110 protein-coding genes and 1 riboswitch are annotated in these 114,139 nt (G+C 70.7%); of the genes, 80 read left to right on the top strand and 30 right to left on the bottom strand.

Going from position 1 to position 114,139, the window contains the following annotated elements:
• The first annotated feature begins 456 nt into the window (after nt 1-456).
• From rpoB to truA, 41 genes are all read left to right on the top strand, one after another.
• Nucleotides 457-3,888: a DNA-directed RNA polymerase subunit beta gene (gene rpoB, locus QSK15_RS26205; RefSeq protein ID WP_088987568.1), complete on the top strand. Its 3,432-nt coding sequence runs from the start codon at nt 457-459 to the stop codon at nt 3,886-3,888.
• A gap of 80 nt (nt 3,889-3,968) precedes the next feature.
• A complete protein-coding gene (locus tag QSK15_RS26200) occupies nt 3,969-7,856 on the top strand; it encodes a DNA-directed RNA polymerase subunit beta' (RefSeq protein ID WP_030329878.1) in 3,888 nt (1,295 codons plus the stop codon).
• A 94-nt stretch (nt 7,857-7,950) separates the two neighbouring features.
• A complete protein-coding gene (locus QSK15_RS26195; protein WP_210859764.1) occupies nt 7,951-8,319 on the top strand; it encodes a hypothetical protein in 369 nt (122 codons plus the stop codon).
• A gap of 710 nt (nt 8,320-9,029) precedes the next feature.
• Nucleotides 9,030-9,410, top strand: coding sequence for a hypothetical protein (locus QSK15_RS26190; RefSeq protein WP_285797141.1), 381 nt, complete (start codon nt 9,030-9,032; stop codon nt 9,408-9,410).
• 508 nt (nt 9,411-9,918) lie between these two features.
• Complete coding sequence (rpsL, locus tag QSK15_RS26185; protein WP_007465318.1) at nt 9,919-10,293, top strand: 30S ribosomal protein S12; 375 nt, start codon at nt 9,919-9,921, stop codon at nt 10,291-10,293.
• 1 nt (nt 10,294) lies between these two features.
• Nucleotides 10,295-10,765: a 30S ribosomal protein S7 gene (gene rpsG / locus QSK15_RS26180; protein ID WP_007465317.1), complete on the top strand. Its 471-nt coding sequence runs from the start codon at nt 10,295-10,297 to the stop codon at nt 10,763-10,765.
• A gap of 74 nt (nt 10,766-10,839) precedes the next feature.
• The gene (gene fusA, locus QSK15_RS26175) at nt 10,840-12,936 is read left to right on the top strand and encodes an elongation factor G (RefSeq protein WP_030329884.1); all 2,097 of its coding nucleotides are present in this window, start codon (nt 10,840-10,842) and stop codon (nt 12,934-12,936) included.
• A gap of 212 nt (nt 12,937-13,148) precedes the next feature.
• Nucleotides 13,149-14,342, top strand: coding sequence for an elongation factor Tu (gene tuf / locus QSK15_RS26170; protein WP_285796780.1), 1,194 nt, complete (start codon nt 13,149-13,151; stop codon nt 14,340-14,342).
• A gap of 350 nt (nt 14,343-14,692) precedes the next feature.
• On the top strand, nt 14,693-15,001 hold the full coding sequence (gene rpsJ / locus QSK15_RS26165) for a 30S ribosomal protein S10 (protein WP_007073037.1): 309 nt from the start codon (nt 14,693-14,695) through the stop codon (nt 14,999-15,001).
• 11 nt (nt 15,002-15,012) lie between these two features.
• Nucleotides 15,013-15,678 carry a 50S ribosomal protein L3 gene (rplC, locus tag QSK15_RS26160; RefSeq protein ID WP_030329888.1) on the top strand — a complete coding sequence of 222 codons (666 nt, stop codon included), beginning with the start codon at nt 15,013-15,015 and terminating at the stop codon, nt 15,676-15,678.
• Nucleotides 15,675-16,325 (top strand): 50S ribosomal protein L4, encoded by a 651-nt coding sequence (gene rplD, locus QSK15_RS26155; protein WP_030329890.1) that lies wholly within the window; start codon nt 15,675-15,677, stop codon nt 16,323-16,325. Before rplC ends, rplD begins: the two co-directional genes overlap by 4 nt.
• Entirely contained in the window at nt 16,322-16,624 is a 303-nt protein-coding gene (gene rplW / locus QSK15_RS26150; protein WP_007465304.1) for a 50S ribosomal protein L23, read from the top strand. Before rplD ends, rplW begins: the two co-directional genes overlap by 4 nt.
• Before the next feature lie 12 nt (nt 16,625-16,636).
• Nucleotides 16,637-17,476, top strand: coding sequence for a 50S ribosomal protein L2 (rplB, locus tag QSK15_RS26145; protein WP_030329891.1), 840 nt, complete (start codon nt 16,637-16,639; stop codon nt 17,474-17,476).
• Nucleotides 17,477-17,488: 12 nt separating this feature from the next.
• Entirely contained in the window at nt 17,489-17,770 is a 282-nt protein-coding gene (gene rpsS, locus QSK15_RS26140; protein ID WP_007465299.1) for a 30S ribosomal protein S19, read from the top strand.
• Between the two features lie 41 nt (nt 17,771-17,811).
• Entirely contained in the window at nt 17,812-18,270 is a 459-nt protein-coding gene (gene rplV / locus QSK15_RS26135) for a 50S ribosomal protein L22 (protein ID WP_007465297.1), read from the top strand.
• Nucleotides 18,270-19,139 (top strand): 30S ribosomal protein S3, encoded by an 870-nt coding sequence (gene rpsC, locus QSK15_RS26130; protein WP_285796779.1) that lies wholly within the window; start codon nt 18,270-18,272, stop codon nt 19,137-19,139. The genes rplV and rpsC overlap by 1 nt, the downstream gene beginning before the upstream one ends.
• Nucleotides 19,140-19,142: 3 nt before the next feature.
• Nucleotides 19,143-19,568, top strand: coding sequence for a 50S ribosomal protein L16 (rplP, locus tag QSK15_RS26125; protein ID WP_007465292.1), 426 nt, complete (start codon nt 19,143-19,145; stop codon nt 19,566-19,568).
• On the top strand, nt 19,568-19,804 hold the full coding sequence (rpmC, locus tag QSK15_RS26120; protein WP_007465283.1) for a 50S ribosomal protein L29: 237 nt from the start codon (nt 19,568-19,570) through the stop codon (nt 19,802-19,804). The genes rplP and rpmC overlap by 1 nt, the downstream gene beginning before the upstream one ends.
• Complete coding sequence (gene rpsQ / locus QSK15_RS26115) at nt 19,801-20,079, top strand: 30S ribosomal protein S17 (RefSeq protein ID WP_030329894.1); 279 nt, start codon at nt 19,801-19,803, stop codon at nt 20,077-20,079. The genes rpmC and rpsQ overlap by 4 nt, the downstream gene beginning before the upstream one ends.
• Nucleotides 20,080-20,176: 97 nt before the next feature.
• Nucleotides 20,177-20,545: a 50S ribosomal protein L14 gene (gene rplN / locus QSK15_RS26110; RefSeq protein WP_007073026.1), complete on the top strand. Its 369-nt coding sequence runs from the start codon at nt 20,177-20,179 to the stop codon at nt 20,543-20,545.
• The gene (gene rplX, locus QSK15_RS26105) at nt 20,542-20,862 is read left to right on the top strand and encodes a 50S ribosomal protein L24 (protein WP_007465276.1); all 321 of its coding nucleotides are present in this window, start codon (nt 20,542-20,544) and stop codon (nt 20,860-20,862) included. Before rplN ends, rplX begins: the two co-directional genes overlap by 4 nt.
• Nucleotides 20,862-21,428, top strand: a complete 567-nt coding sequence (rplE, locus tag QSK15_RS26100; RefSeq protein ID WP_030329896.1) for a 50S ribosomal protein L5 — start codon at nt 20,862-20,864, stop codon at nt 21,426-21,428. Before rplX ends, rplE begins: the two co-directional genes overlap by 1 nt.
• Nucleotide 21,429: 1 nt before the next feature.
• A complete protein-coding gene (locus tag QSK15_RS26095) occupies nt 21,430-21,615 on the top strand; it encodes a type Z 30S ribosomal protein S14 (RefSeq protein ID WP_007465272.1) in 186 nt (61 codons plus the stop codon).
• A 116-nt stretch (nt 21,616-21,731) separates the two neighbouring features.
• On the top strand, nt 21,732-22,139 hold the full coding sequence (gene rpsH, locus QSK15_RS26090; protein WP_007465270.1) for a 30S ribosomal protein S8: 408 nt from the start codon (nt 21,732-21,734) through the stop codon (nt 22,137-22,139).
• 16 nt (nt 22,140-22,155) lie between these two features.
• A complete protein-coding gene (rplF, locus tag QSK15_RS26085; RefSeq protein WP_030329899.1) occupies nt 22,156-22,698 on the top strand; it encodes a 50S ribosomal protein L6 in 543 nt (180 codons plus the stop codon).
• On the top strand, nt 22,695-23,084 hold the full coding sequence (gene rplR, locus QSK15_RS26080) for a 50S ribosomal protein L18 (RefSeq protein WP_030329901.1): 390 nt from the start codon (nt 22,695-22,697) through the stop codon (nt 23,082-23,084). The genes rplF and rplR overlap by 4 nt, the downstream gene beginning before the upstream one ends.
• A gap of 33 nt (nt 23,085-23,117) precedes the next feature.
• Complete coding sequence (gene rpsE / locus QSK15_RS26075) at nt 23,118-23,732, top strand: 30S ribosomal protein S5 (protein ID WP_088987583.1); 615 nt, start codon at nt 23,118-23,120, stop codon at nt 23,730-23,732.
• Complete coding sequence (rpmD, locus tag QSK15_RS26070) at nt 23,732-23,914, top strand: 50S ribosomal protein L30 (RefSeq protein ID WP_030329904.1); 183 nt, start codon at nt 23,732-23,734, stop codon at nt 23,912-23,914. The genes rpsE and rpmD overlap by 1 nt, the downstream gene beginning before the upstream one ends.
• Nucleotides 23,914-24,357, top strand: coding sequence for a 50S ribosomal protein L15 (gene rplO, locus QSK15_RS26065; RefSeq protein WP_030329906.1), 444 nt, complete (start codon nt 23,914-23,916; stop codon nt 24,355-24,357). Before rpmD ends, rplO begins: the two co-directional genes overlap by 1 nt.
• A 232-nt stretch (nt 24,358-24,589) precedes the next feature.
• Nucleotides 24,590-25,918: a preprotein translocase subunit SecY gene (gene secY, locus QSK15_RS26060; RefSeq protein WP_285796778.1), complete on the top strand. Its 1,329-nt coding sequence runs from the start codon at nt 24,590-24,592 to the stop codon at nt 25,916-25,918.
• Nucleotides 25,919-26,572 carry an adenylate kinase gene (locus tag QSK15_RS26055; RefSeq protein WP_088950228.1) on the top strand — a complete coding sequence of 218 codons (654 nt, stop codon included), beginning with the start codon at nt 25,919-25,921 and terminating at the stop codon, nt 26,570-26,572.
• A gap of 88 nt (nt 26,573-26,660) precedes the next feature.
• Nucleotides 26,661-27,512 carry a type I methionyl aminopeptidase gene (gene map / locus QSK15_RS26050; RefSeq protein WP_285796777.1) on the top strand — a complete coding sequence of 284 codons (852 nt, stop codon included), beginning with the start codon at nt 26,661-26,663 and terminating at the stop codon, nt 27,510-27,512.
• 137 nt (nt 27,513-27,649) lie between these two features.
• The gene (locus QSK15_RS26045) at nt 27,650-28,192 is read left to right on the top strand and encodes a DUF1707 SHOCT-like domain-containing protein (RefSeq protein WP_285796776.1); all 543 of its coding nucleotides are present in this window, start codon (nt 27,650-27,652) and stop codon (nt 28,190-28,192) included.
• Between the two features lie 332 nt (nt 28,193-28,524).
• The gene (gene infA / locus QSK15_RS26040) at nt 28,525-28,746 is read left to right on the top strand and encodes a translation initiation factor IF-1 (protein ID WP_007073013.1); all 222 of its coding nucleotides are present in this window, start codon (nt 28,525-28,527) and stop codon (nt 28,744-28,746) included.
• A 91-nt stretch (nt 28,747-28,837) separates the two neighbouring features.
• Nucleotides 28,838-28,951: a 50S ribosomal protein L36 gene (rpmJ, locus tag QSK15_RS26035; protein WP_043965539.1), complete on the top strand. Its 114-nt coding sequence runs from the start codon at nt 28,838-28,840 to the stop codon at nt 28,949-28,951.
• A 266-nt stretch (nt 28,952-29,217) separates the two neighbouring features.
• Complete coding sequence (gene rpsM / locus QSK15_RS26030; RefSeq protein WP_030329917.1) at nt 29,218-29,598, top strand: 30S ribosomal protein S13; 381 nt, start codon at nt 29,218-29,220, stop codon at nt 29,596-29,598.
• An 87-nt stretch (nt 29,599-29,685) separates the two neighbouring features.
• Nucleotides 29,686-30,093, top strand: coding sequence for a 30S ribosomal protein S11 (gene rpsK / locus QSK15_RS26025; RefSeq protein WP_007073011.1), 408 nt, complete (start codon nt 29,686-29,688; stop codon nt 30,091-30,093).
• Between the two features lie 13 nt (nt 30,094-30,106).
• On the top strand, nt 30,107-30,733 hold the full coding sequence (gene rpsD / locus QSK15_RS26020; protein WP_030329921.1) for a 30S ribosomal protein S4: 627 nt from the start codon (nt 30,107-30,109) through the stop codon (nt 30,731-30,733).
• Between the two features lie 98 nt (nt 30,734-30,831).
• Complete coding sequence (locus QSK15_RS26015) at nt 30,832-31,854, top strand: DNA-directed RNA polymerase subunit alpha (RefSeq protein WP_007465227.1); 1,023 nt, start codon at nt 30,832-30,834, stop codon at nt 31,852-31,854.
• 34 nt (nt 31,855-31,888) lie between these two features.
• On the top strand, nt 31,889-32,446 hold the full coding sequence (rplQ, locus tag QSK15_RS26010) for a 50S ribosomal protein L17 (protein ID WP_030329923.1): 558 nt from the start codon (nt 31,889-31,891) through the stop codon (nt 32,444-32,446).
• A 67-nt stretch (nt 32,447-32,513) separates the two neighbouring features.
• Nucleotides 32,514-33,344 carry a tRNA pseudouridine(38-40) synthase TruA gene (gene truA, locus QSK15_RS26005; protein WP_285796775.1) on the top strand — a complete coding sequence of 277 codons (831 nt, stop codon included), beginning with the start codon at nt 32,514-32,516 and terminating at the stop codon, nt 33,342-33,344.
• Between the two features lie 67 nt (nt 33,345-33,411).
• Here the strand turns inward: truA and QSK15_RS26000 are convergent, their stop codons facing one another.
• Nucleotides 33,412-34,530 (bottom strand): hypothetical protein, encoded by a 1,119-nt coding sequence (locus tag QSK15_RS26000; protein WP_285796774.1) that lies wholly within the window; start codon nt 34,528-34,530, stop codon nt 33,412-33,414.
• A 130-nt stretch (nt 34,531-34,660) separates the two neighbouring features.
• On the opposite strand from QSK15_RS26000, the gene QSK15_RS25995 reads away from it, so the two are divergent.
• Both QSK15_RS25995 and QSK15_RS25990 read left to right on the top strand, forming a co-directional pair.
• Nucleotides 34,661-35,266: a class I SAM-dependent methyltransferase gene (locus QSK15_RS25995; RefSeq protein ID WP_285796773.1), complete on the top strand. Its 606-nt coding sequence runs from the start codon at nt 34,661-34,663 to the stop codon at nt 35,264-35,266.
• Between the two features lie 41 nt (nt 35,267-35,307).
• Complete coding sequence (locus tag QSK15_RS25990) at nt 35,308-36,987, top strand: ABC-F family ATP-binding cassette domain-containing protein (RefSeq protein ID WP_285796772.1); 1,680 nt, start codon at nt 35,308-35,310, stop codon at nt 36,985-36,987.
• 63 nt (nt 36,988-37,050) lie between these two features.
• On the opposite strand, the gene QSK15_RS25985 is transcribed toward QSK15_RS25990, so the two are convergent.
• Nucleotides 37,051-39,846: an AfsR/SARP family transcriptional regulator gene (locus tag QSK15_RS25985; RefSeq protein WP_285796771.1), complete on the bottom strand. Its 2,796-nt coding sequence runs from the start codon at nt 39,844-39,846 to the stop codon at nt 37,051-37,053.
• Nucleotides 39,847-40,021: 175 nt separating this feature from the next.
• Here QSK15_RS25985 and QSK15_RS25980 point away from each other — a divergent pair, with 175 nt between their 5' ends.
• Together QSK15_RS25980 and QSK15_RS25975 are read left to right on the top strand one after the other, a co-directional pair.
• Nucleotides 40,022-40,594 carry a peptidoglycan-binding domain-containing protein gene (locus tag QSK15_RS25980; RefSeq protein ID WP_285796770.1) on the top strand — a complete coding sequence of 191 codons (573 nt, stop codon included), beginning with the start codon at nt 40,022-40,024 and terminating at the stop codon, nt 40,592-40,594.
• Nucleotides 40,595-40,762: 168 nt separating this feature from the next.
• Complete coding sequence (locus QSK15_RS25975; RefSeq protein ID WP_285796769.1) at nt 40,763-41,725, top strand: aldo/keto reductase; 963 nt, start codon at nt 40,763-40,765, stop codon at nt 41,723-41,725.
• Between the two features lie 309 nt (nt 41,726-42,034).
• Here the strand turns inward: QSK15_RS25975 and QSK15_RS25970 are convergent, their stop codons facing one another.
• Together QSK15_RS25970 and QSK15_RS25965 are read right to left on the bottom strand one after the other, a co-directional pair.
• Nucleotides 42,035-42,640 (bottom strand): hypothetical protein, encoded by a 606-nt coding sequence (locus QSK15_RS25970; RefSeq protein ID WP_285796768.1) that lies wholly within the window; start codon nt 42,638-42,640, stop codon nt 42,035-42,037.
• Nucleotides 42,641-42,711: 71 nt separating this feature from the next.
• On the bottom strand, nt 42,712-48,543 hold the full coding sequence (locus QSK15_RS25965; protein WP_285796767.1) for a ThuA domain-containing protein: 5,832 nt from the start codon (nt 48,541-48,543) through the stop codon (nt 42,712-42,714).
• A gap of 312 nt (nt 48,544-48,855) precedes the next feature.
• Nucleotides 48,856-48,965, top strand: a riboswitch (TPP riboswitch).
• Between QSK15_RS25965 and thiE the strand changes: the two genes are divergently transcribed.
• The 7 genes from thiE to thiC all read left to right on the top strand — a co-directional run bounded on the left by thiE (nt 48,960) and on the right by thiC (nt 54,901).
• Nucleotides 48,960-49,586, top strand: a complete 627-nt coding sequence (gene thiE / locus QSK15_RS25960) for a thiamine phosphate synthase (RefSeq protein WP_285796766.1) — start codon at nt 48,960-48,962, stop codon at nt 49,584-49,586. It overlaps the preceding riboswitch by 6 nt.
• On the top strand, nt 49,580-50,743 hold the full coding sequence (thiO, locus tag QSK15_RS25955; protein ID WP_377617384.1) for a glycine oxidase ThiO: 1,164 nt from the start codon (nt 49,580-49,582) through the stop codon (nt 50,741-50,743). The genes thiE and thiO overlap by 7 nt, the downstream gene beginning before the upstream one ends.
• A complete protein-coding gene (gene thiS / locus QSK15_RS25950; protein ID WP_285796765.1) occupies nt 50,734-50,934 on the top strand; it encodes a sulfur carrier protein ThiS in 201 nt (66 codons plus the stop codon). Before thiO ends, thiS begins: the two co-directional genes overlap by 10 nt.
• A complete protein-coding gene (locus QSK15_RS25945; RefSeq protein ID WP_285796764.1) occupies nt 50,931-51,710 on the top strand; it encodes a thiazole synthase in 780 nt (259 codons plus the stop codon). Before thiS ends, QSK15_RS25945 begins: the two co-directional genes overlap by 4 nt.
• Nucleotides 51,707-52,510, top strand: a complete 804-nt coding sequence (locus QSK15_RS25940; protein ID WP_285796763.1) for a thiamine phosphate synthase — start codon at nt 51,707-51,709, stop codon at nt 52,508-52,510. The genes QSK15_RS25945 and QSK15_RS25940 overlap by 4 nt, the downstream gene beginning before the upstream one ends.
• Nucleotides 52,507-53,292 carry a bifunctional hydroxymethylpyrimidine kinase/phosphomethylpyrimidine kinase gene (gene thiD, locus QSK15_RS25935; protein WP_285796762.1) on the top strand — a complete coding sequence of 262 codons (786 nt, stop codon included), beginning with the start codon at nt 52,507-52,509 and terminating at the stop codon, nt 53,290-53,292. The genes QSK15_RS25940 and thiD overlap by 4 nt, the downstream gene beginning before the upstream one ends.
• Before the next feature lie 16 nt (nt 53,293-53,308).
• On the top strand, nt 53,309-54,901 hold the full coding sequence (thiC, locus tag QSK15_RS25930) for a phosphomethylpyrimidine synthase ThiC (RefSeq protein ID WP_285796761.1): 1,593 nt from the start codon (nt 53,309-53,311) through the stop codon (nt 54,899-54,901).
• 130 nt (nt 54,902-55,031) lie between these two features.
• Here thiC and QSK15_RS25925 read toward each other — a convergent pair whose 3' ends face one another.
• From QSK15_RS25925 to QSK15_RS25910, 4 genes are all read right to left on the bottom strand, one after another.
• Nucleotides 55,032-57,719, bottom strand: a complete 2,688-nt coding sequence (locus QSK15_RS25925) for a hypothetical protein (protein WP_285796760.1) — start codon at nt 57,717-57,719, stop codon at nt 55,032-55,034.
• A gap of 76 nt (nt 57,720-57,795) precedes the next feature.
• The gene (locus QSK15_RS25920) at nt 57,796-58,104 is read right to left on the bottom strand and encodes a cupin domain-containing protein (RefSeq protein WP_030329959.1); all 309 of its coding nucleotides are present in this window, start codon (nt 58,102-58,104) and stop codon (nt 57,796-57,798) included.
• Nucleotides 58,101-59,051: an LLM class F420-dependent oxidoreductase gene (locus QSK15_RS25915; RefSeq protein WP_030329961.1), complete on the bottom strand. Its 951-nt coding sequence runs from the start codon at nt 59,049-59,051 to the stop codon at nt 58,101-58,103. Before QSK15_RS25915 ends, QSK15_RS25920 begins: the two co-directional genes overlap by 4 nt.
• Nucleotides 59,052-59,053: 2 nt before the next feature.
• Nucleotides 59,054-59,839 (bottom strand): ABC transporter ATP-binding protein, encoded by a 786-nt coding sequence (locus QSK15_RS25910; RefSeq protein ID WP_030329963.1) that lies wholly within the window; start codon nt 59,837-59,839, stop codon nt 59,054-59,056.
• A gap of 270 nt (nt 59,840-60,109) precedes the next feature.
• Here QSK15_RS25910 and QSK15_RS25905 point away from each other — a divergent pair, with 270 nt between their 5' ends.
• Together QSK15_RS25905 and QSK15_RS25900 are read left to right on the top strand one after the other, a co-directional pair.
• Nucleotides 60,110-61,141: an ABC transporter substrate-binding protein gene (locus tag QSK15_RS25905; RefSeq protein WP_285796759.1), complete on the top strand. Its 1,032-nt coding sequence runs from the start codon at nt 60,110-60,112 to the stop codon at nt 61,139-61,141.
• 103 nt (nt 61,142-61,244) lie between these two features.
• Nucleotides 61,245-62,102 carry an ABC transporter permease gene (locus QSK15_RS25900; protein WP_285796758.1) on the top strand — a complete coding sequence of 286 codons (858 nt, stop codon included), beginning with the start codon at nt 61,245-61,247 and terminating at the stop codon, nt 62,100-62,102.
• Nucleotides 62,103-62,328: 226 nt separating this feature from the next.
• Here QSK15_RS25900 and QSK15_RS25895 read toward each other — a convergent pair whose 3' ends face one another.
• Nucleotides 62,329-63,507 carry an ABC transporter substrate-binding protein gene (locus tag QSK15_RS25895; RefSeq protein ID WP_285796757.1) on the bottom strand — a complete coding sequence of 393 codons (1,179 nt, stop codon included), beginning with the start codon at nt 63,505-63,507 and terminating at the stop codon, nt 62,329-62,331.
• 444 nt (nt 63,508-63,951) lie between these two features.
• On the opposite strand from QSK15_RS25895, the gene QSK15_RS25890 reads away from it, so the two are divergent.
• The 4 genes from QSK15_RS25890 (at nt 63,952) to QSK15_RS25875 (ending at nt 68,564) form a co-directional block, all read left to right on the top strand.
• Nucleotides 63,952-67,101, top strand: coding sequence for a sensor histidine kinase (locus tag QSK15_RS25890; RefSeq protein WP_285796756.1), 3,150 nt, complete (start codon nt 63,952-63,954; stop codon nt 67,099-67,101).
• Nucleotides 67,098-67,505 (top strand): roadblock/LC7 domain-containing protein, encoded by a 408-nt coding sequence (locus tag QSK15_RS25885; protein ID WP_030329975.1) that lies wholly within the window; start codon nt 67,098-67,100, stop codon nt 67,503-67,505. Before QSK15_RS25890 ends, QSK15_RS25885 begins: the two co-directional genes overlap by 4 nt.
• Nucleotides 67,506-67,594: 89 nt before the next feature.
• On the top strand, nt 67,595-67,960 hold the full coding sequence (locus QSK15_RS25880) for a DUF742 domain-containing protein (RefSeq protein ID WP_007465174.1): 366 nt from the start codon (nt 67,595-67,597) through the stop codon (nt 67,958-67,960).
• Entirely contained in the window at nt 67,941-68,564 is a 624-nt protein-coding gene (locus QSK15_RS25875) for a GTP-binding protein (protein ID WP_030329978.1), read from the top strand. Before QSK15_RS25880 ends, QSK15_RS25875 begins: the two co-directional genes overlap by 20 nt.
• Nucleotides 68,565-68,608: 44 nt before the next feature.
• Here QSK15_RS25875 and QSK15_RS25870 read toward each other — a convergent pair whose 3' ends face one another.
• The 6 genes from QSK15_RS25870 to QSK15_RS25845 form a co-directional block, all read right to left on the bottom strand.
• Nucleotides 68,609-69,697, bottom strand: a complete 1,089-nt coding sequence (locus QSK15_RS25870) for a uroporphyrinogen-III synthase (RefSeq protein ID WP_285796755.1) — start codon at nt 69,695-69,697, stop codon at nt 68,609-68,611.
• A complete protein-coding gene (gene nirD, locus QSK15_RS25865; RefSeq protein ID WP_285796754.1) occupies nt 69,697-70,044 on the bottom strand; it encodes a nitrite reductase small subunit NirD in 348 nt (115 codons plus the stop codon). The genes QSK15_RS25870 and nirD overlap by 1 nt, the downstream gene beginning before the upstream one ends.
• Nucleotides 70,041-72,563, bottom strand: coding sequence for a nitrite reductase large subunit NirB (gene nirB, locus QSK15_RS25860; RefSeq protein WP_285796753.1), 2,523 nt, complete (start codon nt 72,561-72,563; stop codon nt 70,041-70,043). The genes nirD and nirB overlap by 4 nt, the downstream gene beginning before the upstream one ends.
• Complete coding sequence (locus QSK15_RS25855) at nt 72,560-73,999, bottom strand: FAD-dependent oxidoreductase (RefSeq protein WP_285796752.1); 1,440 nt, start codon at nt 73,997-73,999, stop codon at nt 72,560-72,562. The genes nirB and QSK15_RS25855 overlap by 4 nt, the downstream gene beginning before the upstream one ends.
• Nucleotides 73,996-76,197: a molybdopterin oxidoreductase family protein gene (locus QSK15_RS25850; RefSeq protein ID WP_285796751.1), complete on the bottom strand. Its 2,202-nt coding sequence runs from the start codon at nt 76,195-76,197 to the stop codon at nt 73,996-73,998. Before QSK15_RS25850 ends, QSK15_RS25855 begins: the two co-directional genes overlap by 4 nt.
• A 265-nt stretch (nt 76,198-76,462) precedes the next feature.
• The gene (locus tag QSK15_RS25845) at nt 76,463-76,708 is read right to left on the bottom strand and encodes a hypothetical protein (protein ID WP_352232219.1); all 246 of its coding nucleotides are present in this window, start codon (nt 76,706-76,708) and stop codon (nt 76,463-76,465) included.
• 315 nt (nt 76,709-77,023) lie between these two features.
• Here QSK15_RS25845 and QSK15_RS25840 point away from each other — a divergent pair, with 315 nt between their 5' ends.
• From QSK15_RS25840 to glmM, 7 genes are all read left to right on the top strand, one after another.
• Nucleotides 77,024-77,719: a class I SAM-dependent methyltransferase gene (locus QSK15_RS25840; RefSeq protein ID WP_285796750.1), complete on the top strand. Its 696-nt coding sequence runs from the start codon at nt 77,024-77,026 to the stop codon at nt 77,717-77,719.
• Nucleotides 77,720-77,809: 90 nt separating this feature from the next.
• The gene (locus tag QSK15_RS25835) at nt 77,810-78,067 is read left to right on the top strand and encodes a DUF6364 family protein (protein ID WP_030329990.1); all 258 of its coding nucleotides are present in this window, start codon (nt 77,810-77,812) and stop codon (nt 78,065-78,067) included.
• Nucleotides 78,057-78,350 carry a hypothetical protein gene (locus QSK15_RS25830; RefSeq protein WP_030329992.1) on the top strand — a complete coding sequence of 98 codons (294 nt, stop codon included), beginning with the start codon at nt 78,057-78,059 and terminating at the stop codon, nt 78,348-78,350. Before QSK15_RS25835 ends, QSK15_RS25830 begins: the two co-directional genes overlap by 11 nt.
• Before the next feature lie 142 nt (nt 78,351-78,492).
• Nucleotides 78,493-79,875, top strand: a complete 1,383-nt coding sequence (locus tag QSK15_RS25825; protein WP_285796749.1) for a nitrate/nitrite transporter — start codon at nt 78,493-78,495, stop codon at nt 79,873-79,875.
• A 209-nt stretch (nt 79,876-80,084) separates the two neighbouring features.
• A complete protein-coding gene (gene rplM / locus QSK15_RS25820) occupies nt 80,085-80,528 on the top strand; it encodes a 50S ribosomal protein L13 (protein WP_007465158.1) in 444 nt (147 codons plus the stop codon).
• A gap of 20 nt (nt 80,529-80,548) precedes the next feature.
• Nucleotides 80,549-81,022: a 30S ribosomal protein S9 gene (gene rpsI, locus QSK15_RS25815; protein WP_030329997.1), complete on the top strand. Its 474-nt coding sequence runs from the start codon at nt 80,549-80,551 to the stop codon at nt 81,020-81,022.
• Nucleotides 81,023-81,141: 119 nt separating this feature from the next.
• Nucleotides 81,142-82,497: a phosphoglucosamine mutase gene (gene glmM / locus QSK15_RS25810; RefSeq protein WP_285796748.1), complete on the top strand. Its 1,356-nt coding sequence runs from the start codon at nt 81,142-81,144 to the stop codon at nt 82,495-82,497.
• An 18-nt stretch (nt 82,498-82,515) separates the two neighbouring features.
• Here glmM and QSK15_RS25805 read toward each other — a convergent pair whose 3' ends face one another.
• Both QSK15_RS25805 and QSK15_RS25800 read right to left on the bottom strand, forming a co-directional pair.
• A complete protein-coding gene (locus QSK15_RS25805; protein WP_285796747.1) occupies nt 82,516-83,262 on the bottom strand; it encodes an ABC transporter ATP-binding protein in 747 nt (248 codons plus the stop codon).
• A 2-nt stretch (nt 83,263-83,264) separates the two neighbouring features.
• Complete coding sequence (locus tag QSK15_RS25800) at nt 83,265-86,090, bottom strand: FtsX-like permease family protein (RefSeq protein ID WP_285796746.1); 2,826 nt, start codon at nt 86,088-86,090, stop codon at nt 83,265-83,267.
• Between the two features lie 92 nt (nt 86,091-86,182).
• Between QSK15_RS25800 and QSK15_RS25795 the strand changes: the two genes are divergently transcribed.
• On the top strand, nt 86,183-86,800 hold the full coding sequence (locus tag QSK15_RS25795; RefSeq protein ID WP_285796745.1) for a PadR family transcriptional regulator: 618 nt from the start codon (nt 86,183-86,185) through the stop codon (nt 86,798-86,800).
• Between the two features lie 7 nt (nt 86,801-86,807).
• Here QSK15_RS25795 and QSK15_RS25790 read toward each other — a convergent pair whose 3' ends face one another.
• Both QSK15_RS25790 and QSK15_RS25785 read right to left on the bottom strand, forming a co-directional pair.
• Nucleotides 86,808-88,004 (bottom strand): pyridoxal phosphate-dependent aminotransferase, encoded by a 1,197-nt coding sequence (locus QSK15_RS25790; RefSeq protein ID WP_285796744.1) that lies wholly within the window; start codon nt 88,002-88,004, stop codon nt 86,808-86,810.
• Between the two features lie 44 nt (nt 88,005-88,048).
• Entirely contained in the window at nt 88,049-88,639 is a 591-nt protein-coding gene (locus QSK15_RS25785) for an MmpS family transport accessory protein (protein WP_285796743.1), read from the bottom strand.
• A gap of 354 nt (nt 88,640-88,993) precedes the next feature.
• On the opposite strand from QSK15_RS25785, the gene glmS reads away from it, so the two are divergent.
• The gene (gene glmS, locus QSK15_RS25780) at nt 88,994-90,907 is read left to right on the top strand and encodes a glutamine--fructose-6-phosphate transaminase (isomerizing) (RefSeq protein WP_285796742.1); all 1,914 of its coding nucleotides are present in this window, start codon (nt 88,994-88,996) and stop codon (nt 90,905-90,907) included.
• A gap of 3 nt (nt 90,908-90,910) precedes the next feature.
• Here glmS and QSK15_RS25775 read toward each other — a convergent pair whose 3' ends face one another.
• Both QSK15_RS25775 and QSK15_RS25770 read right to left on the bottom strand, forming a co-directional pair.
• On the bottom strand, nt 90,911-92,503 hold the full coding sequence (locus QSK15_RS25775; protein ID WP_285796741.1) for an alpha/beta hydrolase: 1,593 nt from the start codon (nt 92,501-92,503) through the stop codon (nt 90,911-90,913).
• Nucleotides 92,500-92,796: a hypothetical protein gene (locus tag QSK15_RS25770; protein ID WP_285796740.1), complete on the bottom strand. Its 297-nt coding sequence runs from the start codon at nt 92,794-92,796 to the stop codon at nt 92,500-92,502. The genes QSK15_RS25775 and QSK15_RS25770 overlap by 4 nt, the downstream gene beginning before the upstream one ends.
• 174 nt (nt 92,797-92,970) lie before the next feature.
• Here QSK15_RS25770 and QSK15_RS25765 point away from each other — a divergent pair, with 174 nt between their 5' ends.
• From QSK15_RS25765 to ung, 6 genes are all read left to right on the top strand, one after another.
• The gene (locus tag QSK15_RS25765; RefSeq protein WP_285796739.1) at nt 92,971-93,339 is read left to right on the top strand and encodes a holo-ACP synthase; all 369 of its coding nucleotides are present in this window, start codon (nt 92,971-92,973) and stop codon (nt 93,337-93,339) included.
• Nucleotides 93,340-93,394: 55 nt separating this feature from the next.
• Nucleotides 93,395-94,864: an NAD(P)H-hydrate dehydratase gene (locus tag QSK15_RS25760; protein ID WP_285796738.1), complete on the top strand. Its 1,470-nt coding sequence runs from the start codon at nt 93,395-93,397 to the stop codon at nt 94,862-94,864.
• A gap of 89 nt (nt 94,865-94,953) precedes the next feature.
• Nucleotides 94,954-96,072: an alanine racemase gene (gene alr / locus QSK15_RS25755; protein ID WP_285796737.1), complete on the top strand. Its 1,119-nt coding sequence runs from the start codon at nt 94,954-94,956 to the stop codon at nt 96,070-96,072.
• Nucleotides 96,073-96,127: 55 nt separating this feature from the next.
• Nucleotides 96,128-97,231, top strand: a complete 1,104-nt coding sequence (locus QSK15_RS25750; RefSeq protein ID WP_030330019.1) for an alpha/beta fold hydrolase — start codon at nt 96,128-96,130, stop codon at nt 97,229-97,231.
• Nucleotides 97,228-97,710 carry a tRNA (adenosine(37)-N6)-threonylcarbamoyltransferase complex ATPase subunit type 1 TsaE gene (gene tsaE, locus QSK15_RS25745; RefSeq protein WP_285796736.1) on the top strand — a complete coding sequence of 161 codons (483 nt, stop codon included), beginning with the start codon at nt 97,228-97,230 and terminating at the stop codon, nt 97,708-97,710. The genes QSK15_RS25750 and tsaE overlap by 4 nt, the downstream gene beginning before the upstream one ends.
• A gap of 66 nt (nt 97,711-97,776) precedes the next feature.
• The gene (gene ung / locus QSK15_RS25740) at nt 97,777-98,478 is read left to right on the top strand and encodes a uracil-DNA glycosylase (RefSeq protein WP_285796735.1); all 702 of its coding nucleotides are present in this window, start codon (nt 97,777-97,779) and stop codon (nt 98,476-98,478) included.
• A 40-nt stretch (nt 98,479-98,518) separates the two neighbouring features.
• Here ung and QSK15_RS25735 read toward each other — a convergent pair whose 3' ends face one another.
• Nucleotides 98,519-99,223 (bottom strand): helix-turn-helix domain-containing protein, encoded by a 705-nt coding sequence (locus tag QSK15_RS25735; protein WP_285796734.1) that lies wholly within the window; start codon nt 99,221-99,223, stop codon nt 98,519-98,521.
• Nucleotides 99,224-99,611: 388 nt separating this feature from the next.
• Here QSK15_RS25735 and tsaB point away from each other — a divergent pair, with 388 nt between their 5' ends.
• Genes tsaB through QSK15_RS25715 form a run of 4 tightly spaced genes read left to right on the top strand, consistent with a single transcriptional unit; the run spans nt 99,612 to nt 102,076 of the window.
• The gene (gene tsaB, locus QSK15_RS25730) at nt 99,612-100,289 is read left to right on the top strand and encodes a tRNA (adenosine(37)-N6)-threonylcarbamoyltransferase complex dimerization subunit type 1 TsaB (protein WP_285796733.1); all 678 of its coding nucleotides are present in this window, start codon (nt 99,612-99,614) and stop codon (nt 100,287-100,289) included.
• Nucleotides 100,286-100,768 carry a ribosomal protein S18-alanine N-acetyltransferase gene (gene rimI, locus QSK15_RS25725; protein ID WP_285796732.1) on the top strand — a complete coding sequence of 161 codons (483 nt, stop codon included), beginning with the start codon at nt 100,286-100,288 and terminating at the stop codon, nt 100,766-100,768. The genes tsaB and rimI overlap by 4 nt, the downstream gene beginning before the upstream one ends.
• Nucleotides 100,761-101,807: a tRNA (adenosine(37)-N6)-threonylcarbamoyltransferase complex transferase subunit TsaD gene (gene tsaD, locus QSK15_RS25720; protein WP_285796731.1), complete on the top strand. Its 1,047-nt coding sequence runs from the start codon at nt 100,761-100,763 to the stop codon at nt 101,805-101,807. Before rimI ends, tsaD begins: the two co-directional genes overlap by 8 nt.
• Nucleotides 101,808-101,821: 14 nt before the next feature.
• Nucleotides 101,822-102,076 (top strand): hypothetical protein, encoded by a 255-nt coding sequence (locus tag QSK15_RS25715; protein ID WP_030330028.1) that lies wholly within the window; start codon nt 101,822-101,824, stop codon nt 102,074-102,076.
• A 32-nt stretch (nt 102,077-102,108) separates the two neighbouring features.
• Here the strand turns inward: QSK15_RS25715 and QSK15_RS25710 are convergent, their stop codons facing one another.
• The 8 genes from QSK15_RS25710 to QSK15_RS25675 all read right to left on the bottom strand — a co-directional run bounded on the left by QSK15_RS25710 (nt 102,109) and on the right by QSK15_RS25675 (nt 109,643).
• Nucleotides 102,109-102,849, bottom strand: coding sequence for a DUF4142 domain-containing protein (locus QSK15_RS25710; protein WP_285796730.1), 741 nt, complete (start codon nt 102,847-102,849; stop codon nt 102,109-102,111).
• Nucleotides 102,850-102,973: 124 nt separating this feature from the next.
• Nucleotides 102,974-103,270, bottom strand: a complete 297-nt coding sequence (locus tag QSK15_RS25705; RefSeq protein WP_285796729.1) for a DUF1707 SHOCT-like domain-containing protein — start codon at nt 103,268-103,270, stop codon at nt 102,974-102,976.
• Between the two features lie 19 nt (nt 103,271-103,289).
• The gene (locus tag QSK15_RS25700; RefSeq protein WP_285796728.1) at nt 103,290-104,471 is read right to left on the bottom strand and encodes an ROK family protein; all 1,182 of its coding nucleotides are present in this window, start codon (nt 104,469-104,471) and stop codon (nt 103,290-103,292) included.
• 22 nt (nt 104,472-104,493) lie between these two features.
• A complete protein-coding gene (locus QSK15_RS25695; protein WP_285796727.1) occupies nt 104,494-105,756 on the bottom strand; it encodes a sugar ABC transporter permease in 1,263 nt (420 codons plus the stop codon).
• On the bottom strand, nt 105,753-106,571 hold the full coding sequence (locus tag QSK15_RS25690; protein WP_030330038.1) for an ATP-binding cassette domain-containing protein: 819 nt from the start codon (nt 106,569-106,571) through the stop codon (nt 105,753-105,755). Before QSK15_RS25690 ends, QSK15_RS25695 begins: the two co-directional genes overlap by 4 nt.
• 114 nt (nt 106,572-106,685) lie before the next feature.
• Nucleotides 106,686-107,777 (bottom strand): sugar ABC transporter substrate-binding protein, encoded by a 1,092-nt coding sequence (locus QSK15_RS25685; RefSeq protein ID WP_285796726.1) that lies wholly within the window; start codon nt 107,775-107,777, stop codon nt 106,686-106,688.
• Nucleotides 107,778-107,956: 179 nt separating this feature from the next.
• Nucleotides 107,957-108,436, bottom strand: coding sequence for a Cys-tRNA(Pro) deacylase (gene ybaK / locus QSK15_RS25680; RefSeq protein ID WP_285796725.1), 480 nt, complete (start codon nt 108,434-108,436; stop codon nt 107,957-107,959).
• 10 nt (nt 108,437-108,446) lie between these two features.
• On the bottom strand, nt 108,447-109,643 hold the full coding sequence (locus QSK15_RS25675; RefSeq protein ID WP_285796724.1) for a THUMP-like domain-containing protein: 1,197 nt from the start codon (nt 109,641-109,643) through the stop codon (nt 108,447-108,449).
• 265 nt (nt 109,644-109,908) lie between these two features.
• On the opposite strand from QSK15_RS25675, the gene groES reads away from it, so the two are divergent.
• The 3 genes from groES (at nt 109,909) to QSK15_RS25660 (ending at nt 113,783) form a co-directional block, all read left to right on the top strand.
• Complete coding sequence (groES, locus tag QSK15_RS25670; RefSeq protein WP_007465101.1) at nt 109,909-110,217, top strand: co-chaperone GroES; 309 nt, start codon at nt 109,909-109,911, stop codon at nt 110,215-110,217.
• 70 nt (nt 110,218-110,287) lie between these two features.
• The gene (gene groL, locus QSK15_RS25665; protein ID WP_279518977.1) at nt 110,288-111,928 is read left to right on the top strand and encodes a chaperonin GroEL; all 1,641 of its coding nucleotides are present in this window, start codon (nt 110,288-110,290) and stop codon (nt 111,926-111,928) included.
• Nucleotides 111,929-112,061: 133 nt separating this feature from the next.
• The gene (locus tag QSK15_RS25660; RefSeq protein WP_285796723.1) at nt 112,062-113,783 is read left to right on the top strand and encodes a molybdopterin-dependent oxidoreductase; all 1,722 of its coding nucleotides are present in this window, start codon (nt 112,062-112,064) and stop codon (nt 113,781-113,783) included.
• Nucleotides 113,784-114,139: the final 356 nt, after the last annotated feature.

Here is a 114,139-nt window from a genome sequence, read left to right as displayed (position 1 = left end):
TCGGCCCTGAGCTGCGCTCCGACCTGCGGGCCCGCCGACCGGAACGAGAGTGGCCGGTCGCTCTCCAGGGGGAAACACGGGGCGAGGGCAATACCGGCCCTTGACGCGGCCCGGGGCTGCCAGGCACGCTGACACCAGCAAGACACCGCGCTTGCGACGGCCACGACGTGGGTATGACAGCGGCGGCACCATCGGCCGCGGTCACCCGAGCGGCCCAGTGGGGAGTTGCGTTCTGAGCGGCCCGGCTGACCCCGGTAACGGGGGCCGAGGAGCGCTCCGCAAACAACCTGCGGGGTGGGCTGGACAGCGGTTAGCCTCTCGGCTACACTGCTAGTTTGCGCTGCCTTCCGACTTGACCCCTGCTCGGAAATGTCCGTTTACGGATATTTCTGGTGGGGTCATTGGAGTGCACGCGTACCAGCCGTTCTGCAGCACCGGTCCTCGGAAGGACGCATCTTGGCAGCTTCCCGCCCTGCGAAGACCAGTCGTACGTCGAGCGCATTCGCTCCCCGCCGAGTTTCATTCGGCAGGATCACCGAACACCTCGAGGTCCCCAACCTCCTTGCCATTCAGAACGAGTCCTTCGACTGGCTCGTCGGCAACGAGGCTTGGCAGGGCCGGTCGGCGGACGACCCGCACGCACGCTCGGGTCTCGCGGAGATCCTTGAAGAGATCAGTCCCATTGAGGACTTTTCCGGCACCATGTCGCTCTCCTTCTCAGCGCCGCGCTTCGACGAGGTCAAGGCCTCGATCGAGGAGTGCAAGGAGAAGGACCTGACCTACTGCGCTCCGCTCTTCGTGACCGCGGAGTTCACCAACAACACCACTGGCGAGATCAAGAGCCAGACGGTGTTCATGGGTGACTTCCCGATGATGACGCCCAAGGGCACCTTCGTCATCAACGGCACCGAGCGCGTCGTGGTCAGCCAGCTCGTCCGGTCTCCGGGCGTCTACTTCGACAAGCAGCCGGACAAGACCTCCGACCGCGACCTCTCCAGCGTCAAGGTCATCCCGAGTCGGGGTGCCTGGCTGGAGTTCGACATCGATAAGCGCGACACGGTCGGCGTACGTATCGACCGTAAGCGTCGCCAGGCCGTCACCGTCCTGCTCAAGGCCATCGGATGGTCGGCTGAGCGGATCCGTGAGCGGTTCGGGTGGTCCGAGCTGATGATGACCACGCTCGAGAAGGACCACATCGCCGGCGCCGACGAGGCGCTTCTCGACATCTACCGCAAGCTGCGCCCTGGCGAGCCGCCGACGCGCGAGAACGCCCAGACCCTGCTCGACAACCTCTTCTTCAACCCGAAGAGGTACGACGTCGCCAAGGTCGGGCGCTACAAGTTCAACAAGAAGCTCGAAGTCGACGTGCCGATCACCACCGGCACGCTGACCGAGGACGACATCGTCGCCACCGTGGAGTACCTGTGCCGGCTGCACGCCGGTGAGGAGGGCTACGAGGCCGACGACATCGACCACTTCGGCAACCGGCGGCTCCGTACCGTGGGCGAGCTGATCCAGAACCAGGTTCGGGTCGGCCTGTCCCGGATGGAGCGGGTCGTCCGTGAGCGGATGACCACGCAGGACGTCGAGGCGATCACCCCGCAGACCCTGATCAACATCCGCCCGGTGGTGGCGGCGATCAAGGAGTTCTTCGGGACGTCCCAGCTGTCCCAGTTCATGGACCAGACCAACCCGCTGGCGGGCCTGACCCACCGGCGCCGGCTGAGCGCGCTCGGCCCGGGTGGTCTGTCCCGGGAGCGGGCCGGCTTCGAGGTCCGCGACGTGCACCCGTCCCACTACGGCCGGATGTGCCCGATCGAGACGCCGGAAGGCCCGAACATCGGTCTGATCGGCGCGCTGTCCACCTTCGCCCGGGTCAACCCGTTCGGCTTCATCGAGACGCCGTACCGGAAGGTCGTCGACGGTCGGGTCACCGATCAGATCGACTACCTGACCGCGGACGAGGAGGACCGGTTCGTCAAGGCCCAGGCCAACGCGCGCCTGAAGGCTGACGGCACGTTCGCCGAGGACCGGGTGCTCTGCCGTCGTAAGGGCGGCGAGACCGAGGACGTGGTCCCCGCCGCCGTCGACTACATGGACGTCTCGCCCCGGCAGATGACCTCGGTCGCAACCGCCATGATCCCGTTCCTCGAGCACGACGACGCCAACCGGGCACTGATGGGCGCGAACATGCAGCGCCAGGCGGTGCCGCTGGTCAAGGCCGAGGCGCCGCTCGTGGGTACGGGCATGGAGTACCGGGCCGCTGTCGACGCTGGCGACGTGGTGGTCGCCGAGGTCGGCGGTGTGATCGAGGATCTCTGCGCCGACTACGTCACCATCCACCAGGATGACGGCCACCGCCGGACGTACCTGCTGCACAAGTTCCGCCGCTCCAACGCCGGCTCCTGCGTCAACCAGAAGCCGGTGGTCTTCGAGGGCGACCGCGTCGAGGCCGGTCAGGTCATCGCCGACGGTCCCTGCACCGACGAGGGCGAGATGGCACTCGGACGCAACCTGCTGGTGGCGTTCATGTGCTGGGAGGGCCACAACTACGAGGACGCGATCATCCTGTCGCAGCGCCTCGTGCAGCAGGACGTGCTCACCTCGATCCACATCGAGGAGCACGAGGTCGACGCCCGGGACACCAAGCTCGGTCCGGAGGAGATCACCCGCGACATCCCGAACGTCAGCGAGGAAATGCTCGCTGACCTCGACGAGCGCGGGATCATCCGGATCGGTGCCGAGGTCGTCCCCGGTGACATCCTGGTCGGCAAGGTCACGCCCAAGGGTGAGACCGAGCTGACCCCGGAGGAGCGGCTGCTCCGCGCGATCTTCGGTGAGAAGGCGCGTGAGGTTCGGGACACCTCGCTGAAGGTGCCGCACGGCGAGACCGGCACGGTCATCGGTGTGCGTACGTTCTCCCGCGAGGACGGCGACGAGTTGCCGCCGGGTGTCAACGAGCTGGTCCGGGTCTACGTCGCCCAGAAGCGCAAGATCCAGGACGGCGACAAGCTCGCCGGCCGGCACGGCAACAAGGGTGTCATCTCGAAGATCCTGCCGGTCGAGGACATGCCGTTCCTGGAGGACGGCACCCCGGTCGACATCGTGCTCAACCCGCTCGGTGTGCCGAGCCGGATGAACATCGGCCAGGTGCTGGAGACCCACCTCGGTTGGGTCGCCAAGACCGGATGGAAGGTCGAGGGCGACGACGCCGAGTGGAAGCGCCAGCTTCGCTCGATCGACGCGCACGAGTCCGAGGGTGACACCAACGTGGCCACCCCGGTCTTCGACGGTGCCCGCGAGGAGGAGATCTCCGGTCTGCTCGAGTCGACCCTGCCCAACCGGGACGGCAAGCAGCTGATCGGGCGTACCGGCAAGGCACAGCTGTTCGACGGTCGTTCCGGTGAGCCACTGCCGGACCCGATCGCGGTCGGCTACGTCTACATCCTGAAGCTCAACCACCTGGTCGACGACAAGATCCACGCTCGGTCGACCGGCCCGTACTCGATGATCACGCAGCAGCCGCTGGGTGGTAAGGCGCAGTTCGGTGGTCAGCGTTTCGGTGAGATGGAGTGCTGGGCGATGCAGGCGTACGGCGCTGCCTACGCCCTGCAGGAGCTGCTCACGATCAAGTCCGACGACGTGCTCGGCCGGGTGAAGGTCTACGAGGCCATCGTCAAGGGCGAGAACATCCCGGAGCCGGGCATCCCGGAGTCGTTCAAGGTGCTGCTCAAGGAGCTGCAGTCGCTGTGCCTCAACGTCGAGGTGCTCTCCAGCGACGGTGTGGCCCTGGAAATGCGCGAGACCGACGACGAGGTGTTCCGGGCCGCTGAGGAGCTGGGCATCGACCTGTCCCGGCGCGAGCCGAGCTCGGTCGAAGAGGTCTGAGGTGTGCGGTCGGGGGCCGGCGAGCCGGCCCCCGACCCCGCCCGAGAATTAGCAGTACAGACGACGACATAGGGGACATAGTGCTCGACGTCAACTTCTTCGACGAGCTGCGCATTGGTCTCGCCACCGCTGACGACATCCGTCAGTGGTCGCACGGCGAGGTCAAGAAGCCTGAGACGATCAACTACCGCACCCTGAAGCCGGAAAAGGACGGGCTCTTCTGCGAGAAGATCTTCGGTCCGCAGCGGGACTGGGAGTGCTACTGCGGTAAGTACAAGCGGGTCCGGTTCAAGGGCATCATCTGTGAGCGCTGCGGCGTCGAGGTGACTCGCTCCAAGGTCCGTCGTGAGCGGATGGGGCACATCGAGCTCGCCGCTCCGGTGACCCACATCTGGTACTTCAAGGGCGTTCCGAGCCGGCTGGGCTACCTGCTGGACCTCGCCCCCAAGGACCTCGAGAAGATCATCTACTTCGCCTCGTACGTCGTGACGAGCGTGGACGCGGAGTCGCGTCACCGTGACCTCTCGACGATCGAGAACGAGATCCTGGCCGAGAAGCGGCAGTCCGAGAACAGCCGCGACTCGGAGATCGAGAAGCGGGCCGCCAAGCTCGAGGCCGACCTGGCCGAGCTGGAGGCCGAGGGTGCCAAGGCGGACGTCCGGCGCAAGGTCAAGGAGGGCGGAGAGCGCGAGATGCGCCAGATCCGCGACCGGGCCCAGCGCGAGATCGACCGCCTGGACGAGGTGCTGGACACCTTCCGCAAGCTGGAGCCGAAGCAGCTCGTCACCGACGAACTGCTCTACCGCGAGCTGCGCGACCGGTTCGGTGAGTACTTCACCGGTTCCATGGGCGCCGAGGCGATCAAGGCGTTGGTCCAGAACATGGACCTCGACGCCGAGGCCGAGAGCCTGCGGGAGACCATCCGGTCCGGCAAGGGCCAGCGGAAGATCCGGGCGCTCAAGCGACTGAAGGTCGTCGCGGCGTTCCTGAACACCCGCAACTCGCCGCTCGGCATGGTGCTGGACTGCGTCCCGGTCATCCCGCCGGACCTGCGCCCGATGGTGCAGCTCGACGGTGGCCGGTTCGCGACCTCGGACCTGAACGACCTGTACCGCCGCGTGATCAACCGGAACAACCGCCTCAAGCGGCTGATCGACCTCGGCGCGCCCGAGATCATCGTCAACAACGAGAAGCGGATGCTCCAGGAGGCCGTCGACGCGCTGTTCGACAACGGCCGTCGCGGCCGGCCGGTCACCGGCCCGGGTAACCGCCCGCTCAAGTCGCTGTCCGACATGCTCAAGGGCAAGCAGGGCCGGTTCCGCCAGAACCTGCTGGGCAAGCGCGTCGACTACTCCGGCCGTTCGGTCATCGTGGTCGGCCCGAAGCTCAAGCTGCACCAGTGCGGTCTGCCCAAGCAGATGGCGCTGGAGCTGTTCAAGCCGTTCGTGATGAAGCGGCTGGTCGACCTCAACCACGCCCAGAACATCAAGTCCGCCAAGCGGATGGTCGAGCGTCAGCGCCCGGTCGTGTGGGACGTGCTGGAAGAGGTCATCGGCGAGCACCCGGTGCTGCTCAACCGGGCGCCGACCCTGCACCGCCTGGGCATCCAGGCCTTCGAGCCGCAGCTGGTCGAGGGCAAGGCCATCCAGATCCACCCGCTGGTCTGCACCGCGTTCAACGCCGACTTCGACGGTGACCAGATGGCGGTGCACGTGCCGCTGTCCGCCGAGGCTCAGGCCGAGGCGCGGATCCTGATGCTGTCGTCGAACAACATCCTCAAGCCGGCCGACGGTAAGCCGGTCACCATGCCCACCCAGGACATGGTCATCGGTCTGTACCACCTCACCCACCGCACCGCTGGTGAGAAGGGCGAGGGCCGGGCGTTCAGCTCGGACGCCGAGGCGCGGATGGCCTTCGACAACGGCGAGCTGCACCTGCAGGCGCCGGTGAAGATCCGTCTGCGTGACGTGGTCGGGGTCGACAATGGTGCCGGCGCCGAGGCGTGGACCGCCCCGGAGGGCTGGGTCGAGGGTGACCCGCTGACCGTGGAGACCACCCTGGGTCGGGTGCTGTTCAACGAGACGCTGCCGCAGGGCTACCGCTTCGTGAACTACGAGATCCGCAAGGGTCAGCTCTCCGCGATCGTCAACGACCTCGCCGAGCGCTTCCCCAAGGTGGCGCTGGCCGCCACCCTGGACGGGCTCAAGGAGGCCGGTTTCCACTGGGCCACCTGGTCCGGCGTGACGATCGGTATGGAGGACGTCATCGCGCCGCCGCGTAAGGCGGAGATCCTGGCCCGGTACGAGAAGGACGCCGACCAGATCGACAAGCAGTACCAGCGTGGTCTGATGACCGCCGAGGAGCGCCGCGGCGAGCTCATCGAGATCTGGACCAAGGCGACCAACGAGGTCGCCAAGGAGATGGACACCGCGCTGCCGCAGGAGAACCCGCTGTGGAAGATGATCAACTCGGGTGCTCGCGGTAACCTGCTCCAGCTCCGGCAGATCGCGGCGATCCGTGGTCTGGTGGCCAACCCCAAGGGCGAGATCATCCCGCGGCCGATCAAGGCCAGCTACCGGGAGGGTCTGTCCGTGCTGGAGTACTTCATCTCCACGCACGGTGCCCGCAAGGGTCTGGCCGACACCGCGCTGCGTACCGCCGACTCGGGTTACCTGACCCGTCGTCTGGTGGACGTCTCGCAGGACGTCATCATCCGTGAAGAGGACTGCGGCACCGACCGGGCGATCCCGATGCAGATCGGCGAGAAGCTCGACGGCAAGCTCGTCGTCCACACCCACGCCGAGACCAGCGTGCACGCCCGGACCCTCGCCGACGACATCAAGGGGCCGGACGGCACCGTGGTCGCCGAGCGCGGGCAGGACATCAACTCCATCGGGGTCGACAAGATCGTCGCCGCTGGTGTGGAGACCGTCCGGGTGCGCAGCGTGCTCACCTGCGAGTCGAAGCTCGGCGTCTGCGCGGCCTGCTACGGCCGGTCGCTGCCGACCGGTAAGTCGGTCGACATCGGCGAGGCGGTCGGCATCATCGCCGCCCAGTCCATCGGTGAGCCCGGTACGCAGCTGACGATGCGTACCTTCCACACCGGTGGTGTCGCGGGTGAGGACATCACCCAGGGTCTGCCGCGTGTTCAGGAAATCTTCGAGGCTCGGGTCCCGAAGGGTAAGGCGCCCATCGCCGACACCCCCGGCCGGATCCGGATCGAGGACGGCGAGCGCTCGCGCAAGATCATCGTGGTGCCGGACGACGGCAGCGACGAGATCGTCTACGACAAGATCTCGAAGCGCGTCAAGCTCCGGACCCACGACGGCGGTCACGTCGCGGTCGGCGAGAAGCTGACCGAGGGCACCATCGACCCGCACGAGCTGCTGCGGATCATGGGTCCGCGGGCGGTCCAGGTCCACCTGACCAGTGAGGTCCAGGAGGTCTACCGCTCGCAGGGTGTGCTCATCCACGACAAGCACATCGAGATCATCATCCGCCAGATGCTCAAGCGGGTGACGGTCATCGACTCCGGCTCGACCGAGTTCCTGCCGGGTGTGCTCGTCGACCGGGCGCTGTTCGAGTCGGAGAACCGCCGGCTCGTCTCGGAGGGCGGCGAGCCCGCCGCCGGTCGTCCGGTGCTGATGGGTATCACCAAGGCCTCGCTGGCCACCGACTCCTGGCTCTCGGCGGCCTCCTTCCAGGAGACCACCCGGGTGCTGACCGACGCCGCGATCAACTCGCGCAGCGACTCGCTGGTCGGCCTCAAGGAGAACGTGATCATCGGAAAGCTCATCCCGGCCGGTACCGGCATCAGCAAGTACCGCAACGTCCGGGTCGAGCCGACCGAGGAGGCGAAGGCCAAGGTCTACTCGATGACCGGTTACCCGGAGACCGACTACGGGTTCGGGCCGGCCAGCGGGCAGGCCGTGCCGCTGGACGACTTCGACTTCGGGTCGTACCGCTAAGCACCAGTCACCCGACGAGGCCCCCGGTGAAAGCCGGGGGCCTCGTCGTGTCCGTGCCCACCCACCCTGCGACCGGGTTCGGCATGATGGGGGTATGACGACAGCACCCGGGCAGGTGTCCGTCGCCCAGCCGGACCTGCGTCACCCGCTGGACCCGGACCCGGCCCGTGCCACGAAGGCACGGGCGGTCTTCGCGCTGGGCCTGCTCGGCATGCTGACCGGGTTGTTCATCGGTGGCGTGGTGCCGGCCACCGTGGCCCTGCAACTGGCCCGGCAGGCGCGCCGCGAGGCGTACGCCTCGGGGGGTTTCCTGACCGGCAGCGTGTGGCTGCGACGGGGGGAGCGGATGGCCTGGACCGGTCTGGTGCTGGTCGCGGTCAGCGTGGTGGCCGCAGTGGTCATCGGGGTGGTCCGGTTGGCCGGTGCCCCGTTCGGCCACGACTACCCGGCGAACATGGACTGAGGCCGCCGGTGGCCGCGCCCGGCGCGGGCGGTGGCGCTCGCGGCGGTAGCCTGGCCGGTGTCCGCCGCGTGGCGGTGGCGGCCTTTCGACAGGAGGACCTCGTGACGGAACCGGCGCGGCCCCCTGCGGACGAACCGGACGGCCCTCCGGACCCGCCGGCGCCTGCCTCCGAGCCGAGTGACTGGGCGCGGCCGGGCCCGGGCGGTGCGGAGCACCCTCCCGCGCCCGCCCCGGATGCGCCGCCCGCGTCGGGGCCGTACCCCGGGTGGGGCACGACCCCGACGCCCGGCTCCGGCCAGCCGCACCCGGTCTCCAGCACGCCGACCCCGACGCCGCAGGGCTGGGGTCCGCCGTCGTCGGGGTCGGGTGTGCCGCATGGTTGGGGTCCGTCGCCAGGTGGGCCGGGGGTGCCGTACGGGTGGGGTCCGCCGTCGTCGGGGCCGGGTGCGCCGCATGGTTGGGGTCCGCCCTCGTCGGGGTCGGGCGTGCCGCATGGTTGGGGTCCACCGCCAGGTGGGCCGGGGGCACCGTACGGGTGGGGTCCACCGTCGTCGGGGCCGGGTGCGCCGCACGGGTGGGGCCCGCCGTCGCCCGGGCCTGGCGGCCCGCCCGGATGGGGTCCGCCGCCGGGGCACACTCCCGGGTGGGGTGGCCCGGCGGGGCGTTCGGTGGCGCCGCCCACCGACGAGCAGCGCCGGCCGCCGAAGCGGGTGGAGTCGGTCTCGGGCACGCCGTTCGGCGTCGTGCACCTGGACGTGGCGCCGGTCACCTCCGGGCTGGCCATCGGGGCGCTGGTGGCGGGGATCGCGTCGGTCCTGGTGTCGTTACTGGTGATCTGCTTCGGAGTGGCCTTCATGAACGACGGCGGCGCCTGGGCCTCCGGAGCGTTCGCCGCGCTGGGTGTGCTGGCCGGCGGTGCGGCGGTCGTCGTCGGGCTGCTCGGCCGGCGGCAGATCGGCCGGCCGGCCGCGCCCTCCGCGGTCCAGTTCACCGGGCGTGGGCTGGCGATGGCGGGAATCAGCTGCGGCGCGGTGGGGGCGCTGCTCAGTGCCCTGGGACTGGCCCTGGCCCTGCTGCTCGCACTGACCTGAAAGTGATCACCGACAGATCCGACACCTGACGGGGGTTTCCCACGGAAGGCTTCCGGTCCGCCCGGGGGCGATGGGTGCTTCTGCGGGAGAGCCGGTACACTTGTATTCGTAGGTGCCCATCGCGGGCGACCGGGCAGGACGAGATACGGCTGGCGGGTGTGAGACTGCCGCCGGGCCATTCCGTTTTGACCTGGGCGGTTGTGGTAGGTACTCTTTCCCCTTGTGCCCGGGCATGCCCGGGCAACTCGTGCGTGCGCTGTTACCGGCTTACGGACGGCGGCACGACAAGCCAAGGATCCGGGGCGGGGCGACCCGCGTGTCGGTGACAAAACCCGGTACGCACGCGAGAGCGTCGCAACGGGGCCGTGACGAGGGCGACACGCCCGACCGCGGGTGCCGGGGCCTCCGAAAGGCGGCCCTGGTCGGAATGTAGGAGAGCCGGTCATCAGGCCGGCTAACGAGCAGACGGCGCGGCCGCGGATGCGGCCGAAGGGAGCGGAGAAACCCGGTGCCCACGATCCAGCAGCTGGTCCGAAAGGGCCGCCAGGCGAAGACGACCAAGACCAAGACCCCGGCGCTGAAGGGTTCCCCTCAGCGGCGCGGCGTGTGCACCCGCGTGTACACCACCACCCCGAAGAAGCCGAACTCGGCGCTGCGCAAGGTCGCTCGCGTGAAGCTCAGCAGCCAGATCGAGGTGACCGCCTACATCCCCGGCGTCGGTCACAACCTGCAGGAGCACTCGATCGTGCTCGTCCGCGGTGGCCGGGTGAAGGACCTCCCCGGCGTGCGTTACAAGATCGTTCGCGGTTCGCTGGACACCCAGGGTGTCCGCAACCGCAAGCAGGCGCGCAGCCGTTACGGCGCGAAGAAGGAGAAGAGCTGACATGCCGCGTAAGGGACCCGCTCCGCGGCGGCCACTGGTCGCTGACCCGGTGTACAACTCGCCGCTGGTCACCCAGCTGGTGAACAAGATCCTGCTCCGCGGCAAGCGTCAGCTCGCCGAGTCCATCGTGTACGCGGCCCTCGAGGGCTGCCGCGAGAAGTCCGGCACCGACCCGGTCGTCACCCTCAAGCGGGCGATGGACAACGTCAAGCCGACCCTCGAGGTGCGTAGCCGCCGGGTCGGTGGCGCCACCTACCAGGTTCCGGTCGAGGTCCGCCCGACCCGGGCGACCACCCTGGGCCTGCGCTGGCTGGTCACCTACTCCCGCGCCCGTCGCGAGAAGACCATGGTCGAGCGGCTGATGAACGAGCTGCTGGACGCGAGCAACGGCCTCGGTGCCGCCGTCAAGCGGCGCGAGGACACGCACAAGATGGCCGAGTCGAACAAGGCCTTCGCGCACTACCGCTGGTAACACCCTGGTTCCGGCGCCTCCGGGCGCCGGAACCGCCACCAGTTGAGTCGAGACGACGATAAGTAGGGATTGAAGTGGCCGCCGCAGACGCGCTCGCCAACGTACGCAACATCGGCATCATGGCGCACATCGATGCCGGTAAGACCACGACCACCGAGCGAATCCTGTTCTACACCGGTATCACGTACAAGATCGGTGAGGTCCACGAGGGCGCTGCCGTCATGGACTGGATGGAGCAGGAGCAGGAGCGTGGCATCACCATCACCTCCGCTGCCACCAAGTGTGAGTGGAAGGGCCACACGATCCAGATCATCGACACGCCGGGCCACGTCGACTTCACGGTCGAGGTCGAGCGGTCGCTGCGGGTCCTGGATGGTGCGGTCGCGGTCTACGACGGTGTCGCCGGCGTGGAGCCGCAGACGGAGAACGTCTGGCGGCAGGCCGACAAGTACAACGTCCCGCGGATGTGCTTCGTCAACAAGCTCGACCGGACCGGTGCCGACTTCTTCCGCTGCGTGCAGATGATGATCGACCGGCTGAACGCCACCCCGCTGGTGCTCCAGATCCCGATCGGGCTCGAGGGTGACCACATCGGTGTCGTCGACCTGATCGGCATGCGCGCCCTCACCTGGCGTGGGGAGACCCAGAAGGGTGAGGACTACGCGGTTGAGGAGATCCCGGCCGACCTGGCCGACTCCGCGGCCGAGTGGCGCGAGAAGCTGATGGAGACCCTCGCCGACGTCGACGACGCGGTGATGGAGAAGTACCTGGAGGGCGAAGAGGTCTCCGTCGAGGAGATCAAGGCCGCCATCCGGCGTGCCACCATCGCCGGCAAGGCCAACCCGGTGCTCTGCGGCTCGGCGTTCAAGAACAAGGGCGTCCAGCCCATGCTCGACGCCGTGGTCGACTTCCTGCCGTCGCCGCTGGACGTTCCGGCGATCGAGGGTACGGCCACCGACGGTGAGACCCCGCTGGTGCGTAAGCCCTCGAAGTCGGAGCCGTTCTCCGGTCTGGCCTTCAAGATCCAGACCGACAAGCACCTTGGCAAGCTCACCTACGTCCGGGTCTACTCCGGCGTGGTCGAGACCGGCACCCAGGTGGTCAACTCCACCAAGGACCGCAAGGAGCGGATCGGCAAGATCTACCAGATGCACGCCAACAAGCGGGAAGAGCGCAGCTCGGCCCAGGCTGGCGACATCATCGCGGTGCAGGGTCTCAAGCAGACCACCACCGGTGACACGCTGTCCGACCCGGCGAACCCGGTCATCCTGGAGTCGATGACCTTCCCGGAGCCGGTCATCGAGGTCGCCATCGAGCCGAAGACCAAGGCCGACCAGGAGAAGCTCAGCACCGCCATCCAGCGGCTGGCCGAGGAGGACCCGACCTTCCGCGTCAAGCTGGACGAGGAGACCGGTCAGACGGTCATCTCCGGCATGGGCGAGCTGCACCTGGACATCCTGGTCGACCGGATGCGCCGCGAGTTCAACGTCGAGGCCAACATCGGCAAGCCGCAGGTGGCGTACCGCGAGACCATCCGCCGCAAGGTGGAGAAGGTCGAGTACACCCACAAGAAGCAGACCGGTGGTTCCGGCCAGTACGCCCGCGTCATCGTGAGCGTGGAGCCGCTGCCGCTGGACAACGACTCGCCGACCTACGAGTTCGCCAACGCCGTCAGCGGTGGCCGCATCCCCCGGGAGTTCATCCCCTCGGTGGACGCGGGTGCGCAGGACGCGATGCAGTACGGCATCCTCGCCGGCTTCCCGCTTGTCGGCGTGAAGCTGACCCTGCTGGACGGCCAGTACCACGAGGTCGACTCGTCGGAAATGGCATTCAAGATCGCCGGCTCGATGGTGATGAAGGACGCGGCCCGCAAGGCCGATCCCGCACTCCTTGAGCCGATGATGGCCGTTGAGGTCACCACTCCTGAGGAGAACATGGGTGACGTCATCGGCGACCTCAACTCCCGCCGCGGCCTGATCCAGGCGATGGAGGAGCGCAGTGGCGCCCGCATCGTCAGGGCTCTGGTGCCGTTGTCGGAGATGTTCGGCTACGTCGGCGACCTGCGGTCGAAGACCCAGGGCCGGGCGAGCTACAGCATGCAGTTCGACTCCTACGCCGAGGTTCCGGCCTCGGTGGCCAAGGAGATCATCGCCAAGGCGACGGGCGAGTAGCACCCTGAGCAGGTGATTCGTGGTTGGTCGCGGGAGGTTCCACCCGCCCGCGGCCACCACGATCGGATCGCGTGAGACCGGGCCTGTAGGCTTCATCGCCGCAGAACCCACAAAGGCTCTCCGGCCGTCAGGCCGGAAAGGCTGTCGACAGAGTCCTAAGCGCCGACCGGCGCGCCGGGCGTACGAACCAAGAAGTCCACAGGAGGACACCAGTGGCGAAGGCTAAGTTCGAGCGGACTAAGCCGCACGTCAACATCGGCACCATTGGTCACATCGACCACGGTAAGACGACGCTGACGGCGGCCATCACCAAGGTCCTGCACGACCAGTACCCGGACCTGAACCCCTACACGCCGTTCGACGAGATCGACAAGGCGCCGGAGGAGAAGGCCCGCGGTATCACGATCTCGATCGCGCACGTCGAGTACCAGACCGAGTCGCGGCACTACGCGCACGTCGACTGCCCTGGGCACGCCGACTACATCAAGAACATGATCACCGGTGCCGCGCAGATGGACGGCGCGATCCTGGTGGTGGCGGCGACTGACGGCCCGATGCCGCAGACCCGCGAGCACGTGCTGCTGGCCCGTCAGGTCGGTGTGCCGTACATCGTCGTGGCGCTCAACAAGAGCGACATGGTCGATGACGAGGAGCTCCTGGAGCTCGTCGAGCTCGAGGTCCGTGAGCTGCTCTCCTCGCAGGAGTACCCGGGTGACGACCTGCCGGTCGTGCGGGTTTCGGCGCTGAAGGCCCTCGAGGGTGACCCCGAGTGGACCGCCAAGCTGCTGGACCTGATGACCGCTGTCGACACCTCGATCCCGCAGCCGGAGCGCGAGACCGAGAAGCCGTTCCTCATGCCCGTTGAGGACGTGTTCACGATCACCGGTCGTGGCACCGTCGTCACCGGTCGCGTCGAGCGCGGCGTCCTGCTCCCGAACGAGGATGTCGAGATCGTCGGCATCAAGGAGAAGGGCTTCAAGACCAAGGTCACCGCGATCGAGATGTTCCGGAAGACCCTGGACGACGCCCGCGCAGGTGAGAACGTCGGCCTGCTGCTGCGTGGTACCAAGCGCGAGGACGTCGAGCGCGGCATGGTTGTCATCAAGCCGGGCACGACCACCCCGCACACGGAGTTCGAGGCGACGGTCTACATCCTCTCCAAGGAGGAGGGCGGCCGGCACACCCCGTTCTTCCAGAACTACCGTCCGCAGTTCTACTTCCGGACCACTGACGTCACCGGTGTCGTCACCCTCCCCGAGGGCACCGAGATGGTCATGCCGGGTGACAACACCTCCATGTCGGTGAAGCTGATCCAGCCCATCGCCATGGAGGAGAACCTCAAGTTCGCGATCCGCGAGGGTGGCCGCACTGTCGGCGCCGGGTTCGTCACCAAGATCAACAAGTGAGCTAGGTAACCCCGATTAGACCCGCCGCCGGTCGTGCGGCATACTAGTCAGGTTGCGTAACGACAGTTCGTCGCCTGTGTTCGGCTTTCGCTGAACCTCCGGGTGGCGAGGCAGTCGAGCGTAGGGTGGTTGGCGGCCCAGTCGCCAACCACCCTCGCACGGCGTTCAGGTCGCGGTAATGCGATCGGCGCCTTGACCCACCGCGCGGTCAGCACCACTCCGGAACCACGGGGCGGAGCCCGGCCCGAGGGCGCGACACGCCCGACCGCGGGGGTCGGCGAAGTGGGCCTGTACCAGCCGGTACAGGCGCCCGCAACACAGCGGCATCGAGAGAAGGAACAGAAGCCACCATGGCGGGACAGAAGATCCGCATCCGGCTCAAGGCCTATGACCACGAGGTCGTCGACTCCTCGGCTCGGAAGATCGTCGAGACGGTGACGCGTACCGGGGCGCAGGTCGCGGGCCCGGTGCCGCTGCCCACGGAGATCAACCGTTTCTGCGTTATCCGCTCGCCGCACAAGTACAAGGACTCGCGCGAGCACTTCGAGATGCGCACGCACAAGCGGCTGATCGACATCATCGACCCGACCCCGAAGACGGTCGACTCGCTCATGCGCCTCGACCTGCCGGCTGGCGTCGACATCGAGATCAAGCTGTAGGGACCGGACAAATGGACAGGCAAGTCAAGGGGATCCTGGGCGCCAAGCTCGGCATGACCCAGGTCTGGGACAACAACCGTGTTGTTCCCGTGACCGTGGTCGAGGCCGGCCCGTGCGTCATCAGCCAGGTTCGTAGCGCCGAGAAGGACGGTTACTCCGCGGTCCAGCTGGCGTACGGCACCATCGACCCGCGCAAGGTCAAGAAGCCGATCAGCGGTCACTACGCCAAGGCGGACGTGGCGCCGCGCCGGCACATCGTCGAGCTGCGCACCACCGACGCTGGGGAGTACTCGCTCGGACAGGAAGTCACTGTCGAGGAGTTCCCGGCCGGCGTCACCATCGACGTCACCGGCAAGACCAAGGGCAAGGGCTACGCCGGCCCGATGAAGCGGCACGGCTTCCACGGTCTGCGCGCCAGCCACGGTGTCGAGCGCAAGCACCGCTCGCCCGGCTCCATCGGCGCCTGCGCCACTCCGGGGCGTGTCTTCAAGGGCACCCGGATGGCCGGCCGGATGGGTGGCGTGCGGTACACCGTGCAGAACCTCACCGTCCAGGCGGTCGACACCGAGAACAACCTGCTGCTCGTCCGGGGTGCCATTCCTGGTCCGAAGGGCGCGCTCGTTCTGGTCCGTACCGCGGCCAAGAGCAAGGTGAAGAAGGGCGGTGCGGCCAAGTGACCACCGTTGACGTGCGCACCGTCGAAGGCACCACCAGTGGCTCGGTCGAGCTGCCGGCGGACATCTTCGACGTGCAGGCCAACGTCGCGCTGATGCACCAGGTCGTGGTGGCCCAGCTCGCGGCGGCCCGACAGGGCACGCACAAGGCCAAGACCCGCGGCGAGGTCGCCGGTGGCGGCAAGAAGCCGTACAAGCAGAAGGGCACCGGTCGCGCCCGGCAGGGCTCGATCCGCGCGCCGCAGTTCGCCGGCGGTGGCGTCGTGCACGGTCCCGTGCCGCGCGACTACAGCCAGCGGACCCCGAAGAAGATGAAGGCCGCCGCTCTGCGCGGTGCCCTCTCCGACCGGGCCCGCGCCGGGCAGGTGCACGTCGTCGAGGCGTTCGTCTCGGGCGAGAAGCCGTCGACCAAGGCGGCCCTGGCCACGCTGACCAAGCTCACCGAGGCCCGTCGGGTCCTGGTGGTGCTGAGCAGCACCGACGAACTGAACTGGGTGTCGCTGCGCAACGAGCCGCGGGTGCACCTGATCGAGTCCGGCCAGCTGAACACGTACGACGTGCTGGTGGCCGACGACGTGGTCTTCACCAAGGACGCCCTGGACGAGTTCCTGGGCGTGCCCGCCGAGACCACCGAGGAGGGTGGCAAGTGAGCACCATCGCCGACCCGCGCGACATCATCGTGGCGCCGGTCGTCTCGGAGAAGAGCTACAGCGAGCTGAACCGGAACTGGTACACCTTCCTGGTGCACCCGGACGCGAACAAGACCGAGATCAAGATCGCTATCCAGCAGATCTTCAACGTCCGCGTCCTGACGGTCAACACGCTCAACCGCCAGGGTAAGCGCAAGCGCACCAAGACCGGCTTCGGTCAGCGCAAGGCGACCAAGCGGGCGATCGTGAAGCTGGCTGACGGTGACCGCATCGAGGCCTTCGGCGGCCCGGTCAGCTGAGGGGTGTAGACAATGGCTATCCGTAAGTACAAGCCGACGACGCCGGGCCGACGTGGCTCGAGTGTCGCTGACTTCGCCGAGATCACCCGGTCCACGCCGGAGAAGTCGCTGCTGGCTCCGTTGCCGAAGAAGGGCGGGCGTAACGCCCACGGCCGGATCACCACGCGGCACCACGGTGGCGGTCACAAGCGCCAGTACCGTCTGATCGACTTCAAGCGGGTCGACAAGGACGGCGTGCCGGCGAAGGTCGCCCACATCGAGTACGACCCGAACCGCACCGCGCGTATCGCGCTGCTGCACTACGCCGACGGCGAGAAGCGGTACATCATCGCGCCGAAGGACATGAAGCAGGGCGACCGCGTCGAGTCCGGCCCGGGTGCCGACATCAAGCCGGGTAACAACCTGCCGCTGCGCAACATCCCGGTCGGTACCACCATCCACAACGTGGAGCTGCGTCCGGGTGGCGGGGCCAAGCTGGCCCGTTCCGCCGGCGTCGGCATCCAGCTGCTCGGCCGTGAGGGCGCGTACGCGACCCTGCGTATGCCGTCCGGTGAGATCCGGCGGGTCGACGTGCGCTGCCGCGCCAGCATCGGCGAGATCGGCAACGCCGACCAGTCGAACATCAACTGGGGTAAGGCCGGCCGGATGCGGTGGAAGGGCAAGCGCCCGACCGTCCGTGGTGTCGCCATGAACCCGGTCGACCACCCGCACGGTGGTGGTGAGGGTAAGACCTCCGGTGGTCGCCACCCGGTCAACCCGCAGGGTAAGCCCGAGGGCCGCACCCGCCGTAAGGGCCAGCCGAGTGACCGGCTGATCGTCCGCCGTCGCTACGCCACGCGTAAGCGCGGCTGAGGGAGATAAGACATGCCTCGCAGCCTGAAGAAGGGCCCGTTCGTCGACGACCACCTGCTCAAGAAGGTGGAAGTTCAGAACGACAAGGGCTCCAAGAACGTGATCAAGACCTGGTCGCGGCGCTCGACGATCATCCCCGAGATGCTGGGGCACACGATCGCCGTGCACGACGGACGCAAGCACGTCCCGGTGTTCGTGACCGAGGCGATGGTCGGGCACAAGCTCGGCGAGTTCGCGCTGACCCGCACGTTCAAGGGTCACGAGAAGGACGACCGGAAGAGCCGTCGGCGCTGACGCCGCGGGCATACGGATAGAGGGAACAAGGGGTTACAGCGATGCCAGGAAAGGGCGACGCTCCGGTGCTTCCGGGCGCGCGGGCGGTTGCGCGGCACGTGCGCATCTCGCCGATGAAGGCGCGCCGGGTGGTCAACCTCGTCCGCGGCCTGCCCGCGAAGGAGGCGCTCACGGTGCTGCAGTTCGCGCCGCAGGCTGCGAGCGAGCAGGTGTACAAGGTGCTCGCTAGCGCGATCGCCAACGCGGAGAACAACGAGCGGCTGGACCCCGACGCGCTGCTCGTCAGCGAGGCCTTCGTGGACGAGGGCCCGACGATGAAGCGGTTCCAGCCGCGGGCCCAGGGTCGGGCCTACCGCATCCGCAAGCGCACGTGCCACATCACCGTGGCGGTCGAAGCGGTCGCGCCGGCAGCACCGAGGAAGGCCGCGGCTAAGAAGGCCGCCCCGGCCACGGAGGCCGCACCGGCCGAAGCGCAGAGCAAGACGGAGGACGCCGAGTAATGGGTCAGAAGGTTCACCCCACTGGGTTCCGGCTCGGCATCTCGACCGACTGGAAGTCCCGCTGGTTCGCGGACAAGCTCTACAAGGACTACATCGGCGAGGATGTCAAGATCCGCCGCATGATGTCCAAGGGCCTCGAGCGTGCCGGGATTTCCAAGGTCGACATCGAGCGCACCCGCGACCGGGTCCGGGTCGACATCCACACCGCCCGGCCGGGCATCGTCATCGGCCGTAAGGGTGCGGAGGCCGACCGGATCCGCGGCGAGCTGGAGAAGCTCACCGGCAAGCAGGTTCAGCTGAACATCATCGAGGTGAAGAACCCCGAGTCGGACGCTCAGCTGGTCGCGCAGGGCGTGGCCGAGCAGCTGTCCAGCCGGGTCAGCTTCCGTCGGGCGATGCGCAAGGCCATGCAGTCGGCGATGAAGAACCCGGTCTGCAAGGGCATCCGGGTTCAGGTTTCGGGTCGCCTCGGCGGCGCCGAGATGAGCCGGACCGAGTTCTACCGTGAGGGCCGGGTTCCGCTGCACACGCTGCGGGCCAACATCGAGTACGGCTTCTTCGAGGCCCGTACCACGTTCGGTCGGATCGGTGTGAAGGTCTGGATCTACAAGGGCGACGCCGTCCCGGGCCGGGAGGCTCCGGCCGAGGCCGGTCCGTCCCGCCCGCGTCGTGGTGAGCGCGGCGACCGTCCCGAGCGTCCGCGCCGTGGCCGGTCGGGTTCGTCCGGCACCACGGCTGGTGGCACCGAGGCCGGTCGGGCTGCTGCGACCACCATCGCGCAGCAGGCCGAGACGCCGAGCGGCGAGCCGGTCGACAGCGCAGCTGTCGCCGCCACTGCTGCTCCGGCAGAACAGCAGCAGGAGGGCTGACAGATGCTGATGCCGCGCAAGCCCCCGAAGGGCTTCCGCAAGCCGCACCACCCGGACCGCAGTGGCGCGTCCAAGGGTGGTAACCGGGTGGTGTTCGGCGAGTTCGGGATCCAGGCTCTCGAGCCGGCGTACGTGACGAACCGGCAGATCGAGTCGGCACGTATCGCGATGACTCGCCACATCAAGCGTGGTGGCAAGGTCTGGATCACGATCTTCCCGGACCAGGCCCTCACCAAGAAGCCTGCCGAGACCCGGATGGGTTCCGGTAAGGGTTCGCCCGAGTGGTGGGTCGCCAACGTCAAGCCGGGGCGGGTTCTCTTCGAGATGTCCTTCCCCAACGAGCAGATCGCGCGAGAGGCCATGCGTCGCGCGATCCACAAGCTCCCGATGAAGTGCCGCATTGTTACGCGCGAAGTGGGTGAATCCTGATGGCAGCGGGCGTTAAGGCGACCGAGCTGCGTGAGCTCTCCGAGGAGGAGCTGGTCACGAAGCTGCGGGAGGCCAAGGCGGAGCTGTTCAACCTCCGCGTGCAGGCCGCAACCGGGCAGCTGGACAACAACCGGCGGTTGCAGGTCATCCGTCGGGAGATCGCCCGGATCTACACGATCATGCGCGAGCGCGAGCTGGGGCTCTCGGCCGCGCCGACTGAGGTGACTGCATCATGACCGAAGAGACCGCCACCGCCGCCGCGCGGTCCCGCCGCAAGGTCCGTGAGGGCCTGGTGGTCAGCGACAAGATGGACAAGACCGTCGTGGTCGAGGTCGAGGACCGGGTTCGGCACGCGCTGTACGGCAAGATCATGCGCCGTACGAGCAAGCTGAAGGTGCACGACGAGCAGAACGCCGCTGGCACCGGTGACCGGGTTCTCATCATGGAGACCCGGCCGCTGAGCGCCACCAAGCGTTGGCGGATCGTGGAGATCCTGGAAAAGGCCAAGTAGCGAAGGCTCGAGCTCGCCCGGCGTTGCGTCGGGCGTTGGTTCCGCCAGGCTCCGGCCGCTACGGCGGCCGGAGAACCGGCAGACATAGGAGATAGACGTGATTCAGCAGGAGTCGCGACTGCGCGTCGCCGACAACACGGGTGCTCGGGAGATCCTGTGCATCCGGGTTCTCGGTGGCTCGGGTCGGCGCTACGCGAGCATCGGCGACGTCATCGTGGCCACGGTCAAGGACGCCATCCCGGGTGCCGGTGTGAAGAAGGGCGACGTCGTCAAGGCTGTCGTCGTTCGCACCGCGAAGGAGAAGCGGCGTCCGGACGGCTCGTACATCCGCTTCGACGAGAACGCCGCCGTCATCATCAAGGACGGTGGGGACCCGCGTGGAACCCGTATCTTCGGCCCGGTGGGCCGGGAGCTGCGGGACAAGCGGTTCATGAAGATTATTTCCCTCGCGCCGGAGGTGTTGTGACCGTGAAGGTCAAGAAGGGCGACACGGTCGTCGTCATCGCCGGCAAGGACAAGGGTGCCAAGGGCAAGGTCATCGCGGCCTACCCGCGGCAGGACAAGGTCCTGGTCGAGGGCGTGAACCGGGTCAAGAAGCACACCCGCATCAGCACCACCCAGCGTGGCGCCAAGACCGGCGGCATCGTCACTCAGGAGGCCCCGATCCACGTCTCGAACGTGCAGGTCCTGGACTCCGACGGCAAGCCGACCCGCGTCGGTTACCGGATCGACGACAACGGCCAGAAGGTCCGCATCGCGCGTAGCACCGGTAAGGACCTGTGATGACCACGGCTACCGAAAAGACCCTGCCGCGCCTCAAGGAGCGGTACCGCAACGAGATCGTGGCCCAGCTGCGTGAGCAGCACAGCTACGGCAACCCCATGCAGGTGCCGCGGCTGGTCAAGATCGTCGTCAACATGGGTGTCGGCGAGGCTGCTCGCGACGCCAAGCTGATCGACGGTGCGGTCCGCGACCTCGCCACGATCACCGGCCAGAAGCCGCAGGTGCGGCGGGCGACCAAGTCCATCGCGCAGTTCAAGCTCCGCGAGGGCATGCCGATCGGCGCGAAGGTCACCCTTCGTGGCGACCGGATGTGGGAGTTCCTGGACCGGCTGCTCTCCATCGCGCTGCCGCGTATCCGCGACTTCCGCGGCCTGGACGGGCGCAAGCTGGACGGGCACGGCAACTACACGTTCGGTCTGACCGAGCAGTCGGTGTTCCACGAGATCGACCAGGACAAGATCGATCGCCAGCGGGGCATGGACATCACGGTGGTCACGACCGCCACGACCGACGACGAGGGCCGGGCGCTGCTCAAGCTCCTGGGCTTCCCGTTCAAGGAGAACTGAGATGGCCAAGAAGGCGCTGATCATCAAGGCGGCCGCGAAGCCGAAGTTCTCGGTTCGCGCGTACACCCGCTGCCAGCGGTGCGGGCGTCCGAAGGCGGTCTACCGCAAGTTCGGGCTCTGCCGGGTCTGCATCCGGGAGATGGCTCACCGCGGTGAGCTGCCGGGCGTGTCCAAGGCTTCCTGGTAAGGGCGACCGCGTCCCGGCCGTCGGCCGGGAACTCCTGCACCGATTAGGTATTGCTCTTCGCCGTAGGCCCGGGGCTGGTGCCCCGGGAACCCCGGCGAGAAAGGCTGACGAAATCCATGACGATGACCGACCCGATCGCAGACATGCTCACGCGTCTGCGTAACGCCAACCAGGCGTACCACGATCAGGTGAAGATGCCCTACTCCAAGATCAAGGCGAACATCGCCGAGGTCTTGAAGGCTGAGGGTTACATCGCCACCTGGTCGGTCGAGGAGCCCGAGGAGGGCGCCGTCGGCAAGCGACTGGTCGTCGAGCTGAAGTACGGCCAGAACCGCGAGCGGAGCCTGGCCGGTATCAAGCGCGTGTCCAAGCCCGGTCTCCGGGTGTACGCCAAGTCGGACGGGCTCCCGCGGGTGCTCGGTGGGCTGGGCGTGGCGATCATTTCGACGTCCCAGGGGCTGCTGACCGACCGGCAGGCCCGCAAGCGGAGTGTTGGCGGGGAAGTCCTCGCCTTCGTCTGGTAACGGGAGACAGGTAGAAATGTCGCGAATTGGACGTAAGTCGATCCCGGTACCAGCCGGCGTCGATATCACGATCGACGGGCAGACCGTCAAGGTCAAGGGCCCCAAGGGCCAGCTTGAGCACACCCTCGCCGAGCCGATCACGATCGAGCGTGGCGAGGACGGCGAGCTGAGCGTCAACCGGCCGAACGACGAGCGCAAGGCCAAGGAACTCCACGGCCTGAGCCGTACGCTGGTCGCCAACATGATCGTCGGGGTCACCGAGGGCTACCGCAAGAGCCTGGAGATCGCCGGCACCGGTTACCGGGTCACCGCCAAGGGTTCGGACCTCGAGTTCGCGCTCGGGTTCTCGCACCCGGTGGTCGTCCCCGCCCCGGCGGGCATCACCTTCACGGTGGAGCGGCCGACCCTGTTCCACGTGGCTGGCATCGACAAGCAGCAGGTCGGTGAGGTCGCCGCCAACATCCGGAAGATCCGCCCGCCGGAGCCCTACAAGGGCAAGGGCGTCAAGTACCAGGGCGAGGTCATCCGCCGCAAGGCTGGAAAGGCAGGTAAGAAGTGAGCGCCACGCTGCTCAAGCGCCGCCGCGGTGTCGCCGCCAAGCGCGCCGTTGGGCGTGCGCGTCGACACTTCCGCGTCCGCAAGAACGTCAGCGGTACGGCCGAGCGTCCGCGCCTGGTCGTCACCCGCTCCCTGCGGCACATGGTCGCCCAGATCGTCGACGACACCAAGGGTCACACCCTGGCGTCGGCGTCGACCCTGGACGCCTCGCTGCGCGGTGCGGAGGGCGACAAGAGCGCCCTGGCTGGCAAGGTGGGCGCGCTGCTCGCCGAGCGTGCCAAGGCCGCCGGCGTCTCCAAGGTCGTCTTCGACCGCGGTGGCAACCGGTACGCGGGGCGAGTCGCCGCGCTTGCCGACGCCGCCCGCGAAGCCGGGCTCGAGTTCTAACAACCCCGTCACGAGAGAGAAGGAAGGCTGCTGATGCCAGGTCAACAGCGCCGTGGCGGCGGGTCCGGTGGCAACGAGGGTGGTCGCCGCGACAACCGCCGTGAGGGCGGCCGCGGAAACGCGCCCGTCGAGAAGACCCCGCACCTTGAGCGGGTCGTCGCGATCAACCGCGTCGCCAAGGTCGTGAAGGGTGGTCGTCGCTTCAGCTTCACCGCCCTGGTGATCGTGGGCGACGGCGACGGCACGGTCGGCGTGGGCTACGGAAAGGCCAAGGAGGTGCCCGCGGCCATCGCCAAGGGTGTCGAGGAGGCCAAGAAGCACTTCTTCAAGGTTCCGCGTATCGGCGCCTCGATCCCGCACCCGGTGCAGGGCGAGGACGCGGCCGGTGTGGTGCTGCTCAAGCCGGCCTCGGCCGGTACGGGTGTCATCGCCGGTGGTCCGGTGCGCGCCGTGCTGGAGTGCGCCGGTATCCACGACGTGCTCTCCAAGAGCCTCGGCTCGTCGAACCCGATCAACATCGTGCACGCCACCGTGGCGGCCCTGAAGGGGCTTGAGTCCCCCGAGCAGGTCGCGGCACGTCGTGGTCTGCCGGTGGAGGACGTCGCGCCGGCCGCCATGCTGGCGTCGCGGGCGGGGGTGGCGTCCTGATGGCACGCCTGAAGGTCACCCAGCTCCGGTCCGGTATCGGGACCAAGCAGAACCAGCGTGACTCGCTGCGTTCGCTCGGTCTCAAGCGGATCAACGACGTGGTGGTCAAGGAGGACCGGCCCGAGATCCGCGGCATGATCTTCACGGTCAACCACCTCGTGAAGGTCGAGGAGGTCGAGTAATGACGATCAAGGTTCACCACCTGCGCCCGGCGCCCGGTTCCAAGACCGCGAAGACCCGTGTGGGTCGCGGTGAGGGTTCCAAGGGCAAGACCGCCGGTCGCGGTACCAAGGGCTCCAAGGCCCGCAAGAACATCTCGGCGGCGTTCGAGGGTGGGCAGATGCCCATCCACATGCGCCTGCCGAAGATGAAGGGCTTCAAGAACAAGTTCAAGGTGGTCTTCCAGGTTGTCAACCTGGACCGACTCGCTGAGCTGTTCCCGAATGGTGGTCAGGTCGGCCCGCTGGAGCTCGTCGAGTCCGGCGCGGTCCGCAAGGGTCACCCGGTCAAGGTCCTCGGCACCGGGGATCTCGGCGGTGTGGCACTCCAGGTGTCGGCGCACGCGTTCAGTGCGTCGGCCAAGGAGAAGATCGCCGCCGCCGGTGGCTCCGTCACCGAGCTGTAAGGCGTACGACCATGGCGCCCGTCCAGTTGAGAGCAACTGGCGGGCGCCATGGTCTGCCTGGGGCCTAAGCGCCCGGTAACATCGGAATCGATTTATGTAGTCGGGCGCATCTGCCCGGACCGGGGTGAGGCTGTTAGAGTCCCATCCCAGCCATGGATTGCGGGCACTCGCCCGTGATCCACCCCGACCCGCCAGGGATCACCGGCGGCCCGCCTCGCGCAGGAGGAAGAAGTTGCTGTCCGCCTTTCTCAGTGCGTTCCGTACGCCTGACCTGCGCAAGAAGCTGCTGTTCACAGTAGGCATCATCGCGGTCTACCGGCTGGGCGCAACGCTCCCCAGCCCGGGCGTCTCGTACGGCAACGTGCAGAAGTGCCTCGACACCATCCAGGGTGACACCACCGGGGTGGTGAACCTGCTCAACCTCTTCTCCGGCGGAGCGCTGCTGCAGCTCTCGGTCTTCGCGCTGGGCATCATGCCCTACATCACCGCGTCGATCATCCTGCAGCTGCTGACTGTCGTGATCCCGCGTCTGGAGCAGCTCCGCAAGGAGGGCCAGGCCGGCCAGGCGAAGATCACCCAGTACACCCGCTACCTGACCCTGGGCCTCGGTGTGCTGCAGGCCTCGGCGTTCGTGGCCCTGGCCCGCTCCGGCCAGCTGTTCCAGAACCGGTGCGACCAGTTCCCGATCATCCCGACCGGCATCGGCATCCCGGACTGGCTGACGCTGTCCATCCTGGTGATGACGATGACCGCCGGCACCGGCATGGTCATGTGGCTCGGCGAGCTGATCACCGACCGCGGCGTCGGCAACGGCATGTCCGTCCTGATCTTCACCTCGATCGCGGCGCGGCTGCCCAGTGAGGGCTGGCAGATCAAGACCAGCAAGGGCTGGGACATGTTCGCCCTGGTCATCGCCCTGGTCCTGGTGGTCATCACCGCTGTCACCTTCATCGAGCAGGCGCAGCGCCGGATCCCGGTGCAGTACGCCAAGCGGATGATCGGCCGGCGGATGTACGGCGGCACCTCGACCTACATCCCGCTCAAGGTCAACCAGGCTGGTGTGATCCCGGTCATCTTCGGCTCGTCGCTGCTCTACCTGCCGCAGTTGGCGTTGCAGTTCTTCGACCAGACCGACCCGGGCAAGACCCAGTCGTGGATCCAGAACAACCTGGTCAACCCGAGCAGCCCGATCTACATCTCGGTCTACTTCCTGCTGATCATCTTCTTCACGTACTTCTACGTGTCGATCACGTTCAACCCGACCGAGGTCGCGGACAACATGAAGAAGTACGGCGGCTTCGTGCCGGGCATCCGCCCCGGCAAGCCGACCGCCGACTACCTCGACTTCATCCTCAGCCGGATCACCCTGCCGGGCGCGCTCTACCTCGGCGTGATCTCGATCCTGCCGAACTTCTTCTTCATCTGGCTGGACAACCAGCAGTACCAGAACTTCCCGTTCGGCGGCACCGCTGTGCTCATCATGGTCGGCGTCGGTCTGGAGACCGTGAAGCAGATCGAGAGCCAACTCATGCAGCGGAACTACGAAGGGTTCCTGCGGTAGATGAGACTCGTTCTGGTTGGCCCGCCGGGCGCGGGCAAGGGCACACAGGCCGAGTTCATCGCCGCACACCTCTCGGTGCCGAAGATCTCGACCGGGGACATCTTCCGGTCGAACGTCACCCAGGGCACGCCCCTCGGTGTCGAGGCGAAGCGGTACATGGACGCGGGCGAGCTGGTTCCGGACGAGGTCACCATCAACATGGTCCGGGACCGGCTGGCCGAGCCCGACGCCAGCGAGGGTTTCCTGCTCGACGGCTTCCCGCGGACGACTCCGCAGGCGGCCGCTCTGGACAAGCTCCTCGCTGATCTGGGCACTGCGCTGGATCTGGTCCTGGAGTTGGTCGTCGACGACGACGAGGTGATCCGGCGGCTCTCCGGTCGGCGTACCTGCCGGGGCTGCGGCAAGATCTGGCACGTCGAGTTCGACGCCACCACCCGGCCGGGCATCTGTGACCGCTGCGGCGCCGAGCTGTTCCAGCGCGACGACGACAAGCCGGAGACGATCGCCACGCGGCTTCGTGAGTACAGCGAGAAGACCGCACCCCTGGTCGACTACTACGGCGCTCAGGGCAAGCTGGTCGGGATCGACGCCACCGGCCCGGTGGAGGACGTCACCACCCGGGCCATCGACGCGCTGCGGTCGTACGGCGGCTGAGGTCCGGCCGAGCCACGGCGGATAGAGTGCGAACAGCGGGGTACGCGAGACGTGCCCCGCTGTTCGGCAACTGAAAGGTAATCGCTCCATGCGTCGTCCCCAGCTGGACATCCAGCTGAAGACCCCTGACCAGATCGAGAAGATGCGGGCCGCCGGGCTGGTGGTGGCCGAGGCGCTGCGCCGGATGCGGGAGGCTGTCGCTCCCGGTGTGAGCACCGCCGATCTGGACGCTATCGCGGAGGCGACCATCCGCGAGGCGGGTGGCGTCCCGTCGTTCAAGGGCTATCACGGCTTCCCCGCGTCGATCTGTTCCTCGGTCAACGAGCAGATCGTGCACGCCATCCCGTCGCCGAAGCAGGTGCTCCAGGCCGGTGACCTGATCTCCATCGACTGCGGCGCGGTGTTGGACGGCTGGCACGGCGATTCCGCCATCACGGTCGGGGTCGGCGACGTCGACCCGGCGCTGCTGAAGATGGCCGAGGTGGCCGAGGACGCGATGTGGGCCGGCATCGCCGCCGCCGCCCGGGGCGCGGCGAGCGGCAAGGGCCGCCTCACCGACATCTCGCACGCGGTGGAGACCGCTGTCCGCAAGGGCGGGCGGTACGGCATCGTCGACGGCTACGGCGGGCACGGCATCGGCACCGAGATGCACCAGGACCCGCACGTGCTCAACCACGGCCGGCCGGGCAAGGGCCCGCGTCTGGTTCCCGGGATGGCGCTGGCGATCGAGCCGATGATCACCATGGCGTCCCCGCGTACCGTCGAGTTGGCCGACGGGTGGACGGTCGTCACCCGGGACGGCTCAGTGGCCGCGCACGTCGAGCACTCGATGGCGTTGCTGCCGGACGGGGTTTGGGTGCTCACCGCCTTCGACGGAGGTCGCGCCCGCCTGGGCGACCTGGTAACCGCCCGCCAACCCGCCGCCTCGACAACCCCCTAACCCTCCCCGGACGCCTCGGTCCACGCTGTTGATCATGAAGTTGTTGCCCCGACACGCCGGCGAGGCTGGCAACAACTTCATGATCGACCAGGTTCGGGGGTCGGGCGGACTGGCGCGACGGTGGCATGCTTGCCGGCATGGACGGGCGCGACGGGATGCGAGCCGCGGACTCGGACCGTGCGGCGGTGGCCGACCGGTTACGGGTCGCCCTCGAGGAGGGCCGGCTGGACCTGCACGAGTACGACGAGCGGTTGCAGCGGGCCTATGCCGCGCGCACGTACGCCGATCTGAAGGTCCTGCTGGCCGACCTGCCGCCGGTGACGCCGGCGCAGCGGTCGGCTCTGGCGCCGGCAGCGGCGCCGACCGTGGGCCTGCTGGGTGACCAGCCCGGCCAGACGCCCACCCGGGGTGCCACCGCCCGCTGGTTGGCCGAGGTGTGGTTCCCGTACCTGCGGGTGATCGCCATCGTGGTGACCATCTGGGCGGTGACGTCACTGCTCAGCCAGGACCTGCAGTACTTCTGGCCGGCCTGGGTGGCCGGGCCGTGGGGTGCGGTGCTGGTGATCCGCACCGTCACGGGACTGGCCGGGGGAGAGCCCCGGCGCGAGGCCGTCAAGCGCCAGCGCCGCCAAGAACGCAAACAGGCAAAGCGCGCCATCAACCCAGACACCCCCCAATAACTCCCCGGTCCTCGGCCGGCCCCCACGCCTCGCGCGTTGATCATGAAGTTGTTGCCACCGACCTCGGCGATTCGTGGCAATAACTTCATGATCAACGGGATTGAGGGCGGGGGCGGTGGGGCGACGCGCGGGGTGGGGGGTGGTCGGTTTGGCGGCGGACTGCAGGCCGGCGTACACTTTCAGATCGGCGCACAGCGTCCACTCCGGCATGCCCACCCTGCGCTTCGGTGGGAGCTGGAGCCGCGGCTGGCGCGGGCTTCTGATTCTGATCAGATTTCCGTGTAAGACGTTGTGGGCCGCCCGGAGCAATCGACGTCAGGACAGCGGAGGACATGCCGAAAAAAGACGGAGCCATTGAGATCGAGGGTCGGGTCATCGAGCCCCTGCCGAACGCCATGTTCCGGGTGGAGCTCGCGAACGGCCACAAGGTGTTGGCTCACATCAGCGGCAAGATGCGGCAGCACTACATCCGCATTCTTCCGGAGGACCGGGTCGTCGTCGAACTTTCGCCGTACGACCTGACCCGCGGGCGCATCGTCTACCGCTACAAGTAGTCCTGACGACGGCCGGGAAGTCCCGTGTCCGTCTTCGACGTCCGGTGTCGCGCAACGCGCGTCCCCGGGCCAGATGGGAAGTAAGGCAACCGTGAAGGTCAAGCCGAGCGTCAAGAGGATCTGCAACAAGTGCCGGGTTATCCGCCGGCACGGCCGGGTCATGGTCATCTGCAGCGACCCGCGCCACAAGCAGCGCCAGGGCTGACTCAGCCCGTCCGGCCGGAGCACGGCCGGGTGGCGTTGGTCCCGGCAGATCCCCAGCGACACACACATCACACATGCTCGTCCCAGCCGCGAGCGGTACGCGATGCGTACTCCCTTGTGGCTGACCCCCGGTCGGAGGCCGGGGCCCGCTTGGGCAGCGACCGATCCCGGTCGCCGACGCTGATCGCGTCGGAAGGACGGGACGGCCGGTAGCGGGGTGGGACGGGTCCACACCTCCGCCACACATCACGAGGAGTACGCCCGCACATGGCACGTCTAGTCGGCGTGGATCTCCCCCGCGAAAAGCGGTTGGAGATCGCGCTCACCTACATCTTCGGGGTCGGTCGCACCCGCGCCCTGGAGACGCTCGCCGCCACCGGCATCTCGCCGGACAAGCGCGCTCGGGACCTCACGGACGAGGAGCTCGTGCAGCTCCGCGACCACATCGAGGGCAACTACAAGGTTGAAGGCGACCTGCGCCGCGAGGTCGCCGCTGACATCCGCCGCAAGGTCGAGATCGGCTGCTACGCCGGCATCCGGCACCGCCGGGGCCTGCCCGTGCGTGGCCAGCGGACCAAGACCAACGCCCGGACCCGCAAGGGCCCGAAGCGGACCGTCGCCGGCAAGAAGAAGCCCGGCAAGAAGTAGTTCTTAACCGGATGACGGGGTCGGTCGCCGCCGAGGCGGGCCAGACCGCAACCCAGTCCGGAAAGTCAACTAGGAGCGCACAGACTTATGCCACCGAAGGCTCGTGCCGGAGCCGCTGTAAAGAAGGTCCGGCGCAAGGAACGCAAGAACGTCGCCCACGGGCAGGCGCACATCAAGAGCACGTTCAACAACACCATCGTGTCCATCACGGACCCGACCGGTGCGGTCATCTCCTGGGCCTCCGCCGGCCAGGTCGGCTTCAAGGGCTCCCGCAAGTCGACTCCGTTCGCCGCGCAGCTGGCCGCCGAGGCTGCCGCGCGTCGTGCCATGGAGCACGGCATGCGCAAGGTCGACGTGTTCGTCAAGGGCCCCGGCTCCGGCCGGGAGACCGCCATCCGTTCGCTGCAGGCAGTGGGCCTCGAGGTCGGGCAGATCTCCGACGTCACCCCGCAGCCGCACAACGGATGCCGTCCGCCGAAGCGTCGCCGGGTCTGAGAGGTAGAGAGAGATGGCTCGTTACACCGGTGCTGACTGCCGCCGTTGCCGGCGGGAGAAGATGAAGCTGTTCCTCAAGGGCAGCAAGTGCGATGGTCCGAAGTGCCCGTTCGAGTCCCGGCCGTTCCCGCCCGGGCAGCACGGCCGCGGCCGCACGAAGGAGACGGAGTACCTGCTCCAGCTCCGCGAGAAGCAGAAGGCCCGCCGCGTTTACGGCGTGCTGGAGAAGCAGTTCCGCGGTTACTACGAGGAAGCCGTCGGCAAGCAGGCCAAGACCGGTGAGGTCCTCCTGCAGATCCTCGAGTCGCGGCTGGACAACGTCGTTTACCGGGCCGGCTTCGCCCACTCGCGGGACATGGCCCGCCAGCTGGTCAAGCACGGTCACTTCACGGTGAACGGCAAGAAGGTCGACATCCCGTCGTACCGCGTCAAGGAGCACGACATCATCGAGGTTCGGGGCAAGAGCAAGGAGCTCACCCCGTTCATCGTCGCGCAGGCTCAGGCCGGCTCGAAGACGGTTCCGGCGTGGCTTGAGGCCATCCCGAGCCAGATGAAGGTGCTCGTGCACTCCCTCCCGGCCCGGCAGGTCATCGACACGCAGGTCCAGGAGCAGTTGATCGTCGAGCTCTACTCCAAGTAGTCGGGCTCGTTGCGGTGGCCCGCCCGCTTGGGCGGGCCACCGGAACAGTTTGTGTCGTGGGCGTCAAATAGCGGGCGTCCCGGAAGAGAAGAGAAAAGATGCTCATCAGCCAGCGACCCTCCCTCTCCGAGGAGTCGATCAACGAGACCCGGTCGCGGTTCGCCATCGAGCCGCTGGAGCCGGGCTTCGGCTACACCCTGGGCAACTCGCTGCGGCGTACGCTGCTGTCGTCGATCCCGGGCGCGGCCGTCACCTCGATCAAGATCGACGGTGTGCTGCACGAGTTCACCACGATCCCCGGTGTCAAGGAGGACGTGGTCGAGCTCGTCATGAACATCAAGGAGCTGTGCGTCAGCTCCGAGCACGACGAGCCGGTCAGCATGTACCTGCGTAAGCAGGGCCCGGGCGACGTGACGGCGGGCGACATCCAGCCGCCGGCCGGCGTCTCGGTGCACAACCCGGATCTGAAGCTCGCCACCCTGAACGGCAAGGGCCGGCTCGACATGGAGCTGACCGTCGAGCGGGGCCGGGGCTACGTGACGGCGGCGCAGAACAAGCAGTCCGGCGCCGAGATCGGCCGCATCCCGGTCGACTCGATCTACTCGCCGGTGCTGAAGGTGACCTACCGCGTCGAGGCGACCCGTGTCGAGCAGCGTACCGACTTCGACCGGCTGATCATCGACGTCGAGACCAAGCCGTCGATGGGCCCGCGTACCGCGCTGGCCTCCGCCGGCTCGACGCTGGTGGAGCTGTTCGGGCTCGCCCGGGAGCTGGACGAGACCGCCGAGGGCATCGACATCGGGCCGTCCCCGCAGGACGCCCAGCTGGCGGCGGACCTCGCTCTGCCGATCGAGGAGCTGGACCTCACCGTCCGCTCCTACAACTGCCTCAAGCGCGAGGGCATCAACTCCGTTGGTGAGCTCATCGGGCGTACCGAGGCCGACCTCCTCGACATTCGCAACTTCGGTCAGAAGTCGATCGACGAGGTCAAGATGAAGCTCGCCGGGATGGGTCTCGGGCTGAAGGACTCGGCTCCGAACTTCGACCCGGCGCACGTCGTGGACACCTTCGGCGAGGCCGACTACGACACCGACGACTACCGCGAGACCGAGCAGCTCTAGTCCGCGCTGCCGCCACAACTGAGGAGCACCAAAAATGCCCACGCCCACCAAGGGCCCCCGCCTCGGCGGCAGCCCCTCGCACGAGCGGCTGATGCTCGCCAACCTGGCGACCGCGCTGTTCCAGCACGGCAAGATCCAGACCACCGAGACGAAGGCCCGGCGGCTGCGCCCGCTGGCCGAGCAGCTCATCACCAAGGCCAAGCGCGGTGACCTCGCCTCGCGGCGTCGGGTGCTGGGTGTCGTCAAGGACAAGGACGTCGTCTACGCCCTGTTCGACCAGATCGCGCCCCGGTACGCCAACCGCCCCGGCGGTTACACCCGGATCGTGAAGACCGGTCCGCGCAAGGGTGACGCCGCTCCGATGGCGATCATCGAGCTGGTGGAGGAGCTTCAGGTCGCCGAGCCGAAGGCGAACAAGAAGACCGCCGCCCGCAAGGCCGCGCAGCAGGACAAGGTCGAGGCGCTCGCCCCGGCCGACGAGGCCCCGAAGTCGGCTCCGGCCGACCAGGACTCCGAGGCGCCGGTGTCGGCGTCCGGTGACACCGCCGCCGCCCGCGAGGACAGCGACGAGGCCACCGAGAACAAGGCCTGATCAAGGGCATTGTCGGGCCCGGCACCCCATCGGGGTGCCGGGCCCGACCCGTCACAGGAGGTACGAGGTGGACGAGCAGATCCGGCTGCGGCTGGACGTCTCGTACGACGGCGCCGACTTCTCCGGCTGGGCCGCCCAGCCGACCCGGCGCACCGTCGCGGGGGTGCTCGTCGAGACCCTGGACCTGGTCCTCGGCGTCGGCACCGCCACCGGGCTGACGGTGGCCGGGCGGACCGACGCGGGGGTGCACGCCACCGGGCAGGTGTGCCACCTGGACCTGCCGGTGGAGGTGTGGCGTCAGCACGAGGGGCGACTGCTGCGCCGCCTGGCCCGGCTGCTCCCCACCGACGTGCGGGTACGGGCGATGACGGAGGTGCCGGCCGACTTCGACGCCCGGTTCTCGGCGACCTTCCGACGCTACGAGTACCGGGTCACCGATGCGCCCTTCGGCGCGGAGCCGCTGCGCCGGCACGAGGTGCTGGCCTGGCCGAAACCGTTGGACCTGACGGCGCTGAACGCCGCCGCGGCCGGGCTGGTGGGGGAGCACGACTTCGCCGCGTACTGCCGGCGCAAGGAGCACGCGACCACGCTGCGCGAGGTGACCAGGCTGGACTGGCGTCGCGACCCGGACGGCATCCTGGTCGCCACCGTGCAGGCTGACGCGTTCTGCCAGGCGATGGTGCGCAGCCTGGTGGGGGCGATGCTGGTGGCCGGGGACGGCCGTCGCCCGGTCGAGTGGCCGGGGAGCCTGCTCACCCGTCAGGAGCGCTCCAGCGAGGTGACAGTGGCGCCCGCACACGGGTTGACCCTGGTCGCGGTCGGCTACCCGTCCGATCCGGCCGAGTACGCACGCCGCGCCGACCTGACCCGCCGGTTGCGGGTTCCGGTCGAAGGCTGACCGCCCGGACCGTCAACGACGACGGGTGTGCCACCTGTCGGCAGCACACCCGTCATCGGGGCACCGGTCAGTCGCCCGGCAGTTCGCCGTTGCCGCCCTGGCTTCCGCTGTTGTCGGTCGGCCCGGCAGTCGGTTGCGCGGCCGTGCCACCGTCGGCTCGCTGTTGCAGCACACCCCGGCTGAGGTGCAGCTCGATCATGTCGAACAGGATCTCGCGGACCTTGGCGTCACCCGCCTTGACCGCCGCGCCGTCCTTGCGGACCACCAGGGCGTACGCCAGGTAGTGGCCGCGGACCTGCCATCCGACGCGTGCCGGAGCGCTGGTCAGGACGTCGGTGCCGTCGCCGTCGTCGCCGGTGAGGCCACGGAAACGGCCCTGCCGTTCGTCGAGCAACTGCCGGAGCCGGTCCCGGGCCCGTTCCGCGCTGACCTTGTCGGTGAGATTGAACAGGCCGGCGGTGACCAGGTGCCCGTCGTCGGGCGTGCTCAGCGTGGCCCGGACGATCTGGTTGCAGCCGAGCCGGACGAGCAGGTCGGCGACCTCGTCGGTGGCGGCGACGGCGCAACTGCCGCTGGACTGGGTCTTGAGCACCCGGTAGCTGGGCTGGCCGTCGGTGAGCTTCAGTTCCTTGCCGGGGAAGAGTTCCTTGGCGGTGAGCGGGGCCTGGTCGGTGTCCCGGGAGTCGAGGGCCACCCGTTCCGGCGAGGCCGACGGCGCGGCGGCGTTCGGCTGGTACGTCGGGTTGCTCTGCGGCTGCTGCTCGTTGCGGTCGATGAGCACCGCGGCGGCACCGAGGCCACAGAGGGCGAGCAGTACCAGGACGGCGGCACCGCCGATCAGTACCTGCCACAGTCGGCCACCGCCGCGCCGGGCGTTCGGCTCCACCGGGGTTGCCGACGTGTAGATCTGGCTGTGCGGCGGTGCGGGCGGGATGTCGGCACGAGTCGGCGCGGACTGCGGCAGATCGGCCCGTACCGGCGCGGACTGCGGCAGATCGGCGCGGGTCGGTGCGGGCGACGACGAGGGCAGCGAGAGTTGGTTCGGCCGAGGCAGCGACGGCGTCGGGAAGCGCGACGGGGACGGCCCGGCCGGCGGGGGCGGGCCGGTGCCGAGCACAGACAGATCGGACCCGGGCTCCGGGTAATCCTCGAAAGCGTCCTCATCGGACTCGTACCGATACACCATGTCGCCCAGAGTAGGAGCGATTGTCCCTTTAGGGGGTAATTTCGAGGAAATGCGCGCGTGGGTCGGCCCAGGTCGGTGGAGAAGCCGATCGCCCCGGCGGTCATTCCCGGGCCGGTGCGAGAATTGCCCGGTGACCGGCGACCACTACTTCACCGCTCAGCCCACCAGCGACGCCCCGGCGCGCGAGGTCGAGTTCTCCGTCGCCGACCGCGACTACCGGCTCGCCTCGGCCGGCGGAGTCTTCTCCGCCAGCCGGCTCGACCCGGGTACCGCCGTGCTGCTGCGCAAGGCCGAGCTACCCGCCGCCGACAGCGTGGGCGACCTGCTCGACCTCGGTTGCGGGTTCGGGCCGATCAGCTGCGTCCTGGCCGACCTCGCGCCGGCCAGCACCATCTGGGCCGTCGACGTCAACGCCCGGGCCCGCGAGCTGACCGCCGCCAACGCGGCCCGGATCGGCGCCGCCGACCGGGTCCGGGTCAGCGCACCGGACGACGTCCCGGAAGACCTCCGCTTCGCCCAGCTCTGGTCGAACCCGCCCATCCGGATCGGCAAGGACGAGCTGCACGACCTGCTGCTGCGCTGGCTGCCCCGACTCGCCCCGGACGGCGTCGGCTGGTTGGTCGTCGCCCGGCACCTCGGCGGCGACTCGCTGCAACGCTGGCTCACCGAACAGAGTTGGCAGGTCGAGCGGTACGCCAGCCAGAAGGGCTTCCGGGTGCTGCGCGTCACCCGGTAATTGGATGTACCCCCCGACCCTCACTGGGGCAGGATCCCGGCGTGGGATACGTGGACGTGGCAGCGGTCGGGCACATCCTGCCCGACGGTCGGGAACTCTTCGCCGACGTGTCGTTCCGGGTCGGGGAGGGCAGCAAGGTCGCCCTGGTCGGGCCGAACGGCGCGGGAAAGACGACGCTGCTGAGGATGGTCGCCGGTGACCTGCCGGTGCGCACCGGCGTCGTCGCACGGGCCGGCGGGCTGGGCGTGATGCGCCAGTTCATCGGCATGATCGGCGACGAGTCGAGCCTCGCCGACCTCGCGTTGTCGCTGGCCCCGCCGGCCCTGCGCGACGCCGGCCGGCGACTCGGCGAGACCGAGGCGGCGATGCGGGCGGCCGAGGCCCACGGCAAGTTCAGCAACGCCGCGGGCAAGGCCCAGCTGGCGTACGCCGATGCGCTCGGCGCCTGGGGCGAGGCCGGCGGGTACGACGCCGAGGTGCTCTTCGACACCGTCGCGACGATCGTGCTCGGCCAGCCGTGGGACGCCGTCCGGGACCGGCCGGTGCGTACCCTCTCCGGCGGGCAGCAGAAGCGCTTCGCGTTGGAGTTGCTGCTGCGCGGCCCGGACGAGGTGCTGCTGCTCGACGAGCCCGACAACTTCCTCGACGTGCCCGGCAAACGCTGGCTGGAGGCGCGACTGCGCGAGTCGACCAAGTCGGTGCTCTACGTCTCGCACGACCGCGAGCTGCTGGCCCAGAGCGCCGACCGGGTGGTCGCCGTCGAGGGTGGCAGTGCCTGGGTGCACCCGGGCGGCTTCGCCAGCTGGCACGAGGCACGGGTGGCCCGGCACGCCCGCCTCGACGAGCTGCGCCGGCGTTGGGACGAGGAACACCAGAAGCTGCGCGAGCTGATGCTGATGTACAAGCAGAAGGCCGCGTACAACGACGGGTTGGCCTCGCGCTACCAGGCCGCGCAGACCCGGTTGCGTAAGTTCGAGGAGGCCGGGCCGCCGCCCGTACCCCCGAAGGACCAGGACATCCGGATGCGGCTGGCCGGTGGGCGGACCGGCAAGCGCGCGGTCGTCTGCGAGCAGCTGGAGCTCGACGGCCTGACCTACCCCTTCGACCTGGAGATCTGGTACGGCGACCGGGTGGCGGTGCTCGGTGCCAACGGAACCGGCAAGTCGCACTTCCTGCGGCTGCTGGCGCGCGGCGGCACCGACCCCGACCCGGCGAACGGGCCGGTCGACGGAGCCGGGGCGCTCGCTCCGGTGGCGCACGACGGTGTGGCCCGCCTCGGTGCCCGGGTACGCCCCGGGCACTTCTCCCAGACCCACGACCGGCCGGAGCTGATGTCGAAGACGCTCGTCGAGATTCTCTGGCGCGGCGACGAGCACCGCACCGGTTTGGACCGACACGCGGCGATGGGCGTGCTCAGCCGCTACGAGTTGGCCGCGCAGGGCGACCAGCGTTTCGGCACGCTCTCCGGCGGGCAGCAGGCCCGGTTCCTGGTGCTGCTGCTGGAGTTGTCCGGGGCGACCCTGCTGCTGCTCGACGAGCCCACCGACAACCTCGACCTGGCCAGCGCGGAAGCGCTCGAAGCGGGCCTGAACGCGTTCGAGGGGACGGTGATCGCGGTCACCCACGACCGTTGGTTCACCCGCTCCTTCGACCGGTTCGTGCTGTTCCGCGGCGACAGCGAGGTGGTGGAGACCCCGGAACCGGTCTGGGACGTGGGGTGATCCCGGCCGACCTGCCCGACCGGCTGTGCGCCGTCGAGGTGCCGCACAGCTGAGCTCGGAGGGCTAGGACGGAACCAGGCGTTCGAGGCGTCGGCGGCCCTCCGCGGCTGCGGGGTCGCCCACGTCCTCGTAGATTCGCACCGCCTGGCCCCAGGCGGCGGCAGCAGCGGTCAGGTCGCCCATCCCTTCCCGGGTGTCCCCGAGTCGGATGAGGGTCTCCGCCTCGTGGTAGCGGTCGGCCGAGTCGCGGAAAAGTTGGATCGCCTGCTCGTAGCAGTCGGCCGCGCGGTCGCGTTCACCGAGGCGGTGGTAGGCGAAACCCAGGCTGTCGAGCGTCGCGGCCTGGCCGTTGCGATCGTCGCTCCGTCGTTGCTGGTCGAGTGCTTCGGTGCAGCTCTCGATGGCCTGGACATAGTCGCCGGTGGTCGCCAGCAGCCAACCGATCGCGTTGAGTGTCCGAGCTTCACCCGAGCGGTTGCCGACCAACCGGTAGAGCCGTAGCGCCTCACGACCGTGTGCGAGGGCTTCGTCGAAGCGGCCGTCCAGATAGCAGAGTTCACAGTAGTTGTGCAGCGTCTGCGCCTGACCAGTCGGATCGCCGAGGCGTTCGTGCAGCTCGAGTGCGCGCTTCAGCCGGTCCTCGGCGGCATCGCGGTCGCCGAGTCGGGTCAGCGCACGGGAGAGTAGCCGGTTGGCAGCAGCCTGGCCGGCCAGGTCGTCGATCTTCTCCGCGGCGGCCAGCGCGACCCGTTGGATGTCGAGCTGGTCCTGCCACAGGCCACGCGGCGCGACGAAGGTGGTCAACGCCCAGGCGATCTGCCAGGCGTACGCCTCGAACCCGTTCTCGGCGGCCTGCCGAACCATTCGAATCAGCACCCGGTGCTCCGCCGTGAACCAGGCGAGCGCGCCGCCGTGATCGGTCACCGGCCGCCTGGTGGGTCCGGGCAGCGGCGGAACCGGCTCGATCGGGGGCCACTGCGGCTGGAGCAGTAGCGCGGCCGGATAGGCGGCGTGCAGGTAGTGGTCGTACAGGCGCTGTCGGGCGGCCGCGTGTTCGTCGGCGCGCTCCGAGGACTCCGCGAGTTCGGCCGCATAGGCGCGTAGAAGATCGTGGAAGGCGTAGCGGCCAGGCGCGTGCTCGGCCAGCAGGTTGAGCCGGGTCAGCTCCCGCAGTCTCAACGTAACGGCTGCGGTCGGCGCGCCGGCGAGCGCCGCGGCCGCGGCGGCGGTCAGGTCCGGGCCCGGATGCAGCCCCAGCAGAGTGAACAGCCGCGCCGCGTCCTGCCCCAGGGCCAGGTACGACCAGGAGAAGACGCGCCGCACGTCACCGTCGGCCAACGCGTCCAGCCGGGCTTCGGTGGAGTGCAGTTCGGCGGCGATGGCGCCGAGCGGAAACGTGGGATGGGTGGCGACGCGTGCCGCCACTATCGACAGCGCCAGTGGAAGCCTGCCAGCGGCCTCGACGATGTGGTCCACCGCGGCCGGCTCGGAGGCAAGGCGGCTGGCCCCGATCCGACCGGCGAGCAGGCTCATCGACTCGTCCGCCGTGAGCACGTCCAGTGTCAACGGCGCCGCGCACTCGGCGGCGATCAGGCCACCGAGCCGGTCCCGGCTGGTGACCACGACCATGCAGCCGCCGGCACCGGGCAACAGGGCGCGAACCTGGGCGGAGTCGCGGGCGTTGTCGAGCACCACGAGCATCCGGCGAGAGGCCAGGAGGCTGCGGTAGAGGCCACTCCGGGCCTCCGTGCCAGCGGGTATCCGGGCGTGGGGCACGCCGAGCGCTTCGAGGAATTCGGACAGGGCGTCGAGCGGGGACACCACCCCGGCTTCGTCGTAACCCCGAAGGTTCACATACAGCTGGCCGTCGGGGAAACGGTCGGCAACCCGGTGCGCCCAGTGCAAGGCCAGGGCGGTCTTGCCAACTCCAGCCATGCCCGACACCGCGGATATGACCACGGTGGTCGACCTCTGCGCGTCGCCGTCCAGTAGCGCGTCGAGGCTGGCGAGCTCGGCGCTGCGGCCAACGAACTCCGGTACCGCGCGCGGTAGCTGCTCGGGGCGCAGGATGTGCGGCCCCGGCCTGTTCGACCCCGATGGCGGTTGCGCTGCCAATCCCGGTCGGTGATGCAGGATGTCGTCGTAGACCTTGATGAGTTCCGGCGTGGGATCGAGGCCGGTCTCCTCCGCCAGCGCCTGCCGAGCCTGCCGGAAGGCGTCCAATGCGCCGGCCACATCGCCGATGCGATACAGGCCCACCATCAGCTGGCCCCACGCCCGCTGCCGCAGCGGGTGCCGGTCGAGGAGGGTCCGCAGTCGGCGTACCACCTCGGCCGGCGCGCCGAGCGCCAGCACCGCCTCGGCGTAGTCCTCCTCGACGAGCAGCCGGCGCTCCTCGATCTGCGCCACCCGCCTGGCCAGAGCTGAACGCAGGGGCAGACCCGACAGCGGTGCCCCGCGCCAGATTCCCAGTGCGGCGGAGAGTTCGGCTTCGGCAAGGTCCATATCGGCGGCAGCGAGAGCGTCGCGCCCCCGGGCCGCCGCAGCGTCGAAAAGGTCCAGGTCCCGCTCGTCGGGGCCTACCCGGAGCCGGTAGCCGCCCGCCACCGCGGTGATCCCGTCCCAGGACGCCCCGTCGCTGAGCGACTGCCGCAGCCCGCGCACGTAGGTGCGGAGGTTCGCAGCAGCCGACACCGGCTCTTCGTCGCCCCAGAGCATCAAGGCCAACTCGTTGGTGCCGACGACCTCGTTCGGGCGCAACAGCAGGGTGGCCAGCAGGAGACGCTGCTTCACCGAGCCCAGCGGAACCAGCCGGCCCTCGCGGTACACCCGGATCGGGCCGAGGATCTCGAAACGCAACCGGGCACCTCACAGATGGGCGCTGCAATCCGTCTCCAGACGCACCGCGCCTGGGATGACGGGGCGGGCGGGTGACCTGTACGCCAATTGTGCGGCGGATGTACCGGCCCCACCTTACCGTTCAACCGTCCCATCGCCCATCGAAGTATCCACCTCTGTCCAAGCAAGGAGATGCATGTCTTCGCTCCGCTCCATCCGCCGCGTGCTCCGTAGGGCTGCGGTCCCCGCAGTCGGCGCGGCGTTGGCCATCGGCATCAACGTCACCCTCGCCACGCCGGCTGTGGCCAGCGGCTCCTACTCGGGCAGGGCGTACGTCTACGGCACCGGTGCGGTATCTGACGATTTCGATGACGAGGGCGTCGTCAACGTCGGAACGCACCGCAGCTCGAACGTCACCTGTCTGTGGCAGACCATTCTCTGGGCAAATGGTTACCTGCCCTCGTCCGGGGTCGATGGCATCTTCGGCGACCAGACCGATGCCGCAACGAGGAATTTCCAGCGGGACAAGAGCCTCGGCGCGGACGGCTCCGCTGGCCGGAACAGCTGGACGAAGGCCGGCGACAGGCTCGTGCAGGACGACGACCAGAACGGGTGGCGGTACGTGGTGTACCGGGGGGCACGGGGCTCCAGGAGCGCGTACAGCGCGCACGAGTTCGTCTTGCAGCGCTCGCCCGACGGAAACTACCGGTTCTACCCGCCTCAGGGCGGCGGCCCCTACTGGGCCACCTACAACACCCGCACCTGCTGATCTCGAGGCTCCGTGAGCGTCTCCGGGGGCCGCTGGGCGTGTGCATCGTCTCGGTGGCCCCGGGAGGGTCGGTCAGGCTGGCGGGCAGCAGCGAAACCGCCCGTGAGCTGCTTACCGAGGTGCTCAGCTCGGCCTCCGCCGGGACGGCCCGCACCCGGCCGGCATAGGGTGGATCTCGTGACTGACATGACCTATCGCCGGCTGGGCGACTCCGGGCTCGTGGTGTCCGTGGTCGGCATCGGCTGCAACAATTTCGGCCGCAAGCTCGACCTCGACGGCACCCGGGCGGTGGTGGACGCCGCGCTGGACGCCGGGATCACCCTCTTCGACACCGCCGACATCTACGGCGATCCGCAGGGCAGCTCCGAGGAGCTGCTCGGGCAGGCACTCAAGGGCCGCCGGGACGACGTGGTGCTGGCCACCAAGTTCGGCATGGACATGAACGGCCTCAACGGGCCGGACTACGGGGCGCGGGGCGCGCGGCGCTACATCGCCCGTGCAGTGGAGGCGTCGCTGCGCCGGCTCGGCACCGACCACATCGACCTGTACCAGATGCACGAGCCGGACCCGGGCACCCCGATCGACGAGACCCTGGCCGCCCTGGACGACCTGGTCCGCGACGGCAAGGTGCGTTACCTGGGCAACTCCAACTTCGCCGGCTGGCAGATCGCCGACGCGGACTGGGTCGCCTCGTCCAACGGCCGGGCCCGCTTCATCAGCGCGCAGAACCACTACAGCCTCGTGGAGCGCTCGGTGGAGGCCGAGGTGATCCCGGCGTGCGAGCGGTTCGGCCTCGGCATGCTGCCGTTCTTCCCGCTTGCCAACGGCCTGCTCACCGGCAAGTACAAGCGCAGTGAGCAGCCCCCGGCCGGCAGTCGGCTCTCCGGCGGTGGCCGGTACGCGGAGCGGCTCGCCGCGGCCGACTGGGACACCATCGAGGCGATCGAGGCGTACGCGGCCGAGCGGGGTCTGAGCATGCTCCAGGTGGCGATCGGTGGGCTGGCCGCCCAGCCGGCGGTGACCTCGGTGATCGCCGGTGCCACCACGCCCGAGCAGGTACGCGCCAACGCCGCCGCCGGCACCTGGGAGCCCAGCGACGACGACCTGGCGGCGCTGCGCGCCATCCTCTGAGCGGCTCGGGCTGGCGCGGTTCGGCGCGACCGGCGCGGCGCCTTGATCCACTCGTGTTCCTGAAAGTCGGGGTGACCTGGGGCCGGGGAATGCGCGGTTTCATGAGAGTCGAGTCGATCATGCCGGTCGCTGCGGCTAGGTGACGCCAGTACGGGCTGGCGGTGACCGACCAACCCCGGGTTGGTGGGTGAGATGACGATGGGCCGGGCCGCTGGTTGCGGCCCGGCCCGTTTCGTCGTCAGTGTTGGTCAGTCGACCGCTCCGGCGAGATCGTCGTGGTCAGCCGGTGCGGCGGCGAGATCGTCTTCGTCAGTCGGTGCGGCGGCGGCCGAACAGCATGGCCACCCCCATCGCCGCGGCGACGAGGACCAGACCGGCTGCCGCGAACGGCCACCAGCGGGCGCCCGCCCCGCCTGCCCCGTCCGTTGGCTTCGTCACCGCGACCGGCTCGGGCGCCGGCGGTGACTGCGCCGCCCGGGCCTGCACCGTGGCGGTGGCCTTGCCCGGCAACGGGGCGGGGGAGTTCACCGTCACCTTCCAGGTGCCGGTGGAGAGCACCGGGCCGCTGCTGTAGAAGCCGTGCCCCTCGGGCTGCGGTTCCAACTGCACCGGCCCGACCTTCTGCCCGTCGGGGCCGGTGGCGGTGAGGACCAGCCGCACCACCTGTTCGAGCCGCCGGCCATCGGTGTAGCTGGCCTGGATGGTGACGCCCTGAGCGCCGTCGCCGGCCACCGTGAGCTTGAGCTTGTCGGCCTGCGCCGCCCGGGCCGCCAGAACGGCCCGCACCGCCTGGGCCGTCTGGGCCGTCTGGGCCGTCTGGGCCGCTTGGGCCGCCTGTGCGGCCGGGGCGGCGGCGAACAGGGTCAGGGCCAGTCCGACGGACCCGGCGGCCAACACCTTGCGGATACCCGTCACGGACATCCCCTCCCTACCGATGAGGGAGGCCCCTCCCCGACGCCGCAGCGCCGGGGAGGGGCCTCGTCGGATCAGAGCTGGCGACCGGGTGCCAGCCGGGTGGCGTCGCCACCGAGCCGTCCGGTGCCCTTGACCGAGTCGCCGTCGTTCGCCTTGACCCCGGCCTTGCTGGCCGCGCCGCCGAGCCGAACGATCATGGCGTCGGCGTCCCGGATCAGGACGTCCCGGACCTCCGCCTCGGGCACCAGGGTGGTGTCAGAGGCGAGCGTCCGGAACGCGGTCAGCTGCCGTACGGCCGCCTTGTCGTCGCCGGCCGCCTCGGACGCCCGCACAGCGTCGAGCTTGTTCGACAGCTGCTTGTGCGCCTTGGTCGAGAGCCGCCCCGTCGCCTTGAACCGGTCCAGCAGACTCTGCATGTCCCGGAACGAGGTGGTGACGAAGAACCGGACCGTCGAGGTGGTCTTGTTGCCCGCCTTGTCGGTCGCGGTCACGGTCAGCTCGTGCAGGCCGAGCGACAGGTCGTACATGGCCTGCAGCGTGCCGCTGGCGTACGCCTGGCCGTCGAGCTGGCCGACCACGCTGGCGATGCCCGAGGTCGGGTCGACGGCCTGCCAGGCAACCCGGACGTCCTGGCTGTCACCGTAGAGCTGACCGTCGGCGAGACCGGACACCAGCAGTGTCGGCTTGGTGCCGTCGATGCGCAGCACCGCCGACTTCAGCGTCTCGACGTTGCCCGCCTTGTCCGTCGAGCGGAACAGCAGCTCGTGCTGCCCGTCGCCGGTCACCTCGACCGGAGCCGAGTACGGCGTCCACGCGCCACCGTCCAGCGACCACTCCACCGTCTTCACGCCGGAACCGGCGTCGGTCGAGGTCAGCACGACCGGGATGGTCCCGTTGTGCCAACCGGCGTCGTTCGCCGGAGCGAACGTCGCCGAGGTCACCGGCGCGGTGGCGTCGATCTTGACCGAGACGGTCTTGGTCGCCTCCACGTTGCCGGCCTTGTCCGTCGAGCGGAACCGGAGTTCGTGCTCGCCGTCCCCGCTGACCGCCACCGGAGCGGTGTACGCCGTCCAGGTGGTGGCCCCGTCCAGCTGGTACTCGGTGCTGGCGAGCCCGCTACCGCCGGCCTCGTCGGCGCCGGTGAGCGTGATCGTCACCGGTCCGGTGTACCACCCGTCGGTCGGGGTGCCGGAAACCGCCGCGGTGGTCACCGGCGCGGTCTCGTCGGCCACCTCCGTGCTGAGCCGGAAGTAGTCGAACGAGGCGGTCTTCGACGCCGTCTGGTTGGCGCCGAGGGTGAACAGCCCCACCTTCGGGGTGGCACCCACAGCGGTGTTGGTCAGCGCCTCCAACGCGGTCCAGGCCGTCCCGTCCGCCGAGTACGACGCGGTGAACGTGTCGCCGACGCGCGCCAACCGCAGGTGCCAGACGGCGCTGGTCAGGTTGGTCACCTCCGGCTGCGGGTTCTGCACCGTACCGGCGATCTCGCTGCGGAACTCGATCCGCCGCGTCACCGCCGAGCCGGCCTGGTTGTCCGCGATGAAGTCGAACTTCAGGTAGTTGTCGTCGTCGGCCTGCACGAGCAGACCGGCCTGCTGGTACTGCTCGTTCAGCAGGCTGCCGTCGACCTTCGTCTCCAGGGTCCAGTCGCCCGACGGCGCGGTCTGGAGGATGAAGTTCTTCGGCCCGGTGTTGTCGGTGCCGTAGATGTCACCGTTGGGCACGTCGATACGCAACGCGCCACCGGTGACCCGGTAACCGGTCGGGTCCTCCCGCAGGATCGCGTCCCACCGGCACTTGTCCAGCGTGGTGCCGTTGAACTCGTCCGACGGGTCGACCGGCCCGGCCGGGGCGTCCGGCGTCACCTGGAACGAGTCGAAGGCCGCGTCGACAACCGGTGCCTCGGTGCCACCGTTGAGCGCGAAGACCCCGATCCGCGGGTTGGTGATGCCGGCGAGCGCGGCCGAACGGCCGACCGGGGTGAACGTCTGGCCGTCGCTCGAAACGGACGCGGTCAGGTTCGTCCCGTCGCTGGTGACCCGCAGGTACACGGTGTCACCCGCCGGTGCGTTGGTGGCGTCGGCAGACTCGTTGCGCGGCGTGCCCGCCGTCTCCCGGATGAACTCCACCCGCCGGCTGCCGTTGTACAGCAGGTCCACCTTGGCGTAGTTGTCGTCGTCGCCGTACACCAGCAGGCCGGCCTGCTGGTAGTTGGCCGTCACCGGCAGAGTGACCTTGGTGGTCATCTCCCACGCGCCGGTCGGAGCCGGCTGGAGCACCAGGTTGGTGGCGTCGTTGCGTGCACCGTAGAGGTCACCCACGGCGGTGGGCAGCCGCAGTGCGCCGCCACTGAGGGAGTAGAGCTGGTTCTCCCGGATCACGCTGGTCCAGCGGTCCTTGTCGAGCGTGTTGCCGTTGAAGTCGTCCGAACGCGCCCCGAAGCAGGACGTGTCCGGCGCGTCGACCCGCACCGGCACCGTGGCGTACGACTTGGCGCCCTTGCTGTCGGTCACCGTGAGGGTGGCCGTGAAGGTGCCCGCGCTGGTGTAGGTGTGGCTGGCGTCCAGGGTGGTCGCCGTACCGCCGTCACCGAAGTCCCAGGCGTACGTCAGCGGGGTGTCGCCCTCGGCGTCGGTGGCCGTGCCGTCGAAGGCGACGGTGACCGGTGCGGTGCCGGTGGCCGGGGTGGCCGTGGCGCTGACCACCGGCGGCGCGTTCTCGGTGACACCGCGGCCGACGAAGTCCATCCAGTTGACGTTGAACAGCGAACCAGTGCCGCCGTTCGGGTCGCGGGCCAGGAAGTACAGCGAGCCGCTCGCGGCGCCGGTGACCGGTGCGCTCACGTCCGTGTACGTCTGCCACGCGCCGGTCGCCGGCACGGTGGCAGTGGCGACCACCGGTCCGTCGACCGCACCGGCGCGAACCTCGATCCGACCGCCAGCGGCGGCGGAGGCGGCCCGGAACCGGATCTCGGTGATGTTGGTCAGGTCCGCCGGGGCGAGCGACCACCAGTCGCCGTCCTCGATGAACGCGATGTTCTGACCGCCGCCGGCGGTGTCGGCGCCGGTTTCCCGCTGCACGCCGGCGTCGCCGCCGCCGGTGCTCACCGGAGCGCGCCCGGTCGCGGTGAAGAACTCGGCCTGCTTGCGCTTGGGCTGCAACACCTCGATCACCCGACCGGTGAGCGGGCTGGCGCCGCCGGCACCACCGTCGTCGGTGTAGGTGGCCTCGAAGACCGCGAAGACGTTCGCCTCGGCGCCATGCCCGGAGGCGAGCGACGTCTGGACGGTGCCGGTGCAGCCGGTGTGCTGCTCCAACGGGTGGGCGTGCTCGTCGTGACCCAGGAGCACCTGGAGGTTCACCCGGTCACAGTCGATCTCCCCGTCCTCCGGGTCGGTCACCTTGATCGTGTATCGGACCTGGTCGCCCCAGTCGAAGAACCCGCCGTCCGGCGGGAACTCGATGGTCACCGTCGGGGACGTGTTGCCCACGGTGACCGGCACGTTGGCCACCGCGGTACGGCCCTTGGGGTTGGTGACGGTGAGCTGGGCGGTGTAGTTGCCCGCCGTGGCGTACGTGTGGGTCGGGTTCGCCTCGGTGGAGGTCTGCCCGTCACCGAAGGCCCAGGCGTAGCTGAGCGTGCCACCGTCCGGGTCCCGGGATCCGGCGCTGGAGAAGGTCACCGTCAACGGCGCCGCACCCGAGGTCGGGGTGGCGGACGCCGCAGCGATCGGTGCGCGGTCCCCGGCGGTGTAGTCGATCCGGTAGACGCCCGAGTTGTCGTTGTTGCCGCCGAAGCCGCTGCCCCACTCGATCAGGTACAACGCGCCGTCGGGGCCGAACTCGAAGTCCATCGGCCGGATCATGCTCATGCCGGTGAGCAGCTGGTTGATGTCCACCAGCGACTTGCCGTCGGGGGTCAGCTGCATGGTGTACATCTTGTTCTGGTTCCACTCGCCGAGCAGTGCCTTGCCGTCGTAGTACGCCGGCCACTTGCGGGTGGAGTTGAGGTCGGCGTCGTAGCGGTAGACGGGGCCGCCCATCGGTGCGCCACCGCCGCCGATCTCCGGGTAACGCGCGTCACCGGCGTACCCGTAGTCGACGGTCGCGGGGACGACCGGCGGGAGGTTGGTCAGGCCGGTGTTGTTGGGCGAGTTGTTCACCGGCGCGGCGCAGTCGAACTTCGCGCCGCTCGGGCCGGACGGGAACGTGTAGTCGTTGTACGCCTCGTTCGTCCCGGTGCAGTACGGCCAGCCGTAGTTGCCGGGGGTCACGATGTTCCACTCGACCAGGCCCCGAGGGCCGCGGTTCGGGTTGTCGGAGTTGGCGTCCGGCCCGTAGTCCGCGACGTACAAGGTGTTGGTCTTCGGGTCGGTGCCGATCCGGAACGGGTTGCGGAAGCCCATCGCGTAGATCTCGGGACGGGTCTTCTCGGTTCCCGGCGCGAACAGGTTGCCGGCCGGAACGGTGTACGTCCCGTCGTCCTCCGGGTGGATCCGGATCACCTTGCCGCGCAGGTCGTTCGTGTTGGCGGAGGTGCGCTGCGCGTCATAGTCCTGGCGGCCGGCCCGCTCGTCGATCGGCGAGTACGAGTTCGACTCGAACGGGTTGGTGTTGTCGCCGGTGGCCAGGTACAGGTTGCCCTCGCCGTCGAAGGTCATGCTGCCGCCGGCGTGGCAGCAGGTGTTGCGTTGGGTGTCGACCCGCAGCACCTGCTTCTCGCTGGCCGGGTCGATGGTGTCACCGGTCACCGTGAAGCGGGACAGCAGGTTGCGGGTGACCCCGTCGTTCGGGGCGTAGTACAGGTACACCCACTTGTTGGTGGCGAAGTCCGGGTCGAGCCGGATGCCGATCAGGCCGTCCTCGTTGCCGGTGAAGACGTCCAGGTCGACGGCGGTGACGGTGTTGCCGGTGTCCGGCTTGATGATCTGCACCCGACCGTCGCGCTCGATGTAGAAGACCCGCCCGTCGGGGGCGATGTCCAGCTCCATCGGGTTGCTGGTGTTGCTGTCCAGGGAGATCTTCTCGAAGTTGGAGGTCTTCGAGGCGCCACAGTCGGCGCCCACCACACCGGCGGCGGTCTGGATGCCGCCGAGCAGGTGGGAGAGGAAGCCAGGCTCGGCGTACGACTCCCGGGTGTGTCCGCCTCCGGTGTACCAGGAGCGGCCGCCGTCGAAGTCCTGACACCAGGCGATCGGGTGGTCGGCACCCATCGCGCCGGCACCGGCGGTGTAGCTCTTCTCGTCGAGGCTGGCCAGCACGTGGACGTCCGGCCGAGGGTTGGTCTGGTAGTTGTACCACTCGTCGAAGCGGGACCAGCGGTCCGGCAGTTCCGCAGTGGACGGGTGGGCGTGGTCCTCGACCTTGACCGTGGCCTGCTGGTTCTGCGGGTGGTTGGCGAAGTACGCGCCGACGAGGTCGCCGTACCAGGCCCAGCTGTACTCGGTGTCCGACGCGGCGTGGATGCCGACGTAGCCACCGCCGGCCTGCACGTAGCGCTCGAACGCCGCCTGCTGCTCGGCGTTGAGCACGTCACCGGTGGTGGAGAGCCAGATCACCGCCTTGTACTTCGCCAGGTTGGCGTCGTTGAATGCCGCGCCGTCCTCGGAGTTGTCAACGGTGAATCCGTTGGCGGCGCCGAGCTGTTGGATGGCGGCAATGCCGGTGGGGATGGAGTCGTGCCGGAAGCCGGCGGTCTTGGAGAAGATCAGGACGGAGTAGGGATCGGCTGCGGCCTTTGGCGCCTTTGGCGCCACCTGGCTGACCGGGGCTGCGGCTTTCGCATCCCGTGGGGGGACCTGGGCGGCCGCCTGGGCGGGCGTGCCGAACAGGGTGGTCGAGGCCATGGCCAGGGAGATCAGGGTTGCGGTGATGGGTACGCGGGCACGACGAGAACGGGACACGCCGCCTCCTGTGTCGTAGTGACAGAGCTCGCGGGAGTCGGCTCGCCGAAGGCCGTCCCTGATGGAGCCGGTGGTGACGCCGTGCCAGGGTGCCCCCACCGACATTTTGTCGAATCGCTGAACAAATTAATTCGGCTGGCTCGATGTCGGGCAAGATGCGGGCGGGTAACGGTTCTGCAACGGCAGGCGACATTCCGAACAGGACCGCATGAAGTGCCCCATGGATCTTGATCGTTCTGTTGTGGTCCGGCCCGCCGGCCGCCGCCGACCCGGCGCCTTGGCAGGCCGGCGGATCTGTCGTACGGTGACACGCAAGTAACCCACGGGAGCCCGGTGTACCGGGCTGAGAGGGGGGCTGACAGCCCCCGACCGTCGAACCTGATCCGGGTAATGCCGGCGCAGGGAGGAGCGTTGCCGTGCCGTCCCTGGGACGATTGCATCTCATCACGGACACCCGACCCGGGTGTGACCCACTCGCCGTGGTCCGGGCCGCCCTCAGCGCGGCCCGTGCCGAGCTGGTGGTGCAGGTCCGGGTGGAGGATTCCGCCACCGACCGCGAGGCGTACGACCTGGCCCGACGGGTGCTGACGCTCTGCACCTCGTACGGGGCGTCCTGCCTGGTCAACGACCGGTTGCACGTGGCGCTGGCGGTCGGCGCCGCCGGTGGCCACGTCGGCGCCGACGACCTGCCGGTCGCCGCCGCCCGCCGGGTGCTCGGCCCCACCGGCGTGCTGGGCGCCACCGCCCGCGCGCCGGGCCCCGCCGGCGAGGCCGTCGCGGCGGGAGCCACCTACCTCGGCGTCGGACCGTGCCACACCACCAGCACCAAGACCGGTCTGCCGGATCCCATCGGGCCCGCCGGCGTACGTGCCGTCGTCGACGCCGTCGACGTGCCGGTCATCGCGATCGGTGGAGTGACCGCCGCCCGGGTGCCGGCGCTGCGGGCCGCCGGGGCGTACGGGGTGGCGGTGGTCGGTGCCGTCTCCGCCGCCGCCGACCCGGCACGGGCGACCGCCGCGCTGATCGAGGCTCTGACGTGCTGACCGGCCGGTCCCCGTCAGCGCCGTCGAGCGACCGGGTCCGGCCGGACGTGGCAGTGGTGGGGGCGGGGCCGATCGGGCTGGCGATCGCCTGGCGCTGCGCCGCGCGGGGGCTGCGGGTGGCGGTGCACGATCCCGCACCCGGCTCGGGGGCGTCGTCGGTGGCCGCCGGCATGCTCTCCCCGGTCGCCGAGGCGTACTTCGGCGAACGGCAGCTGACCGCGTTGCTGGTGGCGTCCGCCGCCCGCTGGCCGGCGTTCGCCGCCGAGCTGACCGAGACGACCGGAGTCGGGATCGGCTACCGGACCGAGGGCACAGTGATGGTCGGGCTCACCGGCGACGACCTGGCCGAGGCGCGCCGGCTCTGGGCGTACCAGCAGGGGTTGGGCCTGCCGGTGACGCCGCTGCGCCCCAGCGAGCTGCGCGACCGCGAGCCGGCGCTCGCCCCGCGGGTGCGCGGCGGCGCGCTCGCGCCCACCGACCACCAGGTTGACCCTCGGCTGCTGGTGCCGGCGCTGCGCACGGCCGCGCAGCGGGCCGGCGTGGTGCTCGTGCCACAACCGGTCCGACGGCTGTCCGATCTGGACGCCGGTGTCACGGTGGTCGCCGCCGGCTGTGGGGCCGCCGCGCTCACCGGCCTGCCCGTGCGGCCGGTGAAGGGTCAGATCCTCCGGCTTCGCGCGCCCGACGGCCTCGCGCCGGGCTTCCGGCACGTGATCCGGGGGTACGCCGACGGCGAGCACGTCTACCTGGTGCCCCGCGCCGACGGTGAGGTGGTGCTCGGCGCGACGGTCGAGGAGCGGTCGGACACCACTGTCACCGCCGGCGCGGTGCAGCGGCTGCTGCGCGCCGGGGTCGACCTGCTGCCCGAACTGGCCGAGTACGACCTGGTCGAGGCGGTCGCCGGGCTGCGCCCGGGCACCCCGGACAACGCGCCGATCCTCGGCCCGCTGCCCGACCGGCCGGACGTGCTGGCCGCCACCGGGCATCACCGGCACGGCATCGTGCTCACCCCGATCACCGCCGACCTGATCGCCGACCTGGTGCTCGGCGGCGGACCCGACCCACTGCTCACGCCCTTGCGGGCGGACCGCTTCGGTCCGACCGGTGCCGTCGTGGGCGGACCTGAACCGACGATGGAGGGGAACCCGTGGAGTTGACGGTGAACGGGGCCGGGCGCAGCGTTCCCGCCGGCGCGTCAGTGGCGGACCTGGTCGGCGACATCGTGCCGCACCCACGGGGGGTGGCGGTCGCGGTTAACGGCGAGGTGGTGCCGCGCACCGGCTGGCCGGCCCGGGCGCTGCGCGACGGTGACCGGGTCGAGGTGCTCACCGCGGCGCAGGGCGGGTGAGCGGCGTGCCATTCGAGCTGGGTGGGGAGACCTTCACCTCACGGTTGATCCTCGGCACCGGCGGCGCCGCGAACTTGCACGTGTTGGAGCAGGCGATCCGGGCGTCCGGGACCGAGCTGGTCACCCTGGCGTTGCGGCGGGTGGGCACCGCGCCGGGCTCCACCGGTGGCCTGCTGGAACTGCTGGACCGGTGCGGCGTACGCCTGCTGCCCAACACCGCCGGCTGCCACACCGCGACCGAGGCGGTGAAGGTGGCCCGGCTGGCCCGGGACGCGTTCGACACCAACTGGGTCAAGCTGGAGGTGATCGGCGACGAGCGGACGCTCCTGCCCGACGGGGTGGAACTGCTCCGCGCCGCCGAGGAGTTGGTCGCCGACGGCTTCACCGTTCTGCCGTACACCAGCGACGACCCGGTGCTCGCCCGCCGCCTCGCCGACGTGGGCTGCGCCGCGGTGATGCCGGCCGGCTCGCCGATCGGTTCGGGGCTCGGCGTCGGCAACCCGCACCACATCCGGCTCATCCGGCAGGGTGTCGACGTGCCGGTGATCCTCGACGCTGGCATCGGCACCGCGTCCGACGCGGCGCTGGCGATGGAGCTGGGCTGTGACGGGGTGCTGCTGGCGAGTGCCGTCACCCGGGCCGCCGACCCGGTGGCGATGGCCACGGCGATGCGGTACGCGGTCGAGGCGGGCCGGCTGGCCGCCGGGGCCGGCCGGATCGAGCGCCGTTTCCACGCGCTCGCCTCCACCCCCGACGAGGGAAGACCCGAGCTGTGACAGCGCCGTCCGGGGTCGTCGTGTTGACCGATCGGCTCGTCGCACGGGGCGGGCTCGACCGGGTCGTGGCCGCGGCGGCGGCCGGGGGAGTGCGCTGGGTGGTACTGCGGGAGAAGGACCTGCCCCGTGCCGAACGTGCCGCCCTCGCCACCGACCTGCGGGCGATCCTCGCCGACGTCGGCGGAACCCTCGTCGTGGCCGGCCCGGACCCGCTCGGCGGCGACGCCGTGCACCTGCCCGCCGCCGGCCCGTACCCGCCGCCACCCCACCAACTGGTCGGTCGCTCCTGCCACAACCAGACCGAGCTGACCCGCCTCACCACCGAGCACTACGCCACCGTCTCCCCGGTCCACCCCACAAGGACAAAACCGGGTTACGGCCCACCCCTGGGACCGGACGGCCTGCAAAGGCTGGTCGAGGTCAGCAACGTGCCCGTGCTGGCACTGGGCGGCATCGAAACCCCAGACCAGGTAACCGCCTGCGTCCAAGCGGGAGCCGCCGGAGTAGCGGTGCTGGGCGCACTCATGCGATCCCCAGACCCCACCGAAACAGCCACCACCCTCACCAGAGCCTTCCAAGAGGCGGTCACCCCGGAGCTGACCCAAACCCGGCACGGGGTCACCCCTGAGCTGGCCCAAGCCCGGCGCGGGGTCACCCGGGCCTCCACGTCAGGGCTGCGGCCGACCGTGCCCACGCAGGGATCAAGCCTGACCGCCCGGAGTGGGCACGGTCGGCCGCAGCCCCAAGCAGCAACCAACCACGACCCGCCACACCCCCAAACCAGAAACTCAGGAAAATGACCCCGAGCACGATCCTCACCATCGCCGGCTCGGACTCCGGCGGCGGTGCCGGCATCCAGGCCGACCTGAAGGTCTTCGCCGCGCTGGGCGCGTACGGCGCCAGCGTCCTCACGGCGGTCACCGCGCAGAACACCCGGGGTGTCGACGCGGTACTGCCGCTGCCTCCGCGCACTGTCACCGAGCAGTTGGACAGCGTGCTCACCGATTTCACCGTCGCCGCGGTGAAGACGGGGATGCTCGGCACCCCGGCGATCGCTGACGTGGTGGCCGAGGCGGCCCGGGACGGCCGCTTGCCGCAACTCGTCGTCGATCCGGTGCTGGTCGCCACGAGTGGTCACCGGCTCGGCGTGGTGGGCGCGGTGGAGCGGCTGTTGCCGTACGCCCGGGTGGCGACCCCGAACTGCGCGGAGGCGGCGGCGATCACCGGACGTCCGGTGGACGACGTGGCCGCGATGGTCGTGGCCGCCGAGGCTCTGGCGGCCGGCGGCCCGGAGTACGTGGTGGTCACGGGCGGTGACCTCGACGGGGGCGAGGCGGTCGACGTGCTGCACGGCGCGGGGGTCACCACAGTGTTGCGCGGGCCCCGGGTGAGCACCCGGCACACCCACGGCACGGGGTGTTCGTTCTCCGCGGCCATCGCGGTGCGGCTCGGTCGGGGCGACGCGGTGCCGGTCGCCGTGAGGGCCGCCAAGGAGTACGTGCTCCGTGCGCTGACCGGCGCGCGGGGCTGGGAGCTGGGCGCGGGGCGCGGGCCGCTGAACCACTTCGGCTGGTCCGCCTGATCACCAGGAGGCTGTCATGCACGCACGAGGCAAGGTGTACGTCGAGGGTTCGCGGCCGGATGTCCGGGTGCCGTTCGCGGAGGTGGGGTTGACCGGGGATCTGCCACCGGTGCGGCTCTACGACACGTCGGGTCCTGGTTCGGACCCGGAGGTGGGGCTGCCGCCGTTGCGGGGGCCGTGGATCGCCGAGCGGGGTGATGTGGCGCCGGTACGGGGGCCGGGCACCCCGCTGGCCGGTGTGGACGGTCGCCGGCCGACGCAGCTCGCGTACGCGCGGGCCGGTGTGGTGACGCCGGAGATGGAGTTCGTGGCGATCCGGGAGAACGTCGACCCGGAACTCGTTCGGTCCGAGATCGCCGCCGGACGGGCGGTGCTCCCGCTCAACGTCAACCACCCGGAGTGCGAGCCGGCGATCATCGGAAAGGCGTTCCTGGTCAAGGTGAACGCCAACATCGGCACCTCGGCGGTCAGCTCGTCGGTTGCCGAGGAGGTGGAGAAGCTGACCTGGGCCACCCGCTGGGGCGCGGACACCGTGATGGACCTGTCCACCGGCAAGCGCATCCACGAGACCCGGGAGGCGATCGTGCGGAACTCCCCGGTGCCGATCGGAACCGTGCCGATCTACCAGGCGTTGGAGAAGGTCGGCGGCGACCCGGTGAAGTTGAACTGGGAGGTGTTCCGGGAGACCGTGATCGAGCAGGCCGAGCAGGGCGTGGACTACATGACTGTGCACGCCGGTGTGCTCCTGCCGTACGTACCGCTGGCCGTGAACCGGGTGACCGGGATCGTGTCCCGTGGCGGTTCGATCATGGCCGCGTGGTGCCTGGCACATCACGAGGAGAACTTCCTCTACACCTACTTCGAGGAGTTGTGCGCGCTGCTCGCGAAGTACGACGTGACGTTCTCCCTCGGCGACGGGTTGCGCCCAGGCTCCATCGCCGACGCCAACGACGAGGCGCAGTTCGCCGAGCTGCGTACCCTCGGCGAGCTGACGAAGGTCGCCTGGGAGCACGACGTCCAGGTGATGATCGAGGGCCCCGGTCACGTACCGATGCACAAGATCAAGGAGAACGTGGACCTTCAGCAGGAGTGGTGCCACGAGGCGCCCTTCTACACGCTCGGTCCGTTGACCACCGACATCGCGCCGGCGTACGACCACATCACCTCGGCGATCGGCGCCGCGATGATCGGCATGTTCGGCACCGCGATGCTCTGCTACGTCACGCCGAAGGAGCACCTCGGCCTGCCGGACCGGGACGACGTGAAGGCGGGCGTGATCGCGTACAAGATCGCGGCCCACGCGGCGGACCTGGCCAAGGGGCATCCCGGCGCGCAGGCCTGGGACGACGCCCTGTCGAAGGCGCGGTTCGAGTTCCGCTGGGAGGACCAGTTCAACCTCTCGCTGGACCCGGAGACGGCCCGCTCGTACCACGACGCGACCCTGCCCGCCGAGCCGGCGAAGACCGCGCACTTCTGCTCGATGTGTGGCCCGAAGTTCTGCTCCATGAAGATCACCCAAGAGCTCAAGGAGTACGCGGCGCGCGGCATGAAGGACAAGTCGGACGAGTTCATCTCCGGCGGTAGCCGGGTCTACCTCCCGCTCGCCTGACCTGCCCACCGGGCCGGGCCGTCAGTGGTCCGGTGCGCGGGGTGCCGTGGGTTGATCGACTCGGGTTCATAAATGTCGGGTCGTCCGGGTGACTGTGTCAGCCCGGAGTCAATGAACCCGAGTCGATCAGTCAGTCGCGGTGGTGTCGGCCGCTGGAGCGCAACGACCGGCGGCCGTTCTCCCGCTCGGGCTCGTTGTCCGACACCGGCTTGCTCAGCCCGGCGACCCAGTCGACGAATTCCTCGTCCTGGGTGGCCAGCGGCTCGGCCGCGTCCGACGCCTTCGGGCCCTCCTCGTCGGCACGGGACCGGTTCCGGCGGAACAGCCCACCGAGTCGTCCCCGCCGGGAGGGTTGCTCCGCCACCTGGCCTGGCGTCGGGGCTGCCGACGTGGCGTCGGAACCAGCCAAATCGCCGGTGCCGCTGTCGGTGGCACCGGTGGGCGCGCCCACCGCCCCCGGCAACTCCGTCGGCTTCGGGTGCTCGGCCGCGACTGTCGGCTCGCCGGTTCCGGTCGAGGTCGTCCGCGCCGACGAGCTGTCCTGCGGTCCCGTCGACCTGGCGCGCCGGGAGGTGTCGAACGCGTTCCAGGTGCCGGCCCGGCTCAGATCCGGCAACGGTGCCCGATGCCGGGGCCTGGGCGTCGGCTCGGTCGGCTCGTCGGACCCCCTGGACCCGTCGGACTCCGTCGTCCCGGGCTCGGCGGCCTGCGGTGGCACCGTCCACGTCGAGGTGACCGGCCAGGCCGACGGCTCGGGCGTCCAGCGGTCCGTGTCCGGGTCATCGGCGGCGGTGGCCCCGAACAATCCGACGGCGGGAACCTCGGTGGCAGTCCCGGCGCTGTCGGTGTCCCCGGCGATCACCGAGTCGCTGGTCGGGCCGGCCGGTGCTGTCGAGCTGCCCGTGCCGGTCTTCCGAACGCGTGGGGAGGCGGTGGCCTCCGCAGCAGAGTCGCCGGTCGTTGCCGGTGCTCGCGTCGCGTCAGCTGCGGTCGGTGCGTGTGTGGTCCCGGCGGCGGTGGCCGGTGTCCCGGCGGTCTCGGTTGCCGTGGCTGGTGACTCGGGGTCGGCCGGCAGCGGCGTCGTGTCAGCTCCGGCGGTCGTCGAGGTGGCCGGCGTTCGCTTCGAACCGGTGACCGGTGCTCGCCGCCCGCCGGTAGCGGTGCTGCGGGGTGCTGCCGTGCCGGCGTCAGCAGCCGAGCTGTCCTCGGACGTCGCGCTCGACCGCTCAGCCGGGCTCCCCTGGCCGGGCACCGGAGTGGCGGTGGCCGCGTCGGAACCGACGCTGTCGGCGGACCGGCCCGGCCCGGTCCCCCTCGTGGCGCGGCCGGTGGCCGTCCCGTCGCTGCTCGTCTCGGAGGTGGCCGTCTCGGAGGTGGCCGTTCCGGGAGTGGCCGTCGTGTCGGTAGGGGATGTGCCGTCAGCCACGGCGATGGCATCCGGGTCGGTCTTCGGCTTGCGGGTTCGCCGCGGCTTGATCGTCTGCGACGGCTCAGGCGTGTCCGTGCTGGTCGTGTCCGTGCTGGTCGTGTCCGTGCCGGATGCGGCGCTGCTGGTCGGCGTGGCGGCACTGGCGTCGGTGCTGGCCGAGGGCCCGGTCGCGGCCGGGACGTCATCGTGGCGCGCCGAGGGCGTCTGCGTCGCGGCGGCGAGTTCACCGGTCGGCGCGGTCAGCCAGGCAGCGGACGGAGGAGCGGCGGGAGTCGGGCCGTGCTGGCCGCTCGCTGTGGTCCCCGGCCAGTCCCAGTGGGCCGGGACGGTGCGTATGCCCTCGGGGCCGCCCGCCGGCGACGGGCCGGCGACGACGCCCGGCTGTGCCCCGGTGGACAGTTCGGCGTTGGCCGACTCCGGGTCGGCGCGCTCGGCGGCGTCCCGATCGTTCGCCGACGCGGCGTCGGGCAGCGCCGGGCCGGCGGGCAGTGGGCGCAGGATGGCGGTGGGCTTGATCGCCTGCGGACCGGCGGTACGGGTGCCCGCCGGCCAGCGCAGCAGCGCGGCGGCGGCCGCGCCGAGTGCTCCGGCGAGAATCGCGATCAACGAGCCGTAGTAGGGGGTGGCCTGGTAGCGGTCCACCGCGTCACCCGGACCGGCGGTCAGGTAGGCGAACGCCACCAGCACCGGACCGGCCACTCCGGTGGCCCCGCTGACCAGTGGGGCCTGGCCGCGCCAGCGAGCCAGTCCGGCGGTCGCCGCGCCGGCCAACAGCGCCACGGTGGGCAGCAGGAGCAGCGCCAACCGCTGGGCGGCAGCGTCGCCGAGCCAACTCGGCTCCAGCACGCCGAGCCGGACGGTCGGCAGCGGGCCGACAGTGCCGAGCGACGGTAGGACGGAGATGAGCGCCAGCAGCCAGACCGCGCCGGCCACTGCCGTCATGTTCCAGCCCAGCTCGGGCCGGAACAGGACCGCGATCGCCGCGCCCGCCCCGATCACCGCGCCGACCATGGCGCAGATACCCACCGCCCAGACCGGGTCGACGGAGATCAGCTCTGCGGCGCGGGCGGGCTGCATGCAGAGCGGGGCGATGACGGTTGCGCCGAGCGCCGCCGCGCCGCCGACCGCCAACTGCCGGCCGGTGCTGGCCGCCGGAACGTCGCGGCGGGCGAGGCGTCCGGTCAGGACGGCACCGGCCACAGCGGCGTTCGCCGCGAACCACCCCACCCAGACGAGCTGGGCCGGCCACTGGTTGACTGTCGTACCGGTGAATGCGCCGGTCAGGCGGACGATGCCGAAACCGTACGCGACGCCGAGCTGGCCGGCTCCGGCCAGCACGCTCACCCCGAGCGCCGTGAGCAGCAGTTTGCCCCAGGTCCGAAAGGCCATGTCCGGCACGTTACGCACCTGGTACACCCGATAGCCAACGGCGCGCCGCGCGGCACGCCGGTGGCCATCGGCGGGTCTACTTGAGTTCGACCAGCCGGGCCAGGTAAGTCGTATCCCCGACATTGGTCAGCATGTGCACCGCGCCCGGGTCCCGGTAGACCACCCCGCCGGTGGGCTCATCGGCGTCGATCCGGGTGCCGTCGACGGTCTGTACGACGTTCTTGGCGCCCTCGATCGCCACCACCAGGTAGGGGTGGTCGTGCCGGTGCAGCGGTTGCCGCTCGCCCGGCTCGAGGCGGATGTGCCAGACCCGGACCCGGTCGTTCTCGTACACGATCTCCTGACCCACCGGTCCGAGTTCGGTTCCGTCGATCACGTCGGTCATCGTGCTCCGTCCAGTTGGGGCAGCACCTCGGCGGCGATCAGCTCAAGGTGGTCGAGATCATCGAAGTCGATCAGGCGCAGGTGGACCCGCGTGGTGCCGATGGCGGCGAACTCATTGATCCGTTGCGCGAGTTGCGCGGGGGAGCCGACCACCGGGTCCTCCGGAGGCAGCGCGCTCTTCTCGTGCAGCGGCGCGGCCCGACGCTGGGCCTCCGCGTCGGTCCGGCCGATGGCGACGACGATGCCGGCGGAGAGCACCAACGGGTCGCGCCCGGACTCCGCCCGTCCGGTGCGCTCACACGCCTCGCGCACCCGGTCGTACGCCTCGGCGGTGACGGCCACGGATTTGAACGGCATGTTGAACTCGTCGGCGTACCGGGCGGCCAGTTCGGGTGTGCGCTTGGGGCCGCGCCCGCCCACGATGATCGGCGGGCCGGGCACCTGCACCGGCTTGGGCAGCGCGGGAGCGTCCACCAGCCGGTAGTGGTCGCCGGTGAAGGTGTACGTCTGGCCGGGCGGGGTGCCCCACAACCCGGTGATCACCTCCAGCTGCTCGGCGAGCCGGTCGAAGCGCTCGCCCACAGCCGGGAACGGGATGCCGTACGAGGTGTGCTCGCGCTCGTACCAGCCGGCGCCGATGCCCAGGTCGACCCGGCCGCCGCTCATCTGGTCGACCTGCGCGACCATCACCGCGAGCGGGCCGGGCAGGCGGAACGTGGCCGACGTCACCAGGGTGCCGAGCCGGATCCGCTCGGTTTCCCGGGCCAGGGCGGCGAGGGTCAGCCAGGCGTCCGTCGGGCCGGGCAGGCCCGGGTCCGCGCCCATCGACTGGTAGTGATCGGCGCGGAGGAAACCCTCGTAGCCGCAGGCCTCAACCAGCCGGGCGAACCGGAGCTGGGTGTCGTAGCTGGCGCCACGGTTCGGCTCGGTGAAGACCGACACCCGCATGGTCAGTGTCCTTCCGCGCCGACGGAGGCCGGCTGCTCGCGTTCCATCAGCAGTTCGTGCAGGTCGGCGCTGACCTGGGCGACGTCGGCCAGGTGGGCGTTGCGGCCCAGGGTGCGGGGCCGGGGGATGGCCACCTCGACGACCTTGCGGATCCGGCCGGGACGAGGGCTCAGCACGACCACCCGGTCGGCGAGCAGCACCGCCTCGTCGATCGAGTGGGTGACGAAGACGATCGTCGGCTTGTTCTCCATGTGCACCCGCTGGAGTTCGCCGGAGAGTTCCTCACGGGTGAGCGCGTCCAGCGCGGAGAACGGCTCGTCCATCAGCATCACCCGGGGCTCGCCGATCAGCGACCGGCACAGTGACACCCGCTGCTGCATGCCGCCGGAGAGTTCGTGCGGCAGCCGCTTCTCGAAGCCGGCCAACCCGGCCACGTCGAGCAGTTGCCGGGCCCGTTCCCGGTGCTTGGCGCGGCTCCAGCCGAAGATCTCCACCGGCAGCAGGACGTTGTCCAGCACGGTGCGCCAGGGCAGCAGCGCCGGCTTCTGGAACAGCATGGCGATGTCCTGGCGCGGGCGGGTGATCGGCGTACCGGCGACGGTGATCTCACCGGCGCTCAGCGGGAGCAGGCCGGCGATCAGCCGCAGCAGGGTGGACTTGCCGCAGCCGGAGCGGCCGAGCACGGCGACGAACTCGCCTTCGGCGACGTCGAGGTCGATGCCGCGCAGCGCCTCCACCCGGCCGGACCGGCCCTCGAAGGTGCGGGACACCCCGGACAGTCGGATCATCTCCGCCGTACCTCCGCTGAGTCGAGGGTCAGGAATCCGACAAAGGCTAACCGCCGTGTCGAGGTATGGCACCGACTGGGGTGGTCGTCATGTTGTTTCCGTTCCGCAACCCGATACGCCTGGCGTCACAACTGTGGGTTTCTCGTACGCTGTGCCCGCGAAGAGTCCCCTCACGACGGCGGAGCCCGGCTTCCACCCCTCTCGCCGGCCCGTCATAACAACCCCCTCCGGTGGCCTGCCGGCCCCGGTCGGAAAGGACATGGTGCACTGATGAGAAGGCTGACCCGTACGGTCGCTACGGCCGCGCTGGCCACCGCCCTCGCCCTTGTCTCCGCCTGCAGCAGCGGGTCGGATTCGGCCGACGACGCCAAGGGCGGCGACAGCAAGGCGCTGGAGAAGGTGACCTACCTCACCTCGTTCGGCAACTTCGGCCGTGACTCCTACGCCTGGGTGGCGAAGGACAAGGGCTTCTTCAAGGAAGCCGGCTTCGACGTCGAGATCAAGGCCGGCCAGGGCACCGGCGGCGTGATCCAGACCGTCGTCGGCGGCCAGGCCGACTTCGGCCCGATCGACCTCACCGGCGGTCTGCTCCAGCTCGGCAACGGCCAGGCGAAGGACTTCACCGCGGTGGCCGCGATCCAGCAGCGCACCATGGCGGGCATCGCCACCGTCGAGGGCAAGAACATCAGCTCCCCGAAGGACCTGGAGGGCAAGAAGCTCGCCGACACCCCCGGGTCCGTGGTCCGTAACCTCTTCCCGACGTACGCCCGGCTCGCCGGTGTGGACGCGACCAAGGTCACCTGGGTCAACGGTGAGGCGCAGAACCTGATCGGCACGCTGGCCTCCGGCTCGGTGGACGGCATCGGTCAGTTCGTCGTCGGTCAGCCGACCATCGAGGCGGCGGCCAAGAAGAAGGCCGTCATGCTGCCGTACAGCAACGTGATGCAGGACCTCTACGGCAACGTGCTGATTACCTCCTCGAAGATCGCCAAGGAGAAGCCCGAGATGGTGAAGCGGTTCACCGCGGCGCTGCTCAAGGGCCTCGAGTACAGCCTCTCGAACTCCAAGGAGGCCGCCGACATCCTGAAGAAGAACGTCGACGCCACCAACCCGGTCTCCGCCGCCGCCGAGCTGGACCTGATGGCCGCGTACGTCCGGTCCGGCAACACCGGCACCGCGATCGGCACCCTGGACAGCGGCCGGGTCGCCAAGAGCATCGCCATCCTGCAGGGCGCCGGCGCGCTGAAGCAGAACATCACCCCCGAGCAGATCATCGACTTCAGCCTCGCGCCGAAGGCCTGATCGTCCGGCCGTCACCAGGGGGTACGTTCCGCCGATCCCGGTGGGGCGTACCCCCGACGCTCGTCGGCCCCCGGCGGGCCGTGGGATTTCGAGGAGGACAGAGATGACCGACGTCCGGTCAGCGGACCCGGCGGTGGCGGAAACCCCGCCTCCCAACGCCGGCCCCGAGGCGGGGCGCGCGGGTCGAGGCGCCGGCCTGCGCGCCGGGGCCGATGCGGTGCTGCCCGCGGTCGGCATCCTGACCGCGCTGGCGGCGTGGTGGCTGGTCGCCCGGCTGGAACTGGTTCACCCGGTCGCCCTGCCGCCGCCCGGCGACGTGCTCAACGCGTTCGTCGAGAAGCCCGTCCAGTTGTTGGAGCACACCTGGGACACCACGCTGGAGATCCTGACCGGCTTCGCCCTCTCGGTGGCCGCCGGTGTGCTGATCGGGCTCGCCCTGGCCAGCTCCCGCACTGTGGAGCGGATGTTCACCCCGCTGTTGGTCGCGGTGAACGCGGTGCCCAAGATCACGTTGGGCCCGCTGCTGGTGGTGGCGTTGGGCTGGGGCCAGAAGCCGATCCTGACCATGGTGTTCCTGCTCTGCTTCTTCCCGATCGTGCTCTCCACCGCGACCGGGCTGACCACCACGCCGGCCGACCTGGCCGAACTGGTGCGCTCCTGGAACGCCTCCCGCTGGCAGGCGTTCCGCAAGGTGCGCTTCCCGGCCGCGCTGCCGCAGATCTTCGTCGGGCTCAAGGTGGGTATGCCGCTGGCCGCTATCGGCGCGGTGATCGGTGAGTTCCAGGCCGGTGAGAGCGGCCTCGGCTACGTCATCACGCAGTACGCCGGCATCGGCGACGCCGCCACCGCCTGGGCGGCGATCATGCTGGTGGCGCTGGTGAGCATCCTGCTCTACTCGGCGCTCCTGCTGATCGAGCGATTCGCCCTGCCCTGGGTCCGAGAAACCACCAGCAGCCGCTAAGACAGACCCGCAACAGAAGAGATCAATCCCAGAAAACGCGAACGGGCCGGCCCCCATTGAGGAGGCCGGCCCGTTTCGTCGACGCTGCTGGCACCAGGAGTGTGGCCGACCGTGCCCGGCGGAGGGATCAAGCTTGACCGCCCGGAGCCGGGCACGGTCGGCCACACCCCACCCGGCACCCGACGAAAACCTGCCGGACCAGCGAGCTACACGAGGCCCAGAAGCGTTACCCCGCCAACCTCCAGCGACCATTGCGGGCGACAAGCGTGGTGAGCGCCTGCGGCATCAGGCCGCTGTGGTTGTCCGGAGTCATGCGGATCGGGCCGGACAGACCGTCCATCTGGGACGTTTCCAGCACGTCGCGAATGCCGTTGCGGTCGACCTTCCCGACCTCGCCGCCGGCGCGCAGTTCGGCGTCGGCGATGAGCTGGACGGCGTCCGCGGCGAACGACGAGGACCCGTTGTAGCCGCCGAAGCGTGCCGTGTAGTCCTGGAACCACTGCCGCCGCGCGGCCTTGGCCGGCGTGGTCGCGATCACGTCGTCGATCACCATCGTCTGCGTGAAGATCAGCGTGGCCTTCTCGGTCGCCTTGGCGGCCGCGCCGAGGAAGAGGTCCCCGGCCGCTCCCGCGTCGAAGTAGATCGACCCACGGAAGGTGGTCTGCTGGGCGCTGGCGGCGGCCAGGGTCGCCTGCTCCGGCGGGGTCCAGAAGACCATCGCGTCGGGCTTGCCCGAGGCGAGCTGCTGCACCTGTCGGCTGACGTCGGTGTCGGTGGTCTTGATCTTCTGCTGCTTGAGCGAGATGTTTGCCTTGTCCAGTTCGCTCTTGAGGGCGGTCGCGCCCTCAAGACCGTAGTCGTCGTCGCTGACCAGCATCCCCACCTTGCGGATGTTGTTGCGACGCAGTTCGGTGGTCAGCGCGGCGGCGCTGTCCGGGGCGTTGGGGCCCAGCTTGAACACGTAACGCCGTTCGGCGACCGGTGCGGCGATCGCGCCGGAAGCGGCTAGCGCAATGGTGGGAATCCGCTTCTCGTTGATGGTGCCGACCGCACCGACCGCACATTCGTTGCAGCCGCCCATGATGATGGCGCTGACCCGCGAATCGTTGCTGAAGTCGACGATGTTGCGAAGTGACTCGGCGGAGTCGGAACGGTTGTCCTTGACCGTCAGCTTGATCTCCCGGCCGTTCAGTGCTCCGGAGGAGTTCAACTGCTCGACCTTGAGTTCGAGGGCCCGCTGGTATGTCCGGCCAACAGTGGCTGCGGCGCCGGACAGTTCGAGATCAGCGGCGATCACGATCGGACTCGTGTCCTGCTCTGCCTCGCCGAACTGGCAGCCGGTGAGCGTGGTGGCCACTACGGCCGATGCGAGCGCCGCGATGGTCGCGGAGCGGATGGGGCTCAACTCAGTCCTCCAGGTGCGGGCGCGGGCGCTGCCCGGTCACCGCCGCTAATCCGTCCTCAGTGGAGGACGGGATCTTCTCTGCCGTACGGTGTGCGCGAAGCCTGCAAAACCTTGCCAATGGCCGGCGCTGTGGTCAAGCGCGGACCCCGGTGGCATTTTCGGGACGGCCATCCCACATGCTGGGGTAACGCAATGTTTGCAAAAGCTCACTTTGCATACACGCGTGACCACTCTGGAGTTACATGCCCTGTTCAGGGGCTTGCGGAAATGAAGGTATCAGTTGACCGGATCACGGGATGCGCTCCGTCCGACCGTTTCCTACCTCACTGCGGCTTCCCAAACACGATCATCTCTGATGAAATCGCGGCCGTGCCGCGCGTGGTCCCCTCCGCTTACGGCATGGCTCGGCGGCTCAGGCGGGGAAGAAACGACGGAGGCGATGTCGTGAGCACCGGACCGACGACCCTGCCCGCGCTCGGCGACAGCAGCCGGCGTGAACGCCGACGGATGCCGAGACTGCGCGACGCCCGGATCCGGTCCAAGCTGGCGCTGATTCTGGTCGTCCCGGTGGCGGCGGTGATCGCGCTGGCCACGGTCCGTCTGATCTCCGTCGGCGAGGGCGCGTTCGACGCCACCCGGGCCCGGTCACTGACCGCCCTCTCCATCGACGTCAGCGCCCTCACCCAGGATCTCCACGCCGAACGGATGGCCGCAGCCGCCTACCTGGCCACCCCGCAGCAGCCGGCCGACGCGTACAACCTGCGGGTCCGCCAGACGCAGCAGCAGGTGGACGAGTACCGCGCCGAGCGAGGCCGGATCGGCGACGTGCCGGCCGCCCTGCGGGACCGGTTGGCCGCCATCGACGACCACCTGGCCACTCTGGACGGCACCCGCCAGGAGGTGCTGGACCGCCGGCAGATGGCGGTCGCCGAGGCGGTGCTCCGCTACGGGGTCATCCTCACCGACCTGGTCTCGTACGGTGACGGCCTGGCCCAGTTGCCCGGCGACGAGAGCCTGGCGGACAGCCGCCGCGCCGTCGCCGCGTTCGCCCGCGCCAAGGCTTCCGTCGCCGAGGAAGAGGCGGTCGCCTTCACCGCGCTCACGGCCGGCCAGATCGACTCGGAGCAGTTCTCGTCCTTCGTGGCAACGTTGACCGGTCAGCAGGAGGCCCTGGTCGCCTTCTCGCTGGCCGCCGACCCGGTGCAGCGTGGCCTGGTCAACAGCACCGTCTCCGGCGATGCGGTCGGTCTGTCCGACCGGGTGGCCACCGACATCGCCCGTTCGGTCGGGCAGCGCCCGCTGGTCAGCGCGCAGGACGCCACTGCGGCCATCGGCGCCGTGAACGACCTGATGCGCTGGGCCGAGATCCAACTGCAGGACCGACTGCTCCAGCAGGCCGACCAGGCGCGCTCGGACGTCATCCGGCAGGCAGTGGTCGAGTCGGTCCTGGTGCTGCTGACCCTGATCATCGCCGTGTCGCTGGCCGTGGTGCTGGCCCGCTCGCTCAACCACTCGCTGCGCCGGCTGCGCGAGGGCGCCCTCTCGGTGGCCAACCACGACCTGCCCGACGCGGTGCAGCGGCTGCAGAACATGGGCAGCGTGGGTGACGGCGGGGTGGACGAGATCGTCCGCCAGGTCCGCGACCCCATCCAGCTCAACAGTCGCGACGAGGTCGGTCAGGTGGCGCTGGCCTTCAACGTCGTACACCGGGAGGCGGTGCGGGTCGCCGCCGAGCAGGCGGCACTGCGCACCAGCGTCTCGGCGATGTTCCTCAACCTGGCCCGCCGCAGTCAGACCCTGGTCGACCGGATGATCGGCGAGCTGGACGCGATCGAGCGCGGCGAGGAGGACCCGAAGCGGCTCGCGCAGCTCTTCGAACTGGACCACCTGGCCACTCGAATGCGCCGCAACGACGAGAACCTGCTGGTCCTGGCCGGCGCCGACTCCGCCGTACCGCGTCGTGACGACGCGTTGGTGGTGGACGTGCTGCGCGCCGCCCAGTCCGAGGTGGAGCTGTACAACCGCATCGAGTTCGGGACTGTGGACACCGACATCTCGGTGGCCGCGCACGCGGTCAACGACGTGGTGCGTCTCGTCGCCGAACTCCTCGACAACGCCACCCGGTTCTCACCGCCGAACACCACTGTGGTCGCCGACGGTCGTCGGATCCGCGACTACGTCCTGATCCAGATCGAGGACCGTGGGCTCGGCCTCACCGACGAGCAGCTCGACTCGCTCAACCGGCGGCTGGCCGCCCCGCCGAGCGTCGACGTCGCCGCGTTCCGGCTGATGGGTCTGGCCGTGGTAAGTCGGCTCGCCTCCCGCTACGGCATCCGGGTGGAGCTGCGCCGCAACGTCGAGGGCGGCACCGTCGCCCAGGTGACGCTGCCCGCCACCACCGTGGTGCTGCCCAGCAACCGGGGCCGTGAGCAGGTGCTCACCCGGCCCCGTCAGCCGATGGCCGTGGAGCAGACGCCGCTCACCCCGGTCGGTCACGCCGAGCAGTTCGCCGGTGCCGCCACGTCGGCGGCGACGCTGCCCGACCAGTGGCGGACCAGCACGCCGGCACCCGCCCAGTGGCAGTCACCGCTCGACTCGCGGGACACCACGCCGGCCGTGCAGGCGGGTGGCTACACCGGCCCGCGCTCGACCATGCCACCGGCACCCGCCGAGCCCGCACCGGCCGCTCCGGCACCCGCCGCCCCGCTCCCGCCGGCACGTCCGGCGTACGGCAACGGCGCGGGCACCTCGATGGGCAGCCCGACAGTGGCCTACCCGACGGTCGACCCGCTGCCTCGTCGGGGCGCCACCGCAGATGGCGCGGACGGGCGCGGCGGCCAGGGCCTCCCGGTCGGGCCGGTCGCCGGGCCGGGCGCGGTGGCACCACCGGCCGCACCGCCGGTGCCCGCCGTGCCGTCGGTGCCGGCCGCACCAGTCAGCAGTCGGCCCGACTTTCCCGCCGAAGCGCCGATCTTCCGGGAGATGGAAGCGGTCTGGTTCCGGTCGCACGGCGACGACGCCACAGCGATCTTCACCCGACCCAACTTCGACGAGCCGCCCGCACCCGCCGCCGCTGCCGACTCCGGCCTGCGCAGCGGCAACAGCGCGGCGTCCGTACCGGCCGCGCCGCCGGCCCGGCCGAAGCTGCCGACCCGTACCCCGGGCAGCTCCGAAGGCACGACCACGCCGGGCACCGGGAGCAACGGCGGCGCGACGATGGACGGGTTCGCCGCCCGGTCGTCGGCGCCCCCGTCGTACGCCCCGAACCCGAACCCGGCACCGGCCGGCCGGACGGCTCCGGCCGCGCCCGCTCCCGACCCGGAGGCCTGGCGTACGGCGGCCGACGAGGGCTGGTCGCGGGCAAGCCGGGCTGCCGAGCCGGCCCCCGCCGGGACCACCCGTTCCGGGTTGCCCAAGCGGGTGCCGCAGGCACAGCTCGTGCCGGGTGGCATCGAACCCAAGAGCGGCCGGGACCGCAGCCGGCGGACCCCGGATGAAGTACGTGGTCTGCTGTCGGCCTACCACCGCGGTGTGCAGCGCGGTCGCACGGCCGGAACGGACCTGAACAGCACCTCGACCAAGGAGAGCCGATGAACAGGCCAGCTGCCATGCAGGACATGGGTTGGCTGCTCACCAACTTCGCCGACAGCGTGGCGGGTATCGCCCACGTGGTGGCGGTGTCCGCAGACGGGCTGTTGCTCGCGTCCTCCCGGGACCTGCCGGCGGACCGGGCGGACCAGCTCGCTGCGATCACCTCCGGGGTGGTGAGCCTGACCGAGGGCGCGGCCCGGATGTTCAGCGCGGGCGGGGTGTTGCAGACAGTCATCGAGATGGACAGCGGGTACCTCTTCCTGATGTCGATCAGCGACGGCTCGTCGATGGCCGTGCTGGCCGCGCGCAGCTGCGACGTGGGTCAGGTGGGCTACGAGATGGCGTTGCTGGTCGAACGGGTGGGCGCCGCGCTGGTGCCGCTTCCGCGCGACGCGGTGCGCTCTTAATACCGGGGGGCGGCGCTCACTTCGAGCGTCGGACCAGGGACGAGAGGCGGCGCAGGCCGGCTCCGCAGGGGACGAGGAGGTGACCGGGAATGGACCAACGACGCGCTGACCCGCGCGGCGCGCTGGTGCGTCCGTACGCGGTCACCCGTGGTCGTACCGAGCCCCGGCAGGACATCGCCCTTGAGGCCGTCCTCACCGCCTCGCCCACCCAGGTCGCGGAGTCCCGCTTCGCCGGGCACGACAAGCACCGCATCGCCACGGTCTGCGAGGGCCGGGCACAGTCGCTGGCGGAGATCGCCGCGTACACCCGGATGCCGCTGGGCGTCGCCCGGGTGTTGGTCGCCGACATGGTGGCCGAGAGCCTGCTGACGTTACACACTGCTGCTCCCGCCGAGGGGTTCGAGGAGCGGATGGAACTGCTTGGAAGGGTGCTAAGTGGACTTCGCAGGCTATGACCCCGCAGGGGGGCGGCCGGGCCGGGGAATCGTATCCGCGAAGATCGTCGTCGCGGGCGGCTTCGGCGTCGGTAAGACGACACTGGTCGGGGCGATCTCCGAGATCACACCGCTGACCACCGAGGCGTTGATGACCGCGGCGGGTGTCGGCATCGACGACCCGTCCAAGGTGCCGGGCAAGGAGACCACCACGGTCGCCATGGACTTCGGCCGGATCACCATGGCCCAGGACCTGATCCTGTACCTCTTCGGTACACCGGGTCAGACGCGGTTCTGGTTCATGTGGGACGAGATCATCCGGGGTGCGGTGGGTGCCGCCGTGCTGGTGGACACCCGCCGGATCACCGACGCCTTCGCCCCGCTGGACTACTTCGAGAACCGCAACCTGCCGTACGTGGTGGCGCTGAACAAGTTCGACGGCGCCCCCCAGTACGAGGCGGAGGAGGTCCGCGAGGCGCTGGCCATCTCGCCGCAGGTGCCGCTGGTGATGACCGACGCCCGGCAGCGGGACTCGGTCAAGCAGGTGCTGGTGACGGTGGTCGAGCACGCCATGCTCCGGCTCCAGTCGGAGCACGGGCGGGGCTTCCCGACGCCGGTCGGCTGAACCATCGCGTCACGGCCGGCGCGTGACGGCCGGCCGTGACGCGGTCAGTCCACCCGCAGCCGGTAGCCGCGCTTGACCACGGTCTGCACCACGCGGGGCGCGCGCAGACCGGCCCGCAGGCGGGCGACGGCCATCTCCACGGCGTGCTCGTCAGCACCCCGGGGCAGGGTCCGCAGCAACGCAGTGCGGGACAGCACCCGGCCCGGTGACTGGGCCAGCGCCCGCAACACCGCCATCGGCGCGGGCGCGAGTGGCCGCAGCTCGCCGTCGATCACCGCGGCGTGGCCGCGCAACGTGAGCAGGTGCCCGGCGGCCTTGAACGTCACGGTCCGGCGGGGCAGCTCGTCGACGATGGTCCGCACCAGCGCGCCCAACCGGGCCCGACCCGGCGCGCTCACCGGCACCCCGCGTCGCAGCAGCGGCTCGGCGGTCACCGCGCCGACGCAACTGGCCAGCACATCACTGCGCAACGCGGACAGCACCGCGTCGGTGCGGTCCCCGGCGGCCCGCAGCAACGCCTCGGCCGCCGGCGCCGAGGTGAACGTCACCGCGTCCACCAGCCGGCCGGCGATCAGGTCGATCAACCGGTGCAGCGGCGCCGGGTCGGTCGGCGGTGCCCAGCGGTAGACCGGCACCTCGATGACGGTGGCGCCTGCCGCCTCCAGCGCGAGCGTGCACTCGGGTTGCCGCTCGCCGTGCAGCTGCATGGCGATCACCTGCCCGGCGACGCCGCGCCGACGCAGGTGGTCGACCACCTCGTCGCAGCTCTCCGAGGCCGGCGACCACTGGTCGTGCAGGCCTGCCGCCCGGATCGCGCCGCGTGCCTTCGGGCCGCGCGCCACCACGTACGAGCTGGCCAGTACGGAACGCAGCGGCTCGGCCAGCCCCCAACCCTCGGCCGCCTCCAGCCAGCCGCGCATGCCGATGCCGGTGTTGGCCATCAGGATGTCCGGCGGCTGGTCGAGGCAGGCGCGGGTCGCCTCGCGCAGCTCGGTGTCGTCGGACAGCGGCACGATCCGCAACGCCGGGGCGAGCACCACCCGGGCGCCCCGTCGTTCGAGCAGCGCGGCCAGTTCGTCGCGCCGCCGGTCGGCGGTCACCCCGATGGTGAAGCCCGCCAGTTCTTCCCGCATCAAGCCTCCTGTCGCAGCCGCACCTCGACCAGCCCGTTTCGGCAGCGCACGTCGTGTCGGGCCACCGCCACCCCGGGCAGGTCGAGGCAGTGCCCGCTGCGCAGGTCGTACACCTGCTTGTGCAGCGGTGAGGCGACCGTCGGCACCCCGCCGCGGCTGCCCACGATGCCCCGGGACAGCACGTACGCCCCGGAGACCGGATCGCGGTTGTCGATCGCGAACAGCCCGTCGGCGGTCCGGAAGAGGGCGATCTGCACCCCGTCGACCAGGGCGGCGACGCCCCGGTCCGGTTCCAACCGGTCGACGGGGCAGACGGTGGTCCAGGTGAGCGTGAGGGTCTGGGTCATCGCCGTACCTCCGGTAGGCCAAGGGTGACGGGTTGCGGACGGTGACCGCCGGGCGGACCGTCAGCGCGTACGGGAACGGGTTGGCCGCGTTCCCGGGTGAAGGTGATCGACGGGTCCGGCACGTCGGGGGCGTTGACGAAGGACGTGTAGCGGCGCAGCCGGTCCGGGTCGTCCAGGACGTCACGCCACTCGTCGGAGTACGACGACACGTGCCGGGCCATCGCCGCGTCCAGGTCGGCGCAGAGCCCGAGCGAGTCGTCCACGATAACCGCGCGCAGGTGGTCGAGGCCGCCGTCCATCGCCTCGATCCAGCCGGCGGTGCGTTGCAGCCGGTCGGCGGTGCGGATGTAATACATTAAAAATCTATCGATTAGTCGAATCAGGGTTTCTGTTGACAAATCGGTGGCGAACAGGTCGGCGTGCCGGGGCCGGAAGCCACCGTTGCCGCCGACGTAGAGGTTCCAACCGGTCTCGGTGGCGATGATGCCGAAGTCCTTGCTGCGGGCCTCGGCGCACTCGCGGGCGCAGCCGGAGACCGCCGACTTGAGCTTGTGTGGGGCGCGCAGCCCGCGATAGCGCAGCTCGAGCGCGACGGCCAACCCCACCGAGTCCTGCACCCCGTACCGGCACCACGTCTCACCCACGCAGGACTTCACGGTGCGCAGCGCCTTGCCGTACGCGTGCCCGGATTCGAAGCCGGCGTCCACCAGCCGCCGCCAGATCTGCGGCAACTGCTCCACCCGCGCCCCGAACAGGTCGATCCGCTGCCCACCGGTGATCTTCGTGTAGAGCTGGAAATCCCGGGCGACCTCGCCGATCACGATCAGCTTCTCCGGGGTGATCTCGCCGCCCGGTATCCGGGGCACCACCGAGTAGCTGCCGTCGCGTTGCAGGTTGGCCAGGAAGTGGTCGTTGGTGTCCTGCAACGACGCCTGCTCACCGTCGAGCACGTGCCCGTTGCCCAGCGAGGCGAGGATCGAGGCCACCACCGGCTTGCAGATGTCGCAGCCACGGCCCCGACCGTGCTCGGCGACCAGTCGGGAGAAGGTGCGGATGCCACGCACCCGGACGATCTCGAACAGCTCCCGCCGGCTGACGTCGAAGTGCTCGCAGAGCGCGCTGGACTGCGCCACCCCCGCCGCGTCCAGGAGCTGCTTCAGCATCGGCACGCAGGACCCGCAGCTCGTGCCCGCCCGGGTGCACGCCTTCAACGACGGTACGTCCGAACAGCCGCCGGCGATGGCGGCGTCCACGTCGCCCCGGGTCACCGCGTTGCAGGAGCAGACCTGCGCGGTGGCCGGCAGCGCCCCGGCGTCCGCGCCGCCGCCGTCGGGGGCGAGCAGCGCCAGCGGCGCGGCCGGCAGCGGGCCACCCACACTGGCGCGCAGCGTCGGGTACGCGCTGGCGTCGCCGACCAGCACCCCGCCGAGCAGGGTGTGCGCGTCGTCGGAGAGGACCAGCTTCGCGTAGACCCGGGTGGCCGGGTCGGTGAACGTGACGTCCAGGCAGCCCTCGGTGGCGCCGTGGGCGTCACCGAACGAGGCCACGTCCACGCCGAGCAGCTTGAGTTTGGTGGCGGTGTCCGCACCCGGGAAGGTCGCCGCGCCACCGACCAGCCGGTCGGCCACCACCTCGGCCGTCGCGTAGCCCGGCGCGACCAGACCGTGGCAGGTGCCGTCGACCGCCGCGCACTCGCCGACCGCCCAGATCCGCTCGTCGACGGTGCGGCAGGTCGCGTCGACGAGCACCCCGCCGCGCGGGCCCAACGGCAGACCGGCGTCGCGGGCCAACTGGTCCCGGGGCCGGATGCCGGCGGCCACCACCACCAGGTCGGCGTCGATGCTGCTGCCGTCGGAGAGTTCCAGGGTCGCGACGCCGCCGTCCGGGCCGGGACGGATCGCTGTGGTCGCCACCCCGAGATGGGTCCGTACGCCCAGGTCGTCGACGTACCGGCGGAGCATCGCGCCGCCGGCCTGGTCCACCTGCACCGGCATCAACCGGGGAGCGAACTCGACCACGTCGGTGCTCAGGCCGAGCAGCCGCAGGGCGTTCGCGGCCTCCAGACCGAGCAGGCCGCCCCCGATCACCGCGCCGACCCGCCGGCCCCGCGCGTACGCCCGGATCGCCGCCAGGTCGTCCAGGGTCCGGTAGACGAATACCCCGGGCAGCTCGGTGCCGGCCACCGGCGGCACGAACGGGTACGACCCGGTGGCCAGCACCAGCGCGTCGTAGCGGTATTCGCCGACGGCGGTGGTCACCACCTGGCGGTCCCGGTCGACGGCGGTGGCCGGTTCGCCGAGGCGCAGCCGCACCCCGTCGTCGGGTGTGTGCAGGTTGAGTTCGCTCTCGGTCACCCCGTCGAAGTACGCCGAGAGCCGCACCCGGTCGTACGCCGGGCGCCCCTCCTCGGCCAGCACCGTCACCCGCCAGTTGCCCTGGGGGTCGCGGGCGCGCAGCGCGTCCACGAACCGCTGCCCGACCATTCCGTTGCCGATGACGATCAGATCGCCGCCGCTCATCGCGTCACCTCCACCGATTCCGCCTGGCTCAGCCAGTCGACGATGCCGCTCACCGCGTCCCGGCATCCGCCGCAGCCGGTGCCGGCCCGGGTCGCGGCCACCACCGCATCGACAGTCCGGGCGCCGGAGCGCCAGCTTGTGACCAGTGCGCCCTTGCTCACCGTGTTGCACTGGCACACCGTGGCCGCGTCCGGCATCAGCGCCGGTGAGGCGGCCGGGGTCGCGCCGACCGCACCGAGCGCCCGGCCCAGCAGCAGCGCCCGCCGGTCGGTCGGCACCGGGTGGCCACGGTCGAAGAGTTGGATCACCGTCCCGACCGCCGGGTTGTCGCCGAGCAGGATCGCGCCGATCAACCGCTCGTCCCGGATCCGCAGCCGGGCGTACGTGCCCCGGGCCGGGTCGGCGAAGGTCAGCTCCTCGCCCGGCTCGCCACCGGCCGCGTCACCCATCGAGGCCAGGTCGATCCCGGCGGCCTTCAGCCGGGTCACCACCGGCCGGGGCCGGTAGCGGGCCAGCGGGTCGGTGCCGGTCAGCACGTCCGCGAGCACCTGGGCCTGCGCCCAGGCGGGCGCCACCAGCCCGGTGAGCACGCCGTCGTGCTCGGCGCAGTCGCCAATCGCGGAGATGGACCGGTCGCAGGTGCGGAGTCGGTCGTCCACCACCACGCCGCGCCGCACGGTCAGGCCGGCGGCCTGCGCGAGGGCGGTGTCCGGTCGTACGCCGCAGGAGAGCACCAGCAGGTCGGCGCGGATCGACCGGCCGTCGGCCAGGTCGAGGCGGACACCGTTGGCGTCCGCGGCCACGCCGGTGGCCGACACTCCCAATTGGACGGTGACGCCGAAACCGGCGAGTGTGCCGGCGAGGACCGCACCGGCCGCCGGGTCCAGTTGCCGTTCCATCAGGTGTTCTCTCGGGTGCACCACGGTGGTGGCCAGGCCCCGGGTGGCCAGCCCCCGGGCGGCCTCCAAGCCGAGGAGCCCGCCGCCGAGCACCAGCGCGCTGCGGGCGCCGTCCGCCGCGGCGAGGATCCGCCGGCAGTCGTCCAGGGTCCGGAAGGGGACCACCCGCTCCGGCAGGTTCTCCGGGTCGAGGCCGGGCAGCGACGGCACCACCGCGCGGGCGCCGGTGGCCAGCACCAGGTGGTCGTATCCGATCCGTTCGCCGTCGTCGGTGCGGACCTGCCGGGCGGACCGGTCGATGGCGGTCACCGGTACACCGCTGCGCAGGTCGACGCCGTGCCCGGCGGCTTCGGTCAGCTCCACGTCCGGCTCGCTGATCCGGCCGGCCAGCAGGGTGGAGAGCAGGATCCGGTTGTACGCGCGGTGCGGCTCGGCCCCGAGCACCGTGACCTTCCGGTCTCCCTCCCGGGCGTGCAACTCACCGGCGAGGCGCGCGCCCGCCATGCCGTTGCCGACGATGACCACCCGGGCGGTCATGCCTTCTCCACCCGGACGGCGCAGATCTTGAACTCGGGCATCCCGGAGATCGGGTCAACCGCGTCGTTGGTCACCGAGTTGGCGCGTTCCGCCCCCGCGTAGTGGAACGGGGCGAACACGGTGTCGGGTCGGATCCCGGCGCTGAGTCGGGCCGGGGCGCGGAACTCACCTCGGCGCGAGGTGACCCGCACCGGGTCGCCGTCGTCGATGCCCAACCGGGCGGCCAGGTCGGGGTGCAGTTCGACGAACGCCTCCGGGGCGGCGCGGCGCAGCGCGGCCACCCGTCGGGTCTGGGTTCCCGACTGGTACTGCGCGAGCACCCGGCCGGTGGTGAAGTGCAGCGGATACGTGGCGCAGACCTGCTCGGCGGCCGGCCGATGGTCGACGGGGTGGAAGCGGGCCCGGCCGTCCGGGGTGGCGAACCGGTCGACGAAGAGTCGTGGCGTGTCGGGCCCGTCCGCGGTCGGGCAGGGCCAGTAGACGCCGTCGTTCTCGTCGATCCGGTCCCAGCTGATGCCGGCGTAGTCGGCGGCCCCGCCAGCGGACGCGCGGCGCAGCTCGGCGAAGACGGTGGCCGGTGCGGCCGGGAACCGGGCCGCCGCGACGGCCGCCGGTCGCCCGTTGGCCGGTACCGCGCCGACCGGTTCGGCGTTCGCTGGTGGGGCGGCCGGTTGCGCGGTGGGTTCCTCGGCCACCGCCAGCCGTGCCGCCAGGTCGGCGATGATGGCGAGGTCGGTCCGGACGCCCGGCGGGGGTGGCCGTAGTGCGCGCCGCCGCAGCACCCGACCCTCCAGGTTGGTCATGGTGCCGTCCTCCTCGGCCCACTGCGCGGTGGGCAGCACCACGTCCGCCAACGCGGCCGTCTCGGAGAGCAGCATGTCGGCGACGACCAGAAGGTCCAGGTCGCGCAGGCGGCCCTCGATCCGGGCCGCCCGGGGTGCCGAGACCACCGGGTTGGACCCGAACACCAGCAACGCGCTCGGCCCGCCCGGAGTGCCCAGCGCGTCGAGCAGTTGGTAGGCCGGCACCCCAGGGCCGGGCAGCTCATCGGCCGGCACGCCCCAGACCGCGGCCACGTGATCCCGGGCCGCCGGGTCGTCGATCTTGCGGTAGCCGGGGAGCTGGTCGGCCTTCTGCCCGTGCTCCCGGCCGCCCTGACCGTTGCCCTGGCCGGTGAGGCAGCCGTACCCCGAACCGTCGCGGCCGGGCAGACCGAGGGCGAGGGCGAGATTGACGTACGCGGTGACGGTGTCCACGCCCTTGGCGTGCTGCTCGGCGCCGCGCGCGGTCAGGATGATCACCCGACCGCCGGTGCCCAGCGCACGGGCGGTCGCCTCCAGGTCGGCCACCGGCACCCCGGACAGCTGTTCCGCGCGGGCCGGCCACCAGGCGGCGACGCCGCGGCGGACCGCGTCGAATCCGGTGGTGCGCTCGGCCACGTACGCCCGGTCGACCCACCCCTCGGTGAGCGCGATGTGCAGCAGCGCGTTGGCCACCGCGAGGTCGGTGCCGGGCAGTGGTTGCAGGTGCAGGTCGGCCTGGCGGGCGGTGGCGGTGACCCGGGGGTCGACGACGATCAGCTTCCCGCCGTTGCCGCGCTGCTCGGTGAGCCACCGCACCAGCGGCGGCATGGTCTCCGCCGGGTTCGCCCCGACCAGCAGCAGCGTGTCGGCCCGGCCCAGGTCGGCGAGCGGGAACGGCAGCCCGCGGTCGATGCCGAAGGCCCGCATCCCGGCGGCTGCCGCCGAGGACATGCAGAACCGTCCGTTGTAGTCGATGTGCCGGGTACGCAGCCCGATCCGGGCGAACTTCCCCAACGCGTACGCCTTCTCGTTGGTCAGGCCGCCACCGCCGAAGACGGCGACAGCGTCCCGGCCGGCGTCGGCCTGGACGGCGCGGATGCCGGCGACCACCCGGTCGAGCGCGGTGTCCCAGCTTGCCGGGCGCAGTGTGTCGGTGCCCGGGTCGCGCACCAGCGGGGTGGTCAGTCGGTCCGGGTGGTCGAGCAGTTCGGCGGCCGTCCAGCCCTTCTGGCAGAGCCCGCCCCGATTGGTGGGGAACTGCCGCGGGTGGACCGTCACCCCGGTGTCGCCCTCGCGCAGCGTCATTCCGCACTGCAGTGCGCAGTACGGGCAGTGCGTCGCCACTTCCCGGGGCGTCAGCCCCGGTGGAGTTGCCGACCGTGCACCGTCTGTCATGTCGGGAAAGCGTGCCGTCGGGCGGTTTCCGGTCCGGGTCCCTTCTGTTTCGGTCCTGTCAAGTGGGGCTCACACCGCACACGGGCAGCGGGCGCGTTGGAGGGTGTGAGTCGAGCCTGTGGAGCTGAATCGCTTATGACATCAGCGGTTGACTCGTTTGCGGCATCAGCTCCACAGCGGCAGCGCACCTCAGCTGGCGGGGGACGGTCAGCGTCTCGCGGGGACGCTCAGCGCAGGTCGGCGCGGTGTGGTCGGCGGGTCAGGGTCAGCCAACCCGGGAATCGGGCGTCACCGGACCTCGCCTGGCGGGAGTGCCGGTGCGTGACGGACGGGTCGCCCGGACGAGCGTGTCCGGCCAGATCAGGCCCGCGGACATCACGAACAGGGACCGGCGCGCGACCGCGGCACCCTTCGCGGACAGTTCGTAACCGTCGAGCCACAGCCACCCGTCGTACGTCGGCCAGTCGAGAACGCGGATCACGCGGACGAAGATCGGGCGCGTGAACTGCACGCTCGCCCCACGGGTCAGGTGTAAGAGGTCACCCGGGCATGGCTTCCTCGGTCTGGGCCCCGGTGTGGGCCTGGGTCTGGGTCTCCGATCCGGCGGCTCGTCCGGCACGGTGCTCTCCCCTGGTGGTCGCACCCTCGACCCCAGGGAGTCGGGGTCATTCGCGTGCCCGGGTCCGTGATCGACTCGCGTTCTTTGAAACCGGGCCATCCTTCACGCCCGGATAAGCCGACTTCATGGAACACGAGTGGATCAACTGTTCGCTGGGCCGCAGCGCTTATAATGTGGGAAACTTGTCTCAAATCATGGGAGACTGCGATGAGCGTGACGGACGTCTTCGACGCGGTGGCCGGCACCTACGACGAGGCGCGCAGGCGGCTGGTGCCCTGCTTCGACGCCTTCTACGGCACCGCCGTCCAGGTGGCCGCGCCGCCGCTGCGCGCCGCGCTCGCCGCCGGTCGTACCCCCGAAGTGCTGGATCTGGGCGCGGGCACCGGGCTGCTCTCCCTGCTACTCGCCGCCGCGGTGCCCGGAGTCCGGCTGACCCTGGTGGACGCCGCGCCGGCGATGCTCGCCCGCGCCACCGACCAGTTGGACGCGCGGTCCGTGTCGCACCGAACGGTCCACGCCGACCTGGCCGACCCGCTGCCGGCCGGCCGGTACGACGCGGTGGTCAGCGCCCTGGCGATCCATCACCTGGACGACGCCGGCAAGCGCGCGCTCTACCGGCGGGCCGCCGGTGTCCTGGTGCCCGGCGGGGTGTTCGTCAACGCCGAACAGGTGGCCGGCCCGACCCCGGAGCTGGACCGGCGTTACGACGAGGTGTGGACGGCCCGGATCACCGAGCTGGGGTCGTCGCCCGAGGAGATCGCCGCCGCCCGGGAACGGATGAGCCACGACCGTCCGGCGACCGTGGCCGACCAGTGCCGGTGGCTCACCGAGGCGGGCCTGGTCGACGTCGACTGCTACTTCAAGGAGTGGCGTTTCGCGGTGTTCGGCGGCCGGGCCGGGTGAGCTTCGGCGGAATGTGCCTTTCGTCGCCCGGGGGCGAGCCGGTGAGTGCCGGGATGACTGTCGGTCACACCGGTGGGTAATCTGCTCGGCATGACTGCCAAGGTGACTCTCTCGTTCACGGACGAGACGATCGAGGAGGCGCGGCGGTTCGCCAAGCGCGAAGGGCTGTCGCTCTCCGCGTGGATGGACCAGGCCGCCCGGGAGAAGGCGCTGCGCGAGGTCTTCACCGCGCACGCCGCCGCCGTGGGCCGCGCCAGCCTGGACCTGGAGTCCGCCGCCCTCGCCGACGCCCGCGAGGTGGGCATGGTCAACGACCTGTTCTCCGACGGACGGCCGCGTGCTGCGTAGGGGTGAGATCTGGCGCATCGAGGGCGCCCGGGAACGCCTCGGCCTGGTGATCAGTTCGGACGTCTACAACTCCACAGACGTACCCATCGTGATCGTCGTCGAGGTGGTCGAGGAGTCGCTGCTGCGGGACTCGCCGCTCGCCGTGCCGATGGGCCGGTACGTGGTGATGCCCGACCGGATCTCCTCACCCATGAAGAAGTGGTTCACCGGGTGCGTGGACGTCGCCGACGCCGACACCATGCTCCGGGTCGGCCGCGCGCTGCGCATTCTCCAACAGCTCTGAGCACGTGGCCCGGGTGCCGTGCTCACCATCGCCGCCGGCCCGTGGTGCGATCCCCGTTTCCGGCCCGACCCGCGACGGGCACTGCCAGGTAACCCGGCGTTCCTAGCGTTTCCCCTCGTCACATCGACGAGGAGGAGCCGCCGTGAGCACGCTCACCAGCACCGCAGTCACCGCCGAGCCGCCCGCCGTCACCGGTCGCCGGCAACCGCTGCACGACTGGCGCCCTGAGGACCCGGACTTCTGGCAGGCCACCGGCGCGCCGATCGCCCGACGCAACCTCTGGGTCTCGATCTTCGCGGAGCACATCGGCTTCTCGGTGTGGAGCCTCTGGTCGGTCACCGTGCTCTTCCTCGGCCCCGCGTACGGCATCGATCCGGCCGGGAAGTTCCTGCTCACCGCCGTGCCGGCCGCACTGGGCGCGGTGCTGCGGCTGCCGTACACGCTGGCGGTGGCCCGCTTTGGCGGCCGGCGCTGGACGATCATCAGCGCACTGCTGTTGCTGGTGCCGGCGGTGCCGATGACGGTGCTGCTGGAACCCGGGGTGTCCTACTCCACGCTGATGGTGCTCGCCTGCCTCACCGGGGTCGGCGGCGGCAACTTCGCCTCCTCGATGGCGAACATCAACCTGTTCTACCCGCAGCGACTCAAGGGGCGGGCGCTCGGGCTCAACGCCGGCGGCGGCAACCTGGGCGTACCCGCTGTGCAACTGGTCGGCCTGGCGGTCCTCGCCACCGCGGGCGCCGCGTACCCCCGGTTGGTGCCCGCTGTCTACCTGCCGCTGATCGTTCTGGCCGCGCTGGCGGCGGCCCGCTGGTTGGACACCGTGCCCGGGGCGCGCAACGAGCCGGGGGCGTTGCGCGAGGCTGCTCGCGACCCGCACACCTGGGTGATGTCGCTGCTCTACATCGGCACCTTCGGCTCGTTCATCGGCTTCGGTTTCGCCTTCGGTCAGGTGCTCCAGCTCCAGTTCGCCGAGCGGTTCCCCACCCCGGTCGACGCCGCCTGGCTGACCTTCCTGGGCCCGCTGATCGGCTCGCTGATCCGGCCGCTGGGCGGGCACCTCGCCGACCGGTTGGGCGGCGCCCGGGTGACCTTCTGGAACTTCGTGGCGATGGCGGCCGGCGCGAGCACCGTGCTGTACGCCGCCCGGGAGCGCTCGTTCGGGCTCTACCTGGCGGGCTTCCTCGCCCTCTTCGTCTTCTCCGGCATCGGCAACGGCTCCACCTACAAGATGATCCCGGCGATCTTCCGGGCCCGGGCGGCGGACGCGGTGGCCAGCGGTCAGCGTGATCAGGAGGCGGCCGCGCGGTGGGCCCGAAGGATGACCGGCGCGTTGATCGGCATCGCGGGCGCGATCGGGGCCTCCGGTGGCGTGCTGGTCAACATCGCGTTCCGCCAGTCGTTCCTCAGCTCGGGCAACGCCGACGCCGCCTACCTGGCCTTCATCGGCTGGTACGCGTTGTGCTTCGCGGCCACCTGGGTCGTCTACCGTCGGCCGAGGGCCGGCCGTCTCGCCAACGTGTGAGCTGAGCCACCCTCGGCGCGTCACCGTGCGGGACCGTACCCCCGTTTTGACCTGCGGACGGGGCGCCGGGTATCGTTGCCTGCTGTTGTACGACATCCAGAAGCGTGCCCCATCAGGTACGCTTGGTCGTTCGTGCGCGCTGGTCCGGCCTGCTAACTCTGGTCACCTCGGCGCGCGACCCCAGACCGACGACGAGACAAGGTAGACCTGTGCGTACGTACAGCCCGAAGCCGGGTGAGATCGAGCGTCAGTGGCACGTCATCGACGCCTCTGATGTCGTGCTGGGCCGCCTGGCCACCCACGCCGCCACGTTGCTGCGTGGTAAGCACAAGCCGACTTTCGCGCCGCACGTCGACACGGGCGACTTTGTCGTCATCGTGAACGCGGGCAAGGTTGCGTTGACCGGCAACAAGCGCCAGACCAAGGTCGCTTACCGCCACTCCGGTTACCCGGGTGGTCTGAAGCAGGTCGGCTACGACGAGCTGCTGACCAAGCGTCCCGAGCGGGCCATCGAGCTGGCGGTGAAGGGGATGCTCCCGCACAACAAGCTCGGCCGTCAGCTGATCAAGAAGCTGAAGGTCTACGCCGGTGCCGAGCACCCGCACCTCGCGCAGCAGCCGGTGCCGTTCGAGATCAAGCAGATCGCGCAGTGAGCGCGGGCGAAGGAAGCAGCATGACCGACATCATCGAGACCGAGGTCGCCCCGGAAGCCCCCGAGGCCACCGAGGCGCCGGCGCCCGTTGCCCGCGCGCCTCGTGGTGACCGGCCGATCCAGACCGTGGGCCGCCGCAAGGAGGCCATCGTCCGGGTCCGCATCGTCCCGGGCACCGGCAAGATCACCTGCAACGGTCGCGACCTTGAGGCGTACTTCCCGAGCAAGGTGCACCAGCAGCTCATCAAGGACCCGCTGGTCACCGCCGAGAAGCCCGAGCAGTTCGACGTCATCGCCAACCTGCGTGGCGGCGGCACCACCGGCCAGGCCGGTGCGCTGCGGCTGGCCATCGCCCGCGCGCTGATCGTCAACGAGCCGGACGACCGCCCGGCCCTGAAGAAGGCCGGCTTCCTCACCCGTGACGCCCGGGTCAAGGAGAGCAAGAAGTACGGCCTCAAGAAGGCCCGTAAGGCTCCCCAGTACTCGAAGCGCTGATCTTTCCCAGCGCGTTGTACTTCTGACGGACGGCCGGTCCGCCTCCCCCTCGTCGAGGGAGGCGGGTCGGCCGTTCCGCTTTCTCCTCACAGGCAGTGCTCATTCGGAGGTTGGCGGGTATGGGTCGGTTGTTCGGCACGGACGGCGTACGCGGGCGGGCGAACGCGGATCTCACCCCGGAGTTGGCGCTGGCGGTGGCGGTGGCCGCCGCGCACACACTCGCCGAGACGGACCGCAGCCACCCGCCGCTCGCCGTCGTCGGCCGGGACACCCGCGCCAGCGGAGAGATGCTGGAGGCCGCCGTGGTGGCCGGGCTGACCAGCGCCGGCGCCAACGTCGTCCGGGTCGGTGTGCTGCCCACCCCCGCGGTGGCGTTCCTCACCGCCGAGGCCAAGGCCGACCTGGGCGTGATGCTCTCCGCGTCCCACAACCCGATGCCGGACAACGGCATCAAGCTCTTCGCCGCCGGCGGGCACAAGTTGCCCGACGAGATCGAGATGCGGATCGAGGCGGCCGTCGAGACGAACGCCACCACCGCCTGGGACCGGCCGATCGGTGCCGGCGTCGGCCGTGTGCACGACCTGCTCGACGGTGCCGACCACTACGTCCAGCACCTGGTGGGCACCGTGGGGCACCGGCTCGACGGGATCAAGGTCGTGGTCGACTGCGCCAACGGCGCCGCCGCCGAGGTCGCCCCGGTCGCCTACCGGGAGGCCGGCGCCGAGGTCATCGCCATCTACGCCGAGCCCGACGGCCTGAACATCAACGACGACTGTGGCTCCAACCACATCGAGGCGCTGCGCGCCGCAGTGGTCGAGCACGGCGCCCACCTGGGCATCGCCCACGACGGCGACGCGGATCGCTGCCTGGCGGTCACCGCCGACGGTGACGAGGTGGACGGCGACCAGGTCATGGCGATCCTCGCGCTGGCCATGCGGGACGCCGGCACGCTCACCCAGGACACCCTGGTGGCCACCGTGATGAGCAACCTCGGGCTGCGCCTCGCGATGTCCGCGCAGGGCATCCGCCTGATCGAGACCAAGGTCGGCGACCGGTACGTGCTGGAGGAGCTGCGCGCCTCCGGGCTGGCGCTCGGCGGTGAGCAGAGCGGCCACATCGTCATGCCCGCACACGCCACCACCGGCGACGGGGTGCTCACCGGCCTGCACCTGATGGCTCGGATGGCGGCCACCGGTCAGTCCCTCGCCGAGCTGGCCTCGGTGGTCACCAAGCTGCCCCAGGTGCTGATCAACGTCCCGGTCGGCGACCGGACCATCGGTGCAGCCGCGCCAGCCGTCCGCGCCGAGGTCGAGCGGGCCGAGGCGGAGCTGGGGGAGACCGGTCGGGTGCTGCTGCGCCCGTCGGGCACCGAGCCGCTGGTCCGGGTGATGGTCGAGGCGGCCACCGAGGCGACCGCCCGGGCGGTCGCCGAGCGGATCGCCGAACTGGTCCGCACCGCGAGCCCGGTCGCCTGAGGCCACCTCCGGGCGGCCTCACAACCGCAGTTGGGTCGCCCGCCCGTACGTGTCGGCGGGGTCCTCACCGTCGGTGAGGTCGAGGTCCTCGGTGACGCGTCCGTCGGTCAGCCGGACCAGCCGGTCACAGCGGGCCGCGATGGCCTGCTCGTGGGTGGCCAGCAGGATCGTCATGCCGTGCCGGTCACGGAGGTCGAGCAGCAGGTCGAGGATCTGCCCACCGGTGGTCGAGTCGAGGTTGCCGGTGGGCTCGTCGGCCAACAGCAGGCCCGGCGCGCCCATCAGGGCCCGGGCGATGGCGACCCGTTGCTGCTGGCCACCGGAGAGCTGCGCGGGCAGGGCGCGCTCCCGCCCGGCCAGGCCCACCGCGTCGAGCAGTTCGCGGGCCCGCGCCGCGTGATCGGTCCGGCCCCGACGGGGGAGGACCGGCGCGATCACGTTGTCCAGCACGGTGAGCGCGGGCAGCAGGTGATAGCGCTGGAACACGAACCCGACCCGTTGCCGGTAACGGGCCAGTGCGGTACGGCGCAGCGAGGTGATCTCCACGTCGTCGACGGTGACGGTGCCGCTGTCGGCCTGCTCGATGGCACCGATCAGGTGCAGCAGCGTCGACTTGCCCGAGCCGCTGGGACCGGTCAACGCCACCACCGACCCGGCGGTGATCTCCAACGAGACGTCGTCGACGGCTGTCAACTGTTCCGTGCCGGTGCGGAACAGCCGGTTCAGCCCGACGGTCCGGACCGTGCTGCCGGTGATTGCCTCCATCGTCACTCCTCCGCGAGTAGCCGTGCGGTCGGGAGCCGGCGCAGCAACGCGGCCGGCACGAGCGCCGCCAGACAGGTGAGCAGCACCCCGCCGAGCGCGACCGCGGCAGCGACCATGATCAGGGCGGCCGGCAGCGCGCCGACCAGCCAGGCGGCCCCGGCGAGCCCGAGCCCTGCGCCGGCCACCGCGCCGAGCGCGCCGATGAGGAACCCTTCGTAACCCACCAGGCGGCTCAGTGCGGTGTCCGTCCAGCCGACAGCACGCAGCGTGGACAACTCGGCGGCGCGGTCCCGGACGTTCAGGTACAGCACGTCGGCGACGGCACCCGCGCCCAGCAGAACGGTGACGACTGCGGCCAGGGTGTCCGCACCCCGTACGTTCAGCGAGACGGTGTCACCGAGCAGATTGCCGACGATCGCGCCACGGAAGGCGTAGGCGGCGGCGCTGACCACTGTCAACGCGGTCACCCCGATAGCCAGCGCTCCGGCCCCGAGCAGCGTGCGCCCGGGGGTGCGGACCAGGTTGACCACTGCCATCCCGAACAGGGTGCGCGGCCGCCGCACCCACCGGGCCGGGGCGACCATGGGCCGCAGCGCGGCGGCCGGGTGCGCGGCAGCAGCCCGCAGCGCCGGGGCCACGCCCGCCACCAGCGCCAGCAGCAGAGCCACCGGTACGGCGAGCGCTGCCTGATGCCAGCCGATCTCGATGTCCAGCGCGGCGGCTATGGGGAACGCCAGCCCGAGGGCCAGCAGACCGGCGGCGAGCCCCAGCGCGGCCACCTCGCCGAGGACCAGCGTCGCGATCCGCCGGGCTGACCAGCCCAGGCAGGCGAGCACCGCCAGTTCGGGGCGGCGGTCCCGGACAGCGGCGGAGACCGCGTTGCCGAGGAACAGCGCGCAGACCACCAACACCAGCCCGAACAGAACGAGGCTCTTACGGTCGACCGCCTTGGTGATGACCGAGGCGATCCCGAGTGCGGACCACGGCTCGGTCAGCCGCAGGTCGGGCCGGCCTAACGGGCCCGCCGGCAGCTCGACGGTCTGCGGGGCGGGAGACGAGCCGATGGTGAGATCGACGTCCAGCCCGGTCGTGTCGGCGATCCGCTCGGCGATGAGCCGGACCCGCTCGGCGGACCGTTCGGTGTAGCCGGAGACGTCGGCGACCCGGACCCGGATCGCGCTGATCGGTGCCGTCTGGCCGGGGTTGGGGCTGCCCTCCATCAGCTTCGGCACCGCCGCCAGGGTGGTGAGCAGCAGGGGCGGTGCAGAGACGTAGCCGGCCGGATTGCCGTTCGGCTCCAGCGGCCGACCGCCCAGCGCCTGGCGGCTGCGCTCGTCCGCGCCGTCGAGGCGTGGCGGCTCGTACGTCTCCAGCGGCAGCCGGGACAGGTCGCTGAACCCGCTCAGCTTCTCCGGATCGAAGATGCCGACGGTCCGCCAGTCCCGCACCTGGACGATTGCGCCTGGCGGTTGCATGGAGACCGAGGTGAGCGGGCGGAAGCCGTTGTCGTCGGCCGACCACGGACGTCCGTTGAAGTTGTACATGTTGTCGGTGCCGAAGGCCTCGGCGTCGAACGGCGGTCGCGTGCCAGCGCGGAGAGTGCCGTCGGGGAGTCGGTCGTACTCCGTGGCACCCGCTTGAATGATCGTCTGCAACTCACCGCGGCAGCAGCCGGTCGGGGAGATCCCCGTGGCCAGCAGGTCGCGGTACCCGTCGGCGATCGCGTACTCCTCGGTCCCGACCTCGACCCCGGTGGCGCCGGCCAGCGCCTGCTCCAGGTCGGCGATGCTCAGCCCGGCGGGCCGCGCCTGCGGCAGCCGGGTGAGGGCGGACCGCACGGTGACGTCGAGGTAGGGGCGGCTGGTGCTCAACACCGGGATGAACCGCTCGGGTACATGCATGGGGAGGTGGGTGTCGGTGGCCGAGTCGTCGGGCCGAAGCGCGCGCCCCTCGATCACCGCGTCGTCGAGGCCGACGAGCCGCTGCTCCGCGCCGGGGTCGACGGCGGCCAGCAGGAACGGCACCGTCACCTGGTAGGTGGCAACCAGTTGGTCGGTGGCGACGCGCTCGGCGCGGCCGGACAGCCAACGGTTCTCTTCGAAGCGTCCATCGGGCAACAGTCGAACGGTGTCGACGCTCCAGTTCTCCCGCTCGGAGGTCCATCCATCGTTCGCCGACCTTGCGATCAGGTGCGGGTCGCAGATCGGCTGGCTCCGGCCGTCGGGGAGCACCTCCCGTGGGACATCGCCGCAATACTGGTCGTACGGATACATCCGGCCGTCCGAGTACGGGATCGAGGAGGAGTTCGGGTCGCCTCCCTCGGGGTAGAGCAGCGGGCGCTTGGTCACGTACACGTAGCGTGGACGGCTCGGGGCCGTGGTGAGCCCACGTTCGGCGGTGAACGTGGGGTCGAGCCGGATGACCTGCTGATCCAGGGAGCGATCGACCGCGTCGGTCAGGTCGAACCGGACCGACACGGACGAGGTCGAGTAGCCCAGCATGGCGATCGGCGCGGCCACATCGACGCCGGCGATCTGCTTCACCAGTTCGTACTGCGCGGGGGTGATGCCGCCGAAGAGGCCGGAGAGGTAGTTCGGACGGACCAGTCCACGTTCGACCTCCAGCGGTGTGCGTGCCCCTTGCGGACGGACGAGGATGTCGTAGGCGGCCCGGGTGTCGCGCTCGACGGCGCCGGTGACCTCGAGGCGGGAGGTGGTGGTGGCGCCGGTCAGGACGACGAAGCCGGTGGTCGCCACCAGCACGCCCGCCAGCAGCGCCACCGACCGACCAGCACGGCCGCGTAGCTGCGCCCAGATGAACCCGAGCATGTCGCGCCTCCCCGTGTGCTCCCCACACTCTGCGCGTTACATTGTCACAATGCAAGACCTGGCCCAGGCGGTCAGTGGGATCGGAGGAGACAGTGGCGATCCAGCACGCGGTCCTCGCGCTACTCGCACGCGGCCCGAGCTACGGCTACGAGTTGAAGAGCGCCTTCGAGGCCGCCGCCGGTCCACAGTGGGGGCCGCTCAACATCGGCCACCTGTACCAGATCCTCGATCGGCTCTCCCGGGACAGCCTGGTGATCGCCGAGCGGCAGGCCCAGCAGATCAAACCCGACCGGGTGGTCTACCAGATCACTCCCGCCGGGCGGGCCGAACTCGGCCGCTGGCTCGACGAGCCGAGCCCGCGCAGCGGCGGCTTCCGGGACGACTTCTTCCTCAAGGTCACCGCCGCGGCCCGATCGGGCTCCGCGCAGACGGTCCGCACCGTGCTCAGCAACCAACGCGGGCACCTGCTTCGCGAGTTGCGCAATCTCGACGGGCTGCGTCGCAAGGCCGCCGACCCGGTGGTCGGGCTGCTGCTCGCCGCGGCGTGCCGGCACGTCGAGGCCGACCTCGCCTTCGTCAACGATGCCGAGGCGGTGCTGTTGGCCGACGGCGGCGTGCTGCTCGCCACCCTGGCCGTCGCACCGTCGGAGATCGCGGCGTCGTCGCCTCCAAAGACTGACGGCGCCGGACCGGCCCGCGCAGCCGGGTGAGCGACCCTCAGCGGTGCTCGGCCAGCCCGCGCAGCCGGGTGACCGCGTCGGCCAGCACTTCGGGGCGCTTGCAGAAGGCGAACCGGACCAACCGCCGGCCCGCGTCGATGTCGTCGTAGAAGACCTGGGTGGGCACCGCCACCACACCGCAGCGCTGCGGCAACGAGCGGCAGAACTCCGCCCCGTCCCGGCCGCCCAGGGCGGTGATGTCGGCGGTGACGAAGTACGTTCCCTCCGAGCCGAGCACCTCGAACCCGGCGTCGCTGAGACCGCCGACGAGTTGGTCACGCCGTTGCTGGAGGCTGTCCCGGAAGCCGGTGTAGTAGTCGTCCGGCAGGGCCAGCGCCACTGCCACCGCCGGTTGCAGCGGTGCGGCGTTGACGTAGGTGAGGAACTGCTTCACCCGCAGCACCGCCGAGACCAGCGCCGCCGGGCCGCTCGCCCAGCCGATCTTCCACCCGGTGCAGGAGAACGTCTTGCCCGCCGACGAGATGCGCAGCGTCCGCTCCCGCATCCCGGGGAGGCTGGCCAGCGGCACGTGCGCGCTCGCCGCGTCGGTGAAGACCAGGTGCTCGTACACCTCGTCGGTGACCGCGTACGCGTCGAACTCCTGGCACAACTCGGCGACCTGCGCCAACTCGGTTGCGGTGAAGACCTTGCCGGTCGGATTGTGCGGTGAGTTCAGCAGCACCAGCCGGGTGCGCGGGCCGAACGCCGCGCGCAGCGCCGCCGCGTCGAAGGCGTACCGGCCGTCGGCCGTGGGACGCAACGTCACCGGCCGGCGGACCGCGCCGGCCAGCGCGATCGAGGCGGCGTACGAGTCGTAGTACGGCTCGAAGCAGACCACCTCGTCGCCCGGCTCGCAGAGGGCGAGGATGCTCGCCGCGACCGCCTCGGTAGCGCCCGCCGTGATCACGATCTCGCCGTCCGGGTCGTACGCCAGGTCGTAGAACCGCCGCTGGTGGGCCGCGACGGCCGCGCGTAGGGCGGGGATCCCCGGGCCGGGCGGGTACTGGTTCTGCCCGCCGCGCAGCGCCTCGGCGGCGGCGGCCAGCATCTCCGGCGGGCCGTCGGTGTCCGGGAACCCCTGCCCGAGGTTGACCGCGCCGGTGCGTACGGCGAGGGCGGACATCTCGGCGAAGATCGTCGTGCCGAACGGCCGCATCCGGGCCACCAGCGGGTCGACATCGGTGCTCGTCGTCACGCCGCCAGCCTACGGGCCTGCCCTGTCAACTCCACCTCGGAGATTCAGCCGAAGCAACTGGCCCGCGACGCCGCGCCGCCGACCCGCTCCGTAACCGGCGCGCCACCATCGACAGCGACCGAGCAGGCGATCGACTCTCCCGTGCCGACGGCCCTGCTGACCTGCACCATCAACTGGTCACGCCGGTCAGTGCGAATGTTCGTGCGCCACGGCAGCTGCACCCCGTCCAGCCAGATGCTCTCGCCGTTCGCGTCGTGGTAGACGATGTCGGCCCGCCCCTGTCCGGTCGCCTCGTAGACCACCCGCACCTGACCGGGGCCGGTGGACGGCGTCGTCGCGGGTCGAGCTGAGGCGTTCGGCGTTGGGGTGGCGACCATCGGAGCCGCGGGTGGCGCCTGCCGGGGATCGGCAGCGAGCGACTCGGCCTGGGGCTGGTCGTGCGGCCGGAGCAGTGCGTACCCGCCGAGACCGCCGAGCAGGAGCGCCGCCGTGAGGAGCGCGCTGGTCAGCAACCGGCGGCGGGGGTTTGGGCCGCCGAGCTGAGGCTCGACGTCGGCGGACGGAACCGGGGCGACATCGGGCGACGCCGACGGTTCGGGCGATGACGGATCGGAGGGCGGCGTTCCCTCAGGCATGACTGCTCCAGTCAGGGTCAATGGGTAGGCGAGCAAGCTTTTCGCCCGGCTTGGCGGGGCACGGGGAGCTTACCGAAGGGCGATGACGCACCTTCTGTCGCTTTCGCCTCGTCAGACAGCCCGCTCGCGGGGATGTGGACGTGCAGGGGTGGGGGCCGCCGCTGAGCAGATGCCCCGCTCGCTGCTTGCGGCCTCGCTCTACGGGTAGATGAGGGCGGCGGCCGCATCGCGGCACCTCAGAGCGGGTTTCCGCGCCGGGCGTCGTCGCCGCCTCGGTGATTTGCTCAAACTTGATGTTCGTTTACCCGGCTTTCGAGCACCCATCATGAGTGAAACTGGGTTAGGCTGCGGGCCATGTGTGGAATCGTGGGATACGCGGGCGCGCGCCCCGCACTCGGCATCGTCCTCGACGGGCTGCGGCGACTCGAATACCGCGGCTACGACTCGGCAGGCGTCGCGATCGTCTGCGACGACCAGCTGCTGACCGAGAAGAAGGCCGGCAAGCTGGCCAACCTGGAGAAGGTGCTCTCCGAGCGGGCCGCCGACGACCCGACCTCCTGCGCGGCCAGCCCGATCGGCATCGGTGACGGCACCACCGGCATCGGGCACACCCGGTGGGCCACCCACGGCGGCCCGACCGACCGCAACGCCCACCCACACGTCGCCCCCGACGGGCGGGTCGCGGTGATCCACAACGGCATCATCGAGAACTTCGCCAAGCTCCGCGCCGAGTTGGAGGCCGACGGCGTCCAGTTCAGCAGCGACACCGACACCGAGTGCGCAGCGCACCTGCTCGCCGCCGCGCTGGCCGACCTGCGCGCCGCCGGCCAGCCGGACAGCCCGCAGCTGCTCGCCGCCGGCATGCGCGTGGTCTGCCAGCGACTGGAGGGCGCGTTCACCCTGCTCGCCGTCGACGCCGCCGTGCCCGGCGCGGTGGTCGGTGCCCGACGCAACTCGCCGCTGGTGGTCGGCCGCGGCGACGGGGAGAACTACCTGGCCAGCGACGTGGCCGCGTTCATCGAGCACACCCGGGAAGCGGTCGAGCTGGGCCAGGACCAGATCGTGCTGATCACCGGCGACAGCATCGAGATCACCGACTTCGAGGGCCAGCCCGCCGCCGGCAAGGACTTCCACATCGACTGGGACTCCTCGGCCGCGGAGAAGGGCGGCTACGACTGGTTCATGCTCAAGGAGATCGAGGAGCAGCCGCAGGCCATCGCCGACACGCTGCTGGGCCGGCTCACCGAGACCGGTGAGATCGGCCTCGACGAGGTCCGCCTCAGCGACCAGGATCTGCGCGACGTCGACAAGATCTTCATCGTGGCCTGCGGCACGGCGTACCACGCCGGCATGGTCGCCAAGTACGCCATCGAGCACTGGACCCGGATCCCCTGTGAGGTGGAGCTGGCCAGCGAGTTCCGATACCGCGACCCGGTCCTCGACCGGTCCACGCTGATCGTGGTGATCTCGCAGTCCGGCGAGACGATGGACACCCTGATGGCGCTGCGCCACGCCAAGGAGCAGAAGGCCCGGGTGCTGGCGATCTGCAACACCAACGGCTCGACCATCCCCCGCGAGTCCGACGCCGTGCTCTACACCCACGGTGGGCCGGAGATCGCCGTCGCCTCCACCAAGGCGTTCCTCACCCAGGTCGTCGCCTGCTACCTGATCGGCCTGCACCTGGCCCAGGTGCGCGGGATCAAGTTCGCCGACGAGGTGGGCGCGGTGGTCGCGCAGTTGCAGGAGATTCCCGCCAAGCTGCGGGAGCTGCTCGGCCGGATCGAGCCGGTCCGCGAGCTGGCCCGGGACCTGAAGTCCGAGCCGACGGTGCTGTTCATCGGCCGGCACGTCGGCTACCCGGTGGCCCTGGAGGGAGCGCTGAAGCTCAAGGAGTTGGCCTACATGCACGCCGAGGGCTTCGCCGCCGGTGAGCTGAAGCACGGCCCGATCGCCCTGATCGACAAGGGCACCCCGGTGATCTGCGTGGTGCCCTCGCCGGTCGGCCGGGGCATGCTGCACGACAAGGTCGTCTCCAACATCCAGGAGGTCCGGGCTCGTGGCGCGCGGACCATCGTCATCGCGGAAGAGGGTGACGAGGCCGTCGTCCGGTACGCCGACCACCTGATCTATGTGCCGCGTACGCCCACCCTGCTGGCCCCGCTCGTCACCACTGTGCCGTTGCAGGTGCTCGCCGCCGAGATCGCTGCCGCCCGGGGGCACGACGTGGACCAGCCCCGCAACCTGGCCAAGTCGGTCACCGTCGAGTAAGCCTCAGCGGCCCAACACGACCCGGGCCATCCCGTCCAGCGCGGGATTGCCCGGGTCCCAGTAACCGGCGTGACCGCCTCGCCCACTGCCGAACACCCGGCCGCCGAACCCGGGATCCGACGGGTCGTGCCCGAACCACAGCTCGTGCCCGGTCTGCCCCGGCCAGCCCACCACGGCGGCCAGCGGCACCGTACGCAGCAGGGCCCGCCGGGCCAGCTCCTCCGGTGGTCGGGCCGCCCGGATCACGTCGTCGGGGGCGGTGCTCGCCCAGATCTCCGCTGGTGGCACGCCCAATTCACCGGCGTGCGACGCGCCGACACCGGGCGAGCCGACGAAGACCAGTGCGTCGGCGTCGAGCCCGTGCTCCCGGGCGGCCACACCAACCACCACCGACCCGTAGCTGTGCCCGAGCACCGTCTGCCGGGCCGGTGGCCCGTCGTGGCTGGCGCGCAGCCCCTCCTGGAAACGGTGCAACGCCTCGCCGGCGTCCCGGGCCTGACCCGTCGAGGCGGCCTCGGTCAGCAGGTCCGGGGCGTCGTAGTCCAACCAGAGCACCGCCGCGCTGCGCTCACCCGGGGCGAGCGCGGCGCACCGCTCCAGCACCCGGGCCACTCGGCCCAGCTCGCCGGGTGCCTCGTCCAGCCCGGCGGTCATCCCCGGCACGTGGGTCAACACCCGGTCGGCGTGGTCCGGGTCGCCGAGCGCCACCACCACCCGGCCCTCACCGGCCGGATCCAACCCGAGCAGGTACGCCCGTGGTGCCCCGCCGGAGGTCAACCGGTCGACCAGCGCGTCCAGGCCGGCCAGCCGCCCGGCCACCGCGTGCAGCCGGAACGCCGCGAGCGGCCCCGGCGGCACCCGGGACAGCAGCCGGCGACGCTCGGCCAGCAACTCCGCTCGCCACACGTCGAGCTGTAACCGGTTGGCCTGGTCGCGGGCGACCACCGGCACCCCGTCCAACCGGCCGACCACCGCCGGTTCGCGCCCGATCAGCCACCGTCGCTGGGCCGGGGTCAACCCGGACCACCAGGCGCTGACCAGCGCGGGGGCGGCACCGGGGGCCGGCCGGCCGGGAGGCGGCGGGGACGCCCAGCCGGTGCCTGCGGCCCGGGCCAGCTCGGCCAGCCGGTCGGCGGCGACCCGGTCGGCAGCGGCTGCCCCGTCGAGCGCGCGGCGCAGGGCCGCGGCGACCCCGGCCGCTGCCACCCCGGCCCGCTCGGTGGGCCGGACGCGGGTCGGATCGACCCGCACCCCACCCGAGCGGTCCACCAGCAGGCCGGCCGCGTCGGCCTGGGCGACCGCCTCGGTGAGCCGTGCCTTCGCCGCCGTCAGCCGACCGGCCAGCTCGGCCAGCACCTGGTCGACCTCGATCAGCGCGGGTGCGATCGAGGCCAGCTCGGCACGCAGCACGGCGAGCCGATCGTCCGCCGCCGTTGCCGCCGCACCCGACCAACCGTCCCGCAACCGCCCGCCGGACGCGCGCAGACCACCGACGCGCCGATCGAGCGGCCCGGTCAACCCCGCCCACGCTGCCCCGGCGGCCCGCCACTCCTGCGGGTCGACAGCCCACAGCTGCCGGTAGCCGACGCCGCTCACCGGGGCACTGCGGCGAACCGGTCGGCGACCCGCTCGTCTACCGTCTCGTACGCCTCGGCCGCCGCGCGGACCCCGCCGGAGGCCGCCGCGACCCGGGCGCCCAGTCGGCGGAACCAGGCGTGCCCGGCCGCCTCCAACCCGGCCAGCGCCGTGCCAGCTCGCCACTCGGGGGCCGCCACCACCAGCCCGGGCAGCCCGGCGAGGCCCATCGCCAACCGGTGCGCCTCGTCGTCAAGCAGGACAGCGACCGCCCGCAACTCCTCCGGACGGACCGTGAACGGCTCGTCGGTCATGACCACACCCCCGTGGACGATCGGCATCGACGCGCTGACGTTAGGCGCGCGCCACAGGTCGCGCGGTGCCCTGTGGACAGCCGACGTCGAGGCGTACCCCGGGGTGTCCACAGGCGTTGCCCAGCGCGAGCCCGACGGCTAATCTGCGGCCTCGACCGCCGGTAGGGTGGTGTGGTGATCGTCGCTGTCGGCATCGACGTCGTGCTGGTCGACCGGTTCGCCCGAGCCCTGGCCCGGACGCCGCCGCTGGCCGACCGGCTCTTCACCGAGGCCGAGCGGCACACCCGCTCCGGCAGCCCGCGCTCGCCCGAGTCGCTCGCCGCCCGGTTCGCCGCCAAGGAGGCCGTAGCCAAGGCGCTCGGCGCTCCGGCCGGGCTGAGCTGGCACGACTGCGAAGTCGTGGCCGACCCGGACGGTCGCCCCTGGTTGGCCGTCTCCGGCACGGTCGCCGCGGCGGCCGACGCGCGGGGGATCAACCACTGGCATCTCTCGTTGTCGCACGACGGTGGGATCGCGTCGGCGATGGTGGTCGCGGAACGATGACGTCGGCCGGGAGGGCCGCCCGGGCCCGCCCGCGAACGGAATGGGACACGGTGGCATGAGAGCGGTATGGCGGGTGGCCGACGTACGGGCGGCCGAGGCGGGGTTGATGGGCACCCTGCCGGAGGGAACGCTGATGCAGCGGGCCGCCGCCGGCCTGGCCCGCCGGGCGGCGCTCGTGCTCGCCGAGCGGGGCGGGGTCTACGGCGGTCGGGTGCTGCTGCTGGTCGGCTCCGGTGACAACGGCGGCGACGCGCTGTACGCGGGGGAGCGGTTGGCCCGCCGGGGTGTGCGGGTGTCCGCGATGCTGGTCAGCCCCGGGCGGGCGCACGCCGCCGGCCTGGCCGCGCTGCGCGCCGCCGGCGGACGGGTGGTGCCGGGTCCGGCCGGCCCGGTCGACCTGGTCCTCGACGGCATCGTCGGCATCGGTGGCACCGGTGGGCTACGGGCGAACGCGGACGAGATCGTCCAGCGCCTCGACGAACTGCGCGGACGGGACGGGGAACGGGCCACGGTGCTGGCGGTCGACGTGCCCAGCGGCGTCGCTGTCGACACCGGCCACGTACCGCTGTCCGCGTCCGGCCGGCCCACAGCGGTGCGCGCCGACGTGACGGTGGCCTTCGGCGCGCTGAAACCCGCCCTGGTGGTCGGGCCGGCCGCCGCCCTGGCCGGGCAGGTCGAGCTGGTCGACATCGGGCTTCGGCCGTGGCTGCGCGGCACTCCGGCGCTGCGGGTCACCGAGTGGTCCGACCTGGTCGACTGGTGGCCCGAGCTGGGCCCCGCGTCGGAGAAGTACACCCGGGGCGTGGTGGGCGTCGCGACCGGCTCGGCGACCTACCCCGGCGCGGCGGTGCTCTCCGTGGGCGGCGCGCTGGCCGGGCCGACCGGGCTGGTCCGCTACGCCGGCAGCGCCCGCGCCGAGGTGCTGCACCAGCACCCCTCGGTGATCGCCAGTGAGCGGGTCGCCGACGCGGGCCGGGTGCAGGCCTGGGTCTGCGGCTCCGGGCTGGGCACCGGCGCCGACGCGGCGGCCGAGCTGCGTGCCGTGCTGGCCGCCCCGGTGCCGGTGGTGCTCGACGCCGACGCCCTGACCCTGCTGGTGGACGGCTCACTCGCCGACCGCCTGCGGGGTCGGGACGCGCCCATCGTGGTCACCCCGCACGATCGGGAGTTCACGCGTCTCTGCGGTGAGGAACCCGGTGCCGACCGGGTCGGCGCGGCGCTGCGGCTGGCCGCCTGGATGAACGCGGTGGTGCTGCTCAAGGGCGACCGCACGGTGATCGGCACGCCGGACGGTCGGGCGTACGTCAACCCGACCGGCACGTCGGCGTTGGCCACCGGCGGCACCGGTGACGTGTTGGCCGGGTTGCTCGGCTCGCTGCTGGCGGCCGGGGTGCCCGCCGATCGGGCTGCGGCGGCGGCCGCGTACCTGCACGGGCTCGCCGGGCGGGAGGCGGCCCGGGGTGGGCCGGTGACCGCGCCCGACGTGGCCACCGCGTTGCGTCCGGTGTTGGCCCGGCTGGGCTGAACGGGCCGTTCCAGCCGCGCTGCGCGGATCGCCGCGCCGGGACGTGCGTCGCCGCCCGCCGTGATCACGGCGGAAAGTAGGCTGGGCACATGTGGCAGGCCGAGGTACGCGTCGATCTTGACGCCATCCGCGAGAACGTGGGCAGGCTCCGCTCCGGCACTACCGCCGAGTTGATGGCGGTGGTGAAGGCCGACGGGTACGGCCACGGCATGCTTCCGGCCGCCCGCGCGGCGCTCGACGGCGGCGCCGACTGGCTCGGCGTCTGCACCCTCGACGAGGCGCTCACCCTGCGCCGGGGCGGGGTGACAGTGCCGGTGCTGGCCTGGCTGCTCGCGCCCGGGTTGCCGCTGCACGAGGGGGTCAGCGCCGGGGTGGACCTCGGCGCGGCCAGCCTGGGGCAACTGGACGAGATGATCGAGGCGAGTCGCCTCGCCGGGCGCCCCGCCCGCCTCCACCTCAAGATCGACACGGGGTTGTCCCGGGGCGGCGCGACAGTCGCGGACTGGCCCGCGCTGCTGGACGCCGCCGCGAAGGCGCAGGCCGACGGCCTGGTCGAGGTGGTCGGCGTGTGGAGCCACTTCGTGTACGCGGACTCGCCCGGCCACCCCACCACCGACCGCCAACTGGCCGTCTTCCACGAGGGGCTGGCCATGGTCGAGCGGGCCGGGCTGCGACCGCGCTGGCGGCACCTCGCCAACTCGGCCGCCACCCTCACCCGCCCGGACACCCACTTCGACCTGGTCCGTCCGGGCCTGGCCATCTACGGGCTCTCCCCGGTGGCCGGCGAGACGTACGGGTTGCGGCCGGCGATGAGCGCCCGCGCCCGGGTGATGCTCACCAAGCGGGTGCCCGCCGGCACCGGCATCTCCTACGGGCACGCCTACACGACGCAAGCCGACGCGAACCTGGCGGTGGTGCCGCTCGGGTACGCCGACGGGGTCCCCCGGCACGCGTCCAACACCGGCCCGGTGCAGCTCGGCGGCGTACGCCGGACGATCTCGGGGCGGGTCTGCATGGACCAGTTCGTGCTCGACTGCGGCGACGACCCGGTGGCCGACGGCGACGTGGCGACGCTCTTCGGCAGCGGCGTCGACGGCGAGCCGACCGCTGACGACTGGGCCGAGGCGGTCGGCACGATCAACTACGAGATCGTCACCCGGTTCGGCGGCACACGGGTGCCCCGCGTCTACGACGGCGAACGACCGTGAGCGTGAGGAGTGAGCCGGGGTTGCGAGCCCCGCAGTCGCGAACCAAGGTGGCGCCGTGAGTTATCGCATTCCGCGTCCGCGGACGGCCGCTGGTCGGGTCGCGGGGATCGTCGGCGCGGCGGTGGGGGTGGCCGCGGCGGGGTTGGCGGCCGGGGTGGCGACCGAGCGGACCCTGGTCCGCCGGCTCAAGGCCGACCCGGCCGACCGCTACGCGCACGAGACGTTTGACGAGCAGCGGTACGACGAGGCGTTCCGGCTGGAGTTGCCGGACGGCACCGACATCCACGTCGAGGTGGTCGAGCCGACCCGGCCGGTGCCGGGGCGCCCGACGGTGGTGCTGGTGCACGGCTTCTGCCTGGACATGGGCACGTTCCACTTCCAGCGCCAGATGCTCGCCGCCCGCGGTGACTACCGGATCGTGGCGTACGACCAGCCCGGTCACGGCCGGTCCGGCCGGTTGGAGACCGGTGAGTACGACCTCACGGTGCTCGGCCGGACGCTGCGCCAGGTGATCGACCGGACCGCCCCGGACGGGCCGCTGGTGCTGGTCGGCCACTCGATGGGCGGCATGACCATCATGGCGTTCGCCGAACTGTTCCCGGAGCTGTTCGGTGACCGGGTGGTGGGCACCGTGTTGATGGCCACGTCGGGCGGGCTCATCGCGGAGACCAAGCTGGTCGCGCCCGCGCTGCTCGGCCGGGTCGGTGGCCCGGTGCTCTACATGGTCAGCAACGCCACCCGCTACGGCGGGCCGGTGATCGACAAGGCCCGCAAGTCCACCTCGAACGTGGCCTGGCTGTTGACCCGCAAGTACGGCTTCGGCACCCGCAAGCCCAGCCCGTCGCTGGTGTCCTACGTGGAGGCGATGAACTCCCGGACGTCGGCCGACACGGTGACCCGCTACCTGCGGACCCTGGCGACCCACTCGCGCTTTCCGGCGCTGGCGGCGCTGGCGGCGACTCCGGTGCTGGTGGTGGTCGGCGACAAGGACATGATCACTCCGGTGACACACTCCGAGGAGATCGTCCGCCGGTTGCCGCACGCCGAGTTCGTGAAGATCAAGGACAGCGGTCACGTGGTGATGTTGGAGCACGCGGACGAGGTCAACGCCGCCCTGGCGCGGTTCCTGGAGTCATTGCAGAGCGGGGAGGAACGGTGAGTCACGTCGTCAAGCTGCCGGCCGTCGAGGACACCCGGGATTTCGGCCGACGGCTGGCCGGGCTGCTGCGCGCCGGCGACCTGGTGTTGCTGACCGGCCCGTTGGGTGCCGGCAAGACCGCGCTCACCCAGGGTATCGGCTCCGGGCTCGGTGTCCTCGGGGACATCACGTCGCCGACCTTCGTGATCGCCCGGGTGCACCGACCCGACCCGGCCCGGGGCGGTCGGGTGGCACTGGTGCACGCCGACGCTTACCGGTTGGGTGACGCCACCGATCCGCGCGCCGAGATCGACGACCTGGACCTCGACGCGTCGGTGGACGACTCGGTGACAGTGGTGGAGTGGGGCGAGGGCCTGGTGGAGCAGTTGGTGGACGCGCATCTGCGGGTCCGCATCGACCGCCGCGACGACGACACCCGCATCGTGGAGCTGGACCCGATCGGCGGCGACTGGGCCCGGCGGCTCGCCGATCTGGGCTAGCTCGGCGGCTGTCGTACCCGATGCCTAGAGTGCGGGGGTCCGACCCGCGCTGTGAGAGGTTCCTCAATGCCCGACGACGCTCCCGCCCTGGATCTGCTGGCCCTGCTGCCGGAGCAGTGGCGTGCCGTGCTCACCCCGCACCTCGACCCGGCCCGCACCGCCGCGCTGGGCGAGTTCGTCGCCCGGGAGTACGAGACCCAGACCGTCTTTCCACCGCTGGAGGATCTGTTCTCGGCCTACCGGCTCTGCCCGCCGCAGGGCACCCGGGTGCTGATCCTGGGGCAGGATCCCTACCACCGGGCCGGGCAGGCACACGGGTTGAGCTTCAGCGTCCGTGACGGGGTGACCGTTCCGCCGTCGTTGCGCAACGTCTTCAAGGAGCTGGGCGAGGACGTGGGTGTTCCCAAGCCGCGTGGCGGCAACCTCAACGGTTGGGCCGCCCAGGGTGTGCTGTTGCTCAACGCGGTGCTGACCGTCCGGCAGGCCACCCCTGGCTCGCACGCCAACGCCGGGTGGGAAGAGTTCACCGACGCGACGATCCGCGCACTGGACGCGGCACCGGAGCGGGTGGTCTTCCTGCTCTGGGGTGGCTACGCCCGTAAGAAGGCCGCGCTGGTCACCAATCCGCAGCACGTGGTGCTGGAGGCAGGCCACCCCAGCCCGATGAACCCGCGTGGCTTCCTGGGCAGCCGTCCGTTCAGCGCCGCCAACAAGGCGCTCGCCGACGCCGGCCTGCCCACCATCGACTGGGAGCGCACCGCCGGCTGACCGGGGACTCGGCCGGCGGTTGGTTCGACCGGTAGTTGGCTCAGCCGTCGCTGGCCAACTGCCGGCCCCGGTAGCGGCGTAACAGTTCGGCGGAGCGTGGCTCGCTCAGCTCCAGTTCGACAAGCGGCACCACCTGGTAACTCCGCCCGCCGTGGCATACCTCGATCGTCTCGGGCAATTCGTCGCACATCGTGGCCCTGATCTCCCCGTAGCGAGTCGACCACAGATGGTCGCCCGGTTCCTCGGGCTCCAACCACACCCCGCCGAACTCACCCCAGCGGGCGTTCCACCGCTGGCCGTAGTTCGTCTCCAGCCAGCGGGTGAACGGCTTGGAGTCCTGCCAGCGCAGGGCGATCTCCAGCGCGTCGACCGGCACCGGCGCGCCCTGTAGCAACGCCGCGGTGCATCCGGTGATCACCTGCGGGAAATCGGTGAGCCGATCCAGTAGCCGATCCAGCCCCAACCCGTCGATCCGCTCGGCGATCGGCCGGGCGGCCAGGTCGTCGATCTGGGCGTCGAGGTGCGCGTCCAACGGCTCGACCCCGACCACCAACTGCACGTCCATCGCGGCAAGCAATCGCTCCAGCACCGGGAGGGTCGGCGCTCGCTCACCGCGTTCGAACCGGGCCACCACCGCCTGGTCGACCTCGGCCAACGCGGCCAACTGACGCTGGCTCAGCTCGCGCAGCTGTCGTTGATGCCGTACTTCACCGCCGAGAAGGGTGACGAGGCGAGTAGATGACATGTCGGCATGGTCTCCCACCGGCGAGATGCCCGGGATCCCGCTGCGGCAGGTCGGCGACTTGCGGTGCGATCCGCGCGCCCCGCAATCGCTGGCGCATGACCTGCCGGGCCTCGCTTCGATGAGCGTGATGTCTGTGGGTCATCACGATGACTCACAGACATCAGGCTCGTTAGCGAATGTGGTTGCAGGACTCGTCAGTGGCTAGGCATTGGGCGCGGCGGCCGACGGCGGCGGCGGCAGCCTGCGGCGGGGCAGTCTGCGGCGGGACGGGACGAGGCGGGACGAGGCGGGACGAGGCGGGGCGGGACGAGGCGGGGCGGGGGCCACAGGCGGGTGGTGGGGCGGGGCGTGACCGGGGCGCGGGGCGGGGCGGCTAGGCTGGCTTACCGTGCTCGTACTCGTGGTGGACAGCTCGACCCCCGCGGTCACCGCGGCGCTGGTGGAGGTCTCGGCAGACGGCGTGGCGTCGCGGGCGCAGCGGTGCACTGTCGATGCCCGCGCGCACGGTGAGCTGCTCGCGCCCCAGGTGGACGCGGTCCTCGCCGACGCCGACGCGCGCCCGCGTGACCTGACCGCCATCGTCGCCGGGCTCGGCCCGGGACCGTTCACCGGGCTGCGGGTCGGGCTCGTCACCGCCGCGACCATGGGTCAGGTGCTCGGCATCCCCACGTACGGTGTCTGTTCCTTGGACGCCATCGGCTACCCGGCGGCGTCCGGCGCGCCCGTCCTGGCGGGCAGCGATGCCCGGCGCAAGGAGCTCTACTGGGCCGTCTACGACGGCGCCGGTCAGCGGATCGTCGGGCCTGAGGTGTCCGCACCGGGGGTCGCCGCCGCGCGCGCCCGCGAACTGGGCGCGACGATCGCTGTCGGTGACGGGGCGCACCGGTACGCCGAGGTCCTGGACCTGCCCGTCCGGGTCGAGCCGCGCTACCCGGACGCGACAGTGCTGGCGCTGCTCGCCGCGGAGCGGATCCGGGCGGGCGCGCCCGGCGAGCGGCTCACCCCGCTCTACCTGCGCCGCCCCGACGCGGTGGCGGCGACCGGCCGCAAACCGGTCCTGCCATGACGGCGGTACGGCTCGAACCGTTCCGCTGGTGGCACATCGACGACGTGCTGCCGATCGAGGCGGACCTCTTCGGCGCCGAGCAGTGGTCGCCCGCCATGTTCTGGAGCGAACTCGCCAACGGGCACCACTACCGGGTCGCCGTTGACCAGGACGGTTCGGTGCTCGGGTACGCCGGGCTCGCCGGCGTACCCCCGGACGAGGTCTGGGTGCAGAACATCGCCGTCCGCCGGGACGCCCAGCGGCGGGGTGTGGGCCGCGCCCTGCTGGAGGAGTTGCTCGCCGAGGCGGCCCGGCGCGACGCCCGCAGCGCCCTGTTGGAGGTCGCCGTGGACAACGCCGCGGCACAGCGGCTCTACGCGACGTACGGGTTCGAGCCGATCGGGGTGCGCCGCGGCTACTACCAACCAAGCAACACCGACGCGCTGGTCATGCGGCGCGACGCCGAGCTGACCGGGGACGGACCACGCGACCATGGCTGACGAACCACTGATCCTGGGTATCGAGACCTCCTGCGACGAGACCGGCGTCGGCATCGTGCGGGGACACACCCTGCTGGCCGACGCGCTCGCCTCCAGCGTCGAGGAACACGCCCGGTTTGGGGGTGTGGTGCCGGAGGTGGCCAGCCGGGCACACCTGGAGGCCATCGTGCCGACCATGGACCGGGCGCTGACCGAGGCGGGCGTCACGCTGGCCGACATCGACGCGATCGCCGTCACCTCCGGGCCGGGACTGGCCGGTGCCCTGCTGGTCGGTGTCGCCGCCGCCAAGGGGTACGCGCTCGCTGCCGAGAAACCCGTCTACGGCGTCAATCATCTCGCCGCCCACGTCGCGGTGGACACCCTTGAGCACGGCCCGCTGCCCGAGCCCGCCATCGCGCTGCTGGTGTCCGGCGGCCACTCGTCCCTCCTGCTCGTCGACGACCTGGCCCGGGGCGTCACCCCGCTGGGCGCCACCATCGACGACGCGGCCGGCGAGGCGTTCGACAAGGTCGCCCGGCTGCTCGGGTTGCCGTTCCCGGGCGGTCCGCCCATCGACCGGGAGGCCCGGGCCGGCGACGCCGCCTCGATCGCCTTCCCCCGGGGTCTGACCGCCGCCAAGGACCTCGCCGCCCACCGGTACGACTTCTCGTTCTCCGGTCTGAAGACGGCGGTGGCCCGGTGGGTCGAGGCTCGTCAGCGCGCCGGCGAGCCGGTGCCGGTGGCCGACGTGGCCGCGTCCTTCCAGGAGGCGGTCTGCGACGTCCTCACCAGCAAGGCGCTCGCCGCCTGCCGCGCCCAGGGCATCGAGACCCTGGTCATCGGCGGGGGAGTGGCGGCGAACTCCCGACTGCGGGCGATGGCCGAGCAGCGGGCCGAGAAGTACGGCATCCAGGTCCGGGTGCCCCGGCCGAAGCTGTGCACCGACAACGGTGCGATGGTGGCCGCGCTCGGTTCGCACCTGGTCGCCGCCGGGGTCGCGCCGAGCCGACTGGACCTGCCGGCCGATTCGGCGATGCCGCTGACCACTGTCAGCGTGTGACGGAGGCGGCGGACATGATCGTGCGGATGTGGGAGGCGCGCGCCGAGGCGTACGGCGTCGCCGACCTGATCACCTGGGTGTGCGACACCGCCCTGCCCGAGGTGGAGCACGACCCGCTGCACGTCTCCAGCGAGGTCTTCTCCTCCACCGACCACCGAGTGGTGGTCATCTCCAAGTGGCGCAGCAACCCGCGCCCGCTGCCGGATCCGCCGGCCCTGTTGGTGGCCCGCGCCCCGCACTCCTGGGACTTCACCCAGGTAGACCGCTGACGCGAGCCACCAACCGCTGCCACCGCTGACCGTCAGCTGCGGCGCAACATCCGGTACGTGGCGATCCCGCCGGTGCCCAGCGCGGCGAGGAAAACCAGCCAGACGACAGTGCTGCTGACCCCGACCTGGGGGCCGGTGTTGGCGGAGGCGGCGGCCAGCAGCCCGTCCTCACCCGGGGCGGGCAGCGCGGCCGGCGGCAGCTCCGGCCAGCGGACCAGGCCGGTGCTCTCCAGCATCTGCATGTGGTGCTGGACGAATCCGTTGGCGTCCTCGCAGAGCTTGCGGACGGTGGCGTCCCGGGTGCTGGCCCGTACCGCCCCGATCACCGGGAAGATCTTGCCGTGGGCGACCCGGAGCCGGGTGACGAAGATCTGGTCGAAGCGGGCGCCGGACGCCTTCTGCATCTCGGCCAGCCAGCCCTTCTGCTCGGCCGTCGGCTCCGAGGGGATGGTCGCGCCGAGTTTGTTGGCCGCCTCCACGACGAGTTCGTCGAGCTTCTGGTGCTCGTTCGCGATGCCGGCGCCGATCTCCCGGACCTTGGCGGACTGCCCCTTCTCGGCGGCCATCTGGCCGGCTGGCATCTCCCACAGCCCGGCCAGCCGCACCCCGTTGAGCAGTGTCATGTCGGCGGCGTTGAGCTGCTGGCCGCCAGCGGGCGCGGCGACGGCCACTCCGGGCAGGACACCGACCCCCGCGATGATCGCGATGAGCAGCAACGCCGCACGGTGGGTCCGATTGCCCAGTCGGCGATGGGCGGATCTGAGCGGTGCCATGTCTGTGGTGCCTCCTCGGTCCGGACCGGAACGCGTCTGGACCGGGCAGCCGTACCTGCCGGTTGCCCGTCCGCCCACTGGTACGGACTGATCGCACGATCAGTTCACCGTCGGGCGGCCCGGATCAGCGGGTGACGGCGAGCAGGCCGCCGAGCAGCAGCAGGGTGAGCGCCGCGGCGGCGAAGACCATCAGCAACTCCTGACGCCCGCGCCCGACCGGATTGGCATCGACGACCGGGTCCGGCAGGGCCGGTAGGTCGCGGGTCAGCGCGGCCAGGTCACCGAGGGTGCGCGCCGTCCACACCGCACCGGCCCGCTCGGAGAACTCGTCCAGGGTCAGCCGGCCCGCCGCGGTGTGCTGGTGCAGCGCGGCGACCACCCGGTTGCGGTCGTCGTCGGAGGCGCGCAGCTCGACATCCACGCCGGACAGCGTACGCGGCTCAGCCCACGTCGAGGGGGTCCGCGAGGAGCCGTTCGAAGGCCAGCTCGGCGGCGCCGATCAGGGGCGCGTCACCGCCCAGTTTCGGGGTGCGTAGCCGGACGTGTTCCAGGCAGGCACCGAGCGCGTTGGAGTTGAGCCGACTGCGGATCTGGGCTGCCGCCGCGAGGTAGAGGTCACGCATGGTCCCCCCGAAGATGACCATCTCGGGGTTGAAGATGTTCACCAGGTTGGCCACCCCGAAGCCGAGCCAGTCGCCGGCCTGACGGACCGCCGTCTGGGCCCGGGCGTCTCCCCGGTCGGCCGCGTCGAAGACCTCCAACAGTGCGTCGCGGCCCCGGGCGTCGGAGCGGCCGGCGGCGTGCAGGAGGCCGTGCTCGCCGATCTCGGTCTCCCAGCAGCCCCGGGCGCCGCACTCACACTGCTTGCCGTCGCGGACCACCTTCATGTGGCCGACCTCGCCGCCGTACCCGCCGTGGCCGGTCAGCCGACGTCCACCGGCGATGATGCCGGCCCCCACGCCGACGTCGCCGTACAGGTAGAGGACGTTGTCGCAGCCCGCCGCCACACCCCGGGCATGCTCGGCGAACGCGGCGACGTCGGCGACGTTGCCCACGGTGATCGGCACGGCGATGCCCAACTCGTCGGCGAGGGCCGCGCCGATCGGCTCGTCCACCCAGCCAGTGGTGGGGCCGAGCCGGACCAGACCGTCGTCCCGGCGGACCATGCCGCAGACCGCGACGCCGGCACCGACGCAGATCGCGTCCGCCGGAACCGTCTGCTGCATCTCCTTGACCGCGCCGGCCAGCAGCGGCGCGGCCTCCGCGGCCAGCAGGCCGCGCGGCCGGTCCAGATCCCGGCGGTCCAGGACCGCGCCGCCCAGCCCGATCCGGGCCGCGCGCAGGCGGTCCACCTCCACCGAGTACGCGTACGCGTAGACCCGGGCCGACTCGGGCCGGACGACAAGTGACGGTCGTCCGGCCCGGCCGGTTTCCTTCGGTGCCCCTTCGCTGACCAGCCCCACTGCGGACAGGTCGGCGGTGAGCGCGCCGATGGTGCTGCGGTTGAGGCCCAGCGTGGTGGTCAGTTCGGCGCGTGTGGTCGCCCCGTGGACGTGCACGTGCCGCAGCAGGGCACCGAGGTTCTGCCGTCGGACGTCATCCTGGCTCGGTCCTGGGCGCATGCTGGTGCTACCTCCCGCGCGGTCAGCGGGTGCCGGTGGCTGCCGCGCGGCGGCGGGAGAGCGCGTCGACGCTGGCGGCGAGCAGCAGCACGACGCCGGTGACCACGTACTTGACTCCCGCGCTGTACCCCATCAGGCCCATTCCGTTTTCGATGACCGCGACCACCGCGCCACCGAGCACGGCGTCGAGGACGCGGCCCTTGCCACCGAAGAGGCTGGTGCCGCCGATCACCGCCGCGCCCACCGCGTAGAGCAGTACGTTACTGCCCCCGGTGTTCGGGTCGACCGAGTTGGCCCGGCTGGCCGCCACGATGCCACCGATGGCGGCCATCGACGAGCAGATCATGAAGACCGAGATCCGGATCCGGTCGACCTCGATGCCGGCCCGCCGGGCGGCTTCCCGGTTGCCGCCCACGGCGTAGATGTGCCGGCCGTAGCTGGTGCGTTGCAGCACGAAGGTCCCGATGACCAGCAGCACCGCGATGACCGGCACGACGATCGGCACGCCCTTGAGTGAGCTGATCAGGACGTTGCGGCTGCGCTCCAGGTTGAGCACGTACACGGCGGTGCCGAGGATGACGGCGAGCCCGCCGATCCGCAGCGCCACCACCGCGATCGGGTCGGTGATCAGACCGCGGGCCACCCGGGTGCGGTGACGCAGCAGTTGCACCGCCGCGTAGCCGACGACCGCGACGGCGGTCAGCGCCCAGCCCACTGTGGGGGCGAGGTTGCGGTTGGCGATGGCGACCAGCACCTCGTCGCGGACGGAGATGTTGGTGCCCTCCTTGACGAGCAGCAGCACGACGCCCTGGAAGGCGAGGAAACCGGCGAGGGTGACCACGAAGGACGGAATGCCGATCTTCGCGACCAGCATGCCGAGCGTGGTGCCGATGACCACGCCGGTGGCGATCGCGGCGAGCACGGCGACCCACCAGGGGTAACCGAGCACGGTGACCACATTGGCCAGCACCGCCGCGCAGACCCCGCTGGCGAAGCCGGCGGAGAGGTCGATCTCGCCGAGCAGCAGCACGAAGACCAGACCCATCGCGATCAGCGTGACCGCCGCGCCCTGGGTGAAGAGGTTGGCGAAGTTGCCGGCGGACAGGAACGACGACGGCCGCATGATGGCGAAGACGGTGCAGAGCACGATCAGGCCGAGCACGGCCGGCAGCGCGCCGACGTCGCCACCCCGTACCCGACTCAGGTAGTTGCGGACGTGGCCCCCGACGGTCGGCGGGGGTGTGACGGCGGCGGGGCCGTCCTTCCGCACGGCGGTGGTGGTCATCGGACGCCTCCTGAGATCGAGTCGGCCGGCTGCGGGCCGTCGCCGTTGCTGCCCGGGTCGGTGGCGAGGCCGAGCCCGCCCGAGCGCCCGGCGGTGATCAGCTCGACCACCTGGGCGTGGGTGATGTCGGTGGTCTTCACCTGGGCGACCATCTGGCCGAGGTACAGCGCGGCGATCCGGTCGGAGACGGCGAAGACGTCGTTCATGTTGTGCGAGATGAGCACCACGGCCAGGCCGTTGTCGGCGAGGCGGCGGACCAGTTCGAGCACCTGGGCGGTCTGTGCCACGCCGAGCGCCGCGGTGGGCTCGTCCAGGATGACCAGCTTGCTGTTCCAGAGCACCGCCTTGGCGATGGCCACTGTCTGGCGCTGACCGCCGGAGAGGCTGGAGACGTGCTGGCGAAGTGAGGTGACGGTGCGGATGGAGAGCCCCGCCAGCGTTTCGGCGGCGAGCTGTTCCATGGTCGGCTCGTCCAGGACGATGCCGCTGCGCTTCTCCCGGCCGAGGAACATGTTCTGCACGATGTCCAGGTTGTCGCAGAGCGCGAGGTCCTGGTAGACGACCTCGATGCCGAGCGTGGCGGCGTCGCGGGGGCTGCCGATGTGTACCGGTTCACCGTTGAACAGGAACTCTCCGGCGTCGATGGGGTGGATGCCGCTGATGCACTTCACCAGGGTCGACTTGCCGGCGCCGTTGTCGCCGACCAGTGCGGTCACTTCGCCCGGGTGGACGGTCAGGGCGACGTCGCGGAGCACCTGGACGGGACCGAAGCTCTTGTCGATCCCGCGGAGTTCCAGCAGGGGAGTCGCGGACACGGGGGTCTCCTTCTTAAGGGAGGGTCGGGGCCCGTCCGGCGGGCGCCGCCCGGCACGGGAGGGTGCTCCCGTGCCGGGCGGCGATGGTCGTCCCGGCGGGTACTGCGGCGTCGGTCAGCTGATACCGGCGTCGGCGCAGAGCTTGGCGTACGCCCCGGCGCAGACCTCTTCCTTGGTCACGTAGCCGTCGGCGATGACGTCCTTGACGTTCTCCTTGTAGATGGCCTTCGGGGTGAGCAGCACCGACGGGACGTCGCGGCCACCCTCCGGGTCCTTCACCGTCTGGCCGGTGTCCTTCTTCTCGCCCTTGGCGAGCGCGATGGCCAGGTCGGAGGCGGCCTTGGCCTCTTCCCGAACCGCCTTGTAGACGGTCATGCACTGGTCACCGACGAGGATGTTCTGCAGACCCTCGGTGCTGGCGTCCTGCCCGGTCACCGGCACCTTGCCGTTGAGCTTGTTCTTCTTCAGGATCGAGATGGCCGCGTTGCCGAGACCGTCGTTGGCGGCCAGCACGCCGTCGATCTTGCCGTTGGCCTTGGTGAGCTGCTGCTCGAAGATCGTCGCGGCCTGCGCGTTGTCCCACGCCGGCACCGCGTCCTCGGGGCCCTTGACGTACTCCTTGGAGTCGAACTTCGGCTTGAGCACCGAGTCGTAGCCGGCCTTGAACAGGGTGGCGTTGTTGTCGGTGGGGGAGCCGTTCAGGTACGCCACGACGGGGTTCTTGACGCCCTTGTCGGTCAGGCACTTCGACAGGCCCTCGCCCTGGAGCTTGCCGACGGTCTCGTTGTCGAAGCTGACGTAGTACTGGGCGGAGCCGCCGAGGGTGAGCCGGTCGTAGTCGATGGTGGCGACGCCCTGCGACTTGGCCTTGTCCAGCACGGCCTTGCCGGTGCCGGAGTCCAGGTTGACGATCATCAGGGCGGTGACGCCACTGGTGATCATCTGGTCGGCGATGGTCTGGAAGGCGGTCTTGTCGTTCTGGGCGTTCTGGATGTCGTACTGGACGCCGGCGGCCTTGAACGCCTCCTCCAGGAACCGACGGTCCGCGGTCTCCCAGCGGGCCGAGGACTTGCTGTCCGGGAGGATGACGCCGATCTTGGGGGTCTTGGCGGCGGCGCCGTTGTCGCCGGAGTCGTCGCTGCAAGCGGTCAAGCCGCCGGTCGTGAGCAGGCCCACGGCGGCGATGGTGAGGATCCCCTTACGCATGTGCAGGGTCCTTTCGGAGGTGGGGGAGGTGTTGTTTTGTTGTGTCCGGCAACGTATTTCGCGTCACACCGGCTCCACAAGACCGCGCAGGTGCCTAGTTTGTTGGGAGCGATAACAATTCAGCAACGCGACTGTTACTCCGCGGGTATCCCACGGGGAAGGCGACGTAACGACCGTCGTCAGCTGGTCTGCAACGCCGCGGTGCGGGCGTCGGTGAGCGCCACCAGATCCGCCGCTGCCAGTTCGAGTTGCAGTCCGCGCCGACCAGCCGAGACGTAGATCGTCGGCAGCCGCAGCGCGGACTCGTCCAGCACCGTGGGCAACCGCCGACGCTGCCCCAGCGGGCTGATCCCACCGCGTACGTAGCCGGTTGCCCGCTCGGCGACCGCCCGATCCGCCAGCGCCGCCCGCTTGCCGCCGACCGCCGCCGCGAGCGCCTTGAGATCCAGCTCGCCGGTCACCGGAACGACCGCCACGGTGAGCGCCCCGTCGACAGTGGTCACCAGCGACTTGAACACCCGCTCCGGCGCCACGCCGAGCGCCACCGCCACCAGCGCGCCGTAGTTCGGGGCGTCCGGCGACACCCGGTACGGATGGGTGCGATGCGCGATCCCGCGCTTGACCAACAGTGCCGTCGCCGGCGTGCCCTGTCCCGCCACGGCGACGACGTTAGTGGACCGGCCGGCCGATGAGCACCGTCGGTGCGCCGTCGACCCGGGTGAGCACCAGGCTCGCCGCCTCGTCCCCGGCCAGCCGCAGGTCCTTGCGGAGCTGCTCCGGGACGAGCGCCGAACCCCGCTTGAGGATCTCCACGCGGCCCACCCGGCGGTCCCGCAGCAGCGCCCGCAGGCGCTTGAGCGAGAACGGCAACACGTCGGTGATCTCCAGACAGCGCGCGTACGGGGTGCGGGTCGGCTGGTCGGCGTAGAGGTAGGCGATGCTCGGATCGGCCAGGGTGGCACCCAGCTCGGCGGCCAGCTCGGCGACGAGATGCGCGCGCACCACCGCCGGCTCCGGGTCGTACAGGTAGCGGCGTACCGGCCCGACCGGCGCCTCGGCGGCACCCGAGCCGGTGAGCTGGTGACGGTGGATCTCGGTGCCCCGCTGCCGGTAGAGGGTGGCGCGGCGGGGCACCTCCGCCAGCTCGCCGCACCACAGCGCCGCCTCGACCAGGTCACCGTCGACACCGACCCACTCGGCCTCCGCCCCGGCCGGGATGAGCGCGTGGTCCAGGCCCGGCGCCACCTTCACCACGGTGCGCGGCACCCGCTCGGCCAGCCCGGTCACGAAGTCCCACGGCGGCGAGTAGGCGCGCGGGTCGAAGATCCGCCGCCCGGTGCCGCTCGTGCGGCGGGCCGGGTCGCAGAAGACGCCCTCGACGCCTGACACGTCGAACCCGGTCGCGTCGCCGCACTCGACGGTGAACAGCTCGGCCAGGCCGGCCGCGGTGGCGTTGGCGGCGGCCATCGCGGCGGTCACGGGGTCGGCCTCCACCCCGTACACCCGGATGCCGGCACGGGCGGCGGCCAGCGCGTCGGCCCCCAGCCCGCAACCGAGGTCGGCCAGCGTGCGCACGCCGGCCGCGGACAACCGGGCGGCCCGACGGTCGGCGACCACCCGGCGGGTGGCCTGCTCCAGGCCGGGGCGGGTGAGGAACATCCCAGCGGCGGCCGGACCGAACTTGCCGACCGCGCGGTGGCGCAACTCGGCCTGGGTGAGGGCCGCCGCGGCCAGCGTGGGCGGCACCCCGGCCGCGCGCAGCGCCGAGGCCGCGGCCAGCGGGTCACCGCCGGCCAGCCCGGCCGCCGCGGTGAGCGCGGCCGACCCCTCAGGGGTACGCAGCGCCGCCAGCTGATCGAGATCCACCCGGCCATTGTCCCGGCCGAGCCGGAAATCCTGGCTGGCGGGGCGCGACGCGCTGGCACTCTCCTTGACGGAGTGCTAGCCACGGAATAACCTGCGATTAGCACTCTCACCCTGAGGGTGCCAGCTTCCGGGTCTCGCGACCCGGGTGCGCACGCCAGGCGGACCGGCACCCGCGACGACGGCACCGCCCGGTGGCATGAGGCAGATTGACGCTGGCCAGCCCCGCTGGTCAGCAACGAAACCAGTACCCCAGGAGGGTATGCCCGTGACTACCGCGACCAAGGTTGCGATCAAGCCGCTCGAGGACCGCATCGTGGTCCAGGCGAACGAGGCTGAGACCACCACGGCGTCGGGCATCGTGATCCCCGACACCGCCAAGGAGAAGCCGCAGGAGGGCACCGTCCTCGCTGTGGGCCCGGGGCGCGTCGACGACAACGGCAACCGGGTTCCGGTTGACGTGCAGGTCGGCGACACCGTCCTCTACTCGAAGTACGGCGGCACCGAGGTCAAGTACGCCGGCGAGGAGTACCTGGTGCTCTCCGCCCGCGACGTCCTCGCGGTCATCGAGAAGTAAGCAACCGATCAGTGCCACTGCCCCGGTCCGGCTCGCCGGGCCGGGGCAATGGCGCTTCGAAGGGACATTCATGGCGAAGATCCTGAGCTTCTCGGACGACGCCCGGCACCTGCTGGAGCACGGTGTCAACGCCCTCGCGGACGCGGTCAAGGTCACCCTCGGCCCGCGCGGGCGCAACGTCGTCCTGGACAAGAAATTCGGTGCGCCGACGATCACCAACGATGGTGTGACCATCGCCAAGGAGATCGAGCTCACCAACCCGTACGAGAACCTTGGCGCGCAGCTGGTCAAGGAGGTGGCGACCAAGACCAACGACGTCGCCGGCGACGGGACCACCACCGCGACCGTGCTGGCCCAGGCCATGGTCCGCGAGGGTCTGCGCAACGTGACCGCCGGGACCAACCCGGCCGGCCTCAAGCGGGGCATCGACGCGGCGGCCACCAAGGTCTCCGAGGCGCTGCTCGGCAAGGCTGCCGAGGTCACCAGCAAGGACTCGATCGCCAACGTGGCGACGATCTCCGCGCAGGACTCCACGATCGGCGATCTGATCGCCGAGGCGATGGAGCGCGTCGGCCGCGACGGTGTCATCACCGTCGAGGAAGGCTCGATGCTCACCACCGAACTGGACGTGACCGAGGGTCTCCAGTTCGACAAGGGCTTCATCTCGCCGAACTTCGTCACCGACCTGGAGAGCCAGGAGTCCGTCCTCGAGGACGCGTACATCCTGGTCACCACCCAGAAGATCTCGGCGATCGAGGAGCTGCTGCCGCTGCTGGAGAAGGTCCTGCAGAACAGCAAGCCCTTGCTGATCATCGCCGAGGACGTGGACGGCCAGGCGCTCTCCACCCTGGTGGTCAACTCGCTGCGCAAGACCCTCAAGGTCTGCGCGGTCAAGGCCCCGGGCTTCGGTGACCGGCGCAAGGCGATGCTCCAGGACATCGCGATCTCCACGGGCGCCGAGCTGGTCGCCTCGGAGCTGGGCTACAAGCTCGACCAGGTCGGCCTGGAGGTGCTCGGCACCGCCCGGCGCGTCGTGGTCGACAAGGAGAACACCACGATCGTCGACGGCGGTGGCCAGAAGGCCGACGTCGCCGACCGGGTGTCCCAGATCCGCAAGGAGATCGAGGCCTCCGACTCCGAGTGGGACCGGGAGAAGCTGGCCGAGCGGCTGGCGAAGCTCTCCGGTGGAATCGCCGTCATCAAGGCCGGCGCGGCGACCGAGGTCGAGATGAAGGAGCGCAAGCACCGCATCGAGGACGCCATCGCGGCGACCAAGGCCGCGGTCGAGGAGGGCACTGTGCCCGGCGGCGGTGCCGCCCTGGTGCAGATCCTCTCGGTGCTCGACGACGACCTGGGCTTCACCGGTGACGAGAAGGTCGGCGTCTCGGTCGTGCGCAAGGCGCTCGTCGAGCCGCTGCGCTGGATCGCCCAGAACGCCGGTCACGACGGCTACGTCGTGACCCAGAAGGTCGCCGACCTCAGCTGGGGCAACGGCCTGGACGCCGCCAAGGGCGAGTACGTCGACCTGGTCAAGGCCGGCATCATCGACCCGGTGAAGGTGACCCGCAACGCGGTCACCAACGCCGCCTCGATCGCCGGTCTGCTGCTCACCACGGAGAGCCTCGTGGTCGACAAGCCGGAGCAGGCCGAACCGGCCGCCGCCGGCGGGCACGGCCACGGTCACGGCCACCAGCACGGCCCGGGCTTCTGATCCGGTAGCGACACCCGTTCCGGGGCGCACCGCCGTACGGCGGTGCGCCCCGGCCCGTTTCGCCGGCTGGCAGGTCATTACCGAACGCTGACGTTGTTGGCGACCGGCCGAGATGATCGCGCACACTGGGCCGATGAGCACCACGTCACGGCGGTACGCCGCGCTGGCCGGAATCACCGCCGCCGCCGTCGCGATCGGGATCGCCGAACCGGTAGCGGTGCTGACCGGCCCCCGGTCGGCACCCCTGGTCGCAGTCGGCGGGGTCATCGTCGACGCCGTCCCCGAGTCACTCAAGCAACTCGCCATCGACCTCTTCGGCACCGCCGACAAGATTGCGCTGCTGGTCGGCACTGCCGTGTTGCTGGGAGGCTTCGCCGCCCTCTTCGGCGTCCTGGCGGTTCGTCGGCTGGCACTCGGCCTGGCGGGCATCGGCACGTTCGGCGCCATCGGCGTCGCCGCGGCGTTGACCCGTTCCGGCGCGGACCTCGCCGACGCACTGCCGTCAGTGGTCGGCGCGGGTCTCGGTGCCCTGGTGCTCTGGCTGTTCATCGCCGGCCCGTTCGAACTGAACCCCTGGCCCTGGTCACCGCCCACGCCACCCCTCAGCCCGGTGTCGCCCGCCGGCCCGACCTCCGGGCCTCCCGCTGGGCCGGCGCCGGTGTCGCCCGCTGGGCCGACGCCAGTGTCTTCCGCCGGGCCGACCTCCGGGCCTCCCGCTGGGCCGGCGCCGGTGTCTTCCGGCGGGCCGACGCCGGCGGTCGAGCCGGTCGGGCCCGCCGAGGTGGACCCGGAGTCGCGGCGGCGATTCCTCACCGGGAGCGGGGTGCTGCTCGGAACGGCCGTGGTGGCCGGTCTTGGCGGGCGTTGGCTGGCGGGTCGGCGCGGCGTGTCCGCCGCCCGGGACGCGATCCGCCTGCCCGCGCCGGTCGCCCCCGCACCGGCCGTGCCGGCAGGCGCGAACCTCTCGCTGGCCCAACTGGCGCCGTACGTCACCCCGAACTTCGGGTTCTACCGGATCGACACCGCGCTGGTGGTGCCCCAGGTCGACCCGGACACCTGGCGGCTGCGGATCCACGGGCGGGTCGGCAAGGAGCGCACCTACAGTTACGCGGATCTGCTGGCCCGACCGCTGGTCGAGCGGTACGTCACCCTGGCCTGCGTCTCCAACGAGGTGGGCGGTGACCTGATCGGCAACGCCCGCTGGCTCGGCGTACCCCTGCGGGAACTGCTGGACGAGGTCGAACCCGACGACGACGCCGACCAGGTCGTCGGACGGTCTGTCGACGGTTGGACCTGCGGCACCCCCACCGCCGCGCTGCGCGACGGACGGGACGCGCTGCTGGCCGTCGGAATGAACGGCGAGCCGTTGCCGGTCGAGCACGGCTTCCCGGTCCGGATGGTGGTGCCGGGCCTCTACGGCTACGTGTCAGCCTGCAAATGGGTGACCGAACTCGAGCTGACCCGGTTCGCCGACTTCGACGCGTACTGGGTGCCGCGCGGATGGTCCCGCCAGGGGCCAATCAAGACCCAGTCGCGGATCGACACGCCCCGCAGACGCAACCGGCTGACCGCCGGGCCGGTCACCGTCGCGGGGGTGGCCTGGGCGCAGCACCGAGGCATCCGCCGAGTCGAGGTACGCGTCGACGACGGCCAGTGGCAGGCGGCCACGCTGGCCCCCACCGTGTCAGTGGACACCTGGGTGCAGTGGTCCTGGCGCTGGGACGCCACACCCGGCGAACACCGGCTCCAGGTCCGAGCGACAGACGCGACCGGTGAAACCCAAACCGACCGTACCCAGGGCGTTGTCCCGGACGGCGCCACCGGCTGGCATACCGTCACCGTCACCGTCCGCTGACCCCGACACACCACTGCCCCCTCCGGGCAACGGTGGGGCGGGTCCCCGACCTGACCGCGGGTCCATGGGCGATCTGCCGTCGCTGCCTCCGTGAGGTGGCCCGCCGGTACCGCGGCTGTCCTTCACCGCGGCGGGTGTCTCTTCGCGGTGGTGGGCGTCTTTCGCGGCGGTCGGTGTCCTCCGGGGCGGCAGATGGCTGATGGACCGGCGATGCCCGGACCCTGCATGCAGATCTTGGACAGTTTCCGTTCAAGCGGAACGGAAACTGTCCAAGATCTGCAATGAACGCCGCTTGATGACGCCATCGGCCGCCGCTGAGGACCCCTTCAGTGCGGCATCTCCCGTTGCGGTCCGCT

Origin of the sequence: Micromonospora sp. NBRC 107095 (assembly GCF_030269705.1) — a bacterium.
GTDB lineage: Bacteria > Actinomycetota > Actinomycetes > Mycobacteriales > Micromonosporaceae > Micromonospora > Micromonospora parva.
This window is presented reverse-complemented; position numbering and strand designations above follow the sequence as displayed.

Bases quoted from the DNA above. Each gene is read 5' to 3' on its own strand.
- rpsI (WP_030329997.1), top strand. From the start codon at position 80,549: ATGACCGACATCATCGAGACCGAGGTCGCCCCGGAAGCCCCCGAGGCC.
- QSK15_RS25915 (WP_030329961.1), bottom strand. From the start codon at position 59,051: ATGCGGGTGTCGGTCTTCACCGAGCCGAACCGTGGCGCCAGCTACGAC.
- QSK15_RS25840 (WP_285796750.1), top strand. From the start codon at position 77,024: ATGAGCGTGACGGACGTCTTCGACGCGGTGGCCGGCACCTACGACGAG.
- rpsJ (WP_007073037.1), top strand. From the start codon at position 14,693: ATGGCGGGACAGAAGATCCGCATCCGGCTCAAGGCCTATGACCACGAG.
- rplV (WP_007465297.1), top strand. From the start codon at position 17,812: ATGCCAGGAAAGGGCGACGCTCCGGTGCTTCCGGGCGCGCGGGCGGTT.
- QSK15_RS25695 (WP_285796727.1), bottom strand. From the start codon at position 105,756: ATGACCACCACCGCCGTGCGGAAGGACGGCCCCGCCGCCGTCACACCC.
- QSK15_RS25880 (WP_007465174.1), top strand. From the start codon at position 67,595: ATGGACCAACGACGCGCTGACCCGCGCGGCGCGCTGGTGCGTCCGTAC.
- rpmC (WP_007465283.1), top strand. From the start codon at position 19,568: ATGGCAGCGGGCGTTAAGGCGACCGAGCTGCGTGAGCTCTCCGAGGAG.
- rpsG (WP_007465317.1), top strand. From the start codon at position 10,295: ATGCCGCGTAAGGGACCCGCTCCGCGGCGGCCACTGGTCGCTGACCCG.
- glmM (WP_285796748.1), top strand. From the start codon at position 81,142: ATGGGTCGGTTGTTCGGCACGGACGGCGTACGCGGGCGGGCGAACGCG.
- QSK15_RS25905 (WP_285796759.1), top strand. From the start codon at position 60,110: ATGAGAAGGCTGACCCGTACGGTCGCTACGGCCGCGCTGGCCACCGCC.
- QSK15_RS25685 (WP_285796726.1), bottom strand. From the start codon at position 107,777: ATGCGTAAGGGGATCCTCACCATCGCCGCCGTGGGCCTGCTCACGACC.
- QSK15_RS25710 (WP_285796730.1), bottom strand. From the start codon at position 102,849: ATGGCACCGCTCAGATCCGCCCATCGCCGACTGGGCAATCGGACCCAC.
- QSK15_RS25900 (WP_285796758.1), top strand. From the start codon at position 61,245: ATGACCGACGTCCGGTCAGCGGACCCGGCGGTGGCGGAAACCCCGCCT.
- rplQ (WP_030329923.1), top strand. From the start codon at position 31,889: ATGCCCACGCCCACCAAGGGCCCCCGCCTCGGCGGCAGCCCCTCGCAC.
- QSK15_RS25980 (WP_285796770.1), top strand. From the start codon at position 40,022: ATGTCTTCGCTCCGCTCCATCCGCCGCGTGCTCCGTAGGGCTGCGGTC.
- rpsC (WP_285796779.1), top strand. From the start codon at position 18,270: ATGGGTCAGAAGGTTCACCCCACTGGGTTCCGGCTCGGCATCTCGACC.
- QSK15_RS25660 (WP_285796723.1), top strand. From the start codon at position 112,062: ATGAGCACCACGTCACGGCGGTACGCCGCGCTGGCCGGAATCACCGCC.
- QSK15_RS25805 (WP_285796747.1), bottom strand. From the start codon at position 83,262: ATGGAGGCAATCACCGGCAGCACGGTCCGGACCGTCGGGCTGAACCGG.
- QSK15_RS25800 (WP_285796746.1), bottom strand. From the start codon at position 86,090: ATGCTCGGGTTCATCTGGGCGCAGCTACGCGGCCGTGCTGGTCGGTCG.
- rpsS (WP_007465299.1), top strand. From the start codon at position 17,489: ATGCCTCGCAGCCTGAAGAAGGGCCCGTTCGTCGACGACCACCTGCTC.
- rplO (WP_030329906.1), top strand. From the start codon at position 23,914: ATGACGATCAAGGTTCACCACCTGCGCCCGGCGCCCGGTTCCAAGACC.
- rplF (WP_030329899.1), top strand. From the start codon at position 22,156: ATGTCGCGAATTGGACGTAAGTCGATCCCGGTACCAGCCGGCGTCGAT.
- nirB (WP_285796753.1), bottom strand. From the start codon at position 72,563: ATGAGCGGCGGCGATCTGATCGTCATCGGCAACGGAATGGTCGGGCAG.
- QSK15_RS25760 (WP_285796738.1), top strand. From the start codon at position 93,395: ATGAGAGCGGTATGGCGGGTGGCCGACGTACGGGCGGCCGAGGCGGGG.
- QSK15_RS25835 (WP_030329990.1), top strand. From the start codon at position 77,810: ATGACTGCCAAGGTGACTCTCTCGTTCACGGACGAGACGATCGAGGAG.
- rpsM (WP_030329917.1), top strand. From the start codon at position 29,218: ATGGCACGTCTAGTCGGCGTGGATCTCCCCCGCGAAAAGCGGTTGGAG.
- QSK15_RS26195 (WP_210859764.1), top strand. From the start codon at position 7,951: ATGACGACAGCACCCGGGCAGGTGTCCGTCGCCCAGCCGGACCTGCGT.
- ung (WP_285796735.1), top strand. From the start codon at position 97,777: ATGCCCGACGACGCTCCCGCCCTGGATCTGCTGGCCCTGCTGCCGGAG.
- rplE (WP_030329896.1), top strand. From the start codon at position 20,862: ATGACCACGGCTACCGAAAAGACCCTGCCGCGCCTCAAGGAGCGGTAC.
- tsaD (WP_285796731.1), top strand. From the start codon at position 100,761: ATGGCTGACGAACCACTGATCCTGGGTATCGAGACCTCCTGCGACGAG.
- QSK15_RS25870 (WP_285796755.1), bottom strand. From the start codon at position 69,697: ATGCGGGAAGAACTGGCGGGCTTCACCATCGGGGTGACCGCCGACCGG.
- rpsE (WP_088987583.1), top strand. From the start codon at position 23,118: ATGCCAGGTCAACAGCGCCGTGGCGGCGGGTCCGGTGGCAACGAGGGT.
- QSK15_RS25920 (WP_030329959.1), bottom strand. From the start codon at position 58,104: ATGACCGACGTGATCGACGGAACCGAACTCGGACCGGTGGGTCAGGAG.
- QSK15_RS26015 (WP_007465227.1), top strand. From the start codon at position 30,832: ATGCTCATCAGCCAGCGACCCTCCCTCTCCGAGGAGTCGATCAACGAG.
- QSK15_RS25910 (WP_030329963.1), bottom strand. From the start codon at position 59,839: ATGATCCGACTGTCCGGGGTGTCCCGCACCTTCGAGGGCCGGTCCGGC.
- groL (WP_279518977.1), top strand. From the start codon at position 110,288: ATGGCGAAGATCCTGAGCTTCTCGGACGACGCCCGGCACCTGCTGGAG.
- QSK15_RS25855 (WP_285796752.1), bottom strand. From the start codon at position 73,999: ATGACCGCCCGGGTGGTCATCGTCGGCAACGGCATGGCGGGCGCGCGC.
- nirD (WP_285796754.1), bottom strand. From the start codon at position 70,044: ATGACCCAGACCCTCACGCTCACCTGGACCACCGTCTGCCCCGTCGAC.
- rpsQ (WP_030329894.1), top strand. From the start codon at position 19,801: ATGACCGAAGAGACCGCCACCGCCGCCGCGCGGTCCCGCCGCAAGGTC.
- QSK15_RS26055 (WP_088950228.1), top strand. From the start codon at position 25,919: ATGAGACTCGTTCTGGTTGGCCCGCCGGGCGCGGGCAAGGGCACACAG.
- QSK15_RS25715 (WP_030330028.1), top strand. From the start codon at position 101,822: ATGATCGTGCGGATGTGGGAGGCGCGCGCCGAGGCGTACGGCGTCGCC.
- QSK15_RS26000 (WP_285796774.1), bottom strand. From the start codon at position 34,530: ATGGTGTATCGGTACGAGTCCGATGAGGACGCTTTCGAGGATTACCCG.
- QSK15_RS25885 (WP_030329975.1), top strand. From the start codon at position 67,098: ATGAACAGGCCAGCTGCCATGCAGGACATGGGTTGGCTGCTCACCAAC.
- thiC (WP_285796761.1), top strand. From the start codon at position 53,309: ATGCACGCACGAGGCAAGGTGTACGTCGAGGGTTCGCGGCCGGATGTC.
- rpsK (WP_007073011.1), top strand. From the start codon at position 29,686: ATGCCACCGAAGGCTCGTGCCGGAGCCGCTGTAAAGAAGGTCCGGCGC.
- rplP (WP_007465292.1), top strand. From the start codon at position 19,143: ATGCTGATGCCGCGCAAGCCCCCGAAGGGCTTCCGCAAGCCGCACCAC.
- thiD (WP_285796762.1), top strand. From the start codon at position 52,507: ATGACCCCGAGCACGATCCTCACCATCGCCGGCTCGGACTCCGGCGGC.
- QSK15_RS25925 (WP_285796760.1), bottom strand. From the start codon at position 57,719: ATGGCCTTTCGGACCTGGGGCAAACTGCTGCTCACGGCGCTCGGGGTG.
- QSK15_RS25785 (WP_285796743.1), bottom strand. From the start codon at position 88,639: ATGCCTGAGGGAACGCCGCCCTCCGATCCGTCATCGCCCGAACCGTCG.
- rpmD (WP_030329904.1), top strand. From the start codon at position 23,732: ATGGCACGCCTGAAGGTCACCCAGCTCCGGTCCGGTATCGGGACCAAG.
- glmS (WP_285796742.1), top strand. From the start codon at position 88,994: ATGTGTGGAATCGTGGGATACGCGGGCGCGCGCCCCGCACTCGGCATC.
- rpsD (WP_030329921.1), top strand. From the start codon at position 30,107: ATGGCTCGTTACACCGGTGCTGACTGCCGCCGTTGCCGGCGGGAGAAG.
- rpsH (WP_007465270.1), top strand. From the start codon at position 21,732: ATGACGATGACCGACCCGATCGCAGACATGCTCACGCGTCTGCGTAAC.
- alr (WP_285796737.1), top strand. From the start codon at position 94,954: ATGTGGCAGGCCGAGGTACGCGTCGATCTTGACGCCATCCGCGAGAAC.
- QSK15_RS26045 (WP_285796776.1), top strand. From the start codon at position 27,650: ATGGACGGGCGCGACGGGATGCGAGCCGCGGACTCGGACCGTGCGGCG.
- QSK15_RS26095 (WP_007465272.1), top strand. From the start codon at position 21,430: ATGGCCAAGAAGGCGCTGATCATCAAGGCGGCCGCGAAGCCGAAGTTC.
- QSK15_RS25700 (WP_285796728.1), bottom strand. From the start codon at position 104,471: ATGCGCCCAGGACCGAGCCAGGATGACGTCCGACGGCAGAACCTCGGT.
- rplC (WP_030329888.1), top strand. From the start codon at position 15,013: ATGGACAGGCAAGTCAAGGGGATCCTGGGCGCCAAGCTCGGCATGACC.
- rimI (WP_285796732.1), top strand. From the start codon at position 100,286: ATGACGGCGGTACGGCTCGAACCGTTCCGCTGGTGGCACATCGACGAC.
- QSK15_RS25770 (WP_285796740.1), bottom strand. From the start codon at position 92,796: ATGACCGACGAGCCGTTCACGGTCCGTCCGGAGGAGTTGCGGGCGGTC.
- QSK15_RS25850 (WP_285796751.1), bottom strand. From the start codon at position 76,197: ATGACAGACGGTGCACGGTCGGCAACTCCACCGGGGCTGACGCCCCGG.
- infA (WP_007073013.1), top strand. From the start codon at position 28,525: ATGCCGAAAAAAGACGGAGCCATTGAGATCGAGGGTCGGGTCATCGAG.
- map (WP_285796777.1), top strand. From the start codon at position 26,661: ATGCGTCGTCCCCAGCTGGACATCCAGCTGAAGACCCCTGACCAGATC.
- QSK15_RS25735 (WP_285796734.1), bottom strand. From the start codon at position 99,223: ATGTCATCTACTCGCCTCGTCACCCTTCTCGGCGGTGAAGTACGGCAT.
- rplB (WP_030329891.1), top strand. From the start codon at position 16,637: ATGGCTATCCGTAAGTACAAGCCGACGACGCCGGGCCGACGTGGCTCG.